We start from the raw sequence: 112,315 nt of genomic DNA, 5'->3' as shown, positions 1-112,315 counted from the left end.
GGACAAAGACAGGCTTTAAGTCTCTTAATGGCAACACTAAAACGTCCAGAACTACTTTTGTTAGATGAACACACAGCTGCCCTTGACCCTAAAACAAGTGTTGCCTTGATGGAATTGACAAATGATTTTGTCAACAAGGACCATCTAACAGCTTTGATGATTACCCATCATATGGAAGATGCTCTCAAGTATGGAAATCGCTTGATTGTTATGAAAGATGGACAAATCATCCAAGATTTGAACAAGGATGAAAAAGCTAAAATGAAGATTTCAGATTACTATCAACTGTTTGATTAGGAGTTCATATTTACAATAAGCTTAGAGATAATTTTTACCTCTAAGTTTTTTGTTTTTGAAACGAATAGAAAATTTTAACTACGATTTTTTATTTTCAAGGTTATTTGCTCTTAAATGAAATTTAACTTTAAAAAAGTTCATAATCTATGAAATAGGAGTATGTAAAGGGGATGAAATGGTTTACTTTTTTTCAGAAATAAGCTATAATATATAAAGTAAACTGTGATAAAATGGAGGTATTGTCTATGGTTGACAAGAGAGTCATCGAAGAAATCAAAAACAATACCAATATTGTCGAAATCATAGGAGAAGTAATTTCCTTACAAAAATCTGGACGGAACTTTTTAGGGCTCTGTCCTTTTCATGGTGAAAAGACCCCTTCCTTTAACGTAGTGGAAGATAAGCAGTTTTACCACTGTTTTGGTTGTGGCCGTTCTGGAGATGTCTTTAAGTTTATTGAAGAATATCAACAAGTTACCTTTACCGATGCAGTGAGGATTCTAGGCGAGCGTCTTGGGATGCACCTTGAAACTCCTGTCCACAATACTGCTCAACATACGTCCCCTCATCAAAATCTTTATGAGATGCATGATAAGGCTGCACGCTTTTATCATGCTATTCTCATGACGACGAAGATGGGTGAGGAAGCAAGAAACTATCTCTATAAACGTGGCTTGACTGATGATGTCATTAAACATTTTATGATTGGTTTAGCTCCTGCTGAACGTTCTTATCTCTACCAACGTTTAGCTAATGATTATAGCGAAAAGGACTTGCTGGATTCAGGTCTGTTTTATCTTTCCGAGAGTAATCAATTCTTTGATACCTTCCATAACCGGATTATATTTCCACTCTCTAATGATCAAGGTAAGGTAATTGCTTTTTCTGGTCGTGTTTGGCAAGAGACGGATTCTCAAACTGCCAAGTATAAAAATAGTCGAGCGACGGCAATTTTTAATAAGAGTTACGAATTATATCATTTGGATAGAGTAAAAAAAGGGTCTGGTAAAGCTCCTGAAATTTATCTGATGGAAGGTTTTATGGATGTCATTGCAGCCTACCGTGCTGGTATTGAAAATGCTGTAGCTTCCATGGGAACAGCCTTGACTGCTGAACACGTTGAACATCTCAAACGCTTTACTAAAAAAGTGATTATCACTTATGATGGTGATAAGGCAGGACAAGCAGCAACCGCTAAAGCTCTAAAGGAACTTGGTGATTTACCAGTTCAAATTGTTCAGATTCCAGATGCAATGGACCCTGATGAGTATTTACAAAAGAATTCTCCAGAGGATTTGGCTTATCTTTTATCCAATACTCGAATCAGTCCGATTGAGTTTTACATTCACCATTACAAACCTAGTAATAGTGAAAATCTCCAAGCACAGATTGATTTTATCGAGAAAATTGCACCTCTTATCGTCAAAGAACCTTCTATCACAGCTCAGAACACCTATATTCATTTACTGACGGATCATTTACCATCTTTTGATTTTCAACAAGTAGAGCACATTATTAATGAAAGTCGTGTTAGACAGAGACAAGAGAAGGTTAAGCAAGTCGTTAATCCGACACCTATCACAATGTCAGTTTCTAAACAACTGACAGCAGTTATGAGGGCTGAAGCGCATATTCTTTACCGTATGATGGAACATCCTTTGGTGCTCAATGATTATCGCTTAAGAGATGATTTTGTATTTGAAACACCTGAGTTTCAAACCTTGTATGGTCTGCTGATTGATAATGGATTAATCACTTCGGAAGATTTGGCTAACCAGACTAGAGAAGTTGAAAATGCTTGGTACCAGGTGTTAGCCTTGGATTTACCTTCTGAAATGTCTCCAGAAGAGTTAAAAGAAGTGGAAGAGTCGAGAAATCGTGCTCTTTTGAATCAACAAAATTTACAAATCAAAAAGAAGGTTCAGGAAGCTAGTCATGTAGGTGATACAGAAACTGCTTTAGAAGAGCTTGAACGCTTAATTGCCCAAAAAAGAAGAATGGAGTAAGAATGGCAAAAAAACAAAAAGAAGTAACAACTTTTGATGTCCAAGTCGCTGAGTTTATTCGTAACCATAAGAAAACTGGTACTGCGACAGATGACGAAATTAACAATGTCCTAGTAATTCCTTTTGCTCTTGATGTTGAAGGAATTGAAAACCTTTTGCAACGTATTCAAGATGCTGGTATTGCAATCACTGATAACGAAGGAAATCCAAGTGAGCGTGTTCTAAGTACAGAAGAAGAACCAGAACTTAGTGATGAGGATTTAATTGGTTCTACATCTGCAAAGGTTAACGATCCTGTTCGCATGTATTTGAAAGAAATTGGGGTTGTACCTCTTCTTACAAACGAAGAAGAAAAAGAGTTGGCACTTGCTGTTGAAGCAGGCGATGTTGAAGCTAAGCAACGTCTAGCAGAAGCTAACCTACGTTTGGTAGTATCTATCGCGAAACGCTATGTTGGACGTGGAATGCAATTCCTTGATTTAATCCAAGAAGGTAACATGGGGCTTATGAAAGCCGTTGATAAATTTGACTACTCTAAAGGGTTCAAATTCTCAACTTATGCAACTTGGTGGATCCGTCAGGCCATTACTCGTGCCATTGCTGACCAAGCTCGTACCATCCGTATCCCAGTTCACATGGTGGAAACTATCAACAAGCTTGTTCGTGAACAACGTAACCTTCTTCAAGAGTTGGGACAAGACCCTACTCCTGAACAAATTGCAGAACGTATGGATATGACACCTGATAAGGTTCGTGAAATCCTTAAGATTGCTCAAGAACCAGTTTCTCTTGAAACACCTATTGGTGAAGAAGATGATAGCCATCTTGGTGATTTTATCGAAGATGAAGTGATTGAAAACCCAGTTGATTACACAACTCGCATCGTTTTGCGTGAGCAGTTGGATGAAGTGTTAGACACATTGACTGACCGTGAAGAGAATGTTCTTCGTCTTCGTTTTGGTCTCGATGATGGGAAAATGCGTACGCTAGAAGATGTGGGTAAAGTCTTTAACGTTACTCGTGAGCGTATTCGTCAGATTGAGGCAAAAGCTTTGAGAAAACTTCGCCAACCAAGTCGAAGCAAACCGCTTCGTGACTTTATCGAGGATTAAGATAGAGGAGTCTGAATATGGCTTACACAGAAGAGCAAATTGAAAACATCAAAACACGGATTTTGACAGCTTTAGAAGAAGTTATCGACCCAGAATTAGGCATCGATATCGTTAACCTAGGTCTGATTTATGAGATTCGTTTTGATGGTGATACAGGAGATACAGAGATCGATATGACTTTGACAACTATGGGTTGTCCATTGGCAAATCTCTTAACCGATCAAATTTATGATGCAATGACAGATGTTCCAGAGGTTACCAACGTCGAAGTTAAATTAGTTTGGTATCCTGCTTGGACGGTTGAAAAAATGAGTCGCTATGCGCGCATTGCTTTAGGAATTAAGTAGAATAAAACAAAAAAGAGAAATAGTATAATTGTCAGGAATTTCCCTAGCTTTTATGCTATCTCTCTTTTAATTTGCTGATTTTCTTTCAATAAAATGATATAATGGATAGTATGGAAAAAGAGAAATTACGCATCAATATGCTAAGTTCAAGTGAAAAAGTAGCAGGGCAAGGTGTTTCTGGTGCTTATCGTGAACTTTTGCAACTTTTGAAACGTGATGCGAAAGACCAACTAATTGTAACGGAGAATCTTCCTGTAGAAGCTGATGTTACTCATTTTCATACAATCGATCTTCCTTATTATTTGTCAACATTCCAAAAGAAGCGTTCTGGTCGTAGAATTGGTTATGTCCACTTCTTGCCGGATACCTTAGAAGGTAGCTTGAAGATACCATTCTTCCTAAAAGGAATCGTGAAGCGATACGTATTTTCCTTTTATGACCGTATGGAACATTTGGTTGTGGTCAATCCTACTTTTATCGAAGATTTGGTTGCAGCTGGGATTCCCCGTGAAAAAGTAACCTATATCCCTAACTTTGTGAATAAAGAAAAATGGCATCCACTTCCTGAAGAAGAAGTAAGTAAACTACGACATGACATGGGGTTGAGTGAAAATCAATTCGTGGTAGTAGGAGCTGGGCAGGTTCAAAAGCGTAAAGGGATTGATGATTTCATTACACTTGCTGAAGAGTTACCAGATATTACCTTTATTTGGGCTGGAGGCTTCTCTTTTGGTGGTATCACAGATGGTTATGAGCGTTATAAAAAAATCATGGATAATCCTCCAAAAAATTTAATTTTCCCTGGGATTGTTGAGCCAGAACGGATGAGAGAGCTGTATGCTTTGGCAGATTTGTTCTTACTTCCTAGTTATAACGAGCTCTTTCCAATGACTATTCTTGAAGCTGCAAGTTGTGAAGCACCCATTATGCTTCGTGATTTAGATCTTTACAAGGTCATTCTAGAAGGAAATTATCGTCCAACTACTGATGTGGAAGATATGAAAGAAGCTATTTTGGAATACCGAGAGCATCCAGAAGCACTAAAAGAATTAAAAGAGAAAGCAAAGGCTATTTCTAGAGAATATTCAGAAGAGCATCTTTTAGAAATCTGGCTTAAATTCTATCGGGAGCAAGCAGCTTTAGGAAAAAAATGAGGTAGTATATGCGAATTGGATTATTTACAGATACTTATTTCCCACAGGTTTCAGGTGTTGCAACTAGTATTCGAACTTTAAAAACAGAGCTTGAAAAGCAAGGGCATGCTGTCTTTATCTTTACGACAACGGATAAGGATGTTAATCGCTATGAAGACTGGCAGATTATCCGTATTCCAAGTGTTCCTTTCTTTGCCTTTAAAGACCGTCGTTTCGCCTATCGAGGATTTACAAAAGCTCTTGAGATTGCGAAACAATATCAGTTAGACATTATTCATACCCAGACAGAGTTTTCTCTTGGTTTATTGGGAATATGGATTGCACGAGAACTGAAAATTCCAGTTATTCATACCTATCATACCCAGTATGAGGATTATGTTCATTATATTGCTAAGGGGATGTTGATTCGTCCAGGTATGGTCAAGTATCTTGTGAGAGGATTTCTTCATGACGTTGATGGAGTCATTTGTCCGAGTGAAATTGTGCGCGACCTTTTATCTGACTATAAGGTAAAAGTTGAAAAGCGTGTCATTCCTACTGGAATTGAACTTGCAAAATTTGAACGGCCTGAGATTGGTCCTGAGCACATCAGTGACCTCCGAGATAAACTTGGTATCAAGAAAAATGAAAAGATGCTTCTAAGTCTTTCTCGTGTTTCGTACGAGAAGAACATTCAAGCAGTTCTGGCAGCTTTACCAGATGTTTTAAAAGAAGAACAAAATGTTAAATTGGTTGTAGCTGGTGATGGTCCTTATTTGAAAAATCTTAAGGAGCAAGCAGAAGACTTACAGATTCAAGATTCTGTTATCTTTACAGGTATGATTCCGCCAAATGAAACGGCACTTTATTATAAGGCGGCTGATTTCTTTATTTCGGCTTCTACAAGTGAGACCCAGGGATTGACTTATCTTGAAAGTTTGGCAAGTAAGACTCCTGTTATTGCACATGGGAATCCTTATCTGGACAATCTTATAAACGATAAAATGTTTGGAACCCTTTATTACGAGGAAAGGGATTTGGCAGGAGCGATTCTTGAAGCCTTGCTTGTAACACCGCCAATGGATGAAAAACATTTGTCTGAAAAATTATATGAAATTTCTGCTGAGAATTTTGGTAAAAGAGTTCACGAATTCTATTTAGATGTCATTATTTCAAATAATTTTACCAAAGAAACCAGAACTGAAGAACCTGTTACAAAACGCATTTTAAAGACAGTCTTCTATATTCCGCAACAGGCTGTTAAAATGCCAGTCAAAGGTTCTAGACGTATGCTTAAGGCATCAAGAAAACAATTAAGAAATTTAAGAAAATATTTGAATGATTAATTCTTCCGATGAAAGGAATAAATAATGAAGAAGAAATTGATGAGAAGCGGTAGAGATCAAAAAATTGGTGGAGTATGCGCAGGAGTAGCACATTATTTTGATATCGATCCTACCATTGTTCGTGTTATTTGGGGAGTTTTGGCTTTCTGTTATGGAGCTGGAATCGTTGCTTACTTGATTTTGTGGGCAATTGCTCCTGTATCAGATGAATTTTAAGAAAAAGATTAGAGTAAAAACGAGACTAATAATATTCAATGATTTGAAACTTCAAATCGGTAAAATGGGCTTCATTTGGGGTTGATTTCTGGTGCGGGATATTAAATTTCATTAAATAGATTTGTCCGTTAAAGGAGTTGAGATAATGAAAAAGAAAAGATGGACCAAAATCAGTGCACTGGTAGGTATTGTAGGAGGGCCCTTATCGATCTTCTTTATATGTGCGTTATTGGCTGCTGCGATTGGTGCTAGTCGTTCGGGGGCACTGATATCTCTTGCTTTAGCAGTAGTGACATTTGCCATTATCTTTTTCGTAACATTGAAAAGTGCTTACTATTATAAAAAAGACGAACGTGTGAATCAGGTGATTGCGAATTTATTTGTAACTTCAAGCGCAGTAGGGTTCTTTGTAAGCTTACTGATAGCTTTAGCAAATATTCCAATGGTCAGTGGTGGACTCATTGATGGGATAATAGACGTGTTATTCGACGGAACCGATGGTTTTGCACGTATGCTCGGTCTAATGTTTCTATTCGCTATTTTATCCGTTGTCTGGGGCATTTATTATGCGATTTGTCTAAGGAAATTTGAAGACTAACATTAAAGGAGAAGAAAACATGCAAAGTAAAAAATGGGCAGTGATTAGTGCGTTTGTAGGACTTATTGGTGGTGGTTTTTCAGCCATATCACCATTTCTAGCAGTCTTTGCGGGGATTGCGAAAAGTCAGTTTATACAGGATACCGTTCAATATGGGTTGTGGATATTGAATCCTCTCGTATTCATTGTTGCTATAATAAGTGCGCTCTACTATAAAGATGACGAGCGAGTTCCTAACAAGGTCTCAAACTTATTTCTTTTAGCAGGGGCAATACTTCTTATTCCGGTAGTACTCATACTTCTAGCAACAGTTCCCGGTTTAGAGGCGATCAACGCAGTCGTTATAAAAATCATCAGTAGTTTCAGTAGAGGATTAGAAATGTATTTTGGCCCGCTTCTCGTGGGTGGATGTTTGTCGATTCTTTCAGGCGTTTCTTACTTCCAATGCGCGAAAAACTTTAAAAAATAATGTAAAGCGGATTTTTTCGAGACTTTTATTGATAAGATATTCGGAAATTACAAATAGAGAGGAAATGCGAATTTGACAGATATAAAATAGGGAATCTGATGTGTTTTTGTTGGTGATACATCTGTATCAAATGATTTTTAAAATTAGAGAATAATAATAATAAAGGAGAGATTATGGCATTCGGTGATAATGGTAAACGTAAAAAAACTTTCTTTGAAAAACTAACAATGTTTGTTGTATTAATCATGTTGTTTGTTACTTTAGCAGGTATTTTTGCGACTGCAATTGGTGTATTTAGCAGATTCTAAATTGCTAGTTGTAGGATTTATTTCAAATAGTTGGTGACTGGGATTTCCCAGCCCTTTTTAAAGTGAGAAGAGAATATGAGTATGTTTTTAGACACAGCCAAGATTAAGGTAAAGGCTGGTAATGGTGGTGATGGCATGGTTGCTTTTCGTCGTGAAAAATACGTCCCTAACGGTGGACCTTGGGGCGGTGATGGAGGACGTGGTGGTAACGTGGTTTTCGTTGTAGACGAAGGTTTACGTACCCTTATGGACTTCCGTTACAATCGTCATTTCAAAGCCCAATCTGGCGAGAAGGGAATGACCAAAGGGATGCACGGTAGAGGGGCAGAGGACTTAATTGTCCGTGTACCTCAAGGGACAACTGTGCGTGATGCCGAGACTGGAAAAGTCATTACTGATTTGATTAAGAATGGTCAAGAGTTTATTGTAGCTCATGGTGGACGTGGTGGACGTGGAAATATCCGTTTTGCAACACCAAAAAATCCTGCGCCAGAAATCTCAGAAAATGGAGAACCAGGTCAGGAACGTGAATTACAGCTAGAGCTTAAAATCCTTGCTGATGTAGGTTTGGTTGGTTTCCCATCTGTCGGAAAATCAACTCTGCTTAGTGTCATCACATCTGCAAAACCTAAAATTGGTGCCTACCACTTTACAACAATCGTTCCTAATCTTGGTATGGTACGTACTCAATCAGGTGAGTCCTTTGCAGTAGCAGACCTTCCTGGATTGATTGAAGGTGCTAGTCAAGGTGTCGGCCTAGGAACTCAGTTCTTGCGTCATATTGAGCGTACCCGCGTTATCTTGCATATCATTGATATGTCTGCCAGTGAAGGACGTGATCCTTACGAGGATTATCTAGCGATTAATAAGGAACTTGAATCTTACAATCTTCGTCTGATGGAGCGTCCACAAATCATTGTTGCCAACAAGATGGATATGCCAGAGAGTCAGGAAAACCTTGAAGAGTTCAAGAAAAAATTGGCTGCAAATTATGATGAATTTGAGGAATTACCGCCAATCTTCCCAATCTCAGGTTTGACCAAGCAAGGCCTTGCACCTTTATTAGATGCAACGGCAGAACTTCTTGATAAGACGCCAGAATTTCCAATTTACGATGAATCTGAAATGGAAGAAGAAGCATATTATGGCTTTGATGAAGAAGAAAAACCATTTGAGATTGGTCGTGATGATGATGCAACATGGGTTCTTTCCGGTGAAAAACTCATGAAACTCTTTAATATGACTAATTTTGACCGAGATGAGTCTGTTATGAAGTTTGCCCGTCAGTTGCGTGGTATGGGAGTTGATGAAGCTCTGCGTGCTCGTGGCGCTAAGGATGGCGACCTTGTTCGTATTGGTAAATTTGAGTTTGAATTTGTAGACTAGGAGTTAGCTATGGGTGATAAACCAATATCTTTCCGAGATGCTGATGGAAATTTTGTTTCTGCAGCAGACGTCTGGAATGAAAAGAAATTAGAAGAACTTTTTAATCGCCTCAATCCCAATCGTTCATTGAGACTTGCGAGAATGAAAAAACAAGCAGAAGGAAAAAAATCAGAATAAGAACCCGTGATATTTATTATCACGGGTTTTCTAATTAACTAACTACTTTTGATAAGGAATTTCTAGACTAGACTGAGCAAGATCTACAGTTAATTGATAGTCTGTATTATCACGTACCGTAATCTCAAAATCAGTTGTATAAAGAACGAGACGGACTGTATCGCCTTCTTTTAGTTTATAAATAGTTGGTTGTAGTTCAAATTGGAATTCCATCCATTCATCTGGCTTAACTTCTTCAATTTTCAATAAATCATGACGATTTTGAAGATTGAGGTAGCCTTTGGTAATAACACGCTGAGCATTTGGAGTAAATGGAAGTTCACAAAGATTTTCAAGCATGTGGTAACGACCATTATCGATTGTACGAACGGACAAGACTCCTGGGTAAGGTTGTAGGTATTTCTTTTGACCAAGTTCGAGAAGTTGAGCAGAAAGTAAGCCTTTGTTTGTACTTGACTTGAGACGAAGGTTCAGTTTAACAGGCCCATTAAGATGAAGGTCTTCCGTCACTGGCAGGTCAATGGTAACCTGATTGATCTTACCTTGATAGAGTTCATTATTAAAGGTTTGGTAGGTTTTTCCGAATCGTTCAAAATCAGAGTCTTCATAGTGGTTTTGAATGACAGCTTCTTCAGTACCTAATGTGAAAGTTTTGTAGTTGGTTTGATTTCCAAAATCTTCAAGAGCTAGCCAGGTTTGTGGAATGGTGTTATCTTGCCAAACGACTCTTGGAAGCTGGTAATCAGTTTCTTGCCCCAATAATTTCTGAGTTAAAAGAGCATTCATGGATTCACGGAAATCAATAGACTGCCAGTTATTTATATAAACATGTGCACCGTTATGATAAAAGAGATGTTTATTAATATTGCTTGGAAGAGCATTGAACATTTGATAGACGTGAAGTGGTTTGACGTTCCAGTCTTGTGAACCGTGGGTAAAGACAACTTCAGCCTTAACCTTTTGGGCATTGAGTAGGTAGTTTCTGTCATGCCAAAATTGGTTATAATCTCCAGTTTTACGGTCTAGATTTTTCTTGAGTTCTTCAATGGAAGTTTTATGAGCCTCGTTTCCACGAATATAGTCACCAGCTAAGAGATTACGAGAATAAGTTAATTCATCTAATGAATCGAAGTCCTCTCCAGGATAGCCGCCTGGGCTTGTCACAAGACCATTTTCACGGTAATAGTTGTACCATGATGAGATCCCTGCTTCGGCAATAATGACTTCTAAGCCATCAACTCCTGTAGTGGCCAGACCATTAGACATTGTTCCTAGGTAAGAAAGACCAGTAGTTGCTACTTTACCATTTGACCAGTCAGCTTTTACTTGACGTTCACGACTATGGTCTGTGAAGGCACGGCATCGACCATTGAGCCAATCAATGACATTTTTATAAGCTTCGACTTGTCGGTAGTCACCATTGGTCATTTGACCTTGAGAATCCTTGGTACCAAGACCGGATACATAGATATTTGCAAATCCTCTTGGAAGGAAGTAGTCGTTAAGTGTGTAACTACTATTGATATGAGTGAGCTTTTCTTCAGCGTCAGAAACGAGTGCTGCATCACCAACTGGTTCAACCAAGTCTAGGGTTGGCTTATCTAGCGTAATTTCATGTGGTTCCTTGACTTCTAGCACAGCTTCCATCTTGTAAAGGGCTTTATCGCTAGCCTTATCATTGGTTCCTTGATGGTAAGGACTTGCCGTCATAACTGCAGGAATCTTTCCATGGTATGTTGGTCGGATTATGCTCACCTTAATGAGATCAGGAAGTCCATCTCTATCAGAATCAACACGAGTTTCTACATAAACAACTTCACGAATGACATTGTTTGCAGAGAAGGTTGCCAAACTCTTACCATTGAAGTAGTGGTAGTTATTGTCCTCAGGAATAAGACCATCACTCACCAATTGGTCAATCAAGGTATTTCCCTTTTTAGTGCGCGTGTTAAGGAGTTGATAGAGATTATCAATCAAATTTCCGTAAACAATTGGGAATGCTGTATCTTCATGAAAAGCAATACTATCTTCAAAGTCTACTAAGTAACTGAATCCTAGTAACTGGAATGCTACAGTATAGAAAATCTCTGCAGTTAATTCACGTTCTGAATTGAAGAAAGTGAGAAGATCAGTCTCCTCATCAACTGCTAAAGCGGAAAGTGGATAGTCGGTATTTTTGTAATTGAAAAAACAAGTTCTAACAAAAGCTTCAAACTGTTCTTTATTTGAAGCTGATAGATCAAGTTTAAAGCCAAGATCAGATAATTCCTTTAGTGCTTGTTGATTTGTAACGGGATAATAACTAATTTGATTAAAACGCATTGATATCTCCTTTAAAGATTCATTCAAAAGTCATTATATCAAAAAAATATGGAAAATAACAGAAACAGTTGATAGATATGTGATAGGCGAGTGAAAAGAATCATATGTGGCTAGTATAAAGCCTTATTTCCATTTTTTGAGTATCTTATAAGGATATGCTATACTAGATATATGTTAGATTTGGAGAAATATGGCGTATCCATGTGGGAAGAAGATAAAATTCGCTCTTTTCGCAAAAAGTTATTAGCTTGGTATGATGAAAATAAGCGAGATTTACCTTGGAGAAGAAGCAAGAATCCTTACCATATTTGGGTATCTGAAATTATGTTGCAGCAAACAAGAGTTGATACTGTCATTCCCTATTACGAGCGTTTCCTAGAATGGTTTCCGACTGTAGAGAGTTTAGCAATCGCACCTGAAGAACGTTTATTAAAAGCATGGGAAGGACTTGGTTATTATTCTCGTGTTCGCAATATGCAAACAGCAGCTCAGCAGATTATGAATGAGTTTAATGGAGAATTTCCTTCAACTTACGAAGGAATTTCAAGTCTGAAGGGGATTGGTCCCTATACTGCTGGTGCAATTTCAAGCATTGCTTTTAATCTTCCACAACCAGCAGTTGATGGGAATGTCATGCGTGTTCTGGCTCGTCTATTTGAAGTCAATCATGATATTGAAAATCCTAGCAATCGGAAAATATTTCAGGCTATGATGGAAATCTTGATTGATCCAGATCGTCCAGGTGATTTTAATCAGGCTTTGATGGATTTAGGTTCAGATATTGAGGCTCCAGTTAACCCTAGACCAGAGGATAGTCCTGTTAAAGAATTTAGCGCTGCCTATAAACATGGAACTATGGATCGCTATCCCGTTAAAGCACCAAAGAAAAAGCCGGTTCCTATTTATCTCAATGCTTTAGTGGTACAAAATAGTAAAGGACAGTTTTTACTAGAGAAAAATGAAAGTGAAAAGTTGCTTGCTGGATTTTGGCATTTCCCCTTGATTGAGGTAGAGGAATTTTCAAAAGACGAAGAATTAAATCTCTTTAGTCAAGTGGCTGAATCATTCCAGCAGCTCGGTCCTTCACCTCAAGAAAGCTTTGAGCAGGATTATGATTTAGAGGTTGACTGGCAGGATACCCATTTTGAAGAAGTGAAACATGTCTTTAGCCATCGAAAGTGGCATGTACGAATTTTAGCCGGGCAAGTAGTTGATGACAAAGAATATAGCGATAAAGAAGTTGTTTGGTTAACTCCAGAAGAGTTTGACCTCTATCCACTAGCAAAACCTCAACAAAAGATTTGGCAAGTGTATTTAAAAAGATGCTGATAATACTAGTCTTTCGTGTCTTCTTTGCATTTTTTTGGTATAATTGATATAAGGAAAAAGGTGACTATATGAAAAAAATATTGATTGTTGATGATGAGAAACCAATCTCAGATATCATTAAGTTTAATATGACTAAAGAAGGCTATGAAGTTGTAACAGCCTTTAATGGACGTGAAGCTATTGAACTGTTCGAAGCTGAAAAACCTGATATTATTATTTTGGACTTGATGTTACCAGAAATTGATGGTCTGGAAGTGGCTAAAACGATTCGCAAGACAAGTAGTGTTCCAATTATCATGCTTTCAGCAAAAGATAGCGAGTTTGATAAGGTTATTGGTCTTGAGCTTGGAGCTGATGATTATGTAACAAAACCATTTTCAAACCGTGAGCTACAAGCGCGTGTTAAGGCTTTGCTTCGTCGTACTGATTTAATAGCAGTGGAGAACCAAGAAGAAGATACAAAATTACAAAGTCTTCAAATTGGGGATTTAGAGATTCTTCCTGATGCTTATGTGGCGAAAAAATATGGTGAAGAATTGGATTTAACTCATAGAGAGTTTGAGTTATTGCATCATTTAGCTTCTCACCTTGGTCAAGTTATTACCCGTGAACACCTTCTTGAAACTGTTTGGGGTTATGATTATTTCGGTGATGTTCGTACTGTTGATGTTACCATTAGACGTCTACGTGAGAAGATTGAAGACACACCAAGCAGACCTGAGTATATCTTGACTCGTCGTGGTGTGGGTTATTATATGAGAAATAATGATTAATATAATTAAACAAACGATTCTGACAAGAGATTTTATCTTTGTTCTCATTTTAATTGGATTTATCATGCTCGTGAGTTTCCTTTTGCTTGAAGGTCGAAGGGATAATATTCGTCTCAAACAGTTAAATCAAAAGGTTAAAGATTTAATTGCCGGTGATTATTCCCAAGTACTGGATATGCAGGGGAATAGTGAAATCACTAATATCACGAATAACTTAAATGATTTGTCAGAAGTTATTCGTCTGACGCAGGAAAACTTAGAGCAAGAAAGCAAAAGATTGCACAGTATCTTATCATACATGACTGATGGTGTCCTTGCAACCAACCGTCGTGGCCAAATCACTATGATTAATGATATGGCTAAAAGACAACTTGGTGTTGAACGTGATGAAGCTCTGAATCAGAATATTCTTGAGTTACTTAAGATTGAGGATGAGTACGAGCTTAGGGACTTGATTACTCAAAGTCCAGAATTGATGATTTATTCCCAAAATGTCAACGGCGAGTATATCAGTTTACGTGTGCGTTTTGCCTTGATTCGTAGAGAGTCTGGTTTTATCTCTGGTTTGGTAGCAGTCTTACATGATACGACTGAACAGGAGAAGGAAGAACGCGAGAGAAGACTTTTCGTTTCGAACGTTAGTCATGAGTTACGGACTCCATTGACTAGTGTAAAATCTTATCTTGAAGCCTTAGATGAAGGTGCACTTTCAGAACCAGTTGCACCAGACTTTATAAAGGTTTCTCTTGATGAGACCAATCGGATGATGCGTATGGTGACAGACCTCTTACATCTATCACGTATTGATAATGCTACCAGTCATTTGGATGTTGAATTGATTAACTTTACCGCTTTCATTACTTTCATCCTGAACCGTTTTGACAAGATTCGAGCCCAGGATGAGGAGAAGAAATATGAGATTGTTCGAGACTATCCGATTACTTCTGTATGGATTGAGATTGACACCGATAAGATGACACAGGTGATTGATAATATTCTCAACAACGCTATCAAATATTCTCCAGATGGTGGGAAAATTACGGTTAGCATGAAGACAACTGATGATCAGATGATTTTATCTATTTCGGATCAAGGACTTGGGATTCCTAAAGAAGATTTACCAAAGATTTTTGACCGTTTTTATCGTGTTGACAAGGCAAGAAGTCGTGCGCAAGGTGGTACTGGTCTAGGACTTGCTATTGCAAAAGAAATAGTCAAACAACATAATGGTTTTATCTGGGCTAAGAGTGAATACGGTAAGGGTTCAACCTTTACCATTGTACTTCCTTATGATAGAGATTCTGTGAAGGAAGAAGTATGGGAGGATGACGTAGAAGACTAGAATGAGTGAAACTGGCTTTAAATATAGTATTTTAGCATCGGGTTCTAGTGGGAATTCCTTCTATCTAGAAACCCCTAAGAAAAAGATTTTAGTAGATGCCGGCTTATCCGGTAAAAAAATCACAAGTTTATTAGGTGAAATCAATCGTAAACCAGAAGATTTGGATGCGATATTAATCACGCATGAACACACGGATCACATACACGGTGTTGGAGTTTTAGCGCGTAAATATGGCATGGACCTCTATGCCAATGAGAAAACTTGGCAAGCTATGGAGAATAGTAAGTACTTAGGTAAAGTTGATTCTTCTCAAAAGCATATTTTTGAAATGGGAAAAACCAAAACATTTGGAGATATTGATATCGAGAGTTTTGGTGTTAGTCATGATGCAGCGGCTCCCCAGTTCTATCGTTTTATGAAGGACGATAAAAGTTTCGTCATGCTGACAGATACAGGCTATGTCAGTGACCGTATGGCTGGTATCGTTGAAAATGCAGATGGCTATCTGATTGAGTCCAATCATGATGTGGAAATTTTGCGAGCTGGATCTTACGCTTGGCGACTCAAACAACGGATTCTTTCTGACCTCGGTCACCTTTCGAATGAAGATGGTGCAGATGCCATGATACGTACACTTGGAAACCGAACCAAAAAAATTTACTTAGGACATTTATCTAAGGAAAACAATATCAAGGAGCTTGCCCACATGACCATGGTCAATCAGCTAGCTCAAGCGGATCTCGGTGTAGGAGTAGATTTTCAAGTTTATGATACGTCTCCTGATACCGCAACACCATTGACAGATTTATAAAAAAAGAAGGCAAATGCCTTCTTTTTATTATGCTTTTTACAAACCAGCAAATTCTTTGATTTCTTGTGCAGACATAGAAGAATCACAACGAACCTTGATTTCTCCGTTAGCAACATGTACGAATCCAGGTACTGTAGGGATTTCATAACGTGAGCGGAAGTCTTGCAATGCATCGAGCTGGCTTGGTTCTTCGCTGTTGATGAAGTAGATGTGTGCTTTTGTTTCGGCAACGACACCAGCCAAAGTTCCGGCAAATTTACGGCAGTAAGGACAAGTTTTACGGCCGATAAAGAAAGTTGCAGTTTCTTTGTTATCAAGGGCTTCTTGAGCACGCGCTACAGTTGTAACTTCGAGATCTTTAATATCTTCTAAGAATTGTTCCATGAGTTTACCTCGCTTTCATTGATAAATCTAGTATGCCATAAAGTTTTTAAAAATGCTTAGATTTGATACGAAAAAAGATGAGATGGTCTATCTCATCTTTTTAAGTTGTTATTTTACAAAAGCGTTGATTTCAGCTTCAATGTTTGCAATTTTAGTTTGTGAATCTTCATTGCTTTCACCAACCACTGCAATATAGAATTTAATTTTTGGTTCAGTACCTGAAGGACGAACAGCAATCCAAGAACCATCTGCAAGTGTGTATTTCAAGACATCGCTTGGAGGAGTTGTCAAGGCTGTTACAGTGCCATCTGCAGCAGTAGATGTTTGAGCTTTAAAGTCTTCAACAACTGAGATAGCTGTTCCATTCCATTCTTTAGGAGCATTATTTCGGAATTTAGCCATGATAGCCTTGATCTGCTCAGCACCATCAACACCTGAAAGGGTAATAGAAATAGTCTTTTCAGCATAGTAGCCGTATTCTTTGTAGATTTCTTCGATACCGTCTGCAAGAGTCAAACCACGAGAACGGTAGTAGGCAGCAAGCTCAGCAACGACAAGAACGGCTTGGATAGCATCTTTATCACGTACGAATGGTTTAATCAAGTAACCGAAGCTTTCTTCAAATCCCATCATGTAGGTGTGATTGTGTTTGTCTTCGAATTCTTGAATCTTTTCAGCAATAAATTTGAAACCAGTTAAGACGTTGAACATAGTTGCGCCGTAGCTTTCAGCAATCTTAGTAACCAAGTCAGTTGATACGATTGATTTGCAGAGAGCAGCGTTTTCTGGAAGAGTTCCAGCATTTTTGTGGGCTTCTAAAATGTACTTAGCCATGATAGCACCGATTTGGTTACCAGAAAGATTGAGGTAGCTACCATCTTTTTGAAGAACTTCAACACCGACACGGTCAGCATCAGGGTCAGTTGCGACAAGAACATCAGCACCTACTTGGCGACCAAGTTCTTCTGCAAGTGCAAAGGCTGCTTGATTTTCTGGGTTTGGAGATTTAACCGTAGAGAAGTCTGGATCTGGTGTTGCTTGAGCTTCAACGACTTGAACTGAGTCAAATCCTGCTTGCGCAAGTGCACGGCGAGCCAACATTTCACCAGTACCGTGAAGTGGTGTGTAGACAATCTTCATGTCTTTACCAAATTCCTTAATCAAGGCTGGGTTGATGTTTACATCTTTAACTTCTTTAAGGTACTCTGCATCGACTGCTTCACCAATGACTTCAATCAAACCTGAAGCTTTTTCAGCTTCCACATCAGCAACCTCAATAGCAAATGGATTTTCGATAGCACGGATGTAAGTTGTCAAAGCATCAGCATCGTGTGGTGGCATTTGACCACCATCTTCTCCGTAAACCTTGTAACCATTAAATGGAGCAGGGTTGTGGCTAGCAGTAATCATGATACCTGCGAAGCAGTTGAGGTGACGAACAGCAAATGAAAGTTCTGGTGTTGGACGGAGACTTTCAAAAACATAAGATTTAATACCGTGTTTAGCAAGAACTGCTGCAGATTCAAAGGCAAATTCTGGAGAGAAGTGACGGCTATCATAAGCGATGGCTACACCACGTTCTTTTTCGTTTCCACCTTTTGACTCAATCAACCGAGCCAAACCTTCAGTTGCTTGACGAACAACGTAGATGTTAATGCGGTTAGTACCAGCACCGATCAGTCCACGCATACCTGCAGTACCAAATTCTAGGTTTGTGTAGAAGGCATCTTCTTTGGTTTTTTCATCCATGTTTTCCAAATCACGACGAAGGTAATCTGGTAGGTCAGCGAAATCAGCCCATTTTTGGAAGTTTTCTTGATAAGTCATAGGAAATCTCCTTTATTATATATTCTAATCGGCTTCATTATACCATGAAATGAAGTATTAGTAAAACGTTAGCATGAGTTTCTGATAAGTTGTAAAATGTAGCTTAAGAACAAGCCTTGAACGGCTTAAAGAAACATGCTATACTAACTGTATGATTATTTTACAAGCCAATAAAATCGAACGCTCTTTTGCAGGAGAAGTTCTATTTGAAAATATTAACTTACAAGTCGATGAAAGAGACCGTATTGCCCTGGTTGGGAAAAATGGTGCAGGAAAGTCTACACTTTTGAAAATCTTGGTAGGAGAAGAAGAACCAACCTCTGGAGAGATTAATAAGAAAAAAGATATTTCTCTGTCTTATCTAGCACAAGATAGTCGTTTTGAGTCCGAAAATACTATCTATGACGAGATGTTGCATCTTTTTGATGACTTACGGTCTACTGAGAAACAGCTTCGTCAGATGGAGCTCGAGATGGGTGAAAAAACAGGTACAGATTTAGAAAAACTGATGTCTGATTATGATCGCTTGTCTGAGAATTTTCGTCAGGCAGGAGGATTTACCTATGAGGCGGATATTCGTGCTATTTTAAATGGTTTTAAGTTTGATGAATCCATGTGGCAGATGAAAATTGCTGAGCTTTCTGGCGGTCAAAATACTCGTTTGGCTTTAGCCAAAATGCTCCTTGAAAAGCCGAATCTCTTGGTTTTGGATGAGCCAACTAACCACCTAGATATTGAAACTATAGCCTGGTTAGAAAATTACCTTGTAAGCTATAGTGGTGCTCTTATTATCGTTAGTCACGACCGCTATTTCCTCGATAAGGTAGCAACAATTACCTTGGACTTAACCAAACATTCCTTAGACAGATACGTAGGAAACTACTCAAGTTTTGTGGAGCAGAAAGAGCAGAAGTTGCTGACTGAAGCTAAGAACTACGAAAAGCAACAGAAGGAAATTGCTGCCTTAGAAGACTTTGTTAACCGAAATCTTGTTCGAGCTTCGACAACAAAGCGTGCGCAATCACGGCGCAAACAACTAGAAAAAATGGAGCGTTTGGACAAGCCTGAAGCTGGAACTAAATCTGCTAATATGACCTTCCACTCTGATAAAACATCTGGCAATATTGTTTTAACTGTTGAAAATGCTGCGATTGGCTATGATGGTGAGGTATTGTCGGAGCCCATCAATCTCGATCTTCGTAAGATGAATGCAGTAGCGATTGTAGGTCCTAATGGTATTGGTAAGACGACCTTTATCAAGTCTATTGTTGATCAGATTCATTTTATTAAGGGTGAGAAGCGTTTTGGCGCTAATGTCGAAGTTGGCTACTATGACCAAACTCAAAGTAAGTTAACACCAAGCAATACAGTTTTAGATGAACTTTGGAATGATTTTAGATTGACGCCAGAAGTTGAAATCCGTAATCGCTTAGGTGCATTTCTTTTCTCAGGGGACGATGTTAAGAAATCAGTTGGTATGCTTTCAGGTGGAGAGAAAGCTCGCTTGCTCTTAGCTAAACTTTCTATGGAAAACAATAACTTCCTGATTCTCGACGAGCCTACAAACCACTTGGACATCGATAGCAAGGAAGTCTTGGAAAATGCTTTGATTGACTTTGATGGGACTCTTCTATTTGTCAGCCATGATCGTTACTTTATCAACCGAGTAGCCACTCATGTTCTAGAATTATCTGAGAACGGGTCAACCCTCTATCTTGGTGATTATGACTATTATGTCGAAAAGAAAGCAGAGCTAGAAGCTAGTAAAGTAGAGGAAACATTAGTTGATAGCAATAAGAACGAAGAAACTCCAGTTAATGATTATCAAGCTCAAAAAGAGAGTCAAAAAGAACTTCGGAAACTGATGCGAAAAATTGAAAACTTGGAGGCAGAAATCGAAGAACTTGAAACCAAAGCTCAAGATATTTCTGACCAAATGCACACTACCAATGATGCAGATGAACTCATGCAATTACAAGCAGAACTGGATAAGATTAGCCAGAGGCAGGAAGAAGCTATGCTTGAGTGGGAAGAGTTATCCGAGCAGGTATAAAAAAACAGCGATTGACGCTGTTTTTTTATTCTAGCTATCCACCCTGAGGGAATCGAACCCCCATCTCAAGAACCGGAATCTTACGTGATATCCATTACACTAAGGGTGGAAACTCTCATCATTATATCAAAAATAGGAGTTTTACTCAAGACCAATATAATGCTAAATAAAAGTAAAAAAAAGGATTTAGACAAATCTAAATCCTTTTACATTCTTAGTTTTTTTCAAGAAGTGCTTTGATTTCTTGAAGAACTTCCAATTCAGTTGGACCAGCTGGAGCTGCTTCAACTTCTTCTTTCTTACGAAGGTTTTGAGCTTTCTCAATTCCTTTAACTACAAAGAAAAGAACAGTACCAACTACTACGAAGTTGATGATAGCGCTCAAGAAGTTACCGTAAGCAACACCGTTCCATGAAAGTTCAGCAATACGGTCAACTTTCGCAGCTTTCAAAGCTGGGTTCAATAGAAGTGGAGTGATGATATCGTTAACGAATGAAGTTACGATAGCACCAAATGCAGTGGCGATGATCACACCGACAGCAAGGTCTACGACGTTACCACGGAGTAAAAATGCTTTAAGATCTTTTAACATTTTCTTTTTCCTTTCGAAATTTTTCAGTCTAGATTATATCGTAAATTTATATTGAATGCAAGAAAAGTGCTTATTTTTTTTTGAATACAAATAGCTTGCTAAATAGGTAATTTAAAACAACAATTGTAACTTGAGCAAACCCTATTTCAATTGTATTAATTATATTAATATCATCACCTACAAATTGACCAATTATATAAGGAAACTTGGTTACAAAAATAAAGGTTAAAGCCATATCAAGTAAGAAGGTAAAAAGTCTAGCTCCAGAGAATTTGATAAGTCTTCTAAACCAATTTGCTCGTTTTTGTTTAAAAACAATGGTGTCATTCGTGAAGAAAGCAAATAGAATACCTGTTATATTGCCTAAAGCAGTAGCGGTTAATTCTTGCTGTGTCAAGTAGAAAATAATCATGCGAGTCCCTACAGAAACAATAGTAGTAGCAACACCGAAAAATAAATAGGATAAAATTTCGTTATCAAAAAATTTTTTTATATATTTTTTCATAAGATTAGTATAGCATAAAGCTTTTAAATATGCTATACTAATAAAGTTGACTTGCTCAACCCTTGGTGCTTAGCTTCTTTCACCAAGCATATTATACGCGGGATAGCCGCTAAAGGAGAAAATATGAAAAAACTAACTGTCCGTGATTTGGCAGATATTGCCATTGTCGCAGCTATTTATGTGGTTTTGACAATCACACCACCACTTAATGCTATCAGCTACGGTGCTTATCAGTTCCGTATTTCTGAAATGATGAACTTTCTAGCATTTTACAATCCTAAGTACATTATCGGTGTTACTCTTGGATGTATGATTGCCAACTTCTTCAGTTTTGGACTCATTGATGTCGCTGTAGGTGGAGGCTCAACTCTTGTCTTCCTTAGCTTAGGAGTTTGGTTGTTCAGTAAATATAGTAAAGACTATCTTTTTAATGGATTGATTCGTAAAGATCATTTCTTCTTTTCAATTCTATTTTCAATTTCAATGATCACCATTGCTGCTGAATTAAACATCGTAGCAGAAGCACCTTTCTTCTTAACTTGGTTCACGACTGGTATCGGAGAGTTTGCTTCACTCATTGTCGGTGCAATTATCATTGGTAAAATTGGCCAACGTATTGATTTGACTAGATAAAGGTATCACATCAAATATTCATGAAAAGGTCTGAACTCTGTTCAGTCTTTTTCTTATTTTTCTATAGACCCAGGCTCTCAACAAAAGTGGTATAATAAAGAAAAAAGGGATTATTTTAATATGTATAGTTATCGTATTTCAGTTTTTGAAGTCCTTTGGAAAAATCAGGTCATTAGATTTTTGTTAATTTTTTTAGCACTATTTTATTTCTATCTTTTTTTCCAAAGAGTTAAGACATCTTTAAAAAGTGGTGGGAGTATGTTGGATACTTTTCATATTGCAAAGGGAAGATTATACATTCACACGATTATTCTTTTTAGAAAAAGGATTGTTCCTCTAGCTGAAATTAGACAGATTGATATTGATTACATTCGAGGGAGAAGAATGAATGGGGACAGGTATCATCTGTATTTTACAAGGAAAGATGGAAAATCTTTTACTTTTCATTTTGGGAAAAGCAAAAGAAACGAGGAGTTAGTGAAAAATCTTGCCAATGTGGCCAAGAAGTGCCATATTAAAATCTATTATTATTATTAAGAGTCGATTGCTAAAATTGAATTGTTGTCACTTATGACAATTGTCAAAGCCAGGAGAGTAGCTAATATGCTTCAACTACAAGTAATAAGAGAAGATAAACAACTAAGAATTTTATTGATGCAAGAATGCGATATTCTCTTTTATGACCAGTTGAAAGAGGTTGAATTTTCTAAGAACAATGAAGTTTATTCTCTTTCGCCCATAGCCTTTGCTAAAGACGGTAGTGGGGGAGAATATGTAATTCTTGATGATCAGAGTATTGGCTTTATAGGGAGTGAAGGCCAAGTTGGTCGGGTAGCCGAAAGCCTTGATGAATTGCTTACTTTCTTACTTCATGCTAGTTCTATCTCAGACTTTTCCTGTCGGTTGCTCTATCAAAATAAGGATTTGTTGTCAAAATTCTGTCAGGGATTTATTTACAAAGCACGAGAAAACTACCAGTCAAAAGGTGAATTGTGGGATAAAGTGAGAGCCGGACTCGCACAAGAGTTGGGACTTGAATTTCAGCCAGAGAAACTGCAAGAGTTAGCCTTCAATTTTTATCAATCAGCGATAAGAACTCCACTATTTACTTGTAAATATGGTCATGGTGAGAATGAATATGTCTGCGATTCTGTTTTGTCTGATATTGTCGGCTTGTGGGTTTCAGAGCTGGTAGGGTTGACTGCAGAAGAAATTGAAGATTTTGTTAGCACTAAAAACAATCAAATGTAAAGAACAAAAATATATTTTTACTTAACTGCACTCTATTTAATCTTCTAGGTGCTTTAATTTCTGGATGGTTCTCTGCAAATTCGTCAGCATTTTCACATCTGACTCACGATAGTTATTTACCAAAACTAGTAGCTAAGAAATTAGCGCGTCCAAGTGAATTAGTTCTACTTGAAGGTATTCTCGCCAATGTGTTTGTTAATATCGCCATTCTGTCTTCAATCTTACTCAAGGATGCGTCTGCAAAACTTTGGATTATATTGTCAGCAATTTCTATGTTTGTATTTTTATCAAACGAACATATTGCTGCAAATTTTGCTTCTTTTAGTATTATTAAATTCAGCATTGTTGCTAATGAAGTTCAGCACTTTGAAATGGCAAATATTCTCCGTCATTGGGGAGTCACCTTTATTGCTAACTTAATAGGTGGTGGGCTTTTGATTGGTTTACCATATGCTTTTTTGAATAAAAATGAAGATACTTATGTGGATTAAAATTTCAACAGTAGTGGAGAGAATCTCTTGATTTCTCTCTTTTTATTTTTATTAAAAATATATTAAGTATAATAAATAGTTCTAGAAGTCTAGGAATTGTTATAAAAAAATTGATATCTAAAACCTTAATATAACAGGATTGTAAACGATTACGATGTTTTAAAAAATATTTTTAATTGATTTAGGAAAGCCTTCCCATTATATCGATTTTATGTTATAATATTCACAAATAAAAGTTTTAGGAGTTTATATGGTTTCATCAGAATTTATCTCAAAAATTGAATTTGCTTGTAAGAAAAAGGAAAGTCTTTACTCGAATAGTAAATTTAAGTATGCGATTCGTTCAATGTTTGCAGGTGCATTCCTTACCTTCAGTACGGCAGCTGGAGCTGTTGGTGCTGACTTGATCAATAAGATCTCTCCTGGTAGCGGACGATTCCTTTTCCCATTTGTTTTTGCTTGGGGATTGGCCTACATTGTCTTCTTGAATGCTGAGTTGGTTACATCTAATATGATGTTCCTTACAGCTGGTAGCTTTTTGAAAAAAATTAGCTGGAGAAAAACAGCTGAAATTCTTTTGTATTGTACTTTCTTTAACTTAATTGGTGCGCTTATCGCTGGTTGGGGATTCGCACACTCAGCAGCTTACGCAAACTTAACACATAATAGCTTTATTTCTGGCGTTGTAGAAATGAAGTTGGCACGTTCGAATGAATTGGTATTACTTGAAGGTATTTTAGCGAATATCTTTGTAAATATCGCAATTCTATCATTTGTTTTGGTTAAAGATGGTGGAGCTAAACTTTGGTTGGTTCTTTCAGCCATTTACATGTTTGTATTCTTAACAAACGAACACATCGCTGCAAACTTTGCATCATTTGCGATAGTGAAATTCAGTGTCGCTGCTGATTCAATTGCAAACTTCGGTATTGGAAATATCCTTCGTCACTGGGGTGTGACCTTTATCGGTAACTTTATTGGTGGTGGTCTACTAATTGGATTACCTTACGCTTTCTTAAACAAAAACGAAGATACATACGTAGATTAAAAGTTGGATTGATTCCAACTTTTTCTTTTTGTTTTTCCATGCTATAATGAATGGAGAATAGTTTGATATAGAGGAAAATTATGAACGAAATTAAATGCCCAAATTGTGGGAAAGTTTTTACAGTCAATGAAAGCCAATATGCAGAGCTGATCTCTCAAGTTCGTACTGTAGAGTTTGACAAAGAATTACATGAGCGAATCAAGCAAGAATTGACGTTGGTGGAACAAAAGGCCTTGAATGAACAACAGGCAAAACTCGCTCAAAAAGACCAAGAAATTGCCCAGCTACAAAGTCAAATCCAAAATTTCGAAACTGAAAAAGAATTGGCTAAGAAGGAAGTAGAGCAAAGTGCTAGTCAAAGTCTGTTAGAGAAAGAAAAAGAAGTTCAAGCATTGGAGAATCAGTTAACTACTTTGCGCTTAGAGCATGAAAATCAACTACAAAAAACTCTTTCTGATCTTGAAAAAGAACGCGATCAGGTTAAAAATCAGCTCCTTTTACAAGAAAAAGAAAACAAGCTTTCTCTTGCTTCTGTTAAACAAAACTATGAAGCACAGCTCAAGGCAGCTAGTGAGCAAGTTGAGTTCTACAAGAATTTTAAGGCCCAACAATCAACAAAGGCTATTGGAGAAAGTCTTGAGCAGTATGCGGAGAGTGAGTTTAACAAGGTTCGTAGTTTTGCCTTCCCAAATGCTTACTTTGAAAAGGACAATAAAGTCTCAGCTCGTGGTTCTAAAGGGGACTTCATCTTCCGTGATTTTGATGAAAATGGACTAGAATTCATTTCCATCATGTTTGAGATGAAAAATGAGGCGGATGGTACTGAGAAGAAGCACAAGAATGCAGATTTTTACAAGGAGTTGGATAAGGATCGTCGTGAGAAGAACTGTGAGTATGCAGTTTTGGTAAGTATGCTTGAGGCTGATAATGACTACTTCAATACTGGAATTGTGGATGTCAGTCATGAGTATGAGAAAATGTACGTCGTGCGTCCTCAGTTTTTTATTCAGTTAATTGGTCTCTTGCGCAATGCTGCCCTTAATTCCCTAAAATACAAGCAGGAACTAGCACTTATACGTGAGCAAAACATTGATATTACTCACTTTGAAGAAGACTTAGAAGCCTTCAAGGTTGCCTTTGCTAAGAACTACAATTCAGCCTCAGTCAACTTTGGCAAGGCCATCGATGAAATTGACAAAGCCATCAAGCGGATGGAAGAAGTAAAGAAATTCCTAACCACATCCGAAAATCAACTCCGCCTCGCCAATAATAAATTGGACGATGTTTCCGTTAAAAAATTAACCCGTAAAAATCCAACTATGAAAGCGAAATTTGATGCCTTGAAGGGGGAGTAGAAAGCAACACATGAATGGTATTATAAACTTAAAAAAAGAATCAGGGATGACCTCGCATGATGCGGTTTTTAAACTGCGTAAGATTTTAGGGACTAAGAAGATTGGCCATGGTGGCACTTTGGATCCGGATGTAGTGGGCGTTTTACCCATTGCTGTGGGAAAGGCGACTCGCATGGTTGAGTTCATGCAGGATGAGGGCAAGGTCTATGAGGGTGAAATCACCCTAGGCTATTCAACGACAACTGAGGATGCTAGTGGTGAAGTTGTTGAAGAGACACCAATTTTGTCACCCTTAGATGAAAAGATTGTTGATCAAGCCATTGCCAGTTTGACTGGTCCTATCACTCAAATCCCACCAATGTACTCAGCTGTCAAGGTCAATGGCCGCAAGCTCTATGAGTATGCGCGTGCTGGTCAAGAAGTGGAACGTCCAGAGCGTCAGGTAACGATTTATAGTTTTGAAAGAACAAGTCCAATTTCTTATGAAGACAAACTTGCACGTTTTACATTTCGAGTAAAATGTAGCAAGGGAACTTATATCCGTACTTTGTCTGTTGACTTGGGAGAGAAACTTGGTTATGCGGCTCATATGTCTCACTTAACTCGAACTAGTGCAGCAGGTTTACAGTTGGATGATGCTTTGACCTTGGAAGAAATTTCTGAAAAAGTAGATGCTGGAGATTTTAATTTTCTCCATCCTCTAGAGATTGGGACAGGGGATTTAGTAAAGGTAAATTTGACTCCTGAGCAGGCTGAGGAAGTCCGTTTTGGTCGCTTTATTGAATTGGAACAAACTGAGAAGGAATTGGCTGGCTTTGAAGGTGAGAAGCTTCTTGCTATATTGGAGAAACGAGAACAGCTTTACAAACCGAGAAAGGTTTTATCTTAATTATTTGACGAATTAATTATTTTTATCTACTAGTTCAAAGATGGGATTTTCTCATCTTTTTAAAATATCGCAAATAAGTAGTTTTAAAATTTTATATCTTAAAAAACCATTGAAAATACAGTGTTATTTGACAGTTTGAATTACTTATGATAAGATTTAATTTAAGAAAAGCTAGAGAAAAATAGAGGATATTATGAGTATTGAAATGACTGTCAGTGAGATTGCTGAGGTCTTGGGACTATCCCGACAAGCAATCAATAATCGTGTCAAAGAATTACCTGAAGAAGATATTACAAAAAACGACAAGGGTGTTACTGTTGTTACTCGTAGTGGATTGATCAAACTTGAAGAAATCTACAAAAAGACTATCTTTGAAGATGAACCAGTTAGTGATGAAGTTAAGCAACGAGAACTTATGGAAATTCTTGTTGATGAAAAGAACGCTGAAATCATCCGTCTTTATGAGCAACTGAAAGCTAAAGATAAGCAACTGGCTGAAAAAGATGAACAGATGCGTGTTAAAGACCGTCAAATCGCTGAAAAAGATAAGCAATTGGACCAACAACAACAGTTAACCCTTCAAGCTATGAAGGACCAAGAAACCCTTCAGCTGGAGTTAGATCAAGCTAAGCAAGAGGTTCAAGCATCGAAGAAAGGCTTCTTTGCTCGCTTATTTGGCAAATAAGAAAAAACTGCTTGGTTTCTATAATTAGACCAGGTGGTTTCTTTTTACAAATCAATAAGGAATAATAAGATGGAAACAGTAAGAGATTATATCTCCTTTGACTTAGAATTCAATAAACATCAAGATAAGACTCATTTGATTCAGGTATCGGCAGTGCACTTTAAAGATGGTGAAGAGGTAGAAGCGTTTGACTCTTATGTTCACTCAGATGTACCTTTAAAGAGTTTTATTAATGGTTTGACTGGTATTACATCCGAGACACTAAAGGATGCCCCAAAGGTAGAAGAAGTCCTCCAAAAGTTTCAAGATTTCGTTGGTAACTTGCCCCTTGTTGGATACAATGCTGCAAAGAGTGATTTACCGATTTTACTAGAACATGGTTTAGACTATCGAGAACAATATTTAGTTGATCTCTATAACGAAGCACTTGAGCGACGTAGTTCTGATTTGCATGGAATTGCTAATCTAAAATTACAAACTGTGGCTAATTTTCTAGGGTTTAAAGGGCAATCTCATAATAGTTTAGAGGATGCTCGTATGACTGCTCGAGTGTATGAAGCTTTTCTTGAGTCAGATGAGAGTAAAATGTTACTCAATTCTCAGAGTAGTCTCAATTCGAATCCATTTGATGCCTTAGATCTATCACAGCTTTTTGATTAGGAGTTTTTATGAAACCTGAAAAACCGAAAAAATTGGGTTTTAAAAAGATTTACCTAAATCTAGATAAAATCCTCTTTCTATTCTTTCTAATCTTTATGTTGGTTGACTATATCTGGTTGCCATTAAACTCAGTGATAGCTGGATTTTTACTAAGTCAGACTGGATATTTGTTTATTTCCTACAACAATATTTTTGAGATTATAAAAAACGCACCTATAGTCAGTCTTGGCTTTGTAATCTTAATAGCCATCAATCTGCTGGTAGCCTATTTTCAACTTAGTATTCTCTTTATTGGAGCTCGCCACCTCCTATATCACGAAAAAAGAACTCTTATAGAATACAGTCGAAAAGTATTTCGTGAAAGCCTTGCTTTTATGAAGAAATTGACTATTTCAAAAGCTTTGTTCATCTTTATATTTGTAGCAATGCTATTTCCGTTTATCAGAAAGATATTTAAGATTTATTATTTCAATAAAATCGTAATTCCAGAGTTTATTCAAACCTACATGGAAGATAAGTACTGGATGTGGTGGGTAGCCATTATTAGCTTATCGCTTTTATTCTTCTATGTTTCGGTTCGGTTGATGTTCGCATTACCAAAAGTCTTTTACGAAAAGATGTCAGTTAAGGACTCCGTTCTTTATAGTCTTGAAAAAACCAAGAATAACTTTTGGTTTTATGCCTGGCATTTATTCATAATTATTGTAAAGACAAACCTATTCTTTTACCTACCTCTCATCCCTATATTATCAATTCAGTTTATAGTGGATAGCATAACACAGAAAGAATCCCTAGTTCTTGCTATTATTAACTTTGCTCTCATCAAGAATTTTCACTATATGGCATTAACCTATTTCCTTATTAAATTCTCTTCTTTTCTAACAGGAGAAGAACTTGACATTATGCCAAGACGGGAGAAGGACCATATCATGAGATGGGGTGTGATGGTCTGTGCAAGTACTTTCTTTGCAATTGAAGGATATAATTATCTGGAAGCTCCTTTAGTCAATCCGCCACTTGTAATTTCACATCGTGGCGTATCAAATGGCAATGGTGTTCAAAATACAATTCAATCCTTGGAAAAAACTGCTCAATTAAAACCGGATTTAATAGAAATGGATATCCAGGAAACCAAGGATGGTCAATTTGTCATGATGCACGATGCAAATCTTAGAGGATTAGCAGGTTTGAATAAGACGCCACAGGATTTGACTCTGGAAGAGTTACAACAGATCGACATACACGAGAATGGTTATACGACGAAGATTTCGAGTTTTGATGATTACCTGAATCGCGCAAATGAATTGCATCAGAAACTTCTTATTGAAATTAAGACTAGCCACAAAGATAGTCCGCAAATGATGGATCATTTTCTCGAAAAGTATGCTGCAAAAATTAAGGTTTATGGTCATCAAATGCAATCCTTGGATTACCATGTTGTTGAGAAAGTAACTCAGTATGACAAGGATATTCCAATCTACTTTATTCTTCCTTACAATTCTGTTTTTCCGAGAACGAATGCAACGGGTTATACTATGGAGTACTCTACATTGGATGAATACTTTGTAACCAAACTTTGGAATACAGAGCAGAAACTCTATGTATGGACAATCAATAGTTCTGAGTCATTTGATAAGTCTTTCCGCTTAGGTGTCAACGGCATGATAACGGATAACTTGAAAATGATTAAAGATGAACTAGAAACAGCTCAGGAAGATCCTGAGTATACAGACTTGCTTTTAAAAAAGGCAACTGAATTCTTTGCATTCTAATCAAAAAAGAGGCTGTTAACCAGCCTCTTTTTGTACTATATTAAAAAGGTAATTTACCTGCGAATGCACCAAGTTTCTTCTTAGTAGTTTCGTCAATTTGCTCGAGAGCAGCATTGAGTGCTTGGACAGTCATATCAGATAGTGTCTCAATATCTTCTGGATCTACGACTGCTGGATCAAAATCAATTTTAACGACTTTTTTATCACCAGTTAATGTTGCAGTTACCAGATTTTGAGCAGAAGTTCCAACAAATTCAGTAGCAGCAAGCTCAGCTTGACTTTGTTCCATTTGTTTTTGAAGTTTTTGAGCTTGGCGCATCATGTTTTGCATATTCATCATGGTGGTTTGTAGCTTCCTTTTCTTTTATTTTCCATTTTATTTTAACAATTTTAAATGGAAAAGTCTAATTAAAATTTCAGGATAGCTATATATATCGACCAATGATTTAAGGTTTCTTTAAGCTTTGTATATTATTCTGAAGAACTCTATATTAATCGAGAGTTAGAAATGTCAGATTAGAACTCAATTTTGCCAAAAACGTGCTTTTGATACTAGTTTCTAGCTAGAGGGACCTAGTATTTATTTTTAGATAATTATAGATTATGATATAATAGAAAAGAATGAGTTTTTAGTACAAACCAAAGGAGAATCAATATGATTTATGCTGGAATTTTAGCAGGTGGAACCGGCACGCGCATGGGAATTAGTAACTTACCCAAACAATTTCTTGAGTTGGGAGATCGCCCAATTCTAATTCATACAATTGAAAAATTTGTTTTGGAACCATCTATTGAAAAAATCGTTGTTGGGGTTCATGGCGACTGGGTTACGCATGCAGAAGATTTAGTTGAAAAATTCCTTCCACTCCACAAGGAACGTATCATCATTACAAAAGGTGGGGCTGATCGTAATTCTAGTATTGAAAAGATTATTGAAGCCATCGATGCTTACCGTCCACTAACAGAAGATGATATCGTAGTAACCCATGATTCGGTTCGTCCCTTTATCACTCTTCGTATGATTCAAGACAATATCGCTCTTGCTCAAAAACATGATGCGGTTGACACTGTGGTTGAAGCGGTGGATACAATTGTTGAAAGCACAAATGGTCAGTTTATTACAGATATTCCAAATCGTGCTCATCTTTACCAAGGACAGACTCCACAAACATTCCGTTGTAAAGACTTTATTGATTTGTATGGTTCATTATCAGCAGAAGAAAAAGAAATTTTAACAGATGCATGTAAAATCTTTGTCATTAAGAGTAAAGATGTGGCCTTGGCTAAAGGTGAATACTCAAACCTTAAAATTACAACAGTTACAGACTTGAAGATTGCTAAAAGCATGATTGAGAAAGACTAGAGACATGATTAATCAAATTTATCAACTGACAAAACCAAAGTTTATCAATATTAAATATCAGGAAGAAGAGATTGACCAAGAGAATCATATCCTCATTCGACCAAATTATATGGCGGTTTGTCATGCGGATCAACGCTATTACCAAGGAAAGCGTGATCCCAAAATATTATCTAAAAAGCTTCCAATGGCTATGATTCATGAGTCTTGTGGAACTGTTATTTCTGATCCAACAGGTACCTATAAGGTTGGTCAGAAGGTTGTTATGATTCCAAATCAACCACCTATGCAAAGTGACGAGGAGTTCTATGAAAACTACATGACAGGTACCTACTTCTTGTCAAGTGGTTATGATGGATTCATGCGTGAGTTTGTTTCTCTTCCAAAAGATCGTGTAGTAGCTTATGATGACATCGAAGATACGGTAGCTGCTATCACTGAATTTGTCAGTGTTGGTATGCATGCCATGAATCGTTTTTTGACAGTTTCTCATAGCAGAAGACAGAGAATAGCTGTCATTGGTGATGGTAGTCTAGCCTTTGTCATGGCAAATATTATCAACTATACCTTGCCTGAAGCTGAAATTATCGTAATTGGTCGTCATTGGGAGAAATTAGAACTCTTCTCGTTTGCTAAAGAGCTTTACATTACTGATAGTATTCCTGAAGATTTAAATTTTGACCATGGTTTCGAATGTTGTGGTGGTGATGGTTGTGGACCTGCAATTAACGACTTGATTCGTTACATCAAACCACAGGGAACAATCCTTATGATGGGGGTTAGTGAGTATAAAGTAAATATTAATACTCGTGATGCCCTCGAAAAAGGGTTGTTGCTAGTAGGTTCTTCTCGTTCTGGACGTATTGACTTTGAAAAAGCCGTTCAAATGATGGAAGTTAAGAAATTTGCAAATCGTTTGAAGAATATCATTTATCTAGAGGAACCTGTAAGAGAAATTAAAGATATTCACCGAGTATTTGCAACTGACTTAAATACTGCTTTTAAAACAGTCTTTAAGTGGGAAGTCTAATGGAGGAAGATTGTGGAAAAAATCATTAAGGAAAAACTTACCTCTTTACTATCAACTAATGAGGATATTCTAAGTGTTGAGCAATTAGGTGGGATGACCAATCAAAATTACTTGGTCAAAACATCTTCAAATCAGTATATTGTTAAGTTTTTTGGAAAAGGTACAGATAAATTAATCGACCGTCAGAACGAAAAATTCAATCTTAAATTGTTGAAGGATTTGAAATTAGATGTAGAAAATTATCTTTTTGATATCGAAGCAGGTATCAAGGTCAATCAATACATCGAAAATGCAGAGACACTTGATTCAACTACCATTAAAACTAAATTTGAGAAGATAGCTTCAATTTTACAAACGATTCATGCTTCGGGTAAAGAATTAAAAGGAGAGTTTGCTCCTTTTGAGGAAATTAAAAAATATGAATCATTGATTCAAGGGGAGATTTCTTATCCTAATTATGAAGCTGTCAGAAAGGCTGTATTTTCTCTGAAAGAAGAGCTTGAAAAAATTGGAATTGACAAGAAATCATGTCATATTGATTTGGTTCCAGAAAACTTTATTGAAGGTCCAGACGGACATCTTTATCTCATTGATTGGGAATATTCTTCTATGAATGATCCTATGTGGGATTTGGCAGCCCTCTTCCTCGAATCTGAATTTACAAGTGCAGAAGAAGAAGACTTTTTAAGTCATTACGAGAGTGACAAGACTCCAGTTTCAAGGGAGAAAATTCGTATTTACAAAATCTTGCAAGATATCATTTGGAGTCTTTGGACTATTTACAAAGAAGAAAATGGTGCAGATTTCGGAGATTACGGAATCTCTCGTTACAATAGAGCAGTAAAAGAATTAGATTGTGAAGGAGATTTAGATGAAAACTAAAAATGGAGTTTCTTTTGGGCTACTATCAGGTGTGTTCTGGGGATTAGGATTAACTATTAGTGCTTATATCTTTTCAATATTCACGGATTTATCGCCCTTTGTAGTAGCAGCAGCGCACGATTTTCTGAGTATTTTTATCTTGTTAGGATATCTTCTATTTAAAGAAGGTAAAGTACGTTTTTCAATCTTTTTGAACATTCGAAATGTCAGTGTTATTGTCGGAGCACTTTTAGCGGGTCCTATTGGTATGCAGGCCAATCTCTACGCGGTCAAATATATAGGTAGTTCCTTAGCTTCGTCTGTTTCAGCTATTTATCCTGCAGTATCTGTCATTCTTGCTTTCTTTTTCTTAAAGCATAAGGTTTCTAAGAATACAGTATTTGGAATCTTATTAATCATTGCAGGGATTATTGCTCAGACTTACAAGGTTGAACAAGTCAATTCCTTCTATATCGGAATTCTTTGCGCCTTGATTTGTGCTTTTGCTTGGGGAAGTGAAAGTGTTCTGAGCTCCTTTGCTATGGAAAGTGACCTCAGCGAAATTGAAGCTCTCTTGATTCGTCAAGTTACATCCTTCTTATCTTATCTTGTTATTGTGCTTTTCACGCATCACTCATTTGCAGAAGTGGCAAATGGCCAATTGTTTGGTCTATTAATTGTCTTTGCAGCATTTAATATGATTTCTTATCTTGCCTACTATATGGCTATCAATCGATTGCAACCAGCAAAAGCAACTGGTTTAAATGTCAGTTATGTAGTTTGGACTGTCCTGTTTGCAGCAATTTTCTTGGGTTCGCCCCTTAATTTGCTAACCATCATTACTTCACTTATCGTAATGGCTGGTGTTTACATTATTATTAAAGAATAAAGGAGAAAACGCGTGAAAGCGATTATCTTAGCAGCGGGATTGGGAACTCGTTTGAGACCCATGACAGAAAATACTCCCAAAGCCTTGGTACAAGTCAATCAAAAACCTTTGGTTGAATATCAAATTGAATTTCTAAAGGAACGAGGAATTGATGACATTATCATCGTCGTAGGTTATTTGAAAGAACAGTTTGACTATCTCAAAGAGAAATACGGTGTGCGTTTAGTTTTCAACGATAAGTATGCGGATTACAATAACTTTTACTCTCTTTACTTGGTAAAAGAAGAGTTGGCTAACAGCTACGTTATTGATGCTGATAATTATCTCTTCAAAAATATGTTCCGCAATGATATCAAGCGTTCTACTTACTTCAGCGTATATCGTGAGGACTGTGACAATGAATGGTTCTTGGTTTACGGTGATGACTATAAAGTACAAGATATCATCGTTGATAGCAAGAATGGACGTATCTTGAGTGGTGTGTCATTCTGGGATGCACCAACAGCTGAAAAGATTGTTGGGTTTATCGACAAAGCCTATGCAAGCGGAGAATTTGTAGATCTCTACTGGGATAACATGGTTAAAGATAATATCAAAGAACTTGATGTTTATGTAGAAGAGTTAGAAGAAAATTCTATCTACGAAATTGACAGTGTTAAAGATTATCAAAAACTAGAAAAAATTCTTTCTTCACAAAAATAAACAACTTTTATGAACTGATACCTTACCTATTTTTACTTGACTTTTCATGTTTGATACAGTATACTAGTGAAAATTTAACCTTTAAGGGAAGTCCAGAGAGGCTCACAAGGTGTCAGAGAAAAGAAGCTACAATGGGAACATGTAAGCAAGTGCTTATTTGCTACTTTTGTGTAAATATCTTAACTGAAACCTTGCTATTGCAAGGTTTTTCTTTATCTGATCCCCTTAAAATTTAAGGAGGAAAAGTTATGAATCCAAATTGTAGAAAACGCATGGGTGCTATTCGCTTGGAAAATATGAAAGTGATTGTTCAAGAGGAAATCGCACCAGCAATCTTTGAGCTGGTACTTGAAGGAGACATGGTTGAAGCTATGAAAGCTGGACAATTTCTTCATTTACGTGTACCTGATGATGCCCACCTCTTGCGTCGTCCAATTTCAATCTCATCCATAGATAAATCTAAGAAACAATGTCATCTGATTTATCGCATCGAAGGCTCTGGTACAGCTATCTTTTCAACCTTAAAAACTGGTGATAGCTTAGATGTTATGGGACCTCAAGGAAATGGATTTGATTTGTCTGATTTAGACAAGCAGAATCGTGTTCTTCTAGTTGGTGGAGGAATCGGAGTACCACCCTTACTCGAAGTAGCTAAACAACTACATAAGAGTGATGTGGAAATTACAACTGTTCTAGGATTTGCTACTAAAGATGCTGTCATTTTAGAAAGTGAATTATCCCAATACAGCAAAGTCTTTGTGACAACGGATGATGGCTCCTATGGTATCAAGGGAAATGTCTCAGTTGTGATTAAGGAATTAAACACTGAATTTGACGCCATATACTCTTGTGGGGCACCTGGTATGATGAAATACATCAATCAAACCTTTTACGACCACCCAAGAGCTTATCTATCTTTAGAATCGCGTATGGCTTGTGGTATGGGAGCTTGTTATGCTTGTGTGCTTAAAGTGCCAGATAGTGAAACAGTTAGTCAACGTGTCTGTGAAGATGGGCCTGTATTTAAAACAGGAACAGTTGTTTTATAAGGAGAGTATCATGACTACAAATCGATTACAAGTTTCTCTACCAGGCCTAGAATTAAAGAACCCTATCATTCCCGCATCAGGTTGTTTTGGTTTTGGTCAAGAGTATGCTAAATACTATGATTTAGACCTCTTAGGTTCCATTATGATAAAGGCTACTACGCTTGAGCCACGTTTTGGGAATCCTACTCCAAGAGTGGCAGAAACCCCTGCAGGTATGCTCAACGCTATTGGTCTACAAAATCCTGGTTTAGAGGTCGTTCTTTCTGAAAAGTTACCTTGGCTTGAAAGAGAATATCCAAATCTCCCTATTATCGCCAATGTTGCTGGATTTTCAAAACAGGAGTATGCAACCGTTTCTCATGGAATTTCAAAGGCAAATAACGTAAAAGCCATCGAGCTCAATATCTCTTGTCCTAATGTCGATCATGGAAATCACGGTCTTTTAATCGGGCAAGACCCAGATTTGGCTTTTGATGTGGTTAAAGCAGCTGTAGAAGCGTCAGATGTTCCAGTCTACGTTAAACTAACTCCAAGTGTAACTGATATTGTAACCATAGCAAAGGCAGCAGAAGATGCCGGAGCTAGCGGTCTTACCATGATCAATACTCTTGTTGGTATGCGTTTTGATCTCAAGACAAGAAAACCAATCCTCGCAAATGGAACAGGTGGGATGTCAGGTCCAGCAGTCTTTCCAGTTGCACTTAAATTAATTCGCCAGGTAGCACAAACAACGAGTCTGCCAATTATCGGTATGGGGGGAGTCGATTCAGCTCAAGCTGCCTTAGAAATGTATCTAGCAGGTGCTTCAGCAATCGGTGTCGGAACAGCAAACTTTACAAATCCGTATGCTTGTCCAGATATTATCGAAAATCTGCCAAAAGTTATGGACAAATATAACATCGAAAGTCTGGAACAACTTAGGAAAGAAGTAAAAAGTAGCTTATAGTCTTTTTAGATTCGTAATGTTTTGAATGCCTTCTTCTTTTTGGTATAATATAACTATGATTGTAACAATACCTATTAAAACTGAAAAAGACATTGCAACCCCAGGACCGACTGTCCTAGTATTAGGATATTTTGATGGTATCCACCTAGGGCATCAAAAACTATTTAGTATAGCTGGTGAAATAGCTGCAAAGAAAAGATTAAGCGTTGCCTTAATTACTTTTCATGAATCACCAAAATTAACCTTAAAAGCCTATTCGCCAGAAAATTTGCTTCATATCCTAAATGCGGACGATCGTGAACGCAAATTTAAACGAGCAGGAGTTGAAAATCTTTATCTGATGGATTTCTCAAGTCGTATTGCTAATATGACAGCGCAAGAGTTCGTAGATACCTTTGTCAAGAAAGTTAAAGCTGATACCATTGTAGTTGGATTTGACTATAGTTTAGGTTCAGATCAAAAATCTGCAGAGGATTTAAAAGAAATCTTCGACGGAGAAGTAGTTGTAGTACCACCTGTAGAAGATGAAAAAGGAAAGATTAGCTCTACTCGTATTCGTCAAGCCATCCTAGAAGGTGATGTGAAAGAAGCTGGGCAATTACTAGGAAGCCCTCTTCCGACAAGAGGAATTGTGGTACATGGTAATGCCCGTGGACGTACAATTGGATATCCTACTGCTAATCTTGTCCTCTTAGACCGTACTTATATGCCAGCAGATGGTGTCTATACTGTTGATATCGAAATCAAGAGAAAACTCTATCGAGGGATGGCAAGTGTCGGTAAGAATGTTACCTTTGATGGAGAAGAAGAGCGCTTTGAAGTCAATATCTTTGATTTTGATGAGGATATTTATGGAGAGACTGTGACCGTCTATTGGTTAGATCGTATCCGAGATATGGTAAAATTTGACAGTGTTGAACAACTGGTCAAACAACTTGAAGAAGATGAAAAAGCTGCAAGAAAATAAAAGAATCAAAAAGTTCGAATGATTGTTCGAGCTTTTTGTTTTGCAAAAGTAGTCGATTAAAAGTCTTAGAGATATTTTTACTATCGGTAAAATTTTGGGAAAAAGCAAAGTTTTAGCTTGACATCTTAAATTTTAAGGAGTAGAATGTTTACTAGTTAATTAAATGGTTAAACACTAGTTAAGGAGTTGTGATGAAAAAAAGAAGTATCCTTTGGCTTATGCTGCCCTTCTTTGCTCTCGTTTTAGGAGCTTGTGGACAAAAGGACAATCAAGAAAGCAAGGAAGCCAAGGGAATGAAAATAGTGACCAGTTTTTATCCAGTCTATGCCATGGTTAAAGAGGTTTCTGGTGATTTAAATGATGTTCGGATGATTCAGTCTAGCTCCGGTATTCATTCCTATGAACCATCCGCAAATGATATTGCAGCTATTTATGATGCTGATGTCTTTATTTATCATTCACATACCTTGGAGTCATGGGCAGGAAGTTTAGATCCGAACTTGCAAAAATCTAAGGTAAAAGTCATAGAAGCGTCTGAACGTATGACCTTGGAGCGTGTGCCTGGCTTGGAAAATATGGAAGCCGGAAACGGTGTTGATGAGAAAACATTGTATGACCCTCACACCTGGCTTGATCCTGAAAAGGTTGCAGAAGAAGCACAGATTATTGCTGACAAGTTATCCGAACAGGACAGTGCTAACAAGGAAACTTATCAGAAAAACGCACAAAGTTTTAGTGATAAAGCTCATGAACTTACTAAGAAGTATCAACCAATCTTTGAAAAATCAAGTCAGAAGACATTTGTAACGCAACATACGGCCTTTTCTTATTTGTCCAAACGGTTTGGTCTAAATCAACTTGGTATTGCTGGTATTTCTCCTGATCAAGAACCAAACCCAAGACAACTGAGTGAAATCCAAGAATTTGTTAAGACCTATAAAGTTAAAACTATTTTTACAGAGAGCAACGCTTCGTCTAAAGTAGCTGAAACGCTTATCAAGTCAACAGGTGTGAGTCTTAAAACTCTCAATCCTTTAGAGGCAGACCCACAAAATGATAAGTCTTATTTAGATAATTTAGAAGAGGATATTGCAATACTAGCAGAAGAATTGAAATGAGGAAATTATGAAGATTAATAAAAAATATTTAGCAGGATCTGCAGTGGTCCTTGCCTTAAGTGTGTGTGTCTATGCTTTAAATCAACATCAAGCACCTGAGAAAAAAGAAAGCAATCGTGTATCATATGTTGATGGAAAAGAATCTGAAGCTAAGAAAAATGAATCCCTGACACCGGACCAAGTTAGCAAGAAGGAAGGAATAGAAGCTGAGCAGATTGTTACTAAGATTACAGACCAAGGATATGTGACATCACATGGCGACCATTTTCATTTTTACAATGGTAAGGTACCATATGATGCCATCTTTAGCGAAGAGTTAGTCATGAAAGATCCAAACTATCAGTTGAAAGATGAAGATATTGTTAATGAGATTAAGGGTGGCTACATTATCAAGGTGGATGGGAAATACTATGTCTACTTGAAGGATGCTAGTCATGCAGATAATATACGTACCAAAGAGCAAATTGAGCGCCAAAAACAAGAACATACTTCAGATCAAACTAGTGTAAGCACTGAAGTTCTTTCTGCTAGAGCACAAGGTCGATACACAACCGACGATGGGTATGTCTTTAATCCTGCGGATATCATAGAGGATACAGGTGATGCATTTATCGTTCCTCACGGAGGTCATTATCATTATATTCCTAAGAGTGATCTGTCAGCGGGTGAATTAGCTGCCGCAAAAGCTTATTTATCTGGCAATAGTTCAGCTCTCAGTCAACCCTTGTCACTGACACCGAATAATGGTGTTTCTGCAGCAGATGATGGTTATGTCTTTAACCCTAATGATATTGTCAGAGATACTGGCGATGCTTATATCGTACGACATGGGGACCACTATCACTATATCCCTAAATCATCTCTTAACAATCATCAAGCACAATCTAACACTCCAAGCTTAGAAAGTCCTTCTAATTCTACACCAAATAATCCGTTACCACATGTTCACCATGAAGAAGAGGAACACGATCATGGTTTTGATGCAAATAGAATTATAAGTGAAGATTCAGAAGGTTTTGTTATGAGTCATGGAGATCACAATCATTACTTCTTTAAGAAAGATTTGACACCTGAGCAAATCAAGGCAGCACAAGATCATTTGAAAGCTAAGTCACCAGTGACACCAAGTCCAAGTCATGAGGACCATGATGAAGATGAGCATGATCATGGCTTTGCAGCTGAGCGAGTGATCATTGAAGATGAAAAAGGTTTTGTGGTTTCACATGGAGATCATGCCCACTATTTCTTTAAGAAAGATTTGTCAGCAGAACAGATTAAGGCAGCACAAGAACATTTGCATAGACACCATCAGGCAGAGCCTGTAAAACCTCTTGCCAAGACTGTTGAAAGTTTCTCTCGAGATGCCAGCGATGAAGAAAAGATGGCTTATATCTCTAAAACCTATGGTGTTCCGCTTGAAGCGATCCGAATTTCAAATGGATTCTTTGTATTCGGAAATCCAGACCAGGCTTATGACCCAACTCACATTCACCCTTATGCGGTTCGAAAGGAACACGTTCGAATTCCGCTTCAAACAGGTGATGCAGAGCTTGATTTTCTAAACGAACTCTATACAACTGCACTTCGTGACGGTGTCTCTCCTTATAGTTTGCAGGTTGAAAATGATAGCTTCGTCATACCCCATGGTGACCATAACCACTACATTAAAGTTCAGACTAAAGGTTATGAAGTTGCTTTGAAACATAAGATTCCTGCCTTGCAATCCAACTACCAGCCAGGAGCCTTTGATGAAGCGACTGTTCAAAATAAGGTTGACCAGCTTCTAGCAGAAAGTCGAGAAGTTTATAAGGATAAACCAATTCTACAGAGACAGATCGAGCTTGCTTTGGGACAATTTTCTGAAAATATGAAGAAGCTCTCAACCAACTCTACAGCTGGGTATCTAGCTGCATTAGATCTCTTTGACAAACAGTATATCCATGTTGATGCTAGCGTAAAACCAACAGAAATCAGTCCTTTAGACAAGAAATATCAAGCTTTAGTAGATAAGATTAATACCTTGGATACAGATGCATATGGACTTCCTAAGAAGGATCTCTTGACTCAGCTTCAGGAAAACAAATTGGCTCAAGATGAGGCTGGTTTAGATGCAGTAGAAGCAAAACTACAAGCTCTTCAAGACTTTAATGATCGAACTGGAGTTACAACAGTTGAGTACATTAAGTATTTCTATCAACATTTATCTGATAATCACTTAAATGACACTCTTAGAAATAAAGTTGCTAACTTAACTTGGACACTTTATCAATCACAATCCTTCCTTAAGGCGACTGACTTGAACAAACTATTCCCAGAAATCTATCAAACAAAATTGGAAGTTGAAGAAGCTCTGAAGAATGAACCTGGTACAAGTAAGCCTTCTGAAACAATCTTAGATACAGAAAAAGTGGATGGCCATAGTGCAAAAACTGCAGTCTATGAGTTTTTGAAAGGTTTGTATGATGATATTAAGCCTGAGGAACAAAGCAATCATGTTCGAAAAGCTCAAGTAGAAGAACTCTTAACAAAAGCTGAAGAATTAGTGGCTCAAGTCAAAGAAGAAGGCGTAAGAGCTTCACTCGCTGACGAGGTGAAAAACCTGAAAGCTGCTCTAGAGAAAGACGATGCAGACCTTGATGAACTAAACACGCAAGCCCAAGACCTTCTGAAGCGTATTTCACAAACTATTCAAACTGAACGTGAGAATGCTAATCAAGACCCAGAAGTTTTAGTTCTCTATCAAAAATTATATAATGGAGTCCTTGCCCTTCATACTTATTTGGAAATGAATAATGGTTCTGATGCGGATTTTGAAAAAGTGGATGCTTTGTTCGATAAATTGTCAGCTGCAAGTAAAGACAAACAAGCTCTTCTAGCACTTGCGCAAGAAATTGTCTCATTAAACCAAGAACTTCAATCCAAAGCTAAGCCGAGTGAAGCAAGTTCTGAAACAACTACCAAACAAGCAAGCGACAAACAAGCTGAATCAAGCAATCCAACAACAAGTTCTCCAGAAACAAGTGAGAAAGAAGTCAACTAAAAAAAGAAGTAGCTTTGCTACTTCTTTTTTTAGTCTTTGTAAGATACAATGCCAATAATGGTATCGACTGCACGTTCCATGGTTTGAAGGCTGACATATTCAAAACGACCGTGCATATTTTCGCCACCAGCGAAGATATTTGGAGTAGGAATTCCCATGAAGGAAATCTTAGAACCATCTGTTCCACCACGAATAGGCTCGATAATAGGTGTAATATCAAGATTTTCCATCACTGATTTAGCGATGGTGATTGGAGTCATATCCTTTTCGATAACTTCCTTCATGTTGTAGTATTGGTCTGTCAAAGTCAGGGTTACACGATCACTACCAAGTTCTTGGTTCATCTTGTCAGCAATAGCATGCATTGCAGCTTTACGCCCTTCGAAGCTTTCTTTTTCAAAGTCGCGAATGATGTAGCTAGCACGCGCTTCCTCAACAGTACCAGTTATATCCATGAGATGGAAGAAACCTTGGTAACCCTCAGTCAATTCAGGTCGGTCACCAGCTGGGAGTTGATTGTGGAAGTCGATGGCTAACTGGAGAGCGTTGACCATTTGTCCTTTAGCTGTTCCTGGGTGAACATTACGACCTTGGAAATGAAGTTCAGCACCGGCGGCTGAGAAGGTTTCATATTGCAATTCTCCTAGAGGTCCGCCGTCAACTGTATAAGCGAAGTCAACATCGAAGTCCTTTGCATCAAATTTGTTGGCACCAACACCGATTTCTTCATCAGGACCGAATCCAACTCGAATTTCACAGTGTTTTATTTCAGGATGAGCGTTCAAGTATTCGATAGCTGTCATGATTTCAGCGATACCAGATTTGTCATCAGCACCGAGAAGCGTAGTCCCATCTGTAGTAATCAAAGTTTGGCCGGGATATTTCTCTAAACTCTTAAAATCAGCTGGATCAAGTTTGAAACCAGAATTCCCAAGTTCGATAACTCCACCGTCGTAGTTTTCAATAACCTGAGGATTAACGCCTTCAGCATTAAAATCTGCCGTATCCATGTGTGAGATAAAGCCAATCTTACGAGTTAAACTTGGATCGTTGGCTGGTAGAGTACCGATAGCGAAACCGTTTGGCAAATAATAGACATTTTGTAAACCAACACGTTTCATCTCTGGGATGAGGACATTGGTTGCGAAGTCTACTTGGCTTTGAGTACTAGGTGTTGTCGTTGAGTTTTCGTCAGAACGTGTATTGACTTTGACGTAGGTCAAGAAGCGTTCTAGTAGTGTTGGATAGTTCATCATAACTCCTTTTTATAATTTTTTATTTACCTAAACAAAATTGGCTAAACAATTGAGTAATGAGTTCATCTGGCGCTGCATCACCGGTGATTTCCCCAAGAATTTCCCAAGTACGTGTCAAATCAACCTGAAGTAAGTCAACGGGCATGCCAAGCGCAAGACCTTCATTAACAGCTTGTAGACTTTCAACTGCCTTTTCAATTAATGAAATATGTCGAGCGTTGGATAGATACGTAGCATCTTGTTCGACTAGTCCTGCATTTTCAAAGAAAAGGTTGTTAATCCGTTCTTCAATCTTGTCAATGTTTTGATTTTTAAGGACAGAAATACGGATGACATCTTTAGGAAGTTCGTCAGTTTCAATAGCTTCTGGTAAATCAGTCTTGTTAAGAAGAATAATACGGTTGGTATCTTGGCTAATTTCGAGAAGTTGTCGGTCTTGGGGAGTAAGAGGTTCACTAGCATTTAAGACAAGCAGTACCAAGTCAGCCTCCTTGAGTGCTTTTTTGGAACGTTCGACACCGATTTGCTCGACGATATCATCCGTTTCACGAATACCTGCAGTATCAATCAATTTAAGTGGGACACCGTTGATATTAACGTATTCTTCGATGACATCGCGCGTAGTACCCGCAATATCGGTTACGATAGCCTTGTCTTCACGTAAGAGGTTGTTAAGAAGGCTTGATTTTCCTACGTTTGGACGACCAATGATGGCTGTTGAAATTCCCTCACGAAGGATTTTACCACGACGAGCTGTTCTAAGGAGATTGGTTAATAATTGTTCAAATTCCATAGTTTTTTCACGAACAACAGCAGTAGTGGCTTCTTCAACGTCGTCGTACTCAGGATAGTCGATGTTCACTTCAACTTGTGCCAGAGTATTGAGAATCTCTTGGCGCGTATTGTTAATGAGCTCAGAAAGGGAGCCATCTAACTGCTTGACCGCAATATTCATGGCTTTGTCTGTCTTGGCACGGATGATATCCATAACGGCCTCAGCTTGAGTCAAGTCTACGCGACCATTGAGGAAGGCACGTTTAGTAAACTCTCCAGGCTCAGCCAAGCGAGCACCTTCACGGATAGCCAATTGGAGAATTTCATTAGTTACGGCGATTCCACCGTGGGTATTAATTTCAATAATATCCTCACGAGTAAAGGTCTTTGGAGATTTCATAGCACCAACCATGACCTCGTCCATAACCTTCCCTGTCTGAGGATCAACGATATGTCCGTAGTTTAGAGTGTGACTAGCAACCTTGCTCAAATCCTTACCTTTAAAAATTTTCTGGGCGATCGTAAAACTATCTGTTCCACTTAAACGAACAATCCCAATAGCCCCTTCACCAAGCGGAGTCGAGATGGCTGCGATGGTATCAAATTCACGTGTAATCATTTCATTTCCTTTTTACAATTTATATACAAATATCACTTAAAATTGTAACAAAATATAGTGTTTTATTCAACGAATGCCACTTATAAAGAAAAGCCTAAGCAAATTGCTTAAGCTTACTTAGTGCGCATTTCACCTTGTGGGAAATAAGTTCCTTCAGGCATATCGTTAATAATAACGTGAACAGCTGACTGAGGTGCTCCTGTGTTACGAACAACAGCTTCTGTTACTTCCTTAGCTAGGGCTTTCTTTTGCTCTAGCGTGCGTCCTTCAAATAAATCAATGCGTACAAATGGCATAATTGCGTCCTCCACTAGTTATTTGATTTCTTCTATTTTACCACATTTTGCCATTTAAAGCTTTGAGAAATTATGGTATACTAGAATGTAGAAAAAATTTAGAAATGGACGTGAAATAGAAGCATGGCACAGTTGTATTATCGTTATGGGACCATGAACTCTGGAAAAACCATCGAGATTCTCAAGGTAGCCTATAACTATGAGGAGCAAGGAAAAGGAGTTGTGATTATGACTTCAGCTCTGGATACACGTGACGGTGTTGGCTATGTTTCAAGTCGCATCGGGATGAAAAGACCAGCAATTGCTATTGACGAAACAACAGATATCTTTGGATTTATCCGAGATTTACCTGAAAAACCTTACTGTGTACTTGTCGATGAAGCCCAGTTTTTAAAGCGTCACAATGTTTACGACCTAGCTCGTGTTGTCGATGAGTTAGATATACCTGTTATGGCATTTGGTTTAAAAAATGACTTTCGAAATGAATTATTTGAAGGTTCCAAACACCTCTTGCTCTTAGCAGATAAGATCGATGAAATCAAGACCATCTGTCAGTATTGTAAGAAAAAAGCGACTATGGTCTTGCGTACGCAGGACGGACTGCCTGTTTATGATGGTGAACAAATCCAGATTGGTGGAAATGAAACCTATATCTCAGTTTGCCGCAAGCATTATTTTGCCCCTGAAATCAATAAGGAGAATAAGAAAGAATGAATATCTATGATCAACTACAAGCAGTAGAAGACCGTTATGAAGAATTGGGAGAATTGCTGAGTGACCCTGATGTGGTCTCTGATACCAAACGTTTTATGGAGCTTTCAAAAGAAGAAGCTTCTACTCGTGATACCGTTACAACCTACCGTGAATACAAACAAGTTCTTCAAAACATTGTCGACGCTGAGGAAATGATTAAGGAATCAGGTGGAGATGCGGATTTGGAAGAAATGGCCAAGCAAGAACTCAAGGATGCTAAGGCCGAAAAAGAAGCGTACGAAGAGAAACTAAAAATCTTGCTCCTTCCTAAAGATCCAAACGATGATAAAAACATTATCCTAGAAATCCGTGGTGCAGCTGGTGGAGATGAAGCAGCTCTCTTCGCTGGAGATCTTCTAACTATGTACCAAAAGTATGCTGAAGCCCAAGGTTGGCGCTTTGAAGTCATGGAAGCTTCTATGAATGGTGTTGGTGGTTTTAAAGAAGTGGTTGCCATGGTATCAGGTCAGTCTGTTTACTCTAAACTTAAGTACGAATCAGGTGCCCACCGTGTTCAACGTGTCCCTGTGACAGAAAGCCAAGGTCGTGTACACACTTCAACAGCGACAGTTCTGGTCATGCCTGAAATCGAAGAAGTTGAATACGATATTGATCCAAAAGACCTTCGTGTCGATATCTACCATGCCTCTGGTGCTGGCGGACAGAATGTCAACAAGGTTGCGACTGCTGTTCGTATCGTTCACTTGCCAACCAATATCAAGGTTGAGATGCAGGAAGAACGTACCCAGCAGAAAAACCGTGAGAAGGCTATGAAAATCATACGTGCGCGTGTGGCAGACCACTTTGCACAGATTGCCCAAGATGAACAAGATGCTGAGCGTAAGTCTACTATCGGTACCGGTGACCGTTCTGAACGTATCCGTACTTATAACTTCCCACAAAACCGTGTCACGGACCACCGTATCGGTTTGACTTTGCAAAAGCTTGATACAATCCTTGCTGGTAAGTTGGACGAAGTGGTGGATGCCTTGGTTCTTTATGATCAAACACAAAAATTAGAAGAATTAAACAAGTAATGAAATTAGCTCAACTATTTAAAGATTTTGAGGAAAAGTTAATAGTACAAGGAGAGGAAGCAGAAAGCCTCTCTTTTGTCTATCGTAGCCTGAAAAATCTATCTTTTACAGACTTCATCTTTACCCTTCAGCAAGAAGTCACTTATGAAGATTACAAATTTGTAGAGAACATTTTCATCAAGCTAGCTAGCCATATTCCTGCCCAGTACATTATAGGTCATGCTGAATTCTTTGGGATGCAGTTAAAAGTAGATGAGCGAGTTTTGATTCCTCGCCCAGAGACAGAAGAGTTAGTGGAACTCATTTTGACTGAGAATCTAAAGGACAATCTCAGAGTTCTGGATATCGGAACAGGAAGCGGAGCCATTGCCCTTGCTTTAGCTAAAAATAGAGCAGATTGGTCAGTCACAGCTGCTGATATTTCACAAGATGCATTAGACCTAGCATCGGAGAATGCAGAGCGTTTAGATTTAGAGATCACATTTATCAAATCTGACTGTTTCTCCGAAATTTGTTCAAAATATGATATAATTGTATCCAATCCACCATACATTTCTCGAGCAGATGAGGAAGAAGTTGGTTTGAATGTTCTGCATTTAGAGCCGCATTTAGCCCTTTTTGCAGACGAGGAAGGTCTAGCGATTTATCGCAGAATCGCGGAAGAATCAAAGGACCATCTAACTGATGGTGGTAAGATTTATCTTGAAATTGGCTACAAACAAGGTCAAAGTGTACCCGCTCTCTTTATGGAAAATCTTCCTGAGAAACGAGTTCGAACGCTCAAAGACCAATTTGGCCAAGATAGGATGGTTGTCATTGATGATGGAGAAAATTAAGCAAGAGTTGGAAAAGGGTGGAGCAGTAGTTTTGCCAACTGAGACAGTTTATGGCCTTTTTGCGAAAGCTTTGGATGAGAAGGCTGTTGACCATGTTTATCGGCTCAAACGTCGCCCTAGAGATAAGGCTCTCAATCTCAATGTTGCTAGTTTAGACGATATCTTGAACTTTTCCAAGAATCAGCCACCTTGTTTACAACAACTTGTTAAAAGTTTTTTGCCAGGGCCTTTAACCATTATCCTAGAAGCTAATGACAAGGTCCCTTACTGGGTCAATTCAGACTTGACGACTGTTGGATTTCGCATGCCCAGTCATCCCGTCACTCTAGAATTGATTCGTGAGTTTGGTCCCTTAATCGGCCCGTCTGCTAACATTTCAGGACAGGATAGCGGTGTGACCTATAAGGAAATTCTGCAGGATTTTAACCAAAATGTTCTAGGTTTGGAAGACGATGCTTTTTTAACTGGTCAAGATTCGACTATTATAGACTTATCTGGCAGCAAGGTGAAGATTCTACGCCAAGGTTCGATAACTCGAGAAGATATCCTTGCCAAGATACCTGAAATTCCTTTTGAGGAGGTATGATATGCTACGTGAATTAAAAGCGACAGATGTCGAAACAATTTGTGCCATTAACAAAGAAGCGCTAGGTTATGCTTTTAGTCCAGAGGAAACGGCTGGTCAACTAGCTAAGTTGACACAAGACTCCCATCACTTCCTACTTGGTTTTGAGGATTCAATTAGCCATGATTTACTTGGTTATGTTCATGCTGAGGTTTATGAATCCCTTTATTCAAAACCAGGTTTTAATATCCTGGCTTTAGCTGTTTTACCTCAAACACAAGGTAAAGGAATCGGTAAAACATTGCTTGAAGGATTAGAACAGGAAGCAGAAAAACGTGGCTATAACTTTATTCGCTTAAATTCTGCAGACCATCGTACAGGGGCGCATGCATTTTATGAAAGAGTTGGTTATACCTGCGATAAAATGCAGAAACGATTCATTAAATTAATAAAAGGAGAAGACCTATGATTTTTGACAAAGATGATTTTAAAGCCTATGACTCGGATCTTTGGAATGCCATTGCCAAAGAAGAGGAACGCCAACAAAATAATATTGAATTAATCGCTTCAGAGAACGTAGTCTCTAAGGCTGTTATGGCTGCTCAAGGGTCTATCTTAACTAATAAATACGCCGAAGGTTATCCAGGACGTCGTTATTACGGTGGAACTGATGTAGTAGATATTATCGAAACTCTAGCTATCGAACGTGCGAAGGAGATTTTTGGAGCAAAGTTTGCTAATGTACAACCCCACTCAGGAAGTCAAGCCAACTGTGCAGCATACATGGCTTTGATTGAGCCAGGTGATACAGTTATGGGAATGGATTTGGCTGCAGGTGGTCATCTGACTCACGGGGCTCCTGTAAGCTTCTCAGGTCAAACCTACAACTTTGTTTCATACAGCGTTGATTCTGAAACAGAACTCTTGGACTTTGATGTCATCTTGAAACAAGCCCAAGAAGTAAAACCAAAACTAATTGTTGCTGGTGCTTCAGCCTATTCTCACATTATTGATTTTTATAAATTCCGTGAAATCGCAGATGCAGTCGGTGCTAAGCTTATGGTCGATATGGCTCACATTGCTGGTTTGGTTGCTGCTGGTCTTCATCCAAGTCCAGTACCATACGCCCATATCACTACAACAACGACCCACAAAACCCTTCGTGGTCCGCGTGGTGGTTTGATTTTGACTAACGACGAAGAGCTTGCTAAGAAAATTAATTCAGCTATTTTCCCGGGTATCCAAGGTGGTCCTTTAGAGCATGTTGTTGCTGCTAAGGCTGTTGCCTTCAAAGAAGTCTTGGATCCAGCCTTCAAGGAATATGCTGCTAATGTCATCAAGAACAGTAAGGCTATGGCTGAAGTATTCCTGAAAGATCCTGATTTCCGTATTATCTCTGGTGGCACTGAAAACCACCTCTTCCTAGTGGATGTCACTAAGGTTGTAGAAAGTGGAAAAGTAGCTCAAAACTTGCTGGATGAGGTCAACATTACCCTAAATAAGAACTCTATCCCTTATGAAACCTTGTCACCATTTAAGACTAGTGGTATTCGTATCGGAGCGGCAGCAATTACTGCTCGTGGTTTTGGTGAAAAAGAAAGCCGTCAAGTTGCTGAACTTATTATTAAAGCCCTTAAGAATGCAGAAAACGAAGCTGTCTTAGAAGAAGTGAGAAGTGCAGTCAAATCCTTGACAGATGCCTTCCCATTATACGAGGACTAATATTTTATGGACATTTATATTAAGAAAGCTATTATCCATCAGTTCAGCCCTGATGACATAGAGTTGTACTTAGCGGATAAATTTCTCAATATCACTCCTAAAATTGAAGAATACTTGCGTAAAAAAGTGGAGCGTGTGTATTCGGACGATGCCAAAACTGGGATTTTTGAAGAAGATAATCCATTTTTCAACCATATTTCAGAAGATTTAATGGCAACATCTGTGACAATAGCAAACCTTTGGAAAGAAGAATTTTCTGTATCTGAAAATCAAAAGACAAACGATTTGGTCTTTGTACAGTTTTCAAAAGAAGGATTGGAACACTTTGCTTTCCTTCGAATTGCATTGCGTGAGACCTTGACGCACTTAGGTGGCGAAGTTGATAATCCAATTAAGTTGACGCAGAATAACCTTCCAGGTTTTGGAATTGGAGCTGATGAAGCCTTAGTAGTTAACCTTCAAAACCGTAAATATCACTTGATTGAAAAACGCATCAAGTATAATGGAGCCTTTTTGAACTATTTTTCTGAGAATCTTATTCAAGTGCAACCAAAGATTTCACCTAAGAAATCAATCAAGGAACTTGAAAAAACGGCTCAAAAAATTGCCGAAACCTTTAATGCGGATGATTTTCAATTTCAATCAAAAGTAAAATCTGCGATTTTCAACAATCTTGAGGAAAACAATGAGCTCTCTCCAGAAAAATTAGCCAATGATCTCTTTGATAATAATCTAACAGCTCGTCTCAGTTTTATTGATCAGGTCAAAGAAGCAGTGCCAGAGCCTGTTCAGTTTGATGAGATTGATGCCAGTCGTCAGTTGAAGAGATTTGAAAATCAGAAACTTTCCTTGTCAAACGGGATTGAACTAATCGTACCAAACAATGTCTATCAAGATGCAGAATCCGTTGAGTTCATCCAAAACGATAATGGAACCTATTCTATCTTAATCAAAAACATCGAGGATATTCAAAATAAATAATGTTTAAAATTATACGAAGAGTGCTGGTACTAGCAGTCTTCCTTTTCGCTGGATACAAAGCCTATCTCATTCGTCAGGATGTCAAACAAGTTATGACCTACCAACCCATGGTACGTGAAATCTTGAATGAAAGAGATACTCCAGCAAACGAAGAGCTTGTGCTCGCCATGATATATACAGAAACCAAAGGTAAAGAAGGAGACGTGATGCAGTCTAGTGAGTCTGCTAGCGGTTCTACTGATACCATTAACGATAACGCTAGTAGTATTCGTCAAGGTGTTCAAACTTTGACAGAAAATCTCTATCTGGCTCAAGAAAAAGGAGTGGATGTCTGGACAGCCATTCAAGCTTATAACTTTGGGCCATCTTATATTGATTTTATCGCCCAAAATGGGAAAAAGAATACGATTGCTCTAGCTAAACAATATTCTAGAGATACAGTTGCGCCGACATTAGGGAATACAACAGGAAAAACCTATCGCTACATCAATCCTATTTCCATTTTTCAAGGTGGAGAACTTTATGTCGATGGGGGAAACTATTATTACTCAAGACAGGTTCAAGTAAATCTCTATATCATGAAAATTTTTAATCTATTTTAAGCATCTAGAAATTCTAGGTGCTTTTATAAGTTTTCTTTAAGGATACTTTAATATGCTAGAGTGGAAAAGGAGGAACGTCTCATGCGAAAGAAATTCTTTCTGACTAGCGCTGCAGTACTTTTAGCAGTTGCAACACTGCAAAGCGCCCAGGCAGCTACTGATGTTCAAAAAGTCATTGATGAAACTTATGTTCAACCTGAGTATGTCTTGGGTTCTTCACTAACAGAAGATCAAAAAAATCAAACACTTAAAAGACTAGGCTATGATGCCTCTAAAGATACTAAAGACTTGAAGACTATGACACCCGATGTCTACTCAAAAATTATGAATGTCGCCAACGACTCTAGTCTTCAACTTTATTCATCAGCAAAAATTCAAAAACTAGGTGAAAAATCTCCACTTGAAGTCAAGATTGAAACACCAGAAAATATCACAAAAGTGACCCAAGACATGTACCGTAATGCGGCTGTTACCTTGGGTGTCGAGCACGCACGTATCACCGTTGCAGCGCCAATCCCAGTTACTGGGGAAAGTGCTCTAGCAGGTATTTACTATTCCCTTGAGTCAAATGGTGTAAAATTACCTCAAGAAAATAAAGACTTGGCTCAAGAAGAGCTCAAGGCCTTGTCTGATATTAACGATGAAAACAAGGACAAATCAGGATTCGATGCCAATAAACTGAACGTTGCACTTGCTGATATCAAGGCTGCAATCGCTAAGGCTAAAGAGTCTAAAGATGAGCTTACTGAGGATGATGTTCGTAAGATTGTTGAAGATACCTTGAAGAACTACAAACTTGATCAAGTGGTTACAGGTAACCAGGTCAATGTCATCATCAACTTTGCCTTTAATCTTTCAAAGAGCGATATTCTTAATAACGAAGACTTTACAAAGACTCTAAAAGATTTGAAACAAAGTATCGTTGCGCAAGCTGGTGACAGTTTCAGCAATATCGACCTTAACTTTGACGCCAATAAAGCTATTCAAGACGGTGGGAATATCCTCAGCTCTATTTGGCAAGCCATCCTTGATTTCTTCAAGAGTTTTGGTGCTTAAGTCAATTCATGGTATAATAGATGGTAACAGGATTGTTGCCGTCTTTTTTTGCGGCTTATAGAAAGTGAAAATTATGCTAAAGAAAAATGATATCGTAGAAGTAGAGATTGTCGATTTGACCCATGAAGGAGCAGGTGTTGCCAAGGTAGATGGCTTGGTCTTTTTTGTAGAGAATGCTCTTCCGACTGAGAAAATCCTTATGCGAGTACTGAAAGTCAATAAAAAGGTTGGTTTTGGTAAGGTCGAGGAATATCTTACGCAATCACCACATCGCAACCAAGACTTAGATTTGGCTTACCTGCGTTCAGGGATTGCTGACTTAGGGCATCTAGCTTATCCAGAGCAACTCAAGTTCAAAACCAAGCAAGTGAAAGACAGTCTTTATAAGATTGCTGGTATCAGGGATGTAGAGGTTGCTGATACTCTTGGTATGGAAAATCCTATCAAGTATCGTAACAAGGCTCAGGTTCCTGTACGTAGAGTAAATGGTGTTCTAGAAACTGGTTTCTTCCGTAAGAATTCTCACGACCTTATGCCGTTGGAAGATTTTTACATTCAGGATCCAGTCATTGACCAGGTTATTCTTGCATTACGTGATTTAGTCCGTCGATATGACTTGAAGCCTTATGATGAGAAGGAACAGTCTGGCTTGATTCGTAACCTTGTTGTGCGTCGTGGCTATCATTCAGGTCAAATCATGGTTATTTTGGTGACAACTCGTCCTAAAATTTTCCGTGTGGAACAGTTGATTGAACAATTGATTAAGCAGTTCCCAGAAATTATGTCTGTTATGCAGAATATCAATGACCAGAATACCAATGCCATTTTCGGGAAAGAATGGCGTACACTTTATGGTCAAGATTACATTACTGATCAAATGTTGGGTAATAATTTCCAAATCTCTGGACCGGCCTTTTACCAGGTCAATACAAAAATGGCGGAGAAACTCTATCAAACAGCCATTGACTTTGCGGAGTTAAGAGCAGAGGATGTGGTTATTGATGCCTACTCAGGAATTGGGACTATTGGACTATCAGTTGCTAAACACGTTAAGGAAGTTTATGGCGTAGAAGTCATCCCAGAAGCCGTGGAGAATAGCCAGAAGAATGCTAGTTTAAATGGCATCACCAATGCCCGCTATGTATGTGATACAGCGGAAAATGCTATGAAGAACTGGCTCAAGGAAGGCATCCAACCAACCGTTATTTTGGTCGACCCACCACGCAAGGGCTTAACCGAAAGCTTTATCAAAGCAAGCGCCCTAACAGGAGCTAAACGCATCGCCTATATCTCCTGTAACGTTGCCACCATGGCGCGTGATATCAAACTCTACCAAGAATTAGGCTATGAATTGAAGAAGGTTCAGCCGGTTGACCTATTTCCGCAAACGCATCATGTTGAGTGTGTAGCTTTGCTGGTAAAAGCCTAGAAAACCTTGAACGAAAGGGATAATCGAAAGCCTTGATTGTAAGGCTTTTTATAGTTAAGTCTTTATTACTAAATACTGAATACAAAATATTAAAAAGGTATAAAAGTATCCTAATTTAAATATTTATATTTTAAAAAGAAAATAATTGACACAAGTGTAACACCTGTGATAGAATTGACTTGAGGTGAAGAAAATGGCAACTGATAAAAATAGAATAATGATTAGCTTGGATGATAAAAATCTAGAGAAACTTGAAAATTTAGTAGAAGATGCTAGAGATAGAAGAGGAATGCGACTAACAAAGTCCCAAGTTATAGAATTGCTCCTAAATACTGTTGATTATTTCGATGATATTATGGGAGCTATTTACTCAAAAAAATAACAGCAAAAATGCTATTATTTTTTTACCAACAGGTGCAACACTAGTGATATAGGAGTGATAAAATGGTTGTTTATATTAGACAAAGCAAACTACCAAGTGAGGTTTCAATTAATAAATACAATGCTCAAGTAGGTGCATACTTACAAGGAGAAGAAGTTATTTTATATCAATCTTTTTCTGAAATAGAACAGTTAACAAGTGAAGATACAGTTGTAGATTATATAACGGAGACTAGAGCATTACTAAAAATGATGGGGTTAAACGTTCCGGTTTATGACTATCCTATTGAGCTCAAAGAGTTTTATGGTCGAAAGATTTATGAAGGCGTTTTGGGAGAGATTGTAAATATACCTGATAATTGGGGAAAATTTATTAAGCCTAAAGCTGGTTCAAAAGTCTTTACTGGAAGAGTTGTTAACGGAACCCGTGATTTGATAGGTATTGGTTTACCTTTTGACTATCCTATATGGATTAGTGAGGTTGTAGAATTCATAGCAGAATGGCGTTGTTTTGTGTTAGATGGTCGCGTATTAGATGTTCGACCCTATACAGGTGACTATCATGCACAATTTGATCCTAGTGTAATTGATGAAGCCATATCATGTTGGAAAGATGCGCCAATAGCTTATGGACTAGATATCGGTGTTACTAGTGATGGCAGGACACTTGTTGTTGAAGTAAATGATGGTTATGCATTGGGAAATTATGGCCTATCTCCTTTAAATTCGATCAATTTTCATAAAGCTAGATGGAAAGAAATGGTAAAACCTTATTTTGAAAAAAACGATGTTTTTAATATGCCTGAAAATGAAAATATAAGTCTCTAAAGGAACAGAAGTAAATCTGTGTTTAACTGCAACTAGTAAGTTGCAGTTTTTTATTTTGAATAATGATATAATAGGATAAGAAAATAATGAAAACGCTATATATTTGAAAGTTGAATAGGAAAGTAGAAAGTATGAAAACAATTGATATGATTATTAAATCATCAACTGATTTAGTTATGTATCTTACATAAAGAGAAAGGAATTAATTATCATGAAATTATCTTTGTATAGTGAAGTTGAACATTACCATTCTTTAAGTTCTTATTCTTTAAATGATATTACACATACTGATACCCCAAAAAATATTATTGAAAAGTCTAAAAAAGATAAGGATAGATACCCAATAGTAATACTTAATAAAGACCATAAAGTAATTGGTTTTTTTGCCTACACCTAAACACTGGTCCTAAAGAGTACGGCTATTATCAAAACGATTATGCGCTTATTAGAGGATTTTCTATTGATGATAATTTCAGAAATCAAGGATATGGTTCTAATGCTCTGAATGGAATATTTGAATTCATAGATTCAACTTTAAAATTAGAAATTAACCATATTATATTGGCTGTAAATGAAAAAAATATATTGGCTCAAAAAGCATATAGAAATTCAGGTTTTTTTGTTGTGAAAAAAGATTTAGAAGGAAAAAGGGGGAAATTAATTATTATGGAGAAAAGCAAAAACTAGTATCATTACTAGTTTCTGCTTTTCACTAAGTCTTTAAAGTTAGTATTCTATCTTATTTCCACATTTTGAGAGAAATGATCTATATACTGAGATTTCATATTTTGCTCTTCTAAAATATCAAAGACTTGGATAGCCTGTTTCATTTTTTCAACACCAGTATCTAAATTCTTTTTAAATTCAAAGTAGCCCTTAGCATAAAGGAAAACAGTTTGTTCATAGTAATTTAATTCGTTATCTAATAGTTTTGTAATCTCTGCAATAAGAAATGTGCAATTATGAAATTTTTCTTTATCAATACTTAATATCAAACAATTAATGGCAAGTTGAGTAACTAATCTTTTATTTGTTTTGTTTAGGTGTGAAAGATATGGAAAGGTCAATAAAGTTTTATAGAGATGGTTTAGGATATAAGACTGATTGCAGAGAAAATAATCCGTCAGTATGCTTTTTTGATACTCCGGGAACAAATTTTGAACTATTTCCTTTGGAACAATTAGCAAAAGATATTGATGAAAATAATCCACCAAAAGGGAATGGATTTTCAGGAATTACATTAGCCTACAATGTTGAACATAAAGAAGATGTAGAGACTGTAATTGCATTAGTAAGAAAAGCAGGTGGAAAAATTGTAAAAGAGCCAAAGGAAGTATTTTGGGGTGGATAATCACGCATATTTTTCGGATTTAGATGGATACTATTGGGAAGTTTCATGGGGACCGAATTTTCAATTTGATGAAAATGGATTGCTGAAATTTTGAGGATAAATAGGGAAAGAGTTTGCCATAAAGTAAGGAATATTTGATTTTGAAGGAGGTAATCATAGTGAATGAATTTAATGAATTTGTTCGTGAGATTTTTTCTGCAGCAGGTGATATTGTCATAAGATCGATGATGGGCGGCTACCTTATATATTTTAACGGTAAGCTGATAGGTGACATTTGCGATAATGAACTATTTTTAAAGAGAACGCCGACATCGGACAAACTTCTTGCAGACTCAGAATTGCGTTATCCGTATGAGGGTTCAAAGACATTGATGTATGCATTCGACAGATTTGAGGATATGGATTTGATTACAGAGCTACTGAAAGGTATGTATGCGGAACTGCCAGAAAAGAAACCCAAGAAAGCTAAATGAGACAAACAAGCTTCAGTTTGTTGAATTTAGCAAGGTACAAGTTTTTATGAGATGAAGCCTATAAAATATGTACGGATACTGTAGGGTAAGAAAAGAAAAAATATTTTCATTCTAAAGTTTAAGTTTAAACATTAACTCTATCCCTTTCGTTCTATAATATAGAAGTTTACTAGCACCACATGTTGAGTGTGTAGCTTTGCTGGTAAATGCGTAAAAACCTTCTAACAAAAGGGATAATGAAAAGCCTTGATTGTAAGGCTTTTTGCATTTTTGTGATAGAATATGGTTAGTTTTAAAGCGAGAGCAACTAAGAAGCAGAAAAAAATATTAGATATAAATTAATCAAGATAAGGATGATAAAATGACAGAAATTGATAAAAAGAATTTAAAAAATTATCTTTGTTATACATTTGGAATTACTTATATAGCTTGGGGACTTCTTTCCGTATTAACACAATCTGATATTTTGGGGTTAGAAACGTTTATAGGGAGAATATTACATATAGTGGGTGCACTTGGACCAGCTATTGCAAGTGGATTATATTTGAAAAGTAAAAATGTAAAATTTAGACATTTTTTATTTAATAAGAGAGATAATAGTAGTATTTATTTCATTATTCATATGTTAGCAATTTTGATACTATTTTCTGTATCTTCTTTAGAATTAAATGGAGTATCCATTTATTTGATGCCACTATTCTTTATACAAATGATTTTTTTCGGTGGTGGACATGAAGAATTAGGATGGAGAGGAATATTACAACCGTTACTTGATAAGAAATATACTTATTGGCAATCTAATTTGATTGTAGGTTCAATCTGGGGAATTTGGCATCTACCTTTATGGTTTATAGTTGGAGAAAGTCATCAAGGATTTCCTTTTATTTTATTCTTTATATATACATTATTTTTAAGTTTTGTTTTAGGGCTTCTTTACCGTCAAACGAAATCTGTGTGGTACTGTATATTATTTCATTCATTCGCAAATTTGTTAAATCTCTATTTTGTTTTAAAAATTAATGTTATTTTTATTATCATTTTTATTGCTTATTTAATTTATACAATATTGGCGAGTAATAGAATTAGTAAGGAAAAGAATTTATATCCAAAATAACTGGATATACTCTAGAAAATGAAGATGATTTTGTTCAAGGGAATAAAGTAGAAATAACGAAGATTTATATGAAAGGTTTAGAGTAATCATGAGTCTCTTATTTGAAGAATTTAAAACCATTTGTTTCCATTTAAATCGAGTCGGAATTACACCGACACTGATGGGTTCTTTGGGATTGGAGTATAGAACGAAAGAAAATTGGGAACCGTCTGACATTGACATTCATGTGCCTGGTGACCCTAGAGGTTGGGAAGCACCTGATCATCTCAGAATTTTTGACTGGGACAAGATAATGAAAGTGATGGAAGACTTAGGCTACGTCTTAATAGATATTCATGAGCATGAATTCAAAAAGGATCGAGTGAGTGTTGAATTTGGAAGTATTGATTCCTTACCTGATTTTGCAGGAGTTTTGGAATCGGATATAGAGCTTATTCACATTGAAGGCATCGCTTTTCGTCTTCCAAGTCTGGAGCAGTATCTAAGTATTTACAAAGCTTCTTCTCAAGACTCCTATCGAAATGATCACAATGACAATAAGGATTTTAAAAAAATCGAGTGGCTGGAAAGACATTTGTAAATTATCATATGAAAAGTAGTGAGTTGTAAAACTGGCTGCTATGTTATTTTTATTATCATTTTGGTTGGTTATTTAATTTATAATATATTTGCTAGTAATAGAATTGGTAAGGAAAAAATATTTTAAATTTTTGATCAGCTTAACTATTATCGAAAGTAACGATTGATGTATTTAGATCACTGCTTCTTTAAACAGTTTAAACAAGGACGTATCTATTGAAAGTCTCACAGTAAGGAGTTTATATATGAAATTCCATGAATTTGGTGATAAGAATTTGCCTTCTATCTTGCTGATACATGGCGGTGGCAGTTCTTGGTGGAATTATCTTCGTCAAGCACGAATCTTGTCAGAAGAATACCATGTTATTCTACCTACTTTGAATGGCCATGGCGAAGAATATCAAATCGATTATGTTTCTACTGAAGATTCTGCTTTGGAGATTCTAGACTATGTCAAAGCAAACTGTGGAGGGAAATTATTTGCGATCGGTGGTGTTTCGCTCGGAGGTCAAATTGCCATGGAGCTTTTGTCATTAGACAGCGAGATAGCTGAGAAGGCCATCATAGATGGAAGCCTCTGTATTCCACAACCAAGGTTAGCTAAAATCAGCATCTTTCTAGTATCTATTTTTGGCAAACTGATGTTTAGTAAATTCTCATGTAAACTCCAATTAGGCATGATGGACAAAATTTATCCTAAACTGGCTTATCCAGAGGAGATAAAAGCATATTATTTGGAGGATCTGCCAAGGACGCCTTTCAAAACATTGGTGACCATTTACAAAACCTATATGGGGCGTTACAAGCTCAAGGACACGATTTCTACAAGCAAGTCGCAGGTTTTGTATATCTATGGTGAAAAAGAATTAAACTGTGTGAAAGCGTCGGCGAAATTATTTCAGCAGCTACATCTCAACACGATCCTGTATGAATCAAAGGGCTATAACCATGGTTATCTATCAGCTTACCTGCCTCAAGAGTGGGTTGATTTGGTTGAGCCGTTTTTAAAGAGTGATTCATTGGAAATCTGATATGCTGTAAGGAGGAATCTTATGCTAGGAGCAATTGTGGGAGATATTGTTGGTTCTGTTTACGAATGGGACAATATTAAAATGAAAGACTTTCCATTATTTCGTGAGGATTGTTTTTTCACTGATGATACGGTTATGACCTGTGCTGTTGCAGAAGCCATTATGAATGGCGGTCAGAAGGATGACTTTATTGATGCCATGAAAAAATATGGTAGGATGTATCCCGATGCAGGTTACGGTGCAAGATTTGGTAATTGGGTTGATGGCGACGATCGAGAACCTTATAATAGCTTTGGCAATGGCTCAGCAATGCGTGTTTCTCCATGTGCCTGGGTCATGGATTGTAGTTTCTGCGCCAGAACAGGAGCCTGGCCTTCCAGGAGAGCTCTTGCACGACTTTCTGCAGAGGTGACTCATAATCATCCAGAGGGTGTCAAGGGAGCTATGGCAACCGTTGATGCTATCTTCATGTGTCGCTTTTACTTTGGAGGTTACTGTGGGGATTATGAACAACCAATCAATGATACCCCTATAGAGTGCAAGAGACGCATCAAGGAACACATAGAGCAAGAGTATGGGTATAACCTTTCTCAATCACTAGATGAAATTCGTCCTACGTATCGTTTCAATGAAACGTGTCAGGATACAGTTCCTCAGGCAATCATTGCCTTTCTAGAAAGTACAGATTTTGAAGATGCGATTCGAAATGCGATTTCCCTTGGTGGGGATAGTGATACTCTCGCTGCAATAACAGGAAGTATAGCAGAGGCAGCTTATGGAATTCCTGAGTGGATTAAGGAAAAGGCCTATACATATCTAGATGAGCCTTTAAAAGATGTGCTTAGACGGTGGGAGAAAGAAGTTTCAATATCATAATGGAGACTAACTAGTCAATATAAAACTATGAAAAATAAGGTTAAGGAAGTTGAGCAAATCATCGGGTAAAGAGTTATCGCCTTACGAGAAGAAAAGTTGGAAACAAACTTGACAAAGACATGAACTTGACCACTGAAAAATAGCAAAGCGACGAGATAAGAAACAATCTCGTCGCTTTTTCTTTATTTAAAGTTAATGTTGCCATGGATTCATGTTGCACTATTCAGGTATTTACTCAGATTTTTGTTTATTCAAAAGGAGGATACAAGTCATTACTGCAATACAAGATACAAGAATTAGATACCACAGGTTTTCAAGACTAAAATCATTCTCTAGCATCAATCTGTATCCCCAATAAGCTGGGAAAACTCGCCCTAATATTTGGAGAAAATCGGGTAGTAAGCTAATAGGAAACATAATCCCCGAAAGCATAATTGAAGGTAAAAAGACAAGTTGCGCTACCATGGTAAGCTTTGCTTGATTTTTTACAGTAAGGCCCAGTATACTTCCGATACTCAACGATACGAAAATGTAGATGCCCAGTGCGAGAAAGAATAGGGAAAGTTGACTCGGTAGACTTGCTTCAAATAAAATAGGGGCCAGTAGCAGGATTACAATGCAGGTCATCATCAGATGAACAAAGGCAGAGAGAAGTATGCTCACCAATCCTAAATAAATAGGGACACCATTAGCTTTATAAATCTTTTTTATGTCGCTTCCGTATGTTTCAATCAAGGAAGGCGGTAAGCCGAGAAAGGCCCCCATGGAAACACTCATGACAATCATTGACTGTATGAGTGTACTACCCATTTCAGGCATAACGGAAGTAAAAATACCACCCATGAGAAGAAAGAAAATAAGCGGTACAATATAGTAAGTAACCAAGAGAGACTTACTTCGTATGTCCAATTTCCACTGTAATGCTAGGCTATATAAGAATCCTTTCATTCCGATCCCCTCCTTGCCATTTCGATGAAATGCTGCTCCAGTGTGCCACGATCCACCTTAATATCCAGTATTTGGATATGTTTCTGTTTGCATTCTTCCAATAATGAAATCAAAGTGTCCTCGATCGTATCTGTTTCAAAAGATTTCTCTCCGTCCTGGGTCTTTAAATGGATGAAATATTTTCTTCCCAACCTGTCTGTCAGTTCTGAAGGAGTACCACAAAAGACAATCTTTCCACTATTCAAAATAGCAATGCGGTCACATAAGGTTTCAACTTCGGCCATATCGTGGCTTGCCAAAACAATTGTCTTGCCCTGTGATTTGAGCTTTCGGATTTGTTCATGGAGGGATAGTCTTCCTTCAACATCAAGTCCCGCTGTCGGTTCATCGAGAAAAATAATATCTGGATTACTGATAAGTGCAAGAGCAAGATGTAGTCTTCTTTTTTGTCCTGTGGATAATTGCAGATATTGTGATTTCTCAATTTCTTTTATTCCAAGAGCCTTCAGCATGGCATTATTAATGCTTGTCTGATTCCATTTTGCAAAGAGCTTTATGGCTTCCATCGGTTTGATGTGGGCGGGTAGAGAGGAGGACTGTAGTTGAATTCCGGTTTTCCCGTTTACAACGATAGTGCCTTCGTCATATTTTCTCAGACCTTCGATAGCTTCAAGCGTTGTTGTTTTACCAGCTCCGTTCACACCGAGCAGAGCAAAGATTTCTCCTTGTTTGATTTGAAAATCGAGACCTCTAAGAACCATATTGCTACCATAACTTTTCTTTAATCTAGAAACCTCTATCGCGTTTTTCATGGTTCTACCTCCTCAAAGGGATTGGTTCCAAGTCTTGAAAAATAAACTTGCAAAGCGGGCTCTAAATATGAGTTAACGATTTTTTGCTTTTCCTCCCATGCGTTAGTAGCGGTATCAATATTACCGACTTCCATCAACTTCGGAAGCATAGTCAAATCTCCATTTGTAAACTCCATGATCAAGTTCCAGTATTCTTGTACAACTTGTTGGCACTGTTCACTTTCAGCGGGCACCTTTTCTTTTTGGAGTCGCACAATCTCATCACTTAGGCGATTAAATCTGTTCATAAAGTCTACTCCGCTTTTCTTGTCAAATCGACTGCGTATATGATCCAGTGTATCATCATCAAAACGTTTAATCAGAGAGTAAGATTCATTCTTCATTTGTAAATTGACAATAATATCTGCATACTTCTTAAAGTCAACCGTCTGTATTTGTAAAACTTCAACTTTTAACTGCTCTATTTCTGACAATGATGCCTGAAGCTGTTCTATTTTTTGGCGAATATCATCTGCTTGCTCTGTAAGAGCATTTGCAACTTCAGCTGGAGTTTTCAAAGAGTTCAAACGCCCCTTTATGTCCTTGAGAGAAAAACCAAGTGATTTCAAGGATATAATCTGATGAAGCATGACTAGATCTTTATTAGTATAAAGTCTACGTCCTCCCTCACTTTCTGCTGATGGAGAAAGCAATTCTTCTTTATCGTAGTATTGTAGAGTACGGACTGTAACTCCCATTTTCTTTGCGACTTCCCCAACTGTCATAAAACCTTCAGGGATTGCTCTGAATTTTGCCATCATTCTCACCTCCTAATATATATTATACATCATGACGTAAGGTCATGAGCAAGCGCTTTATAAAAATTATTGATTAAAGATTTATTCTAGTGATCTCGTTTACTTAATATAAATAAAATGCTTGTGAAAACAGCTATTTAAAGGTGACAAAAAGGAGTTGAAAGAGAAGAACCAAAACAATTATTTGCATTTAGTATATCTTTTTGCTTTGTTCAATGATTGGTGCTATAATGTAGTTAAAAAGTAAAGAAAATATAGGAGATATATGATGAACCCAACTTATATTATTGTATTTTTTCTTGTCCTTTGGCTCTTGCTTTTTGTTGGATTTATGATTGTATATAGCAATAGAAAGAAAAAAGCTGTTAGCTTTGTTAGTGATAATAGTGATAAAGCTATTGTTCATTTATACTGTTTAAAAACTAAAATTAATGGACGGAATCTTGCTGACTTTAATCCAATAACTGGAGAAAATCTAGAAAAGGTAGTTGCTTTAGTTCCAGGAAGATATACAATCGAGGGCGTTTATAAAACGACTGAGACTCGATTGAACAAAACAATCAATATCAAATCAGAAAATATCAGTATGGCTCTTGACTTGGAGGCTGGGAACACCTATTCAATAGCTATGTACCTATATTCTCCTGAAGAAAGACAAGAGTATGAGAATGGCAAAACTGATGAAGTGGTTTTGAGTGTTCCGTTAACCATTGTCGTGGGTAGTGATTTCATCAAAGCATACATTATTTGCTACAAAGAAAAATGATTATCTAAGAGGCTGGGCTTAAGTTTGTTACTGGCCTCTTTTCTAAAATTAAGTCAAGCTATGAGCAGCATCATTTTGTTAAGTAGGCTTGCCAATCAATCCGAATTTGTGGGGGGAGATAAATGTTATGAAAAAGAGTACCTATAATCTATTAACTAAGATTCTTATATATGGAGTTTTATTAAAACAATCGAGTAAAGGTGAGATAAGACTCTGCAGTCCATTCCTTCAAGATATGGCGGAAGAAGGGATTAGACCAGTTGAAATTTATGAACTTCTAGAAGAGAAATATCCAGGTGAAGTGGTAACAAGAGAACGTTTTTATGAAGGTTATAATAAAATACTTGAATTAAAGTTTAAGTAGGAGATTAACAAATTTAATGTCTTACTTTTATTTTTCAACAGAAGTACCACAGGCTGAGATAGTAATAACGTAAAAATGATGAGAATTAATAGAAACAGTTAAGATTAGAGGATGATAGATGATTATATTGGAATTGTACCAAAATGATTATTCAAAAGATTTAGTCGCGTTTGATTCTTTAGAAGAGGGAAGAGCCTTTGTAGCGCAAATCCCGGGATATACTTTAGAAACAGAAGATGGGTTTGAAGTGGAGTATGTAAATCCTAAACAATTGCCGGATTATACGGAAATTGTCTTCAATGGAAATATTGTCCCTTTATCTAGATTTTCGTTTAATCCTGAGGAAAATGTGGATATTATTTGGAAAGAGATTTCGAATCTATCGGTTAAAAACGATAAAATGATTGAAGGCGCTACAAAAATCGATGCCTATGTCGTTAACAACGATGAATTAAAAAATTATGTCGAAGCACGAGAAGCAAACTTCCGTAAGGCAAAAGCATTCTTAGAAAGCAAAGGGTACGAAGTCGATAGAAGCTTTTTTGGAAGTGAAGACGGCGAAGCGATTCTCTACAGAAAACGCAGCACCGAAGATTGGCACTTCTTGTGTCACTTAGATCCGCTATTTGCAGAGATTGAAGATGTAGAGGGATATGTGGAAGAAGCGCTTGAAGATATTTAATAGTTAACCAAAGTTCTTTGTGAGTGTATGCCACTGCTTGAGTAGACGGATTGATCAGTAAAGAGAAACATCTAGCACTATCTAGCTTCTTAAGGAGAAATATCTATCATGAAAATGGAAATCGCGAAAACCTATCTTGTAAAAAAAGATATTTTTGGTTTAAAAAAAGATGAACTTTGGACCTTAGTTGACAAGGGTTATCAGGCTTATTTTGGTGAACATAATTTCGTCTTTGTCAATGATGAGAAAGTGAAGGTATTTGCAGTTTTACAAGATAGTTCAGAAGAAGATATACAAATTTACGATCATCTTGATGACTATCTTGAAGAAGTCGCTCACGAAAATTTCTAATGAATGTGAGATGAAAATTGAAAATGCTCGCTTTTAAAAAGTTTACTGAAATATTTTTGTGGGAAATCATAATTTTTAATATATTTAGTGAGAAAGATAATGGATAAAGAATTTTATATGACACCAGATTCTGAAGAAAGCAATCTTGTCCTGAAACAGGCTTTGAAAGAACTAATCGAAGATATGTACGAAAAGAATATAATATCAGGTTTGTTAGAGGATGATATAGATAGTCCATCCTTTGAGGATCTTGTTCTTTCTTTAAGGGATAAACTTAAAGAATGCTATCCTAAAACTAAGCTCAAACGAATGATGAAGAGCATCCATTATTCGAATGGTTTTGAAGATAAATCTTTAAAAGAAAGTGCTTTTCTCTTGGATGAGATTGAACAGTATCTTAGTAGTAATCGCTTTCTTGATCATGATCAAGCGGTCAAGTATTTTAATGACAGAATTACTGCTGATGGCTTTGAAATCAATCCCCAATCTCTAGTTTTAGTCATGATTGAAAGTTTGCATAGCTGAGAGAAGCTGTATAGGATATTGAGAAAATATGCGTAATGATAATAAAAGAGAAAGGTATAGCTATGTCTTATGATTTAGTAGTATTTGAGAAATCAATCGCACCAGCTAGTAAAGCTGAATTTTTAGAATGGTATGAGGAGCAAGTGGAGTGGAAGGAAGACCACGATTATGATTCAATTGAAGTTAGTTCAAGCAAACTAAAAAGTTGGTTTCTGGACATGATAAAACTATTTCCTCCTATGAATGGTGACTTTGATATGGATGATGCATTAGAGAATGACCAAGAGCTGGAAAGTCGTTTTACTGACTATAGTATTGGTAAGAATCTTATCTATGCAGGATTTGCATGGTCACAAGCAGAAACAGCCTATAATACAATGCTCATGTTAGCCTTAAAACATGATGTGGGATTTTTCGATGTCAGTGGTACTGGGGCAATTATCCTATCTGAAACTATCAAGTTAGATTAAAAGATGAGCCAGGTTAGTTCTTAGGAGATTTTATGATTTCCATAGCTTCCTAGCATATGTATTTATTAACCCTTTTACAGGGAATTAATTTTGGGATAGACGACTTTACAGAGGCAAGACCGATTAAAAAAAAACTAGACTGAAACCAAGGTGAAAACCGTCTGGCTCAGTCTTTTTTTCTGTTAATGTAGTATAATAAAAGTATAGGAATTCTATTTTTTAATAGGATTTTTCCAAGTTAAGATTAGTTATTTTATGGAGTCAAAAGCTAGATCAGAGGTGAGAAAGTTGACTGAATTTGAGAGCTTATTTCTTCAAATAATCGAATATTCGAATCAGGTTACAGCTGAAAATTATCAAGAATATGCGGAGTTAGGGTATGATCTTTTAAGGAAAATCCATCATCTAGGTATGAAGGAGACACAAGTTTATGAGAGATTTTTTACATACTATGACAGCTTACAAGATGGAATGATAAAATTGTGGTTTGCAGAAATGCTAGACTATATTTCTGGCTGGTGTCATTCAGAAAAATATCTTTGGAATCATCAGGAATAAGGGAGACCAGATTAGCAAATTGCCGCATTGGTAGTGGAAAGTGATTTTGCATAAGATATAGGAGTTAGATATGTTTAATGACAGTTATATTTGGGGGCGTTTTTTCATCCCCCTTATCATGATTTTCGTCTTAGGATTGATGGTATTCTTTCATAGACGTCAGGTTTTTAAATATTTATATATCGTGAATATTTTTTTGTATCTAGTTGCGATTATTACTTATTTTATTCTAGAAAATCATCCAGTTGGCCAACCATTTCCCTACCCTTGGATGACAGCTATTCCGTTTGTTTGGGCCATATCTATCTTTCTAGCTTTTGGATTATAGTTCGCGTCTCTTAGTGCTTTTGTCATTGAACAGGCACAAAGGCATATCTGGGCAAGGATGATCATTGGGTTAGTTGTTCTAGCAATTATGATAGCTATCGCGATAGGTATATACTACTTTATAGAGATTATTAGAGTTATAGGTTACTTTTAATTTTTAGTCAGTTTCTGATGGTAAACATGTAGAAAGAGGAGCAATATGAAGCAATCACTTGAATTTTTAAGAGAAAGAATCACCAATAAGATGCCCTTAGAGGAAATGGTAGCAATCTTTGAAGACTTGTGTCGTGAGCCTATTGAGGATGAGATGATTTTGTTTGAAGTAGGGACATTTACTAATGTATCTGATAAGCCATTGTTTCAACTATCCTTAGTAAGGCAAGCTCCAAATGAAGATGAAGAGTTTTATCAAGTTCACCTTGATATTTTCTATGAAGCAAGTCAAGACAATCAAATCTTTAGTGAATCGACCTGGGATGAAGATTTAGAGGAAAATATTTTTGACTACATTAGAAATTCAGAAGTATTTGCCTATGCAAAAGATCAGGAATACCTATCAGTCAAAATGTATCTTGAAGAAACTTAAGAAAGCTAGTTAAAGTAAGGAAATCTAATAACAGGAGAATTATAAATGAATAAAATAATGGTAATCATCAATCCAACATCTGGAGGCGAAAAAGCCTTAGATTATAAGGTGAAGCTAGAAAATAAAGCTAGAGACTACTTTGAACATGTGGAAATGAAGATTACGGAAAAAGCGCAAGATGCAACATATTTTGCCGCAGAAGCTTCACGAGAGCACTATGATGCAGTCCTGGTTTTTGGTGGAGATGGTACTGTTAATGAGGTTATCTCTGGCATCGCTGAGAAAGACTATATTCCTAAACTTGCGATTATTCCAGGAGGGACAGGGAATCTTATCACAAAACTATTAGAAATCAATCAAGATATTGACGGTGCCATTGACGAACTTGACTTCAGTTCTACCAACAAGATTGATATCGGAAAATCAAATGGAAACTATTTCGGTTATATCTTTAGTATTGGGTCATTACCAGAAGCCATCCATAATGTTGGGATTGAAGATAAAACAAAGTTTGGTATGCTTGCCTATGCAATTAATACTATGAAGTCTGTCGTGACAAATCAAGCATTTAACATTCAAGTTGAAACAGAAAATGGAAACTACATCGGCCCAGCCAGTCATGTTTTGGTTCTCCTAACCAATTATTTCGCTGACAAAAAAATCTTTGATGAAGACAAGGATGGTTATGCCAATATTTTGATTTTAAAAGATGCATCTCTTCTTACTAAATTGTCAGTTATCCCAGACTTATTAAAAGGGGACGTCGTAGAAAATGATCACATCGAGTACATTAAAGCTCGTCACATCAAAATCTCTTCAGATAGTGAATTAGAAACAGATGTTGATGGTGACAAATCCGATAATTTACCAGTAGAAATCAAGGTACTAGGTCAGCATATCGAAGTCTATTCACAACCGAAAGAATAAGAAACTTTTGAAAAGAATAGTAGATAATAAAGGAGGAGACGGTGATGAAGATGTTAGCAATTAATCCTATTTCGTTTAAAAAAAGAATGATTGAATTACTATTTGATTATCTTTTTATACTAGCTTATTTAGTTTTTCTGTTTATAGTTTCTATGCTTATTTACATCATATTTTTTAATGGTATCCCAGAGTTTACAGAAATTCAGTCACAGTGGCTTGTATTTTTTACCTCTGTTTTGCCAATCACTCTAATTTTTACATTCTTAGATTATACAAAAAATGGGAGTTTTGGGAAGGCGAAAGCAGGACTTCAATTGGTTTACAAGAAAAAAACAGTGCAAGCTAGCTTGCTTAGAAACACCATTAAATTTTTACCTTGGCAAATAGGTCATATGGGAACGATACATGGTTTCTATAGTGAGTTTGATTTCTTATCTATTATCCTCTCGTTATTAGCTACTCTCCTCGCAGTTGCCCTACTAGCAATGATGGTTTTCAGGAAAGATAAGCGACATCTAGGTGACCTTATAGCTCATACACAGGTACAGCTAAAAGGTGATTAAAATTAAATATCTCATAGATATTTCAATTATTAGGGAGCGTGCTGTGTGCCAGCTTCCTTTTTAATGATTTAAAATTACTTTACTTAGCAAAATGCTTGGACTTAAAATAAATTTGAACTATAATATAGGAGAAGCTAATCGACTTGAAAAATCTTAGTTAAAAAGGAAACATTTTATGAAAGTATCTAAAAAAATTAGATTAATGAGCTGCTGTGGTTTAGCTATCTTTACTTTAGTTGCCTGTGGTACAAACCAAAACCAATCTATGGAACAACTGAATAGTTCAAAAACTAAGTTGGTTAGCTCAGATAAAGAAAGCCACAAAGGAACCTATAGCAATCTCAATAGCAAGGAAAGTGCAGAAGAAGTTCGGAAAGCCTTGGCTGCACATTTGGATAAAGATAGTGTCGATGCATTTTTCAACCTTGTAAATGATTACAACGCGACTGTCGGTTCAGTAGGCTTAACTGGAGATTTTTCTACATTTACCAAAACAGACTATGATGTTGAAAAGATAAGCAATCTTTGGACGCCTAAAAAGGGTGATTTTGTCGGTACCAACTGTCGTATTAACAGTTATTGTTTATTAAAAAATTCTATCGAAATTCCTAAATTAGAGAAAGATGATTCCCTCTTGTTTGTCGATAATGATGCCATTGACAAAGGAAAGGTCTTCGCTGCAGAAGACAAGGATGCTTTTGATATTTTATTCTCAAGAGTCAAGACCGAAGCAACGACTGATGTTAAGGTTCATGCAGCAAAGATGGAACAATTCCTCTCTCAATTTAAGTTTAATGAGAATGCAATAATGCTCTCCGTAGTTGTCCATGATGACTTAGATGGTCAATCTCTCTTTATCGGCCATGTCGGCATACTTGTACCAAGCGAGGACGGCTACCTCTTTGTCGAAAAGTTAACTTTTGAAGAGCCTTATCAAGCCATCAAATTTGCGACCAAGGAAGATTGTTACAAATATCTAGATACAAAATACGAAAACTATACAGGTGAAGGTCTAGCTAAGCCATTTATTATGGACAATGATAAGTGGGTTCAAGTCTAAAAATAGGATGATTTGCCTAAAAAGTGGGATAAGAAGTTACCAACCGAATGATAGTTAAATTGATATGATTAGAGGACAGCAAGCATGGATGAACATACATTAAGAGTTGTAAAAATTGATAAGGAAGCTATTTTTGAGCCGATCTACGAAACTTTTATAGCGCAAGAGCAAGAACTGCTGGACCTGTCGCCAGTAGATGTTATCAACTATTGTGCTATGGATTGGGAAAATGGAGAGTTTATCTTTGCAGCACATCTTCAAGAAAATAGTCTGGGAGAATTGAATCCACTTCCCAATCATATTGATATCCAAGAGTTGCTGAAAAAACTACCTGTTACGATAGATTCAGTTCTTGGGAATGAGAGTATTTATAGAGATTATTCATTCGACCAATTAAAAAAATAGTATAATAGTAGTGAATAAAATAGTCATAAGGAGACACAATGGATATTAAAGATTTTACAGAAAAAGAACAAGAGATGATTAAAAAGGGACTAACATTCTCTAAGCTTAATGATAAGGAGACTGCCGATAAGATTATCGCCTTAATTCCTCAGGATATGATTAAACGAATTCCATTTTTTGTTAGAAAACATGCCATTACACGTACTGTTAAGAGAATCTCGCTCGAGTATCCAGACTTGTATGCTGTAGCTGAACAAGAAGGACAACTTCCTGAAAAGGAAGCTCAAGAATTGCGACAAATTCTTACAGATATTTTCCAAGAGAAAATGAACAAGCATAAGATTAAATAAGTTTTGAGAGTTATCGATAAGATTTCGATTGAGCATTAGGAGTTGAGAATGGCTATTGATGGCGTTAAAATCATTGACAGTGATCAAGGTTATGACATTTACAATGAGGTAGTTGGTCGCTATAGAGACGGTGAACATGTAGCCAATATCATCAAGGATATTCTCGATGCGGAAAAAGATTACTGTCAAACAGACTTTTTTACAGAAATTTATTGGACAGCTCTTGCCTACTCACTGTGGAAGATTGGTCACCTGACAGACGACATCAGAGATAAAACCTTGGAGCTTATCAAAAAAGGGGCTAATCCATTTTGGTTGGAAATAGATCCAAAGGCTTTAAAACAAAGGCAAAAGGTCTTGGATAAACTTGCTATCCAGTTGCAAACTGAAAATCATAGACCTCTAAAGGTCCCTAAAGCCAAAACTAAACGTAAACCTTATTTTGTAGAAGGAGACATCCTTGCTGTTAAGTTCCAAAATGAATATGGTCTTGTCTTTGTATCTATGGTTGAGCAGAGTCCTAGAAAGCTTGAGTATCATCTGGCTTGCACGCGCCTCATACAGACAAAAAAGCCCACAATCGATGATTTTTTGACCAGTCAAATCTCCTGTAAGATGGACAATACAAAGTTTGCTCTCGTTACAGACTGCTGGTTCAATCACAAAGATCTAGGGCAATTATTAGAAAATATTGAAAAAATTGGACAGGTGAAGCTTAGACCTTTTAGTCTTTGGATGCTAGCACCTGCCCAAAATTTAGAAGATATTTATGAAGAAATCACTAGAGATAAAGGTTCCTCTGGCCTTAGATTCATCGAAACCTATAAACTTGTCGAAGATATTTTTCCAGTTTAACGCTTATGTGATAAAAGGGGAAATGGTCAATCATTCCCATTGACTATGCTGGGCCCTGACACCATAACTATCTAGGGAACCATCTGAATTGAACTTGGCTTCAATCCGATATCTTTTCCAGAGGTCGTAATCTGCTGTTTGGATGGTTAGGATAAAGTTGGCATCGGTGTCAGAGACACTATAATCAGCTGGATTGACTTCAAAAATATCGATTATTTTTCGTGTTTGAAAATCTTGGAGCTTGAGATTTGCTAGCTTGACATGATTGATGGAAATTTTTTCTAGTTGCTTGCTATCATTAGGTGTTCTGTAATAGGTGATGACACAGTTTTTGAGCTGATCAGTATCTTTACCTGTGGGAGTGAGGCTCATAAAGCCAAAGGACTGATTATCCCGCTTGACTTCGAGAAGTTTACCATAGTAGAAGTGGTCGTTCTTGGGATTTGTGATGGAAGTCTCTGGACTTTTATCTTCAAAGCTAAAGCCTTGGTCCAAAAGAACGGAAGCCTTGCTCTCACCGATAATAACAGTGGTATCTTGAATGGTTACTGGAACAGGTTGAGCTGGAAGGCCACTCATCATCATGCAAAACATAAAAACATAACTCGTTAAAAAAGCTGTCCCGACAAAAGCGTTGGTTGATGCATAGACATGACTGTTATGAAAGTTTTTTCTTATAGCCAGTACAACAAATTTACCAAGACTTTTTAAAACCATACTAACAAGTACGATGAAAAATTGTTTTTTCAAACATTCATAAATGGCTTGAGGAAAGCTATTACCATGATAGTAGAAGACAGCCAATACCAGTAGATTTACGATTAGATAGATTAGCAAGAACCAATGAATCTCTTTAATGGCATTAGCATCAGTGATTTCTTCATAGTCAACGTGAATTCTTCCTTGAACAGCATGGCCAAGTTTATAAATCCATTTGGGAATGTCTTTGCCTTTTTTAACCGCAACTACAAGTCTGATATAGAGATAGATAGTAAAGGACAAGGATAGAAAGAAAAGAGCATAAAAAGCCAAAACAATACTAGTGAACATGACTATTTCCCCCTATTTAACATTTAATAAAACAATTTCTTAGCACCATTATAGCATTTTCTATAGAAATAGAGCTAAAAACATCAGTATTATCCTACAAGATTCAAAGGAGAAAAAACATGGGAATGATTGCCAATTATCAATATTTATCAGACAATGAATTAGAACAAATAAAAAGTCTTTCCAATCAAGAAGATGACTTATTAGATTTTTCTAAGGATTCCGCTGATAGTCATGATATCTTAATAGATATTGACAAAATGTGGGATGCTCTTCTCTTTGTCATGACAGGATTTAGTAGTTCAGAATTTTTGGACGACAATCCCTTGAGAGAAGCTGTTTTAGGGGTGACTCCTCTAGAGGATGTATCTGAATATATCGCCTATACTGAAAAATCGAGAATTGCGGCTATCAGTCAAGCTTTAGAAGAATTTGACATGGACAGTGCTATGGCTAACTTTAGTATGGAAGCTTGTAAGAAGGCCGACTTGTATCCTGATATTTGGGATTATCTTGAGGAAGAGGAAGAAATCAAGGATGACATTTTAACCTGCTTTGTAAATATGAAAGAGTTTTACAAAAAGATTTTGGAGCTCAATGGAAATGTCTTAGTTACTATTTGTTAGAAAGTTTATTAAACATTCCTAAAAGAATAAAACTGCTTGAGGTAATAAATGAACAAAGAAGATTTATTGGCATTATGGAAGGGAATAAACTGGGAAAAACATGATTCGGGGATCTATTTTCTAGGGAGATATCTAAATAAAGACATAAATATTTATTTTACAGGTTACTGTGAACAGGATTTAGTCTTATTATCAGATGATTTGATGACTAGTTTATATAGAAACTTGGAACACCTTGATAAAAAAGCTCAAAAGGTTATCCATGATAATTGGCCTGATAAAGCAGTTACAGAACTGGAATTAAGGGAGTTAATCTTGGATAAAAGTGGTTCTTATGGCGAATTTGCTCTAGGTTATGATGCCGGTGTCTCTCCAGCTGGAGCCCTTTATCTTTTAGTGAAATTCGACAAATATTTTCAAGCTGATAGAGAGCTTGTGTATGAAATTTACTAACTGTCTGACAATAAGAGGTTAAAATCAGGTGATGAAATGAAAGATTTAAAAGATTTATATAAAGCAATGTTAGGCTTAAATGGTATTGTCCTTGTTACCATTTGTTAAGATTTTATGTCATCCATTAGGAAGGTGGTCAGATGAATCCATATTTACAAGAATATATCACCAGGACAAGGGAATACCATGCTAAAGATGGAAATCCTTCCAGTGTTGCGGAACTATATGATTTGGCTGATGAATTAGCTAAGTCTGATGATTTAGAAGCTAAGAAAGTCTTAGTTGACCTCTATGAACAATTGGGTCTCTACACTAGTGCCTATATCTTATTTACCGAAATCTTAGACAAACCTGATCGAAAACAGATAAAGAAACTGAGCCGTTTACAAGAAATGAGTCAGAGTCATGGCAATCGTTTTGCCCTTCCTCGTCCTCTAAAAAAAGAGGAGAAAAAGTTTAGGCAGAAGTTATTACAGTCTTTGCCGCATTTTATCTATCATCCAGATCCGTTGGCTACAGGTTCATTTGTTGAAGGAGAAGCTAAGGTTTGTCCATCTTTTGGGAAAGAAAGTAATGTTTATTATGCTCTTAGACCCTACAGTATTGAAGAGATAGAACATCTCTGCCCAACTTGCATTGCAAACGGTCAAGCAGCTAAAAAATTCGATGCAGAATTTATCCAAGATGCCGAGTGGCAGGGTGAATTGGATCCAGAAAAGAATCAGCTGCTTTTTTGTCAGACCCCAGGCTACTCTAGTTGGCAGGGAGAATATTGGCTTTCTTGTTGCCAAGATTATTGTGCTTACTTGGGTACAGTTGGAACTCGAGAATTGAAGGATATGGGAATCGCTGAGCAATTCTTGGCAGACTATGAAGCGCGTGAAGAATATTAAGAGGTAGAAGACTACTTGGTCAAAGACGGGCCTATCTGTGGTTATTTGTTTAGATGTCTACATTGTCAAAAATACCAGATCTGGGTTGATGCAGATTAAATCGAAATGTGATTAGCTATGAAAATTAAAGAGAAGACTATGGAAGAACTAGAATTATTCGAAGCTGCCTCCAAAGATTTATGTGATACTATGCAGGGATTTAAAGACAAGCTATCTGCTCAATTTCCCCTGTTAGATAGTGATAACTGGCAGTATGATAAGGGATCGATAAAAGTTTGTAAGGCTGATGAGTCAGGATTCAAAAAAAGATGTAGAGTCGGAATCAGCTACAACTTGAAAGTCTCCCTATTAAACGAAGATGCCGAGCAAATCTGGTTACTGTTTAAAGACTGGTTCAATACTAGCAGATTGGGTCAAGTTGAAAGAAATCCTAATAATGAGGATTTGGGAAGATATGTCTTCTCAGCAAGTTCTCCTCTTGGAGATCAGGTAGGTTGTTCCATTTATTTGCCTAATGAGTGGAATATCCCTCAGATTAGTCTCTTAGGGTATGTAGCTGCTCGATACAGGGCTTGTGATCTTGATAAATCGCAAGGATAATATGGAGGTTTTTAGAGATGAGAAAGATTGATTGGGACAAGATAAAAACTCGCTTAGATGCCTTGCTGGTCATTGATGAGTATCTGACAGATCCGAGTGAGGATTGGCTCAGACTCGTGATTAAGATTGAGGAAGACTATGGAGTCCGATATTTTATTGACAATGGCTCTGGTGATTCTTTAGATGTGATTTTGACTGATAAAATGATCCTCATAAAAGGCTTTGATCATGAAAGCAGTTTAAGCCAGTTTGCTGCTGACGAGTGGAATCAAAATATCATCGATAGTTTTTATAAAGGACTGGATGAAAAGTATGTCTCACTTTATTCTGAAGACCAAAAAGATGAAACAACCTTCTTTATCTGGTATGACGGTCATGCGCATCAACAGACTTACCAAGATCAGGATGGTGGAGAATGGTTGCTTTCTTACCTTTTTGATAGCTTTGAGAAATTTCATGAGTTTGTGACTGACTATTATGAAATTACCGTAGATAAAGATTTACTTAGGAAACTCTACATGGATGGACAACTTTCAGACATAGAAGTAAAGCAATTAATCCAGGAGTGTTAAGAGAGTAATCATGAGAGTGAACTATAAAAATACCCCTGAAAACTATCGAGCTATGGCGGAAATAATCATCCCACCCTTGCTTAATTTACTCAAAAGTTTAACCTTGTTAGAAGAAGAAATTTTTGAGCGTAATAGAGAACTGGATAAGGAAAAAGAAGGCCTTGGCATCCCAGCAAATCAAGTTCATCCCAAGTGGAATGAACTTATGGATGACTATTTTCAGAGGCAAATGCAACTTCTAACTGGACGAGTGACTCAAAAATACTTGGAAGGAGGAGTTCGAAATTCTTATGGCTCCCCAAGTGAATATAACTATATTCAAACGAATGATTTTTCTGTAGATTTTATCATGACAAAAGCTGAAGAAGCAAGAGTCATCACCCACTATCAAGAAGCTTTAGACATGAAGCATCAGTTTGTACTTAAATTGGTGGATGGAAACTGGCTACTTGATGAGAAATTCTACGGTTTTGAGGATGAGGAAACTTGGTATCTCGACTCACTTTGACCAAGATAGCTTTGCATACCAACTAATATAAAAAAAGAGCAGTCCTATGAATTTTTTAAAAAATCTATTTACTAGTAAGAAAGAAAAGTCAGAGAAGAAAAAACAACTGATCTTGTCCATGCCCCTCTTCAAAGGCCGGCAAGCCTATTCTTTAGAACAGGTCATTCAGGAATTGAAATCTCACTGGGCGCTTGAAATTTCTGAAGTTTCTGGGGATGATTCTAGTGCAACATTTGTGATTGATGGTGCTCTCGTTGCGCTGGCTTTAATGGATTTGCCTATCCCAAGTCAAGAATTTGAAGAATTGTATGCCTATTCTTACCTCTGGCAGGATGTTGAGAAGGATACACAGGAGCACACACAGCATGCTATTGTTTCTGTTTTGTCTGACAATCTTTCGCCAGTAGAAACTTATTCCCTATTAACTAAAGTCAATGCCTCTATCCTAAAAACTAGTCAATCAGCTATTGGTATTTATCAGGGTTCTACCACCTTGCTCTTACCCAAAGATCTTTATCTAAACCTGGCTGACCTTTTGAAAGAAGAAATGCTTCCCCTTCAACTCTGGATTTATATGGGGATTATCAATCAGGGAGATAAGACCAGCATGTACACTTATGGTTTGAAAGAGTTTGGAAAAACTGAGATTGAAATTATCGAGTCTCCAATGAATAGCGATGACTTATATTATTTCCTCTTGTCTATTCTTCAGTATGTTTTAGGCAGTGATGTCACCTTAAAGGACGGTGAAACTATTGGCTTTTCAGAAGATCAAAAAATCAAAATCACTGAGTCAAAAGCCGTCTTTCTAGAAGGTAATTCCTTAAAATTAGAAGTTTAGAAGATGATTTTCGATTGATTTCTCCACCTAGAATGAGGTTTTCATGAATCGTGATATAAAATAGTATTATCTCTACCGATTTCTGGTCTATAGATTTGAAAAACTCTCTTGTAAGAATCCAAGTCTCAAGGAAATAAAACCAGAGAAGAGAGAAAAAATCGTTCTAGAGGCTACTAGAACTAGTCAAAAGATTATTCTAGTCCTTGGAATTCTTTATGTTTTGCTAAATTCTGCTATGTTCATTTACCTTAGGGCTAGTGATTTTCAAAATCCCTTATTGGCTTGTTTTACTGACTACATCGACTATTTGGGGGTACTAATAAACGGAGAATGGGGCGGTAGTTGGCGTCAAAAGAAAGCTAGTTTTTTGATGATTGCTATTTTGGCTATGCCTATTGTGGTCATAGAAGGCGGCCCCTTCTTCTTGCTAGTTTTATTAGTTGGGAATTGGGAATTAAAGAGAAAGATAAGATATGAGAGAGAACATAAAGGAGTAGAGAGTCATGGGTAGAACGGTGATTATAGGTACTTTAATGGTTTTTACAATCTTTAATCTGCTACTCGGTCTGGGGTTTTATCTCTTTCTAAAAAAGAGGAAAGAAAATGGGCAGTCATTGTACGAAACTCCTGTAAATCAACAAACTCGAACAGAAAAACTGGGTCTAGGCGAGATTTTGGTCTACCTGTCCCTGATTGCTATTGCAGGGATGTTTGCCTTTCAGACCTTAAATAGAGGTGGAGTTGGGAATTCTATTTTAGCCAAAATGATCCTCCTCCCAGCTATAATGGCTCTTTTCAATGCAAGAAAAAGGACTGGAAAGTCTTTACTTGCTCTCCTTATAACCTTGATGGTCTTTCTAGTAGGAGTTATGTTTCATCTCACGATTGGTTTGCCACCTCAAACACCAATTTTGCAAATTAATGAAAGTAAAATCATTTTAGCAGAAACAAAAGCAAGTGATCTGATGGAAGCTGGGTTTGATATCTATGTCAGACAAGGTGATGGTGGTAGCGACTATGAAAAGCTCTTGACAGAGGGAAGTTTCCAAAAGTATCCAGGAGATAAATCAGTCACTATCGAAAAAGGCTTCAGACTTGATAGCAATGCAGTCCCTTACGCTCCCTATCTCCTGGCAAAAGATGGCATAGTACTGGGGAGTATTTCCTTTTACGGTGCTGAGGACCAGAATGTGGCTTTAGAAGATTCTAAGATTATTCAGGTTCGATTTAACAAGGACAGTATTGAAGAATCAAAGAAACATTCTATCACTTTCAAGTTAGATCAACTCGACTTGACTACTCGACTTGATATCCCGCTTGTTCAAGAAACTTTTAAAAAGCATCTATGGTCAATCCCCCCATCACATACAAGCGATGTCACTCAATTGTGGTATGGATTACAGTGGTCCAGCAACAGTGACTCTCTATTTTGGAATGAGTATTATAGTCTCATCCGTCTGGATGAAAATTACTTGATGGCTGATTTTGAGCTAGCTGTTCAAGTAGCACGAGATGAGTAGATAGGATTTTGAATAACTGACTATAATTACAATTTAACACAGGAACTAATCGATTTGGTTCCTGTTTTTATTTTTTGATTTCAATTTAAAACGATTTCCATTTTGAAACTAAATGAATTTCACGAACAAAATATTAAATTGTTTAAAAAAAGTTCTAAAAATACTTTACAAGCCTCTGAAAACATGTTATAGTAGTAAAGCTTAGAAAATGAGATGATGTTTTCTAGCAAATATAAACCCGAGTAAAAAATTCCTACGGACAGGCAGGGTTGAATGCCGAAGCGTGGTTGAAAAGCCACATTATTGATAGGGTTAAAAGCCTACTTTTATAAGTTGATGTTAGGACATTAGTTCTAATTCGTATAGATTTGTTAGTGTGGTGAAAGCACACGTCATCTTGTGAAACGATCAATAAAGTACGTAATATTTGCTACTAGAGAGTTAGGAAACATCAGGAACAGACATACTCAAAAGAAACAAACATAAACACGTCAGTAGATTGTAGAGCAGGTGCCAACCTGCTCTTTTTTCATAAGTATCCTTTAGCACCTTACATGGTTAAGGTGTAAAAAATATGATAAAGGAGTATGTCTTTATAATGTTAAATCAAAACCAAGCTCCCATCTATGAGGGGTTGGTCAAGTTACGAAAGAAAAGAATTGTACCATTTGACGTACCTGGTCACAAGCGTGGACGTGGTAACCCAGAGTTGGTTGAACTTTTAGGGGAAAAATGTGTAGGCATAGATGTCAATTCTATGAAGCCCTTGGACAACCTAGGGCATCCTATCTCGATTATCAGAGAAGCAGAGGAGTTGGCAGCAGAGGCTTTTGGTGCTGCTCATGCCTTTTTAATGATTGGGGGCACAACTTCATCCGTGCAGACCATGATTCTTTCCACCTGTAAATTCGGTGATAAAATTATCCTTCCTCGAAATGTCCATAAGTCAGCCATCAACGCTCTCGTTTTATGTGGTGCTATTCCTATCTATATCGAGATGAGTGTGGATCCAAAAATCGGTATTGCTTTAGGTCTTGAAAATGAGCGTGTGGCACAAGCTATTAAGGAACATCCAGATTCCAAGGCAATCCTAATCAACAATCCAACCTACTATGGAATTTGTTCAGACCTTAAGGGGCTAACAGAGATGGCTCACGCTGCAGGAATGAAAGTCTTAGTAGACGAGGCTCACGGTGCTCATCTACACTTTACAGATAAACTTCCTCTGTCTGCTATGGATGCAGGGGCAGATATGTCAGCTGTATCCATGCATAAGTCTGGTGGCAGCTTGACACAAAGTTCGCTTCTTTTAGTTGGTGATCAGATGAATCCTGAGTATGTACGTCAAATCATTAACCTTACACAGTCAACATCAGCATCCTACTTGCTAATGGCTAGTCTAGATGTTTCTCGTAGAAACCTAGCCCTTCGTGGTAAGGAGTCCTTTGAGAAAGTCATTGAGCTATCTGAGTACGCACGTCGAGAAATCAATGCTATCGGTGGCTACTATGCCTACTCAAAAGAGTTAATAGACGGTGTGTCCGTTTGTGATTTTGACGTGACTAAGTTGTCAGTTTACACTCAGGGGATTGGTCTAACAGGTATTGAAGTTTATGATCTTCTGCGAGACGAATATGACATTCAGATTGAATTTGGTGATATTGGGAATATCTTGGCATACATTTCAATTGGTGACCGCATTCAAGACATTGAGCGCTTGGTCGGTGCGCTAGCTGATATCAAGAGACTATATTCACGAGATGGAAAAGATTTGATTGCTGGAGAATATATCCAACCAGAGTTGGTCCTATCTCCTCAGGAAGCCTTTTATTCAGAGAGAAGAAGCTTAACTTTGGACGAATCCGTTGGGAAAGTCTGCGGAGAATTTGTCATGTGTTATCCTCCCGGCATCCCAATCCTAGCGCCAGGTGAACGGATTACACGAGAAATTGTCGATTATATAAAATTTGCCAAAGAACGTGGTTGTTCCCTCCAAGGAACGGAAGATCCAGAGGTCAATCACATCAATGTTATTGAGAGAAAGGAGAACTAAATGGATTTATGGTTTTCTGAAGTTCATACTCCAGATGTGAAATTATCCCTGAGAACAGCCAAGCAACTCTACGCTGGTAAAAGTGAATGGCAGGATATCGAAGTTTTAGACACGCCTGCTTTTGGGAAGATATTGATTTTAAATGGGCATGTCTTGTTCTCGGATGCAGATGATTTTGTATACAACGAAATGACCGTCCACGTTCCTATGGCTGTCCATCCCAATCCAAAGAAAGTCTTGGTTATTGGGGGTGGTGACGGTGGTGTTGCCCAATTATTAACGCTTTATCCTGAATTGGAACAAATCGATATCGTGGAACCGGATGAGATGTTAGTTGAGGTCTGTCGAGAATACTTCCCAGATTTTGCTGCAGGACTTGATGATCCTCGCGTTACCATTTACTACCAAAATGGACTGAGATTTTTGAGAAACTGTGAAGATGATTACGACATCATCATCAACGATGCGACAGATCCATTTGGCCATACGGAAGGGCTCTTTACCAAGGAATTTTACGGCAATAGCTATAGAGCCTTGAAAGAAGACGGAATCATGATTTATCAGCATGGTAGTCCTTTCTTTGACGAAGATGAGTCAGCATGCCGCAGCATGCACCGTAAGGTCAATCAAGCCTTTCCAATCAGTCGGGTTTATCAGGCGCATATTCCAACCAGTCCTGCTGGCTATTGGTTATTTGGGTTTGCATCGAAAAAATATCACCCTGTCAAAGATTTTGATAAGGAAGGCTGGAAAAAACGCCAGCTTTTCACAGAATACTACACTGCAAACTTGCATATTGGTGCCTTTATGTTGCCTAAGTATGTAGAAGACATTTTAGAAGAAGAGGAAGTAAAAAAATGAGTCGTTTATTAGTTATCGGATGTGGGGGCGTTGCCCAAGTTGCTATTTCAAAGATTTGCCAAGATAGCGAAACCTTTACAGAGATTATGATTGCTAGCCGTACCAAGTCAAAATGTGATGACTTGAAAGCTAAATTAGAGGGCAAGACAAGTACTAAAATTGAAACAGCTGCTCTTGATGCTGATAAGGTAGAAGAAGTGATTGCCTTGATTGAAAGCTACAAGCCAGAAGCCGTTTTGAACGTAGCTTTACCATACCAAGATTTGACTATTATGGACGCTTGTTTGGCGACAGGAGTCCACTATATCGACACAGCCAACTATGAGGCTGAGGATACAGAAGACCCAGAATGGCGTGCGATTTATGAGAAACGCTGCAAAGAGCTTGGATTTACGGCTTATTTTGACTATTCATGGCAATGGGCTTACCAAGAAAAATTCAAAGAAGCAGGCTTGACCGCTCTTCTTGGTTCTGGTTTTGACCCAGGTGTAACCAGCGTCTTTTCAGCATACGCCCTCAAACACTATTTTGATGAAATCCACTATATCGACATTTTAGACTGTAATGGTGGTGACCATGGTTATCCATTTGCAACTAACTTTAACCCAGAAATCAATCTTCGCGAGGTTTCTGCGCCAGGTTCTTACTGGGAAGATGGAAAATGGGTAGAAGTAGAAGCTATGTCTATCAAACGTGAGTATGATTTCCCTCAAGTTGGGCAAAAAGACATGTATCTTCTTCACCACGAAGAAATTGAATCACTGGCTAAAAACATTCCAGGAGTTAAACGTATTCGTTTCTTCATGACTTTCGGTCAATCTTATCTAACGCACATGAAATGCTTGGAAAACGTTGGGCTTCTTCGTACAGATGCCATTAATTTTAATGGACAAGAAATTGTTCCTATCCAATTCTTGAAAGCCTTGCTTCCAGATCCTGCAAGCCTTGGTCCACGCACAGTTGGTAAAACCAATATCGGCTGTATCTTTACAGGTGTCAAAGATGGCGTTGAAAAGACAATCTACATCTACAATGTTTGCGACCATCAGGAATGCTACGCAGAAGTTGGTTCACAAGCCATTTCTTATACGACAGGTGTTCCAGCCATGATTGGGACAAAATTAGTGATGGATGGCACTTGGAAACAACCAGGAGTGTATAATCTTGAAGAGTTGGATCCAGATCCATTCATGGAAGCTTTAAATAAATACGGTTTGCCATGGGTTGTGGTTGAAAATCCACAAATGGTGAACTAATGAAGTTAGAACAAGTACCAACACCTTCTTATATCATTGACTTAGGAAAATTAGAAGAGAATTGCCGCATTCTGCAAAAGGTTCAGGAAAAGGTAGGTTGTAAGGTTTTGCTAGCTCAAAAGGCTTATTCCCTCTATAAAACCTATCCTTTGATTAGCCAGTATCTTTCTGGTACAACGGCTAGTGGTCTCTATGAAGCTAGGTTAGCTAGAGAAGAGTTCCCGGGGGAAGTCCATGTATTTGCGCCTGCTTTTAAGGAAGCAGATATGGAAGAGCTACTGCAAATATCGGATCATATTGTTTTTAACTCAGAGAGACAATTACGAAAATACGGTCAACCTTGTCGTGAATCTGGTATTAGTGTAGGTCTACGCCTCAATCCTCAATGTTCAACGCAGGGTGACCACGCGCTCTATGACCCTTGTGCTCCTGGATCCCGTTTTGGAGTTACTTCAGATAAGATACCAAGTGATTTGCTGGACTTGGTGGACGGGCTTCATTTTCATACTCTTTGTGAGCAAGGGGCAGATGATTTAGCGACAACCTTGAAAGCTGTAGAAGAGCAGTTTGGACAGTACTTGCATCAGGTTAAATGGCTCAATATGGGTGGTGGACATCACATTACAAGAGACGACTATGATGTGGACTTACTGATTTCTGAGATTAAACGGATTCGAGAAACCTATAATCTTGATGTCTATATTGAACCAGGAGAAGCTATTGCGCTTAATGCTGGTTATTTGGCTACTGAAGTCTTAGACATCGTTGAGAATGGGATTGAAACCTTAGTGTTAGATGCTTCAGCAAGCTGCCATATGCCTGATGTCCTTGAAATGCCTTATCGCCCACTATTGAGAGACGGTTTTGAAGCGCAAGAAAAACCTTATACTTATAGACTTTCTTCCAATACCTGTCTAACGGGAGATATCATTGGTGACTATAGTTTTGAAAATCCAGTTGAGATTGGAGATAGACTTTACTTTGAGGACATGGCAATCTACTCCTTTGTCAAAAATAATACCTTTAACGGGATTGGACTTCCAAGTTTGTATGTGATGGATAAAGAGGGTGAATGCAGTTTAGTCAAGGCCTTTGGTTACCAAGACTTTAAGGAGAGATTATCATGATGGACAGTCCAAAAAGATTAGGTTATCGTATGCCAGCAGAGTATGAACCCCATCATGGAACTCTCATGATATGGCCTACTCGACCAGGGTCCTGGCCTTTTCAAGGAAAGGCAGCTAAAAAAGCATTTAGCCAGATTATCAAAACCATTGCTCAAGGGGAAACAGTCTATCTTTTGGTGGAGCAGGACTATCTATCTGAAGCGCAATCCTATCTTGGAAACCAGGTCGTTTATCTAGATATCCCAACAAATGATGCCTGGGCTCGTGATACAGGTCCGACCATTCTCCATAATGATAAAAGGGAAAAGTTGGCGGTAGATTGGTCTTTCAATGCTTGGGGTGGTTCATATGACGGTCTTTATCAAGACTATGAAGCAGATGACCAAGTGGCCAGTCGCTTCGCAGAAGTCTTAGAGGTACCTGTTTACGATGCAAAACCTTTTGTACTAGAAGGTGGAGCCATACACAGTGACGGCCAAGGAACAATACTTGTCACAGAAAGTTGCCTCCTCAGTCCTGGTCGCAATCCTCACATGACTAAAGAGGAGATTGAAAATACCTTACTAGAGAGTCTTGGAGCTGAAAAAGTCATCTGGCTACCTTACGGTATTTATCAGGACGAAACCAATGAACACGTCGACAATGTAGCAGCCTTTGTTGGTCCTGCTGAGGTTGTTTTAGCTTGGACGGACGACCAAGACGATCCCCAGTATGCCATGTCTGCTACAAATCTAGCTCTTTTGGAGAATGAAACAGATGCAAAGGGTCGGAGTTTCACCATCCATAAACTTCCAATTCCAGCGCTTCATCAAGTAGTGACGGAAGAAGATTTGCCGGGCTATTCATATGAAGAAGGAGAAGAGGAGCGCTATGCTGGTGAACGTTTAGCTGCTTCCTATGTGAACTTCTATATTGCTAATAAGTCTGTCTTGGTGCCACAATTTCAGGATGAAAACGACCAAGTGGCCTTGGATATCCTGAGTAAGTGTTTCCCAGACCGTGAAGTCGTCGGAATCCCTGCAAGAGATATTCTTTTAGGTGGTGGAAATATCCACTGTATTACCCAACAAATTCCAGAATAGGAGAAAAAAATGAGAAATGTAACGGTTGCAGCTATTCAGATGCAATGCGCTAAGGATGTGGAAACGAATATCCAAACAGCTGAACGTTTGGTCCGTCAAGCTGCTGAGCAAGGAGCCCAAATTATTCTCTTGCCTGAATTATTTGAACGTCCCTATTTCTGTCAGGAACGTCAGTATGACTACTACCAGTATGCCCAGTCGGTCACAGAAAATATGGCTATTCAGCATTTCAAAGTGATTGCCAAGGAACTAAAGGTCGTTTTACCGATCAGTTTCTATGAAAAGGATGGTAATGTCTTATATAATTCGATTGCTATCATTGATGCTGATGGAGAAGTGCTAGGAGTTTATCGCAAAACGCATATACCAGATGACCATTATTATCAAGAAAAATTCTTCTTTACTCCTGGAAACACAGGCTTCAAAGTTTGGGATACTCGCTATGCGAAAATCGGTATTGGGATCTGTTGGGATCAGTGGTTCCCTGAAACAGCCCGTTGCCTTGCCTTAAATGGTGCAGAATTTCTCTTTTATCCAACAGCCATTGGTTCGGAGCCGATTTTAGATACAGATAGTTGTGGTCATTGGCAACGTACCATGCAAGGGCACGCAGCAGCAAATATTGTCCCAGTTATTGCTGCCAATCGTTATGGCTTGGAAGAAGTACAACCTTGCGAAGAAAACGGCGGTCAAAGTTCTAGCCTTAACTTCTACGGTTCATCCTTTATGACCGACGAAACAGGAGCTATCTTGACCCAAGCAGAACGACAAGGCGAAGCCATCCTCTTAAACACTTATGAGCTTAACAAGGGAGCAAATGAACGCCTAAATTGGGGTCTGTTTAGAGACAGAAGACCAGACATGTATAAAGATATTATCAGATAAAAGTAAAAAGTGGCCCAATTAGGCTACTTTTTTAAAATTCTTTATAAACATAAGGGTTCTCAGGTTTATCCACTTTGATGAAAGACTGGACTTCAAGGGTTGGGAGAACCTGGTTGAGTTCCTTGTGATAGTGAATCCTAATCTTGCCTTTGACTCTCACCCAGGTGTTATTCTCATAATGATTGGTATTTCCTGTGGTTAAGAGGCCAAAAACTCCTGAATCAGCGATACAGTGCATGATACCAAAGCGAAAAACAAATTGACTATTGGTATGATTTGGATCGTTGTAGACAAAGCCAATAAACTCGATCTCTTTACCTTCAAATTCATTTGGATAATCATAGATAGCTTCCATGACTTCCAAGTAATTCTCATCCTTGATAACAATACTTGATTGAGCTAAGTATTTATCAGCACTCTTCCGAATAATATTTTCATGAGCTGTTTGTGAATAAAAGCGACTGGTATCCGGCTTAAGATACTGACTGCTAGTTCCTTCACTTGCTTGAATTGCCTTGTCAGTTCCTTCTGAAAGTGGGAAATAATAGCCTTTTGCCGATACTGTTTGTGAATCCAGACTGACGGTTGGAAATGTAAATCCAACTAACAAAGGCAAACTTAAGAGGACAAAACTAGCAAGCTTGGCTGAAATACTATGTAAGTGACTATGTTCTTTCAAACGCTTGAAGCAAATATAGGCTTGAACGATGGCTAGTAGCAAAGATAAAACCATAGTGATATAAGCCAGATAAGAGTAGTGGAGATTTAGATACTGATTGAGCTTACCTGATAGGTACAAATAAAGGGTTAAGATAAAATAGCCAAATAAGATAAAAAATCGAATCATAGCATTACCCCGACTAGATAAGAATAGACAAGAACAACAAGAGTTACAATTGTCATGAAATGCCAAATAAATCGAGTTTTGAGATAATTCTTCATCATGAGGAGGTTCTTGACATCAAGCATAGGACCTATAACCAGAAAGGCGAGAACTGGAGCGAAGCCAAAACTTGATAGAAGAGAAGATCCAATAAAGGCATCCGCTTCACTACAGAGGGATAGTAGGAAAGATAAGACCATCAGAAGAACAATCGCAAGTAGTGGTGTTGCGCTGATAGATGTCAGGATACGAGTTGGAACATAGACCTGGACTATGCTGGCAAAAAGACAGCCAAAGACCAAGTAACGCCCCATATCGAAGAACTCATCAATAGCTTGGATAAAGACTTGAAGAAGTTTCTGACCTTTCGTTAAATGAGAAAAATCATGTTCATGACAAGCTAGTCTATTTTCTTTTTGTATAGGTCCTTCCCAGAAAAATCCAAGGAAAATACCCAATATCGTAGCAATGAGTATTGCCCCTAAAGCTCTTAGAAGAACCATTTGAATAGAATTACCAAAAGCTGAATAGGTCGCAAAGAGTACGATAGGATTGATGATAGGAGCTGTTACTAGAAAAGGAACAGCTGTATAGCTTGGAACCTTCTTCTCCAAGAAACGATTGATGATAGGGACAATCCCACACTCACAAGATGGGAAGAGAAACCCCATGAAGGTACCAAAAAAGATTCTCCCTAAACGATTTTTAGGGAGAAATTGATAAACTTTTTCAGGAGTGACGTAGACTTCAATAGCACCAGAGATAATGCTACCAATTAAGACGAAGGGTAAAGCTTCAATAATGATTGATAGAAAAATGGCACCAGCTTGTAATATACTTGAAGGCAGACTTTGAAAGAGATCCATCTATTTTTTCTTTTCTGCTTTTTCTGCTTTTTCTTTCTTTTCTTTGTCATCGGGAAATGTTACTTGTTTTAAATCAGGAAGTTTGGCAAACTCTTCGAACATTTTATCTAAGTCATCAGTTTTTGTAAATTTAACAGCCATAAGGCATACCTCGATTCTTTGTGTTACCTCTATTATACTATTATTTCTGGGAAATAGTTATATTTTATAATCAACTTCCTTTTTATCTTTATAAAGTTGAAATAAAGCAACAAATTAATGAAAACAAGCTTTCCTGCTTATGGTATAATAGTTTCATGGATAAAAAATATGAAAAAATTTCCCAAGATTTGGGTGTAACCTTAAAACAAATTGATACAGTCTTATCTTTGACATCTGAAGGTGCTACGATTCCCTTTATCGCTCGTTATCGGAAAGACATGACTGGTAGCTTGGATGAAGTGGCTATTAAGGCAATTATCGACCTTGATAAAAGCCTGACTGCTCTCAATGATCGAAAAGAAGCAGTTTTAGCCAAAATCAAAGAACAAGGTAAGTTGACTAAGGAGTTGGAAGAAGCTATTCTTTCCGCCGAAAAACTAGCAGATGTAGAAGAACTCTACCTTCCCTATAAGGAAAAACGTCGCACTAAGGCAACGATTGCGCGTGAAGCAGGACTCTTTCCACTTGCACGTTTAATCTTACAAAATGTATCTGACCTAGAAAAAGAAGCAGAATCATTTGTATGTGAAGGTTTCGAGAATCCACAAGATGCTTTAGCAGGAGCTGTTGATATCTTGGTTGAAGCTCTCTCTGAGGATGTCAACTTGCGTTCAATGACCTATCAAGAAGTCCTTAGACATTCTAAGATTACATCTCAACTTAAAGACGAGAGTCTAGATGAAAAACAAGTCTTTCAGATTTATTACGATTTCTCAGAAACAGTTGCCAATATGCAGGGCTACCGTACGCTTGCCCTTAATCGTGGTGAGAAGTTAGGTGTTTTGAAGATTGGATTTGAGCATGCAGTTGATCGTATCCAAGCCTTCTTTGCTGCTCGTTTCAAGGTTAAGAATCCTTATATAGACGAAGTGATTCAACAATCTGTTAAGAAAAAAGTATTGCCGGCTATTGAGCGCCGTATTCGTACTGAATTGACAGAAAAGGCAGAAGAAGGAGCTATCCAACTCTTCTCAGAAAACCTTCGTAATCTACTTCTCGTAGCACCGCTAAAAGGGCGCGTGGTCCTTGGATTTGACCCTGCCTTTCGTACAGGTGCCAAGCTTGCAGTTGTAGATGCGACTGGGAAGATGCTGACAACTCAAGTCATTTATCCAGTCAAACCAGCTTCAGCTCGTCAGATTGAGGAAGCCAAGCGTGATTTGGCTGATTTGATTAGCCAATACGGTGTTGAAATTATTGCTGTCGGAAATGGAACTGCCAGTCGTGAGAGTGAAGCCTTTGTTGCTGAAGTTCTCAAAGATTTTCCAGAAGTCAGCTATGTTATTGTTAGCGAAAGTGGTGCTTCTGTTTACTCTGCCAGCGAACTTGCCCGTCAAGAGTTTCCTGAGTTAACCGTTGAAAAACGTTCAGCCATTTCTATCGCTCGTCGTTTGCAAGACCCACTTGCAGAATTGGTTAAAATTGATCCCAAATCTATCGGTGTTGGTCAATATCAGCATGACGTTAGTCAGAAGAAATTGTCTGAAAGTCTTGATTTTGTGGTAGATACAGTCGTTAACCAAGTCGGTGTCAATGTCAATACAGCCAGTCCAGCTTTACTTTCACATGTCGCAGGACTTAACAAAACGATTTCAGAAAATATCGTCAAGTATCGTGAAGAAGAAGGAAAAATCACTTCACGTGCTCAAATCAAAAAAGTTCCTCGTTTAGGAGCAAAAGCCTTTGAACAGGCTGCAGGTTTTCTCCGTATCCCTGAAAGCAGCAATATCCTTGACAATACAGGAGTTCACCCTGAAAACTATACTGCGGTCAAGGAACTCTTCAAACGCTTGGACATTAAAGACCTAAACGAAGAAGCACAAGCTAAGCTCAAATCTGTTTCTATCAATGATATGGCTCAGGAGCTAGACCTTGGTCAAGAAACACTTAAAGATATTATTGCTGATCTTCTCAAACCAGGTCGTGATTTCCGTGATTCTTTTGATGCGCCAGTCCTTCGTCAGGATGTCTTAGATATCAAGGACTTAAAAGTCGGACAGAAGCTTGAAGGTGTTGTCCGTAATGTCGTTGACTTCGGTGCCTTTGTTGACATTGGTATTCATGAGGACGGTCTCATTCATATTTCTCACATGAGCAAGAAATTTATCAAGCATCCAAGTCAAGTCGTATCCGTTGGGGATTTGGTAACTGTTTGGGTGCAGAAAATCGATGTCCAACGTGAAAAAGTAAATCTGTCGCTCCTTGCACCAGATGACTCTAATGAATCTAACTGATTACGTTAGGCAAGTCTCTTTAGAAGACTTTGGAAAACCATTCAATCATCAAGCTCAATGGAATACTCGTCTGCGGTCGACAGGTGGACGATTTTTCCCGAAGGATGGGCATTTGGATTTTAATCCTAAAGTCTATCAAGAGCTAGGGTTAGAAGTTTTTCGGAAGATTGTCCGTCACGAACTCTGTCATTATCATCTATACTATGAAGGTAAGGGTTATAAGCATAAAGATATAACTTTTAAAGAACTGCTAAAAGAAGTGGACGGTCTCCGCTTTGTACCTCCTTTATCAAGTGCTCGTCAAAAACCAGCTTTGGTTTATAAATGTCACTCTTGTGGCCAAGTCTATCAAAGAAAGCGTCGAATTGATACCAAACGTTATCGATGTGGTCTTTGTCATGGAAAACTTATCCTACAAAATCCGCCTAAGGACTGATGCAGGGTGTTTTAGTTCATGTTATACTTATTTCAAGAATACCGAAAGAGGTACAAATCATGAATAAAAATTTTTATAAAATGAGACGAAATCGTATGATATCAGGAGTTCTTGCTGGACTATCTGATAGATGGGATCTTGATGTGACACTGGTGCGCTTCATTTTTGCTATCTTTACAATCGCAAATTTTGGACTCGGGATCATCATCTATATCATGATAGCCTATATCTTGCCAACCAAGGAAGATATCGAAGCAGACATGTACGAAACAGGCCCACGCAAAATAAAACAAGCTGAACCAATCGATGATGATAAAGGTTGGTTTTGGTAAACCGCTTTACCTTTCATAAAAAATCAAACCCTTGTAATTACAAGGGTTTTTCTTTTGCTTAAAAATTTGTGGTAAACTAATAGTAGTTGATTTCAAAAAAATATCTCTATCTTACAAAAATGTAAGATTAAAGCTCCAAATGTAAGGTTATGTTATGGAACCAACTCTTTTTTTAGAGTACACTTATATCATAAAGATAAAGGAGCGAAACTATGAAAAATATTTTACAAAAGAAACAAACAAGTAAACCGAGTTCTAAGGATATCGAGCGAGTTGAGCTCGGCATTCAAATGATGCAGGCTCAGTTTCAATTAATGGGATATTAAAAAGGAGATTATCATGACACTATTAGATGTAAAACACGTTCAAAAGATTTATAAAACTCGTTTTCAAGGCACCCAAGTAGAAGCTCTGAAAGATATTCATTTTACTGTAGAAAAAGGTGACTACGTTGCCATCATGGGTGAATCTGGTTCTGGGAAATCAACCCTACTCAATATTCTAGCTATGCTTGACAAGCCAACGCGTGGACAGGTCTTCCTAAATGGAACTGACACAGCTACCATTAAAAATTCTGAAGCCTCAAGCTTCCGACGTGAAAAGTTAGGCTTTGTCTTCCAAGACTTCAATTTGTTAGATACGCTTTCTGTTAAAGACAATATCTTACTCCCTTTGGTATTGTCTAGAAAGCCTATTACAGAAATGATGAAAAAATTGGTGGTGACTGCTGAAAATCTTGGCATCAATCAATTGCAGGAGAAGTACCCTTATGAAATTTCTGGGGGACAAAAACAACGGGTTGCAGTTGCACGCGCCATCATTACAGAACCAGAAATTCTCCTTGCGGACGAGCCAACAGGTGCCCTAGACTCTAAATCATCTGCAGCCCTCCTTGATATCTTTGATCAGATCAACGAGCAAGGGCAAACCATTCTCATGGTGACCCACTCAACAGCAGCAGCTAGCCGTGCAAAACGTGTTCTTTTCATCAAGGACGGCATTCTTTACAATCAAATCTACCGTGGTGAAAAGACTGATCGTCAGATGTTCCAAGAAATCTCTGACACCTTGACTGTAATGGCAAGTGAGGTGAACTAGTATGTTTCGATTAACCAATAAGTTGGCCATATCCAACTTAATCAAAAACCGCAAACTCTATTATCCTTTTGCTCTGTCTGTCATTTTGGCAGTCACGATTAGCTATCTCTTTTACTCCCTAGCCTTTAATCCAAAAATTGTGGATTTGCGTGGTGCATCCGCTATTCAATTTACTCTACAACTAGGGCTTGTCGTAGTGACACTTGCATCTGCCATCATCGTGCTTTATGCCAACAGCTTTGTCATGAAAAATCGATCCAAAGAACTGGGTGTATATGGCATGTTGGGCTTAGAAAAGCGTCATTTGATTGGTATGACCTTCAAGGAACTCCTGATTTTTGGGCTTGTAACAGTCACTGCTGGTATTGGGATTGGTGCCCTCTTTGATAATCTGATCTTCGCATTATTGCTTAAACTTGCAAAGATGAAGGTAGAGTTAGTTGCAACTTTCCAATGGTCCGTAGTGCTTTCAATTCTTCTAGTATTCGGTTTTATCTTTCTAGTCATTGTCTTTCTAAACGCTATACGTATCATTCGTATGGATGCCCTCCAACTCTCTCGTGAGAAATCAAAAGGTGAAAAGAAAGGGCGTTTCCTAGTCCTTCAAACTTTAGTAGGGCTAATTACACTAGGTGGTGGCTACTATCTAGCACAAAGCGTAAAAGACCCAATTTCAGCAACCCTCACTTTCTTTATTGCCGTCATGTTGGTCATAGTTGCGACCTATCTTTTATTCAATGCGGGTATTACAGTTTTCTTGCAGTTGCTCAAGAAAAACAAGAGATACTACTACAAACCAAACAACCTCATTTCTGTTTCGAATCTTATCTTTCGTATGAAGAAAAACGCTGTCGGTTTAGCAACCATTACCATCCTTTCAACCATGGTTTTGGTCACCATGTCTGCAGCAACCAGCATCTATAACGGATCTGAAAATATAAAAAATATTATGTATCCTCACGATTTTGATGTTAAAGGACAAAATATAGAAGTTGAGGATTTAGACCAACTATTGACTCAATATGCTAGCGAAAAGAACTTAACAATTAGCAATAAAGACGTTCTTAGCTATGCTAGCTTTGGCCTTTCTAATCAAGATGGAACAAACTTAACTATCTATGAAAAAGGGAAAACTAATGTATTGCCAAAGACAGTTTTCCTAGTTTTCGACCAAAAAGATTATGAAAAAATGACTGGACAAAAGCTAAATCTTTCTGGAAACGAAGTAGGACTTTGGGCTCGAAATGATCAACTTAAAGGTCAGAAAGCAATTAGTCTGAACAATCAGAATTATACGGTCAAGCAAGAAATACAGCAAGATTTCCTCAGAGATCATGTTTCAAACCAGTACGTTCTCTTGGTTTCGGATTATAACTATCTAGTTGTACCAAATATTCAAAACTTTTTGGATCAGTACCAAGATTCTGCTATCTTCAATCAGTTCTACGGTGGTATGGATGTAACTGTAAGTCTAGAGGAACAGTTAAAGCTAGCTGATGATTTTGATGCGTATGTGAACAACTTTAGTCATAATCTCCAGAGAGAAGATGCTATGGTTTATGGGGGTAATGGTGCAAGTGACGCAATTGCCCAAATGAATGCTCTCTTTGGAGGAATTCTCTTCATTGGTATTTTCCTCTCTATCATCTTTATGATGGGTACAGTTTTAGTAATCTACTATAAACAAATCTCAGAAGGTTATGAGGATCGTGAACGCTTTGTCATCCTGCAAAAAGTTGGCTTGGATCAAAAACAAATCAAGCAAACCATTAACAAGCAGGTCTTGACTGTTTTCTTCCTCCCTGTAATCTTTGCTTTCCTACACTTGGCATTTGCTTATCATATGTTAAGTTTGATTCTTAAAGTCATTGGGGTAGTAGATACAGCTATGATGTTAAGTGTAACACTTTCTATCTGTGGTATCTTTGCTTTAGTTTATGTACTAATCTTTATGATAACTTCAAGAAGCTATCGCAAAATTATCCAATTATAAAAAAATACCTCGATGATTTCGAGGTATTTTTATGTTTTAAATGCTAAACAACTGTCCAAATAGATAAGTAACACCCATGGTCAAAAGGCCAATACAAAGGTTCCGAATCATAGCTGTTTTAGTGGGAGCTTTTCCAAGTTTGGCACTTGTATATCCAGTGACTAGAAGTGAAATTGCTACAATAATAACAGTAGCAGGGATTCGATAGTCACTTGGGAAAATAGTTATTGAAAGCATTGGCGGGAGACTTCCGAGGACAAAGGAAATAAAGCTAGATGCTGCAGCATGCCATGGATTGGTGAATTCTTCATACTCGATACCATATTTTTCCTCGACTAAAGCTTTTAGTGGATTTTTCAAAAAAGCTTTGTTAACTAATAGTTGAGCTGAAGTTTCACACTCACCATTTTGAAGATAGGCTGCGTAGAGTGATTTTTTAGCAGCATCCATATCTTTATCCAAAAGTAGTTGTTCGCGGGCTACAGCAGCCTCCTCAGTGTCTTTTTGAGTAGATACGGATACATACTCGCCACCAGCCATAGAAAAGGCACCAGCAAGAATTGCGGCTAATCCTGAGAGGAAGATAATCCAGATATTAGTTGTAGCACTGGCAACCCCGATAACAACCCCAGCAATAGAGATAATTCCATCATTTGCACCCAGTACACCAGCACGCAAGATATTTAAACGACCGGCAAAGTTTGAATCGATTTCATGTGTAATTTCTGACATAGTTTTCTCCTTTCTAAACATTATAAAGTATAGGAGCAGTGAAGACAAATATTTTAAACTATCTGAAAAAAGTTCTACAATTCTAATAATAGCCATAGCTATTTCTTATGCCAATATATAACAAAGTTGTATTTGTAACTGAACGAATTAGGTGATACAATGAACCTAATGAAATCTTTGGAGGTCTAAATATGACTCGTGAATTTAAATTTGAAACCCTACAATTGCATGCAGGACAAGTGGTGGATGCCACTACCAAGTCTCGTGCTGTACCAATTTACCAAACAACATCTTTTGTATTTGAAGATACACAAGAGGGTGCAGAACTCTTTGCTCTTCAAAAGGCTGGTAATATTTATACTCGTATTACCAATCCTACAACTTCAGCCTTTGAAGAGCGTATCGCAGCTCTTGAAGGTGGTGTAGGTGCACTTGCAACTGCGTCAGGTATGGCAGCTATTACCTACACAATTTTAGCTCTAGCCCACGCAGGAGACCACGTCGTTGCAGCATCAACCATCTATGGTGGTACCTTTAACCTCTTGAAAGAAACACTTCCTCGTTATGGAATCACCACAACTTTTGTTGATATTGATAATCTAGAAGAAGTAGAAGCAGCTATTAAAGACAATACAAAACTTGTATTGATTGAAACCTTGGGAAATCCTGTTATCAACATTCCTGATATCGAAAAAATCGCTGAAATTGCTCATAAACACCAGATTCCTTTGGTTGCAGACAATACTTTTGCAACACCATATCTTATCAATGTCTTTTCACACGGTGTTGACATTGCAGTTCATTCAGCAACTAAGTTTATCGGTGGTCATGGTACTACAATTGGTGGTGTCATCGTTGATAGTGGTAAGTTTGACTGGGCTGCTTCAGGAAAATTCCCTCAATTAGTCTTAGAAGATCCAAGCTACCACAATATCAGTTATACTCGTGATGTTGGTGCTGCAAGCCTTTATCGTTGCTGCTCGCGTGCAATTGCTTCGCGATATGGGAGCTGCGCTATCACCATTTAATTCATTCTTGCTCTTACAAGGTCTTGAAACTCTTTCTCTTCGTGTTGAACGCCATGTTCAAAATGCTGAGAAAATCGTTGATTTCCTTGTGAACCATCCAAAGGTTGAAAAGGTCAACTATCCAAAACTTCCAGATAGTCCTTACCATGCCTTGGCTGAAAAATACTTACCAAAAGGTGTTGGCTCAATCTTTACTTTCCACGTTAAAGGTGGAGAAGCAGAAGCACGTAAAGTGATTGACAACTTGAAAATCTTTTCGAACTTAGCCAATGTAGCAGACGCTAAATCATTAGTAGTTCACCCTGCAACTACAACACATGCTCAGTTGTCAGACTCTGATTTAGAAGCAGCAGGAGTAACTAAAAATCAAATCCGTCTCTCAATCGGTCTTGAAAATGTCGACGATTTGATTGAAGATTTGCGACTAGCGCTTGAAAAAATCTAAAAATAACTAGTTTTTATCGAATTAAGGATCCTTCTCACGAATAATAAAGTGAGGAGGATTTTTATGTATAGTATTTCATTTCAAGAAGATTCACTTTTACCAAGAGAGAGACTAGTAAGAGAAGGAGTAGAAGCACTCAGCAACCAAGAATTACTGGCAATATTACTAAGGACAGGAACGAAACAAGCCAATGTTTTTGAAATAGCACAGAAGGTATTAAATCAGCTAACCTGTTTAACTGACCTAAAAAGAATGAGTCTACAGGAATTGCAGACTCTATCGGGTATTGGACGTGTTAAGGCTATCGAATTACAAGCTGTTATCGAATTAGGCTACCGTATCCATAAAAGGGAAACAGTGGAAATGGAGAGTATTCTTAGCAGTCGTAAATTAGCTAAAAAGATGCAGGCTGAGCTTGGAGATAAAAAACAAGAGCACCTAGTGGCGCTCTATCTGAATACTCAAAATCAAATCATTCACCAGCAGACTATTTTTATCGGGTCTGCCACGAGAAGTATTGCAGAACCGAGAGAAATTCTCCACTATGCCCTAAAGCACATGGCAACATCTGTGATTCTGGTTCATAATCATCCATCTGGGGCTGTCATGCCAAGTAGAAATGATGACCATGTTACGAAGCTTGTTAAAGAAGCTTGCGACTTAATGGGGTTGGTCTTATTGGACCATCTAATTGTCTCACATTCCGATTATTTTAGTTACCGCGAGAAGACAGATATGATATAAAAAAACCTGTATATGATACAGGTTTACAATTCATTGACAACATAGTCGAAAAGTGTTTTATCTTTTGGGCGATTTTCAAAGAGAAATTCAGGATGCCATTGAACACCAAGATAGGGGAAGCCGTCTGTAGTTGTCACAGCCTCGATAATGCCATCTTTAGGATCATGAGCTACAACCTTAAGATTAGGAGCTAAATCTTTGATGCTCTGATGGTGGAAAGAATTGATATGAGAGATTTCGCCATAGATTTCTCGAAGAACAGTATCTGGTTCGGTGACAAGCCGCTGAGTGGTGTATTCAGCGGAACTATCCTGCCAATGATCTTCGATATCTTGATAAAGAGACCCGCCCATGGCTACGTTAAAAAGTTGAGTACCACGACAGACAGAAAAAATTGGTTTATTTTGCTTAATTGCTTCTTTAATGAGGGCTAACTCAAAAATATCACGTTGAAGGTGGTAGTCGTCGCTATCAATAGTTTTTGGCTCACCATAGTATTTAGGGTCAACGTTTTGTCCACCAGTTAGAATAAGTTTATCAATTAAACTAATGTAGTAACTGGCCATTTCTTCATCACCAATCGGTAGGATAATGGGTATACCTCCAGCTTTCTTAACTCCTTCAACAAAGCCTTTTGAAGCATAACTCATCATAAGCTCATCATCTGGATGCGGGGTTTCATTTCCTGTAATCCCAATAACTGGTTTATTCATAAATATTTACACTTTCTAATCCTCTTTACGCATGAAATAGAGGAGGGTTTGAAGTTCGCTTGTAAGATCGACATACTGAACAACTACGTCTTTAGGAAGATGTAGGTGAACAGGAGAGAAACTGAGGATACCTTTGATGCCAGCATCAACCAAAAGTTCAGCAACTTCTTGAGATTTAACACTAGGAACAGTAAGAATAGCAGTTTTAACATCACTACCCTTAATTTTGTCCTTTATTTGTGAGATTCCATAGATCGGAACACCGTCAGGAGTTTTGGTACCAACCTCAGGATGATCATCAAGGTCAAAAGCCATGATGATTTTCATCTTGTTGCGCTCATGAAAGCGGTAGTGGAGGAGGGCATGACCCATATTTCCAATACCTACAAGCATAACATTGGTAATAGAATTATCATTTAAAAGATCAGCGAAAAAGTTCATGAGCTTTTTGACATCATAGCCAAATCCACGACGTCCAAGTTCTCCAAAGTAAGAGAAGTCACGACGAACAGTGGCAGAATCAATTCCAATTGCTTCTGCAATTTGTTTGGAATTGGCTCTTTCAATTTTCTCGGCATTAAATCTTTTAAAAATACGGTAATAGAGAGAAAGTCTCTTTGCTGTTGCTTTAGGAATAGCAGACTGTTTTTCTTTCACAAAATCACAACCTTTCTATCTACTATTTTATAGAAAGCTTGTGAAAAATGCAACAATAACGAAAAAAAACTAAGAAAAAATCTTAGTTTATCTTAGTTTCGTGGTAAGTCCTTAAAAAGCGGTAGAGATTACCTAGAAGTCCCTGATAAATTTCAACTCCATCATGTGTTAATGAAGTAACAAGAGTAGTATCAGGAAGGGTTACACAACCCGATAGAGAGAGCATAAGAGCTTCATAGTCTTCATATTCTTGCACACGCTCTACTTGATAGGAGTCCTTGTAAGTTAATCGAAACATAATGACCTTCTATCTTTCGCTTTTTGTAAATACGCCACGTTCAACCAGGCTATCCATCAAGAAGTAAAATTTTTCTTGGTGGATGTGAGTTTCTTCTGATTTGAAGATATCAACCAAACGTAGACCAAATTTATCAGTGATGTTGATTTTTGCGCCTGTTAAGTCTTTGTTAATAATAATCTTAAGTTGGAATCCCTCTCCACTATTTGGTACTTTTTCAAGAAGACGCGTTAATTCATAGTTACCAACTTTAGTTTCAAAAAAAGTATTATCTTTAAGCGTAAATTTTTTAACAGTTGGACTAAGTGTGTAATCGTAACGGCAATTTTTTAATTTAATCGTTTGTTCGAATGCCATTGAGTTATCCTCCAATAATTTCTTTAATTTTTTTGACAAGGGTTAACATTTCTTGTTCTGTGTTTTGAGGTGAAATGCTGACGCGAACAGACTCATGTAAGCGAGGCGAGTCTTCTCCATAAAAAGCCTTAAGAACATGACTAACTTGAACTACACCAGCAGTACATGCTGAACCAGTTGAAATAGAAATACCTTCAAGGTCTAAACGAAGTAGCAGTAGGTCGTTGCGTTGTCCTGGAAATCCAATATTGAGAACATAGGGAAGTTGTTCTTTTCCCTGATTTAGATAGTAGTTTGTTCCATCCATTTCCGCTAGAAATGTTTCCTGTAACTTTTGAACTTTTTCGAAGTTAGTCTCTATATGTTCAATATCGTCCTTAAGTGCCGCTACCATCCCAATTATTGCAGGAAGGTTTTCTGTTCCTGCTCTTTTTTTCTGTTCTTGATCTCCACCGTGTAGGTAGGAATCAAAATCAGTGGTAGCAGCATAAAGGAAACCAACGCCTTTGGGACCATAAAATTTATGTGCAGAAGCGCTAAGAAAATCAATTCCTAATTCTTCAGGGAGAATCGTTAATTTACCGACTGCTTGAACTGCATCAACATGATAAACAGCAGAATGATTTTTTAGCAGCTCACCAATCTCAGCAATCGGTAATAGAGTCCCTGTTTCATTGTTTGCAAACATAGTTGAAACTAAAATGGTATCTTCACGAAGAGCATTTTTGACTTGTTCTGCTGTAATTTCTTGATTTACAGGTTTCAAAATAGTTACTTCAAATCCGAAATTTTCCACCAGATATTCAATTGGTTCAAGCACAGCGTGATGCTCGATAGCAGTAGTAATAATGTGTTTTCCGCGATTCTGATGACGAAGACAGTAGCCGATAATAGCTGTATTATTACTTTCTGTACCACCAGAAGTGAAGAAAATGTGTTGGGGCTTTGTACCTAGTAAACCTGCTAATTCTTGACGGGCTTCACGTAATAATTTACCTGCTTGTCGCCCATGGCTATGAATACTAGAAGGGTTTCCATATGTTTCTTGCATGACTTGGGTCATTGCTGAGATAGCTGCAGATGACATGGGTGTCGTAGCAGCATTATCCAAATAAATCAAAAACTCACCTAATTTCTATTTAAACTTAAATAGTGGACTAACTGGTTTTCTTTCATGAATACGAACCATGGCATCACCAATTAATTCGCTTGCTGTAATGTATTTTACATTTTTTGGTTTTTTACTTTCTGTTACTACAGAATCTGTAACCAAGATTTCTTTGATATTAGCTGCATCAAGCAATTCTGCAGCGCTGTCAACGAAAAGTCCATGACTTGAAACTGCATATATTTCAATTGCACCATCGCGTTCTAAGATTTTAGCAGCTTCAGAGAAAGTACGACCTGTATTTAGAATATCATCAATCAAGATTGCTTTCTTACCTTCAACCTCACCGATAATATATCCTTGGCTACGTTCAGAATCATCTTGAGCATAGTCGATGATAGCAATCGGTGCATCAAGATACTCAGCGAGGCTACGGGCACGTTTTACGCCTGAATTTTTAGGACTAACAACAACCACATCTGATCCAGTCAAACCTTTTTCGCAGTAATGTTTAGCAAAAAGGGGAATTGTGTAGAGGTTGTCAACAGGAATATCAAAGAAACCTTGAACCTGAACAGCGTGAAGATCAAGTGTCAATACACGACTAACTCCGGCTTTAACCAACATATTTGCAACAAGTTTAGCTGTAAGGGGTTCGCGAGAAGAAGCGATACGGTCTTGACGAGCATAACCAAAATAAGGCATGACAACATTGATTGTATTTGCACTAGCACGAACACAGGCATCAACAGTGATTAAAAGTTCCATCAAATGATTGCTAACTGGATAAGAAGTAGACTGGATGATATAAACATCATACCCACGAACACTTTCTTCGATGTTAACTTGGATTTCACCATCTGAGAATTGACGTGATGATAATTTTCCAAGTGGAACACCTGCAGCATCTGCGATTTTTTGAGCAATTTCATGGTTTGATGAAAGTGAAAAAAGCTTCATATTCTTTGTATCTGACATTGATAAACCGTCCTCTATAAACTACGTGAATCAGCAAAAGCAAACAATTTTAAAACAAGTGTTTTCTGTTACAGATTCTAATATTTTTTATCTCTTTTATTTTATCAAAAAAAGTTGATTATTTCAGGATTTTTTCATATTTTCTATAAATCGTACTAATTTTGAAGGTGCTTTCTTGTATTCGATATCATTTGCCTGTAAAAACTCCTGAAAATCAAGACTTCCCTGGTCTCCATTTTCGACTTCCAGCTCTAATTCATAATCAACAACATCGAAGTAGGTACTTTGATCTAGTGCCATAAGTCCGATAGAGGTCTCTTTCTCATAACGAACAGTGGTTAAACAACCTAAAACAACCCATCCACTTGGTGAAACACCTCGATTTGAAAGTTCTTCTAAAATCATACCCTGGGGAAGTTTGCATTCCTCTAAACATTTCTTTGCCTCTTCTAGAGTGAGAGCTTGATTGTATTCCATATTGCCTACAGCTTGAGGAATTTTTATAGTTAATTCAGCGCTATCTTCAAAAGTCCGAATACGCATGGCTATCTTATTGCTACGTAGCTTATAGTCACAAGTATCTAAGTAGTAGTTGTTTTGCGTAATAGGAGTAATATCCGAAAAATATTCTTTTAATTTTATATAGTCTTCTTTCTTTAGAAGAGTTTTTAATTCTATTTCTAAATGTTTCATTTTGAGAACCTTTTATTTTGTTTGAAAGCGATTTATGGTATAATAATAACTGTATTTATTGTATATGATTTTTAAATGAAAATCAAAGAGTAAATGAATATTGTAGCTAAAGAGGGGTGAATCTATAAAATCTATGATTACTGAATGGGAAGAATTTTTAGATCCTTACATTCAAGCTGTTGGCGAGTTAAAAATAAAACTACGGGGGATTCGAAAACAGTACCGCAAACAAAATCGACATTCACCAATTGAATTCGTAACAGGGCGTGTGAAACCTATTGAAAGTATCAAAGAAAAAATGGTTCGTCGTGGAATAACCTATGACACGCTTGAACAAGATTTGCAAGATATTGCAGGTTTACGTGTCATGGTTCAATTTGTAGACGATGTGAATGAGGTTGTATCTATCCTTCGTAAAAGACAGGATATGAGAGTTGTTCAAGAACGTGATTACATTACTCATCGAAAGGCATCGGGTTATCGTTCTTACCATGTGATTATTGAGTATACGGTTGATACGATTTACGGTGCAAAAACCATTCTAGTTGAGATTCAAATTCGTACTTTGGCAATGAACTTTTGGGCTACAATCGAGCATTCTCTCAATTATAAATATCAGGGAGATTTCCCAGAAGAAATCAAGGAAAGACTTGAAATTACAGCTAGAATTTCTCACCAGTTAGACGAAGAAATGAGTAAAATACGTGCTGATATCCAGGAAGCCCAAGCGCTCTTTGATCCTTTGCACAGAAAATTAAATGACGGGGTAGGAAACAGTGACGATACCGATGAAGAATACAGGTAAACGAATTGACCTAATTGCCAACCGTAAGCCTCAGAGTCAGAAAGTTCTATTTGAGTTAAAAGAACGATTAAAAAAGAATAATTTTATCCTGAATGATAAAAATCCAGATATCGTCGTCTCTATTGGTGGAGATGGGATGTTACTGTCTGCTTTCCATAAGTATGAAAACCAACTGGATAAGGTTCGTTTTGTTGGGGTTCATACGGGACATTTAGGTTTTTATACGGATTATCGTGATTTTGAGTTGGACCAATTGGTTACAAATTTACAGTTGGATAATGGAGCTCAAGTTTCTTATCCACTCCTTAGTGTAAAAATATTTCTCGAAAATGGTGAAGTCAAGTCTTTCCGAGCACTAAATGAAGCTAGCATTCGTCGAGCGGATCGAACTATGGTTGCTGATGTCATTATTAACCATGTTCCCTTTGAACGTTTCCGTGGTGACGGCCTAACGGTTTCAACGCCGACAGGAAGTACAGCTTATAATAAATCACTTGGTGGAGCAGTACTGCATCCGACCATAGAAGCCCTTCAATTGGCTGAAATTGCCAGTTTGAACAACCGAATCTATCGCACACTTGGTTCTTCAATCATCGTTCCAAAAAAAGACAAGATTGAATTGATACCGACTCGAAATGACTATCACACAATCTCAATCGATAATAGTATTTATTCTTTCCGAAATATTGAAAAAATAGAATACCAGATTGATCATCATAAGATTCATTTTGTAGCGACACCAAGCCACACCAGTTTTTGGAATCGTGTTAAAGATGCCTTTATTGGTGAGGTGGACGAATGAGGTTTCAGTTTATTGCTGATGAACATGTCAAGGTCAAAACCTTTCTGAAAAAACATGAAGTTTCAAAAGGGTTACTTGCCAAGATTAAGTTTCGAGGTGGTGATATTCGAGTCAATGGGCATCCGCAGAATGCAACCTATCTCTTAGATATTGGGGATGAGGTTGTCATTGATATTCCTCCAGAAGAAGGTTTCGAGACACTGGAAGCAATTGATTATCCGCTAGATATTCTATTTGAAGATGATCATTTCTTGATTATCAACAAACCCTTTGGAGTTGCATCTATACCTAGTGTCAATCATTCCAATACCATTGCCAACTTTATCAAGGGTTACTATGTAAACCAAAACTATGAGAATCAGCAGGTTCACATTGTAACTCGGCTTGATAGAGATACCTCTGGATTGATGCTTTTTGCTAAACACGGCTATGCGCATGCCAGATTAGATAAACAGTTACAAAAAAAGGCTATTGAAAAGCGTTATTACGCTTTAGTCAAGGGAGATGGACATCTGGAACCACAGGGAGAAATCATAGCTCCCATTGCGAGAGATGAAGATTCTATCATCACAAGGCGTGTAGCTAAAGGTGGTAAATATGCTCACACAGAATACAAGGTCATAGCATCCTATGGAGACATACATTTAGTCGATATTCGATTACATACTGGGAGAACACACCAAATTCGTGTTCATTTTTCACATATTGGTTTTCCATTACTTGGAGATGACCTCTATGGTGGAAGTTTAGAGCATGGCATACAGCGTCAAGCGCTACATTGCCATTTCTTATCTTTTTATCATCCTTTTCTTGAAGAACAGTTGGAAATATCATCTCCGCTGCCAGATGATTTTAAGAATTTAATAACTAAGTTATCAATTAATTAATATTAAAGGAGAAAACTCATGGAAGTTTTTGAAAGTCTAAAAACCAACCTAGTTGGTAAAAATGTACGCATCGTTCTACCCGAAGGGAAAGAACCTCGTATCCTACAAGCTACAAAACGTTTGGTGAAAGAAACAGATGTTATCCCAGTTTTGCTTGGTAAACCTGAAAAAATCAAAATCTACCTTGAAATCGAAGGAATTCATGAGGGGTATGAAGTCATCGACCCAGATCATTACGATAAATTTGACGATATGGTTGCTTCTCTTGTAGAACGTCGTAACGGTAAGATAACAGAAGAAGAAGCTACTAGACTCTTGAGTGAAGACGTTAACTACTTTGGTGTTATGCTAGTTTATATGGGCTTGGTTGACGGTATGGTTTCAGGTGCACTTCACTCAACTGCTGCAACTGTTCGCCCAGCACTTCAAATCATTAAAACTCGTCCAAATGTAACTCGTACTTCAGGTGCTTTCTTAATGACTCGTGGTTCAGAACGTTATCTTTTCGGAGACTGTGCAATCAACATTAATCCTGATGCTGATGCCCTAGCTGAAATTGCTATTAACTCAGCAATCACAGCTAAAATGTTTGGTATCGAGCCAAAAATTGCAATGTTAAGTTACTCAAGTAAAGGTTCTGGTTTCGGTGAAAACGTTGATAAAGTGGTAGCAGCTACTAAACGTGCACACGAATTGCGTCCTGACCTTGAAATTGATGGAGAATTGCAATTTGACGCTGCCTTCCACCCTGAAACCGCAGCTTTGAAAGCTCCAGGAAGTAAAGTGGCTGGACATGCAACTGTCTTCATCTTCCCAAGTATCGAAGCAGGAAATATTGGATACAAGATTGCAGAACGTCTAGGTGGTTTCTCAGCTGTAGGACCTGTTTTACAAGGTTTGAATAAGCCAGTTAATGACCTTTCACGTGGATGTAGCTCAGATGATGTTTATAATCTTACTCTCATCACTGCAGCACAAGCTATTTACCAATAAAATTTCCAAAGCCCCACTTCTTTAAGAGGGGCTTTTCTAGTCTTTTAATTGTCTAACACCCTGCAAAACTAGCTAAATTATGGTAAAATAGTCAGTAATCATCTATGTTTTATAGAATAAGTTTGTATGAAGAAAAGGAAATAAAATGGCAACTATTCAATGGTTTCCTGGACATATGTCTAAGGCGCGTCGTCAAGTCCAGGAAAATTTAAAATTTGTTGACTTTGTAACAGTTTTAGTAGATGCACGTTTGCCCTTGTCTAGTCAAAATCCGATGCTGACTAAAATCATCGGTGATAAACCAAGACTATTGATTTTGAACAAGGCAGACCTTGCGGACCCAGCATTAACGAAAGAGTGGCGTCAATACTTTGAATCACAAGGCATTCAGACACTTGCTATCAACTCTAAGGAACAAATAACAGTAAAAGTAGTAACGGATGCCGCTAAGAAACTCATGGCAGAGAAGATTGCTCGTCAAAAAGAACGTGGTATTCAAATCGAGACCTTGCGTACCATGATAATCGGTATTCCAAACGCTGGTAAATCAACGCTGATGAACCGTTTGGCTGGTAAAAAAATCGCCGTTGTTGGTAATAAACCTGGTGTCACTAAGGGGCAACAATGGCTTAAAACCAATAAGGATCTTGAAATCTTGGATACTCCAGGGATTCTCTGGCCAAAATTTAAAGATGAAACCGTAGCACTCAAACTCGCATTAACTGGAGCTATCAAAGATCAGTTGCTTCCAATGGATGAAGTAACGATTTTCGGTCTTAATTACTTTAAAACACATTACCCTGAAAAGCTCCAAGAACGTTTTAAACAAATGAATCTGGAAGATGAAGCTCCAGAAATTATCATGGATATGACACGTATCCTTGGTTTCCGTGATGATTACGATCGTTTCTATAATCTCTTTGTCAAGGAAGTTCGTGACGGAAAACTAGGTAACTATACCTTAGATACATTGGAAGACCTCAATGGCAACGATTAAAGAAATAAAAGAAGAATTAGCAAAGATAAGAGAACTTGAAAATTCCTTTTTTAAGGAAATTGAAAAAGATTCTCGTTCAGGTGTACAAAAGGAAATTGAAAAGCGTAAAAAGGCCATCCAAGCAGAAATAGATGAAAATCTTCGCTTAGAAGCCATGCTTCGATATGAAAAAGAACTTTACGTTCAGGGGATTAACCTAACTGCAGGTGTAGATGAGGTTGGACGTGGTCCGCTAGCTGGTCCAGTGGTGGCTGCTGCAGTGATTTTACCTCAAAATTGTAAAATTAAAGGTTTAAATGACAGCAAAAAAATTCCTAAGAAAAAACACGAGGAGATTTTTCAAGCCGTTAAGGATAATGCTTTAGCAATCGGTATAGGGATTATGGATAATCATGTCATTGACCAAGTCAATATCTATGAAGCGACGAAACTAGCCATGAGGGAAGCTATCTCTCAACTTGAACCTCAGCCAGAACATCTTTTGATTGATGCTATGACATTGGATTTGCCGATTTCTCAAACATCCATTATCAAAGGAGATGCTAATTCCCTATCTATTGCAGCAGCATCTATCGTTGCTAAGGTTACAAGAGATAAGATCATGGCTAACTATGACGAAGAATTTCCAGGCTATGATTTTGCTCAAAACGCTGGCTATGGAACTGCTAAGCATCTAGAAGGAATTGAAAAGTACGGTGTCACACCCATTCATCGCACCAGTTTTGAACCGATTAAAACGATCGTTTCAGAAACTAATAAAAGATAATTAAAGGAGAGAATTATGGAGGAACAATCGGAAATACTTAGTTCCAAGAAAGAATTTGCCTTCGCGTCCAGTACGATCTTAGCTCAAGTAGGGCGAGGTATTATTGTCGGATTAGTCGTAGGAATTATTGTAGGATCATTTCGATTTTTGATCGAAAAAGGCTTTCATATCGTTCAAGGATTTTATCAAGACCAAGAAAATCTGATACGGAATCTATTGATTATTTTATTGTTTTATATCCTCATTTGCTTAGTTAGTGCTAAATTAACACGCTCAGAAAAAGATATTAAAGGTTCTGGTATTCCTCAAGTTGAAGCGGAGTTAAAAGGTCTCATGTCTCTCAATTGGTGGAGTGTCCTCTGGAAGAAATACATTCTAGGTATCTTGGCCATTGCGAGTGGGCTTATGCTCGGTCGTGAAGGTCCCAGTATTCAGCTAGGTGCCGCTGGAGGAAAAGGAATTGCTAAATGGCTCAAGTCTAGCCCTGTTGAGGAGCGTTCTTTGATTGCTAGCGGAGCTGCTGCTGGACTTGCTGCAGCCTTTAATGCACCGATTGCGGGACTCCTATTTGTAGTAGAAGAAGTCTACCATCATTTTTCACGATTCTTTTGGGTTTCTACCTTGGCTGCTAGTCTAGTAGCAAACTTTGTTTCCCTTCTCATCTTTGGCTTAACACCTGTGCTTGATATGCCTGATAATATCCCTCTTATGAGTTTGAGTCAGTATTGGATTTATCTGGTTATGGGGATTTTTCTTGGTTTTTCAGGTTTTCTCTATGAAAAAGCTGTTCTAAATGTCGGAAAAGTATATGATTGGATTGGTCAAAAGATTCATCTGGATAAGGCCTATTATCCTATTCTAGCCTTTCTCCTTATCATTCCAGTAGGAATCTTCCTACCACAAATACTTGGTGGAGGAAATCAGGTTGTCTTATCCTTAACAGAACAAGATTTTAGCTTCCAAATTCTCTTAATTTACTTCATCATTCGCTTTATCTGGAGCATGATTAGTTACGGAAGTGGACTTCCTGGTGGAATTTTCCTACCTATTTTAGCTTTAGGATCCTTACTTGGAGCTCTGGTCGGTGTTATTTGTGTCAATCTTGGCCTCGTTACACAGCAGCAATTCCCAATTTTTGTAATTCTAGGAATGAGTGGCTATTTTGGAGCTATTTCAAAAGCACCTTTGACAGCTATGATTCTTGTGACAGAAATGGTTGGTGACATCCGCAATCTCATGCCTTTAGGGATGGTGACCCTAGTTGCTTACATCGTCATGGATTTGCTCAAAGGAGCCCCCGTCTATGAAGCCATGCTAGAAAAAATGTTACCTGAATCAGCAACTGATGATGGAGAAGTTACCCTGATAGAAATCCCAGTTTCTGATAAGATAGCTGGTAAGCAGGTACATGAACTCAATTTACCACATAACGTACTTATCACAACCCAGGTACATAACGGTAAAAGTAAGACAGTTAATGGTTCTACAAGGATGTATCTAGGAGATATGATTCATCTCGTGATTCCAAAAAGTGAAATTGGAAAAGTAAAAGATTTGCTATTGTAAGATAGGGTGTTTACATAAATTATATTATGCAAAAATACATCGTTAAATATACTATTAGAAAACCGATTCTCTGTGTTGAGATCGGCTTTTTTATTGTTTTTTTCATAATAGATTATTGTATAATAAGAAAAAGGAGAAAAACTCAAATGAACAATTCTGGAATTAAAAAAAGTCATAAAAGACTACTGATCGTTTTGTCACTCGTAATTATCACTGCAGGAGGTGTTTTTATGTTTAGTTTGTTTGGGAAGTCTCAAGAAGAACGTCGGAATAGAGAGTATGAAGTTAGTTTGGTTGAAACTTTAAAAGATAGTTATGAGGGTATTGAAGAAATTAGATTTTCTAATGCAAACTACACAAATCCTCCAGGAAGTTGGACTTGCGTAGTGAACTATATTTTAATGAGAGAAGCATAAAAAATAAAATAAATTATTCAAAAAATGATAAACGAATTTCTGATGTATCTTTAGAGAGAGAGAATAGAAAAGAGGACCGAGAATTTTTAAATAGTCACTTGGGTAAGACTAGTAAACTAATAAAAATTATTTATTCAGATGGTTCAGAAGGAGAATATTAATGGTATACACTTATACTGATAAACAACTCAATGAATTAAATCACGGAAAAAATGTTTATAGTGTAAATTTTGAATATGCTGAAAGGGAAGTTGAAAAGAAAGTTGTAGCCAAAACAAATGATAAGTTATCTTCGGATGAAACTAACACTATAACCACCTCCGATGGTCAAGAATTCCGTGTTATTGCGACTAAGTCTCACCGAGGAACAGGTTTTGATGGGCTTGTTTTAGATACATTTTTCTCTATTCTAGTATTATTTATCTTTAAATTATAGTAGAATGAAGAAAAGGAGAACCACTTAAATGAATAATTCCAGCAATAAAAAAATCCATAAAAGGTTACTAATCGCTTTGTTACTCGTACCCATCACAACAGGAGGTGTTTTTATGTTTAACATGTTAGGAAAATCCCAAGAAGAGCGTCGAAATAGAGAATATGAAGTTAGTCTGGTCAATGCGTTAAAGAATTCTTATCAAGGGATAGAAGAGATTAAGATTTCTAATCCAGAATATACAAGCCCTTCAGGTTCATGGTCTTGTGATGTAGAAATCAAATTTAATGATGAAAGAAAAATTAAGTATGGGATTGGATATTCTTTAGACACTGAGGAAATAACTGATGCTTCACTGGAATGGGAAGGAAGAATAAAAGATAGACAATTTTTGAATGAAAACAAGGGTGAAACCACTTCGAAAATCAGGGTAACTTATTCTGATAAAGACGAAGGAGAGCAATAATGACATTTTCCTATACAGATGAGCAGTTAAACAATTTGAATCGAGATTTGGGAGAAATTTGAGTATTTATGGCTTGCCGAATAATTTGGACTAACCAAATCAACTGCCTTGACCGTCGGTAGATTAAACCGACTTGTTTCAAGGAGACACCCACTAGGATTCTTGTTTAGAAGCACTGAATCAATCAAGAAGGATCACCCAGAGGTTCCAGCATTTGAAGAATATGACGAGCTACTTGAAGCAATCAAAAAATCCCTATAAAGGGATTTTTTTATACCTATAATACCTTGTGCAAAATAGTCGTATATATCAAAATCAGAGTCACGTTACCTACTATTAGACCAAAAGTCGCAAGCAAGGTCTTTGCTGTACCCGGCTTAAAATCTGCACTAATCAAATATGGCCAAAAGCATATCATTGGGAAAACGGCTATTAACACGCATACATAGATAGGAAAGCTTGTCCAAAGAAAGCGTGTCGTCTCTAACCAGTGACCCCATGAAGGTATCATTATTTTGCTTATAGTGAAAAGTATGCATATAAGGTGGACCATCAGAAGATAAATAGCATACTTTGTCTTACTTAGTACTTTTTTCTTTTTCATTTTGCCTAATTATCCCTGCAAATTCTTCTATCGCTCTGCTGCAATATTAGAACTAAAATTAAAATTAACTATATCATTATTCGAATCAAGGTCTAAATTCATAAAATAATGATTCCAAAAGAATTCATTGTTACCTGCTCCCCACTGCACACCGTAATGTCCCAAATATTCATCTCTTGGCTCGCTTGGAGTCAGCCATATTTTTTTCCCAAATACTTTCGTGAACTCGTTTTCGTCAAGCTTCTTTAGCAAATCTATACCATCTATATTATATGAAATTCCATATTTTTTGGCAACAGCTGTGCACTCAGAATCGAAGCAAACCTGCGTAACTACACAGTCCTTCAGCTCCGTACTCTTCCTCTTATCTCCGTAAACACCTATACATCCGAGAACTACATTCTTCTTTACAAGAAGATAGGTAGATCGCGTAACTGCTGAGTCATATGACTTAAAGCCGTTTGGTACGCTAACCTCAGCTCCTTGGTATTTAGAATAGCTTCCCGTTGTCAAAAGCTCATTATAATTAGGATAATCATGTCTACCATTTGACACATAGATTTCAAACCCCTGGTCTATCAAATCCGAAATCTTAGTCTCTGTAAGATGAATTTCAGTTCTGTCAATTTTAAGTGGAGGTGCGTTATCAGGTAGACCTATAATTATATATACAAACATCAAAAACACGAATATCATAAGCACTGCAACGATACCTATCCAAGATTTCCCGGTTCTCCTTCGTGCATTGAAAAGCGCCATTATAGAAGGCGTGATTATAGCAGCACCAATTGGCGCCGCCCCATGACGGAACATGCCCATGACCTTAAAGGCAATTACAGCGCTAATTAGTATTAAAACTATGTGCACTGCATACTCTCCTACGCTTAGCTTACTCGTCCTTGTCTGATTATTTGTTGGGGCATCGTACACTGGAACACCGTTCTCAAAGGTGTTCTTCATTCTAAAACGCAGCCAAAACAATATTCCAATAAACACAAATGCCAAGAACACTAGCATAACGATAAAAACTAATTTTTCCATCTGTAACCTTTTCTCTGACCTAATTATCGTCCATCAAAATTCATATCTAGTCTACCACATTTTGAAATTGTTTTACAATATTTACACACTTGTGCACGAATCAAAAAGTTTTAAAAGGATTTAACGACTTGGCAACAACTCAACAAAGTCTAATGAACGAGTGGGATTATGTAAATAACTTCTTGATAACAAGTCCAACTGAAATTACAGAGTTAAGTAATATGTCTGTATGGTGGATATGTCAAGAAAACCTTAATTATTGTTATAAAATTCAAGTTAAAGAAAGAATGGCGTACAGAAAACGAAATAAAAAGGCATGTTCAATTTGCAAAGGTTACAGAAGAAAGCAAAAATATTTTATACAGTTTAAAAAAGATATAAAAAAATAAGAACACTTTAAGTAATATAAAGTGTTTTTAAATTGTCAAAATG

Annotated in this window: 125 protein-coding genes, 1 tRNA gene, 7 pseudogenes and 1 riboswitch (1 of these 134 running past the window's edge); of the genes and pseudogenes, 105 read left to right on the top strand and 28 right to left on the bottom strand. The window is 37.6% G+C overall.

All coding sequences use genetic code 11. From position 1 onward, the window contains the following. From ACXYSK_RS03515 to ACXYSK_RS03460, 12 genes are all read left to right on the top strand, one after another. On the top strand, positions 1-297 hold the 3' portion of the coding sequence (locus ACXYSK_RS03515; RefSeq protein WP_458625057.1) for an ABC transporter ATP-binding protein. It extends 462 nt beyond the left edge of the window; only the last 297 of its 759 coding nucleotides appear in the window; its start codon lies beyond the left edge, outside the window; it ends in the stop codon at positions 295-297. Positions 298-542: 245 nt separating this feature from the next. After that, a complete protein-coding gene (gene dnaG, locus ACXYSK_RS03510; protein WP_458625056.1) occupies positions 543-2,303 on the top strand; it encodes a DNA primase in 1,761 nt (586 codons plus the stop codon). A 2-nt stretch (positions 2,304-2,305) separates the two neighbouring features. Further along, positions 2,306-3,415, top strand: a complete 1,110-nt coding sequence (gene rpoD / locus ACXYSK_RS03505) for an RNA polymerase sigma factor RpoD (RefSeq protein ID WP_004252673.1) — start codon at positions 2,306-2,308, stop codon at positions 3,413-3,415. 17 nt (positions 3,416-3,432) lie between these two features. After that, entirely contained in the window at positions 3,433-3,762 is a 330-nt protein-coding gene (locus tag ACXYSK_RS03500) for a metal-sulfur cluster assembly factor (protein ID WP_458625055.1), read from the top strand. A 110-nt stretch (positions 3,763-3,872) separates the two neighbouring features. Beyond that, positions 3,873-4,916 (top strand): glycosyltransferase family 4 protein, encoded by a 1,044-nt coding sequence (locus tag ACXYSK_RS03495; RefSeq protein WP_458625405.1) that lies wholly within the window; start codon positions 3,873-3,875, stop codon positions 4,914-4,916. Between the two features lie 8 nt (positions 4,917-4,924). Further along, positions 4,925-6,241, top strand: coding sequence for a glycosyltransferase family 4 protein (locus ACXYSK_RS03490; protein WP_458625054.1), 1,317 nt, complete (start codon positions 4,925-4,927; stop codon positions 6,239-6,241). A 24-nt stretch (positions 6,242-6,265) separates the two neighbouring features. Then, positions 6,266-6,457, top strand: coding sequence for a PspC domain-containing protein (locus ACXYSK_RS03485; RefSeq protein WP_441348295.1), 192 nt, complete (start codon positions 6,266-6,268; stop codon positions 6,455-6,457). A gap of 145 nt (positions 6,458-6,602) precedes the next feature. Beyond that, the gene (locus ACXYSK_RS03480; protein WP_458625053.1) at positions 6,603-7,055 is read left to right on the top strand and encodes a hypothetical protein; all 453 of its coding nucleotides are present in this window, start codon (positions 6,603-6,605) and stop codon (positions 7,053-7,055) included. A 19-nt stretch (positions 7,056-7,074) separates the two neighbouring features. After that, complete coding sequence (locus tag ACXYSK_RS03475) at positions 7,075-7,524, top strand: hypothetical protein (protein ID WP_458625052.1); 450 nt, start codon at positions 7,075-7,077, stop codon at positions 7,522-7,524. Between the two features lie 173 nt (positions 7,525-7,697). After that, positions 7,698-7,832, top strand: coding sequence for a DUF4044 domain-containing protein (locus ACXYSK_RS03470; protein ID WP_000863850.1), 135 nt, complete (start codon positions 7,698-7,700; stop codon positions 7,830-7,832). 75 nt (positions 7,833-7,907) lie between these two features. Then, positions 7,908-9,218 (top strand): GTPase ObgE, encoded by a 1,311-nt coding sequence (gene obgE / locus ACXYSK_RS03465; protein WP_458625051.1) that lies wholly within the window; start codon positions 7,908-7,910, stop codon positions 9,216-9,218. A 9-nt stretch (positions 9,219-9,227) separates the two neighbouring features. Beyond that, positions 9,228-9,395, top strand: coding sequence for a hypothetical protein (locus ACXYSK_RS03460; protein ID WP_414259195.1), 168 nt, complete (start codon positions 9,228-9,230; stop codon positions 9,393-9,395). A gap of 42 nt (positions 9,396-9,437) precedes the next feature. On the opposite strand, the gene ACXYSK_RS03455 is transcribed toward ACXYSK_RS03460, so the two are convergent. Beyond that, positions 9,438-11,717, bottom strand: coding sequence for a Xaa-Pro dipeptidyl-peptidase (locus tag ACXYSK_RS03455; RefSeq protein WP_458625050.1), 2,280 nt, complete (start codon positions 11,715-11,717; stop codon positions 9,438-9,440). 171 nt (positions 11,718-11,888) lie between these two features. Here ACXYSK_RS03455 and mutY point away from each other — a divergent pair, with 171 nt between their 5' ends. The 4 genes from mutY to ACXYSK_RS03435 all read left to right on the top strand — a co-directional run bounded on the left by mutY (position 11,889) and on the right by ACXYSK_RS03435 (position 15,972). Further along, positions 11,889-13,046 (top strand): A/G-specific adenine glycosylase, encoded by a 1,158-nt coding sequence (mutY, locus tag ACXYSK_RS03450; protein WP_458625049.1) that lies wholly within the window; start codon positions 11,889-11,891, stop codon positions 13,044-13,046. Between the two features lie 68 nt (positions 13,047-13,114). Next, entirely contained in the window at positions 13,115-13,819 is a 705-nt protein-coding gene (yycF, locus tag ACXYSK_RS03445) for a response regulator YycF (protein ID WP_235084093.1), read from the top strand. Then, the gene (gene vicK / locus ACXYSK_RS03440; protein WP_458625048.1) at positions 13,812-15,161 is read left to right on the top strand and encodes a cell wall metabolism sensor histidine kinase VicK; all 1,350 of its coding nucleotides are present in this window, start codon (positions 13,812-13,814) and stop codon (positions 15,159-15,161) included. The genes yycF and vicK overlap by 8 nt, the downstream gene beginning before the upstream one ends. A gap of 1 nt (position 15,162) precedes the next feature. Further along, complete coding sequence (locus ACXYSK_RS03435; protein WP_458625047.1) at positions 15,163-15,972, top strand: MBL fold metallo-hydrolase; 810 nt, start codon at positions 15,163-15,165, stop codon at positions 15,970-15,972. A 36-nt stretch (positions 15,973-16,008) separates the two neighbouring features. Here the strand turns inward: ACXYSK_RS03435 and ACXYSK_RS03430 are convergent, their stop codons facing one another. Together ACXYSK_RS03430 and ACXYSK_RS03425 are read right to left on the bottom strand one after the other, a co-directional pair. Continuing rightward, positions 16,009-16,356 (bottom strand): thioredoxin domain-containing protein, encoded by a 348-nt coding sequence (locus ACXYSK_RS03430; RefSeq protein WP_458625046.1) that lies wholly within the window; start codon positions 16,354-16,356, stop codon positions 16,009-16,011. A 108-nt stretch (positions 16,357-16,464) separates the two neighbouring features. Further along, positions 16,465-18,183: a phospho-sugar mutase gene (locus tag ACXYSK_RS03425; protein WP_458625045.1), complete on the bottom strand. Its 1,719-nt coding sequence runs from the start codon at positions 18,181-18,183 to the stop codon at positions 16,465-16,467. A 151-nt stretch (positions 18,184-18,334) separates the two neighbouring features. On the opposite strand from ACXYSK_RS03425, the gene ACXYSK_RS03420 reads away from it, so the two are divergent. Next, entirely contained in the window at positions 18,335-20,236 is a 1,902-nt protein-coding gene (locus ACXYSK_RS03420; RefSeq protein ID WP_458625044.1) for an ABC-F family ATP-binding cassette domain-containing protein, read from the top strand. 37 nt (positions 20,237-20,273) lie between these two features. On the opposite strand, the gene ACXYSK_RS03415 is transcribed toward ACXYSK_RS03420, so the two are convergent. The 3 genes from ACXYSK_RS03415 to ACXYSK_RS03405 all read right to left on the bottom strand — a co-directional run bounded on the left by ACXYSK_RS03415 (position 20,274) and on the right by ACXYSK_RS03405 (position 21,333). Continuing rightward, positions 20,274-20,345: transfer RNA gene (locus ACXYSK_RS03415), tRNA-Arg, on the bottom strand. 105 nt (positions 20,346-20,450) lie between these two features. Then, positions 20,451-20,828: a large conductance mechanosensitive channel protein MscL gene (gene mscL / locus ACXYSK_RS03410; protein WP_414259185.1), complete on the bottom strand. Its 378-nt coding sequence runs from the start codon at positions 20,826-20,828 to the stop codon at positions 20,451-20,453. Between the two features lie 70 nt (positions 20,829-20,898). Then, entirely contained in the window at positions 20,899-21,333 is a 435-nt protein-coding gene (locus tag ACXYSK_RS03405; RefSeq protein WP_458625043.1) for a GtrA family protein, read from the bottom strand. Positions 21,334-21,361: 28 nt separating this feature from the next. Continuing rightward, a riboswitch (PreQ1 riboswitch) is annotated at positions 21,362-21,459 on the top strand. On the opposite strand from ACXYSK_RS03405, the gene ACXYSK_RS03400 reads away from it, so the two are divergent. The 10 genes and pseudogenes from ACXYSK_RS03400 to ACXYSK_RS03355 all read left to right on the top strand — a co-directional run bounded on the left by ACXYSK_RS03400 (position 21,457) and on the right by ACXYSK_RS03355 (position 30,117). Continuing rightward, on the top strand, positions 21,457-21,966 hold the full coding sequence (locus ACXYSK_RS03400) for a QueT transporter family protein (protein WP_458625042.1): 510 nt from the start codon (positions 21,457-21,459) through the stop codon (positions 21,964-21,966). Its footprint overlaps the riboswitch before it by 3 nt. A 120-nt stretch (positions 21,967-22,086) precedes the next feature. After that, positions 22,087-22,503 (top strand): hypothetical protein, encoded by a 417-nt coding sequence (locus ACXYSK_RS03395; RefSeq protein ID WP_458625041.1) that lies wholly within the window; start codon positions 22,087-22,089, stop codon positions 22,501-22,503. A gap of 66 nt (positions 22,504-22,569) precedes the next feature. After that, positions 22,570-23,217, top strand: a complete 648-nt coding sequence (locus ACXYSK_RS03390) for a hypothetical protein (RefSeq protein WP_458625040.1) — start codon at positions 22,570-22,572, stop codon at positions 23,215-23,217. A 17-nt stretch (positions 23,218-23,234) separates the two neighbouring features. Further along, positions 23,235-23,708: pseudogene (locus ACXYSK_RS03385) on the top strand (formate/nitrite transporter family protein); the annotation flags it as partial. Between the two features lie 250 nt (positions 23,709-23,958). Continuing rightward, positions 23,959-24,756, top strand: coding sequence for a formate/nitrite transporter family protein (locus ACXYSK_RS03380; protein WP_458625039.1), 798 nt, complete (start codon positions 23,959-23,961; stop codon positions 24,754-24,756). 80 nt (positions 24,757-24,836) lie between these two features. Then, positions 24,837-26,111, top strand: coding sequence for a DUF2130 domain-containing protein (locus ACXYSK_RS03375; protein WP_458625038.1), 1,275 nt, complete (start codon positions 24,837-24,839; stop codon positions 26,109-26,111). Between the two features lie 10 nt (positions 26,112-26,121). Next, on the top strand, positions 26,122-27,000 hold the full coding sequence (truB, locus tag ACXYSK_RS03370) for a tRNA pseudouridine(55) synthase TruB (RefSeq protein ID WP_458625037.1): 879 nt from the start codon (positions 26,122-26,124) through the stop codon (positions 26,998-27,000). Between the two features lie 193 nt (positions 27,001-27,193). Then, on the top strand, positions 27,194-27,685 hold the full coding sequence (locus ACXYSK_RS03365; protein WP_004252719.1) for a DUF536 domain-containing protein: 492 nt from the start codon (positions 27,194-27,196) through the stop codon (positions 27,683-27,685). Positions 27,686-27,754: 69 nt separating this feature from the next. Further along, on the top strand, positions 27,755-28,345 hold the full coding sequence (locus ACXYSK_RS03360; protein ID WP_458625036.1) for a 3'-5' exonuclease: 591 nt from the start codon (positions 27,755-27,757) through the stop codon (positions 28,343-28,345). An 8-nt stretch (positions 28,346-28,353) separates the two neighbouring features. Next, on the top strand, positions 28,354-30,117 hold the full coding sequence (locus ACXYSK_RS03355; protein ID WP_458625035.1) for a glycerophosphoryl diester phosphodiesterase membrane domain-containing protein: 1,764 nt from the start codon (positions 28,354-28,356) through the stop codon (positions 30,115-30,117). A 40-nt stretch (positions 30,118-30,157) separates the two neighbouring features. Here the strand turns inward: ACXYSK_RS03355 and ACXYSK_RS03350 are convergent, their stop codons facing one another. Further along, positions 30,158-30,457, bottom strand: a complete 300-nt coding sequence (locus tag ACXYSK_RS03350; protein WP_006145479.1) for a YbaB/EbfC family nucleoid-associated protein — start codon at positions 30,455-30,457, stop codon at positions 30,158-30,160. Positions 30,458-30,772: 315 nt separating this feature from the next. Between ACXYSK_RS03350 and ACXYSK_RS03345 the strand changes: the two genes are divergently transcribed. The 10 genes from ACXYSK_RS03345 to ACXYSK_RS03300 all read left to right on the top strand — a co-directional run bounded on the left by ACXYSK_RS03345 (position 30,773) and on the right by ACXYSK_RS03300 (position 42,079). After that, complete coding sequence (locus ACXYSK_RS03345; protein WP_458625034.1) at positions 30,773-31,480, top strand: IspD/TarI family cytidylyltransferase; 708 nt, start codon at positions 30,773-30,775, stop codon at positions 31,478-31,480. 4 nt (positions 31,481-31,484) lie between these two features. Continuing rightward, entirely contained in the window at positions 31,485-32,507 is a 1,023-nt protein-coding gene (locus tag ACXYSK_RS03340) for a ribitol-5-phosphate dehydrogenase (RefSeq protein WP_458625033.1), read from the top strand. Positions 32,508-32,519: 12 nt separating this feature from the next. After that, the gene (locus tag ACXYSK_RS03335) at positions 32,520-33,389 is read left to right on the top strand and encodes a phosphotransferase (protein ID WP_458625032.1); all 870 of its coding nucleotides are present in this window, start codon (positions 32,520-32,522) and stop codon (positions 33,387-33,389) included. Next, entirely contained in the window at positions 33,379-34,257 is an 879-nt protein-coding gene (locus ACXYSK_RS03330; RefSeq protein WP_006149766.1) for a DMT family transporter, read from the top strand. The genes ACXYSK_RS03335 and ACXYSK_RS03330 overlap by 11 nt, the downstream gene beginning before the upstream one ends. A gap of 12 nt (positions 34,258-34,269) precedes the next feature. After that, entirely contained in the window at positions 34,270-34,959 is a 690-nt protein-coding gene (locus tag ACXYSK_RS03325) for a sugar phosphate nucleotidyltransferase (RefSeq protein WP_458625031.1), read from the top strand. 248 nt (positions 34,960-35,207) lie between these two features. Continuing rightward, positions 35,208-36,008 carry a dihydroorotate dehydrogenase electron transfer subunit gene (locus tag ACXYSK_RS03320; protein ID WP_458625030.1) on the top strand — a complete coding sequence of 267 codons (801 nt, stop codon included), beginning with the start codon at positions 35,208-35,210 and terminating at the stop codon, positions 36,006-36,008. Then, positions 35,971-36,954, top strand: a complete 984-nt coding sequence (locus ACXYSK_RS03315) for a dihydroorotate dehydrogenase (RefSeq protein WP_458625404.1) — start codon at positions 35,971-35,973, stop codon at positions 36,952-36,954. Before ACXYSK_RS03320 ends, ACXYSK_RS03315 begins: the two co-directional genes overlap by 38 nt. Positions 36,955-37,009: 55 nt before the next feature. Next, a complete protein-coding gene (locus ACXYSK_RS03310; protein ID WP_458625029.1) occupies positions 37,010-37,921 on the top strand; it encodes a bifunctional riboflavin kinase/FAD synthetase in 912 nt (303 codons plus the stop codon). A 191-nt stretch (positions 37,922-38,112) separates the two neighbouring features. Further along, complete coding sequence (locus ACXYSK_RS03305) at positions 38,113-39,039, top strand: metal ABC transporter solute-binding protein, Zn/Mn family (protein ID WP_458625028.1); 927 nt, start codon at positions 38,113-38,115, stop codon at positions 39,037-39,039. Positions 39,040-39,046: 7 nt separating this feature from the next. Further along, the gene (locus tag ACXYSK_RS03300) at positions 39,047-42,079 is read left to right on the top strand and encodes a pneumococcal-type histidine triad protein (protein ID WP_458625027.1); all 3,033 of its coding nucleotides are present in this window, start codon (positions 39,047-39,049) and stop codon (positions 42,077-42,079) included. A 29-nt stretch (positions 42,080-42,108) separates the two neighbouring features. Here the strand turns inward: ACXYSK_RS03300 and pepT are convergent, their stop codons facing one another. The 3 genes from pepT to ACXYSK_RS03285 form a co-directional block, all read right to left on the bottom strand. Continuing rightward, entirely contained in the window at positions 42,109-43,332 is a 1,224-nt protein-coding gene (gene pepT, locus ACXYSK_RS03295; protein WP_458625026.1) for a peptidase T, read from the bottom strand. 22 nt (positions 43,333-43,354) lie between these two features. Then, positions 43,355-44,728: a tRNA uridine-5-carboxymethylaminomethyl(34) synthesis GTPase MnmE gene (mnmE, locus tag ACXYSK_RS03290; RefSeq protein WP_303942788.1), complete on the bottom strand. Its 1,374-nt coding sequence runs from the start codon at positions 44,726-44,728 to the stop codon at positions 43,355-43,357. Positions 44,729-44,841: 113 nt separating this feature from the next. Continuing rightward, positions 44,842-45,024, bottom strand: coding sequence for a 4-oxalocrotonate tautomerase (locus ACXYSK_RS03285; RefSeq protein ID WP_001117401.1), 183 nt, complete (start codon positions 45,022-45,024; stop codon positions 44,842-44,844). Between the two features lie 123 nt (positions 45,025-45,147). Between ACXYSK_RS03285 and ACXYSK_RS03280 the strand changes: the two genes are divergently transcribed. From ACXYSK_RS03280 to ACXYSK_RS03215, 14 genes are all read left to right on the top strand, one after another. After that, entirely contained in the window at positions 45,148-45,738 is a 591-nt protein-coding gene (locus tag ACXYSK_RS03280) for a thymidine kinase (protein ID WP_458625025.1), read from the top strand. After that, positions 45,735-46,814 carry a peptide chain release factor 1 gene (gene prfA / locus ACXYSK_RS03275; RefSeq protein WP_458625024.1) on the top strand — a complete coding sequence of 360 codons (1,080 nt, stop codon included), beginning with the start codon at positions 45,735-45,737 and terminating at the stop codon, positions 46,812-46,814. The genes ACXYSK_RS03280 and prfA overlap by 4 nt, the downstream gene beginning before the upstream one ends. After that, the gene (gene prmC, locus ACXYSK_RS03270; RefSeq protein ID WP_458625023.1) at positions 46,814-47,650 is read left to right on the top strand and encodes a peptide chain release factor N(5)-glutamine methyltransferase; all 837 of its coding nucleotides are present in this window, start codon (positions 46,814-46,816) and stop codon (positions 47,648-47,650) included. The genes prfA and prmC overlap by 1 nt, the downstream gene beginning before the upstream one ends. After that, entirely contained in the window at positions 47,634-48,236 is a 603-nt protein-coding gene (locus tag ACXYSK_RS03265; RefSeq protein WP_176602639.1) for an L-threonylcarbamoyladenylate synthase, read from the top strand. The genes prmC and ACXYSK_RS03265 overlap by 17 nt, the downstream gene beginning before the upstream one ends. A 1-nt stretch (position 48,237) precedes the next feature. Then, positions 48,238-48,684 carry a GNAT family N-acetyltransferase gene (locus tag ACXYSK_RS03260; RefSeq protein WP_458625022.1) on the top strand — a complete coding sequence of 149 codons (447 nt, stop codon included), beginning with the start codon at positions 48,238-48,240 and terminating at the stop codon, positions 48,682-48,684. After that, positions 48,681-49,937: a serine hydroxymethyltransferase gene (glyA, locus tag ACXYSK_RS03255; RefSeq protein ID WP_458625021.1), complete on the top strand. Its 1,257-nt coding sequence runs from the start codon at positions 48,681-48,683 to the stop codon at positions 49,935-49,937. The genes ACXYSK_RS03260 and glyA overlap by 4 nt, the downstream gene beginning before the upstream one ends. A 6-nt stretch (positions 49,938-49,943) precedes the next feature. Continuing rightward, positions 49,944-50,918 (top strand): nucleoid-associated protein, encoded by a 975-nt coding sequence (locus tag ACXYSK_RS03250; protein WP_458625020.1) that lies wholly within the window; start codon positions 49,944-49,946, stop codon positions 50,916-50,918. After that, positions 50,918-51,520 (top strand): lysozyme family protein, encoded by a 603-nt coding sequence (locus ACXYSK_RS03245; RefSeq protein ID WP_458625019.1) that lies wholly within the window; start codon positions 50,918-50,920, stop codon positions 51,518-51,520. The genes ACXYSK_RS03250 and ACXYSK_RS03245 overlap by 1 nt, the downstream gene beginning before the upstream one ends. A gap of 81 nt (positions 51,521-51,601) precedes the next feature. Continuing rightward, on the top strand, positions 51,602-52,576 hold the full coding sequence (locus ACXYSK_RS03240; protein ID WP_458625018.1) for a DUF1002 domain-containing protein: 975 nt from the start codon (positions 51,602-51,604) through the stop codon (positions 52,574-52,576). Between the two features lie 73 nt (positions 52,577-52,649). Further along, complete coding sequence (gene rlmD, locus ACXYSK_RS03235; RefSeq protein WP_458625017.1) at positions 52,650-54,005, top strand: 23S rRNA (uracil(1939)-C(5))-methyltransferase RlmD; 1,356 nt, start codon at positions 52,650-52,652, stop codon at positions 54,003-54,005. Positions 54,006-54,198: 193 nt separating this feature from the next. Beyond that, positions 54,199-54,387, top strand: coding sequence for a hypothetical protein (locus ACXYSK_RS03230; protein WP_000179769.1), 189 nt, complete (start codon positions 54,199-54,201; stop codon positions 54,385-54,387). 62 nt (positions 54,388-54,449) lie between these two features. Beyond that, positions 54,450-55,214 (top strand): ATP-grasp domain-containing protein, encoded by a 765-nt coding sequence (locus ACXYSK_RS03225; RefSeq protein WP_458625016.1) that lies wholly within the window; start codon positions 54,450-54,452, stop codon positions 55,212-55,214. Positions 55,215-55,425: 211 nt separating this feature from the next. Then, positions 55,426-55,611 (top strand): hypothetical protein, encoded by a 186-nt coding sequence (locus tag ACXYSK_RS03220; RefSeq protein ID WP_458625015.1) that lies wholly within the window; start codon positions 55,426-55,428, stop codon positions 55,609-55,611. 47 nt (positions 55,612-55,658) lie between these two features. After that, the gene (locus ACXYSK_RS03215; protein WP_458625403.1) at positions 55,659-55,901 is read left to right on the top strand and encodes a GNAT family N-acetyltransferase; all 243 of its coding nucleotides are present in this window, start codon (positions 55,659-55,661) and stop codon (positions 55,899-55,901) included. A gap of 47 nt (positions 55,902-55,948) precedes the next feature. Here the strand turns inward: ACXYSK_RS03215 and ACXYSK_RS03210 are convergent. After that, a pseudogene (locus tag ACXYSK_RS03210) lies at positions 55,949-56,332 on the bottom strand (Rgg family transcriptional regulator); the annotation flags it as partial. On the opposite strand from ACXYSK_RS03210, the pseudogene ACXYSK_RS03205 reads away from it, so the two are divergent. The 6 genes and pseudogenes from ACXYSK_RS03205 (at position 56,269) to ACXYSK_RS03180 (ending at position 60,638) form a co-directional block, all read left to right on the top strand. Then, a pseudogene (locus tag ACXYSK_RS03205) lies at positions 56,269-56,659 on the top strand (VOC family protein). The pseudogenes ACXYSK_RS03210 and ACXYSK_RS03205 overlap by 64 nt on opposite strands. Positions 56,660-56,723: 64 nt before the next feature. After that, positions 56,724-57,038, top strand: a complete 315-nt coding sequence (locus tag ACXYSK_RS03200; protein WP_006153684.1) for a TfoX/Sxy family protein — start codon at positions 56,724-56,726, stop codon at positions 57,036-57,038. A gap of 361 nt (positions 57,039-57,399) precedes the next feature. After that, entirely contained in the window at positions 57,400-58,152 is a 753-nt protein-coding gene (locus ACXYSK_RS03195; RefSeq protein WP_458625014.1) for a lysostaphin resistance A-like protein, read from the top strand. 88 nt (positions 58,153-58,240) lie between these two features. Beyond that, positions 58,241-58,732 carry a nucleotidyltransferase gene (locus tag ACXYSK_RS03190; protein ID WP_458625013.1) on the top strand — a complete coding sequence of 164 codons (492 nt, stop codon included), beginning with the start codon at positions 58,241-58,243 and terminating at the stop codon, positions 58,730-58,732. 244 nt (positions 58,733-58,976) lie between these two features. Beyond that, positions 58,977-59,762 (top strand): alpha/beta fold hydrolase, encoded by a 786-nt coding sequence (locus tag ACXYSK_RS03185; protein WP_458625012.1) that lies wholly within the window; start codon positions 58,977-58,979, stop codon positions 59,760-59,762. Between the two features lie 21 nt (positions 59,763-59,783). Beyond that, on the top strand, positions 59,784-60,638 hold the full coding sequence (locus ACXYSK_RS03180) for an ADP-ribosylglycohydrolase family protein (RefSeq protein WP_458625011.1): 855 nt from the start codon (positions 59,784-59,786) through the stop codon (positions 60,636-60,638). 231 nt (positions 60,639-60,869) lie between these two features. On the opposite strand, the gene ACXYSK_RS03175 is transcribed toward ACXYSK_RS03180, so the two are convergent. Genes ACXYSK_RS03175 through ACXYSK_RS03165 form a run of 3 tightly spaced genes read right to left on the bottom strand, consistent with a single transcriptional unit; the run spans position 60,870 to position 63,195 of the window. Then, complete coding sequence (locus ACXYSK_RS03175) at positions 60,870-61,586, bottom strand: ABC transporter permease (protein ID WP_458625010.1); 717 nt, start codon at positions 61,584-61,586, stop codon at positions 60,870-60,872. After that, positions 61,583-62,398, bottom strand: a complete 816-nt coding sequence (locus ACXYSK_RS03170) for an ABC transporter ATP-binding protein (RefSeq protein WP_458625009.1) — start codon at positions 62,396-62,398, stop codon at positions 61,583-61,585. Before ACXYSK_RS03170 ends, ACXYSK_RS03175 begins: the two co-directional genes overlap by 4 nt. Next, positions 62,395-63,195, bottom strand: coding sequence for a MerR family transcriptional regulator (locus ACXYSK_RS03165; RefSeq protein WP_458625008.1), 801 nt, complete (start codon positions 63,193-63,195; stop codon positions 62,395-62,397). The genes ACXYSK_RS03170 and ACXYSK_RS03165 overlap by 4 nt, the downstream gene beginning before the upstream one ends. A gap of 268 nt (positions 63,196-63,463) precedes the next feature. On the opposite strand from ACXYSK_RS03165, the gene ACXYSK_RS03160 reads away from it, so the two are divergent. From ACXYSK_RS03160 to ACXYSK_RS03090, 15 genes are all read left to right on the top strand, one after another. Then, positions 63,464-63,961 carry a hypothetical protein gene (locus tag ACXYSK_RS03160; RefSeq protein WP_458625007.1) on the top strand — a complete coding sequence of 166 codons (498 nt, stop codon included), beginning with the start codon at positions 63,464-63,466 and terminating at the stop codon, positions 63,959-63,961. A gap of 127 nt (positions 63,962-64,088) precedes the next feature. Beyond that, entirely contained in the window at positions 64,089-64,325 is a 237-nt protein-coding gene (locus tag ACXYSK_RS03155; RefSeq protein WP_458625006.1) for a hypothetical protein, read from the top strand. Between the two features lie 118 nt (positions 64,326-64,443). After that, entirely contained in the window at positions 64,444-65,007 is a 564-nt protein-coding gene (locus ACXYSK_RS03150; RefSeq protein ID WP_458625005.1) for a hypothetical protein, read from the top strand. A gap of 108 nt (positions 65,008-65,115) precedes the next feature. After that, positions 65,116-65,358: a phosphohydrolase gene (locus tag ACXYSK_RS03145; RefSeq protein WP_458625004.1), complete on the top strand. Its 243-nt coding sequence runs from the start codon at positions 65,116-65,118 to the stop codon at positions 65,356-65,358. Positions 65,359-65,457: 99 nt separating this feature from the next. Continuing rightward, a complete protein-coding gene (locus ACXYSK_RS03140; protein ID WP_458625003.1) occupies positions 65,458-65,883 on the top strand; it encodes a hypothetical protein in 426 nt (141 codons plus the stop codon). Positions 65,884-65,945: 62 nt separating this feature from the next. Next, complete coding sequence (locus ACXYSK_RS03135; protein WP_075230100.1) at positions 65,946-66,353, top strand: hypothetical protein; 408 nt, start codon at positions 65,946-65,948, stop codon at positions 66,351-66,353. A gap of 288 nt (positions 66,354-66,641) precedes the next feature. Next, complete coding sequence (locus ACXYSK_RS03130; protein WP_458625002.1) at positions 66,642-66,911, top strand: hypothetical protein; 270 nt, start codon at positions 66,642-66,644, stop codon at positions 66,909-66,911. Positions 66,912-66,981: 70 nt separating this feature from the next. Then, positions 66,982-67,239: a hypothetical protein gene (locus tag ACXYSK_RS03125; protein ID WP_458625001.1), complete on the top strand. Its 258-nt coding sequence runs from the start codon at positions 66,982-66,984 to the stop codon at positions 67,237-67,239. Positions 67,240-67,437: 198 nt separating this feature from the next. Continuing rightward, positions 67,438-67,824 (top strand): hypothetical protein, encoded by a 387-nt coding sequence (locus ACXYSK_RS03120; protein ID WP_458625000.1) that lies wholly within the window; start codon positions 67,438-67,440, stop codon positions 67,822-67,824. A gap of 45 nt (positions 67,825-67,869) precedes the next feature. Next, positions 67,870-68,751: a diacylglycerol/lipid kinase family protein gene (locus ACXYSK_RS03115; protein ID WP_458624999.1), complete on the top strand. Its 882-nt coding sequence runs from the start codon at positions 67,870-67,872 to the stop codon at positions 68,749-68,751. Positions 68,752-68,795: 44 nt separating this feature from the next. Further along, the gene (locus ACXYSK_RS03110; protein ID WP_458624998.1) at positions 68,796-69,314 is read left to right on the top strand and encodes an RDD family protein; all 519 of its coding nucleotides are present in this window, start codon (positions 68,796-68,798) and stop codon (positions 69,312-69,314) included. A gap of 175 nt (positions 69,315-69,489) precedes the next feature. Next, complete coding sequence (locus ACXYSK_RS03105; RefSeq protein WP_458624997.1) at positions 69,490-70,374, top strand: DUF4300 family protein; 885 nt, start codon at positions 69,490-69,492, stop codon at positions 70,372-70,374. 84 nt (positions 70,375-70,458) lie between these two features. Then, positions 70,459-70,779 carry a hypothetical protein gene (locus ACXYSK_RS03100; protein ID WP_458624996.1) on the top strand — a complete coding sequence of 107 codons (321 nt, stop codon included), beginning with the start codon at positions 70,459-70,461 and terminating at the stop codon, positions 70,777-70,779. Positions 70,780-70,817: 38 nt separating this feature from the next. Further along, positions 70,818-71,129, top strand: a complete 312-nt coding sequence (locus tag ACXYSK_RS03095) for a hypothetical protein (RefSeq protein ID WP_458624995.1) — start codon at positions 70,818-70,820, stop codon at positions 71,127-71,129. Positions 71,130-71,177: 48 nt separating this feature from the next. Further along, the gene (locus ACXYSK_RS03090) at positions 71,178-71,984 is read left to right on the top strand and encodes a hypothetical protein (RefSeq protein ID WP_458624994.1); all 807 of its coding nucleotides are present in this window, start codon (positions 71,178-71,180) and stop codon (positions 71,982-71,984) included. 30 nt (positions 71,985-72,014) lie between these two features. On the opposite strand, the gene ACXYSK_RS03085 is transcribed toward ACXYSK_RS03090, so the two are convergent. Beyond that, positions 72,015-73,034 carry a hypothetical protein gene (locus tag ACXYSK_RS03085; RefSeq protein ID WP_458624993.1) on the bottom strand — a complete coding sequence of 340 codons (1,020 nt, stop codon included), beginning with the start codon at positions 73,032-73,034 and terminating at the stop codon, positions 72,015-72,017. 119 nt (positions 73,035-73,153) lie between these two features. Here ACXYSK_RS03085 and ACXYSK_RS03080 point away from each other — a divergent pair, with 119 nt between their 5' ends. From ACXYSK_RS03080 to aguB, 15 genes and pseudogenes are all read left to right on the top strand, one after another. Beyond that, positions 73,154-73,660 (top strand): YfbM family protein, encoded by a 507-nt coding sequence (locus ACXYSK_RS03080; protein ID WP_458624992.1) that lies wholly within the window; start codon positions 73,154-73,156, stop codon positions 73,658-73,660. A 48-nt stretch (positions 73,661-73,708) separates the two neighbouring features. Beyond that, complete coding sequence (locus ACXYSK_RS03075) at positions 73,709-74,113, top strand: hypothetical protein (RefSeq protein ID WP_263393610.1); 405 nt, start codon at positions 73,709-73,711, stop codon at positions 74,111-74,113. A 140-nt stretch (positions 74,114-74,253) separates the two neighbouring features. Next, a pseudogene (locus tag ACXYSK_RS03070) lies at positions 74,254-75,105 on the top strand (CbrC family protein). Between the two features lie 18 nt (positions 75,106-75,123). Beyond that, positions 75,124-75,606: a hypothetical protein gene (locus ACXYSK_RS03065; RefSeq protein ID WP_458624991.1), complete on the top strand. Its 483-nt coding sequence runs from the start codon at positions 75,124-75,126 to the stop codon at positions 75,604-75,606. Positions 75,607-75,623: 17 nt separating this feature from the next. Continuing rightward, positions 75,624-76,178, top strand: coding sequence for a hypothetical protein (locus ACXYSK_RS03060; RefSeq protein ID WP_458624990.1), 555 nt, complete (start codon positions 75,624-75,626; stop codon positions 76,176-76,178). Between the two features lie 10 nt (positions 76,179-76,188). Beyond that, positions 76,189-76,686 (top strand): hypothetical protein, encoded by a 498-nt coding sequence (locus ACXYSK_RS03055; protein ID WP_458624989.1) that lies wholly within the window; start codon positions 76,189-76,191, stop codon positions 76,684-76,686. A gap of 46 nt (positions 76,687-76,732) precedes the next feature. Next, positions 76,733-77,527 (top strand): DUF4261 domain-containing protein, encoded by a 795-nt coding sequence (locus ACXYSK_RS03050; RefSeq protein WP_458624988.1) that lies wholly within the window; start codon positions 76,733-76,735, stop codon positions 77,525-77,527. An 82-nt stretch (positions 77,528-77,609) separates the two neighbouring features. Beyond that, positions 77,610-78,038, top strand: coding sequence for a hypothetical protein (locus ACXYSK_RS03045; protein ID WP_458625402.1), 429 nt, complete (start codon positions 77,610-77,612; stop codon positions 78,036-78,038). Next, entirely contained in the window at positions 78,031-79,047 is a 1,017-nt protein-coding gene (locus ACXYSK_RS03040) for a hypothetical protein (RefSeq protein ID WP_458624987.1), read from the top strand. The genes ACXYSK_RS03045 and ACXYSK_RS03040 overlap by 8 nt, the downstream gene beginning before the upstream one ends. A gap of 598 nt (positions 79,048-79,645) precedes the next feature. Next, complete coding sequence (locus ACXYSK_RS03035; RefSeq protein WP_458624986.1) at positions 79,646-81,100, top strand: aminotransferase class I/II-fold pyridoxal phosphate-dependent enzyme; 1,455 nt, start codon at positions 79,646-79,648, stop codon at positions 81,098-81,100. Next, positions 81,101-81,961, top strand: coding sequence for a polyamine aminopropyltransferase (speE, locus tag ACXYSK_RS03030; RefSeq protein ID WP_458624985.1), 861 nt, complete (start codon positions 81,101-81,103; stop codon positions 81,959-81,961). Beyond that, the gene (locus ACXYSK_RS03025; protein ID WP_458624984.1) at positions 81,958-83,217 is read left to right on the top strand and encodes a saccharopine dehydrogenase family protein; all 1,260 of its coding nucleotides are present in this window, start codon (positions 81,958-81,960) and stop codon (positions 83,215-83,217) included. Before speE ends, ACXYSK_RS03025 begins: the two co-directional genes overlap by 4 nt. Continuing rightward, complete coding sequence (gene nspC / locus ACXYSK_RS03020) at positions 83,217-84,344, top strand: carboxynorspermidine decarboxylase (RefSeq protein WP_458624983.1); 1,128 nt, start codon at positions 83,217-83,219, stop codon at positions 84,342-84,344. The genes ACXYSK_RS03025 and nspC overlap by 1 nt, the downstream gene beginning before the upstream one ends. After that, complete coding sequence (gene aguA, locus ACXYSK_RS03015) at positions 84,341-85,426, top strand: agmatine deiminase (protein WP_458624982.1); 1,086 nt, start codon at positions 84,341-84,343, stop codon at positions 85,424-85,426. Before nspC ends, aguA begins: the two co-directional genes overlap by 4 nt. 9 nt (positions 85,427-85,435) lie before the next feature. Beyond that, on the top strand, positions 85,436-86,311 hold the full coding sequence (aguB, locus tag ACXYSK_RS03010) for an N-carbamoylputrescine amidase (RefSeq protein ID WP_458624981.1): 876 nt from the start codon (positions 85,436-85,438) through the stop codon (positions 86,309-86,311). A 31-nt stretch (positions 86,312-86,342) separates the two neighbouring features. Here aguB and ACXYSK_RS03005 read toward each other — a convergent pair whose 3' ends face one another. The 3 genes from ACXYSK_RS03005 to ACXYSK_RS02995 are packed head-to-tail and all read right to left on the bottom strand — an operon-like array spanning position 86,343 to position 88,201. After that, a complete protein-coding gene (locus ACXYSK_RS03005) occupies positions 86,343-87,158 on the bottom strand; it encodes a TIGR03943 family putative permease subunit (protein WP_458624980.1) in 816 nt (271 codons plus the stop codon). Further along, positions 87,155-88,060 carry a permease gene (locus ACXYSK_RS03000; protein WP_458624979.1) on the bottom strand — a complete coding sequence of 302 codons (906 nt, stop codon included), beginning with the start codon at positions 88,058-88,060 and terminating at the stop codon, positions 87,155-87,157. The genes ACXYSK_RS03005 and ACXYSK_RS03000 overlap by 4 nt, the downstream gene beginning before the upstream one ends. After that, positions 88,061-88,201 (bottom strand): SPJ_0845 family protein, encoded by a 141-nt coding sequence (locus ACXYSK_RS02995; protein WP_458624978.1) that lies wholly within the window; start codon positions 88,199-88,201, stop codon positions 88,061-88,063. Between the two features lie 155 nt (positions 88,202-88,356). Between ACXYSK_RS02995 and ACXYSK_RS02990 the strand changes: the two genes are divergently transcribed. The 5 genes from ACXYSK_RS02990 (at position 88,357) to ACXYSK_RS02970 (ending at position 94,354) form a co-directional block, all read left to right on the top strand. Then, positions 88,357-90,495 (top strand): Tex family protein, encoded by a 2,139-nt coding sequence (locus ACXYSK_RS02990; protein WP_458624977.1) that lies wholly within the window; start codon positions 88,357-88,359, stop codon positions 90,493-90,495. Further along, the gene (locus ACXYSK_RS02985) at positions 90,482-90,931 is read left to right on the top strand and encodes a SprT family protein (protein ID WP_458624976.1); all 450 of its coding nucleotides are present in this window, start codon (positions 90,482-90,484) and stop codon (positions 90,929-90,931) included. Before ACXYSK_RS02990 ends, ACXYSK_RS02985 begins: the two co-directional genes overlap by 14 nt. Positions 90,932-90,990: 59 nt before the next feature. Then, positions 90,991-91,263: a PspC domain-containing protein gene (locus ACXYSK_RS02980; protein WP_458624975.1), complete on the top strand. Its 273-nt coding sequence runs from the start codon at positions 90,991-90,993 to the stop codon at positions 91,261-91,263. A gap of 339 nt (positions 91,264-91,602) precedes the next feature. Beyond that, a complete protein-coding gene (locus tag ACXYSK_RS02975; RefSeq protein ID WP_458624974.1) occupies positions 91,603-92,361 on the top strand; it encodes an ABC transporter ATP-binding protein in 759 nt (252 codons plus the stop codon). A gap of 1 nt (position 92,362) precedes the next feature. Further along, positions 92,363-94,354 (top strand): ABC transporter permease, encoded by a 1,992-nt coding sequence (locus ACXYSK_RS02970; RefSeq protein ID WP_458624973.1) that lies wholly within the window; start codon positions 92,363-92,365, stop codon positions 94,352-94,354. Positions 94,355-94,390: 36 nt separating this feature from the next. On the opposite strand, the gene ACXYSK_RS02965 is transcribed toward ACXYSK_RS02970, so the two are convergent. Then, positions 94,391-95,086 carry a VIT1/CCC1 transporter family protein gene (locus tag ACXYSK_RS02965; protein ID WP_458624972.1) on the bottom strand — a complete coding sequence of 232 codons (696 nt, stop codon included), beginning with the start codon at positions 95,084-95,086 and terminating at the stop codon, positions 94,391-94,393. Between the two features lie 191 nt (positions 95,087-95,277). Here ACXYSK_RS02965 and ACXYSK_RS02960 point away from each other — a divergent pair. Together ACXYSK_RS02960 and radC are read left to right on the top strand one after the other, a co-directional pair. Next, a pseudogene (locus tag ACXYSK_RS02960) lies at positions 95,278-96,559 on the top strand (O-acetylhomoserine aminocarboxypropyltransferase/cysteine synthase family protein). Between the two features lie 63 nt (positions 96,560-96,622). Then, entirely contained in the window at positions 96,623-97,303 is a 681-nt protein-coding gene (gene radC, locus ACXYSK_RS02955) for a RadC family protein (protein ID WP_458625401.1), read from the top strand. A gap of 23 nt (positions 97,304-97,326) precedes the next feature. Here the strand turns inward: radC and ACXYSK_RS02950 are convergent, their stop codons facing one another. From ACXYSK_RS02950 to ACXYSK_RS02920, 7 genes are all read right to left on the bottom strand, one after another. After that, positions 97,327-98,016 (bottom strand): gamma-glutamyl-gamma-aminobutyrate hydrolase family protein, encoded by a 690-nt coding sequence (locus tag ACXYSK_RS02950; protein WP_458624971.1) that lies wholly within the window; start codon positions 98,014-98,016, stop codon positions 97,327-97,329. Positions 98,017-98,031: 15 nt separating this feature from the next. Then, on the bottom strand, positions 98,032-98,673 hold the full coding sequence (locus ACXYSK_RS02945) for a redox-sensing transcriptional repressor Rex (protein WP_006154311.1): 642 nt from the start codon (positions 98,671-98,673) through the stop codon (positions 98,032-98,034). Positions 98,674-98,755: 82 nt separating this feature from the next. Further along, entirely contained in the window at positions 98,756-98,971 is a 216-nt protein-coding gene (locus ACXYSK_RS02940; RefSeq protein ID WP_006154497.1) for a DUF4649 family protein, read from the bottom strand. Between the two features lie 9 nt (positions 98,972-98,980). After that, entirely contained in the window at positions 98,981-99,328 is a 348-nt protein-coding gene (locus ACXYSK_RS02935) for a DUF1831 domain-containing protein (protein ID WP_016465846.1), read from the bottom strand. 4 nt (positions 99,329-99,332) lie between these two features. Further along, the gene (locus ACXYSK_RS02930) at positions 99,333-100,448 is read right to left on the bottom strand and encodes a cysteine desulfurase family protein (RefSeq protein WP_458624970.1); all 1,116 of its coding nucleotides are present in this window, start codon (positions 100,446-100,448) and stop codon (positions 99,333-99,335) included. Positions 100,449-100,463: 15 nt separating this feature from the next. After that, positions 100,464-101,414, bottom strand: coding sequence for a ribose-phosphate diphosphokinase (locus ACXYSK_RS02925; RefSeq protein ID WP_458624969.1), 951 nt, complete (start codon positions 101,412-101,414; stop codon positions 100,464-100,466). A gap of 123 nt (positions 101,415-101,537) precedes the next feature. Then, positions 101,538-102,107: a CYTH domain-containing protein gene (locus ACXYSK_RS02920; protein WP_006154366.1), complete on the bottom strand. Its 570-nt coding sequence runs from the start codon at positions 102,105-102,107 to the stop codon at positions 101,538-101,540. Between the two features lie 133 nt (positions 102,108-102,240). On the opposite strand from ACXYSK_RS02920, the gene ACXYSK_RS02915 reads away from it, so the two are divergent. From ACXYSK_RS02915 to ACXYSK_RS02870, 10 genes and pseudogenes are all read left to right on the top strand, one after another. Next, positions 102,241-102,912, top strand: coding sequence for a GTP pyrophosphokinase (locus tag ACXYSK_RS02915; protein ID WP_458624968.1), 672 nt, complete (start codon positions 102,241-102,243; stop codon positions 102,910-102,912). After that, complete coding sequence (locus tag ACXYSK_RS02910; RefSeq protein ID WP_004252947.1) at positions 102,896-103,714, top strand: NAD kinase; 819 nt, start codon at positions 102,896-102,898, stop codon at positions 103,712-103,714. Before ACXYSK_RS02915 ends, ACXYSK_RS02910 begins: the two co-directional genes overlap by 17 nt. Further along, the gene (locus tag ACXYSK_RS02905) at positions 103,711-104,601 is read left to right on the top strand and encodes an RluA family pseudouridine synthase (RefSeq protein ID WP_458624967.1); all 891 of its coding nucleotides are present in this window, start codon (positions 103,711-103,713) and stop codon (positions 104,599-104,601) included. Before ACXYSK_RS02910 ends, ACXYSK_RS02905 begins: the two co-directional genes overlap by 4 nt. Positions 104,602-104,619: 18 nt before the next feature. Then, on the top strand, positions 104,620-105,594 hold the full coding sequence (pta, locus tag ACXYSK_RS02900) for a phosphate acetyltransferase (RefSeq protein ID WP_006154284.1): 975 nt from the start codon (positions 104,620-104,622) through the stop codon (positions 105,592-105,594). A 145-nt stretch (positions 105,595-105,739) separates the two neighbouring features. Further along, a complete protein-coding gene (ylqF, locus tag ACXYSK_RS02895; RefSeq protein ID WP_458624966.1) occupies positions 105,740-106,591 on the top strand; it encodes a ribosome biogenesis GTPase YlqF in 852 nt (283 codons plus the stop codon). After that, positions 106,578-107,357, top strand: a complete 780-nt coding sequence (locus ACXYSK_RS02890) for a ribonuclease HII (protein WP_458624965.1) — start codon at positions 106,578-106,580, stop codon at positions 107,355-107,357. The genes ylqF and ACXYSK_RS02890 overlap by 14 nt, the downstream gene beginning before the upstream one ends. A 15-nt stretch (positions 107,358-107,372) precedes the next feature. Then, positions 107,373-108,923, top strand: coding sequence for a ClC family H(+)/Cl(-) exchange transporter (locus tag ACXYSK_RS02885; RefSeq protein ID WP_458624964.1), 1,551 nt, complete (start codon positions 107,373-107,375; stop codon positions 108,921-108,923). Between the two features lie 146 nt (positions 108,924-109,069). After that, positions 109,070-109,500: pseudogene (locus ACXYSK_RS02880) on the top strand (hypothetical protein). Then, positions 109,500-109,775: a hypothetical protein gene (locus ACXYSK_RS02875; RefSeq protein WP_458624963.1), complete on the top strand. Its 276-nt coding sequence runs from the start codon at positions 109,500-109,502 to the stop codon at positions 109,773-109,775. Before ACXYSK_RS02880 ends, ACXYSK_RS02875 begins: the two are co-directional and overlap by 1 nt. Positions 109,776-109,803: 28 nt before the next feature. Then, entirely contained in the window at positions 109,804-110,238 is a 435-nt protein-coding gene (locus tag ACXYSK_RS02870) for a hypothetical protein (RefSeq protein WP_025169290.1), read from the top strand. A 49-nt stretch (positions 110,239-110,287) separates the two neighbouring features. On the opposite strand, the pseudogene ACXYSK_RS02865 reads toward ACXYSK_RS02870, so the two are convergent. After that, positions 110,288-110,396 (bottom strand): annotated as a pseudogene (locus ACXYSK_RS02865) (IS982 family transposase); the annotation flags it as partial. A gap of 473 nt (positions 110,397-110,869) precedes the next feature. Continuing rightward, positions 110,870-111,883 carry a hypothetical protein gene (locus tag ACXYSK_RS02860; RefSeq protein WP_458624962.1) on the bottom strand — a complete coding sequence of 338 codons (1,014 nt, stop codon included), beginning with the start codon at positions 111,881-111,883 and terminating at the stop codon, positions 110,870-110,872. 152 nt (positions 111,884-112,035) lie between these two features. On the opposite strand from ACXYSK_RS02860, the gene ACXYSK_RS02855 reads away from it, so the two are divergent. Further along, a complete protein-coding gene (locus tag ACXYSK_RS02855) occupies positions 112,036-112,272 on the top strand; it encodes a zinc-ribbon domain-containing protein (RefSeq protein ID WP_458624961.1) in 237 nt (78 codons plus the stop codon). Positions 112,273-112,315: the final 43 nt, after the last annotated feature.

The sequence above is a fragment of the Streptococcus sp. V919 genome, from assembly GCF_054353475.1.
This window is presented reverse-complemented; position numbering and strand designations above follow the sequence as displayed.

Excerpts from the sequence above, each read along its gene's own strand:
- dnaG (WP_458625056.1), top strand. The coding sequence starts at position 543 with ATGGTTGACAAGAGAGTCATCGAAGAAATCAAAAACAATACCAATATT.
- rpoD (WP_004252673.1), top strand. The coding sequence starts at position 2,306 with ATGGCAAAAAAACAAAAAGAAGTAACAACTTTTGATGTCCAAGTCGCT.
- ACXYSK_RS03500 (WP_458625055.1), top strand. The coding sequence starts at position 3,433 with ATGGCTTACACAGAAGAGCAAATTGAAAACATCAAAACACGGATTTTG.
- ACXYSK_RS03495 (WP_458625405.1), top strand. The coding sequence starts at position 3,873 with ATGGAAAAAGAGAAATTACGCATCAATATGCTAAGTTCAAGTGAAAAA.
- ACXYSK_RS03490 (WP_458625054.1), top strand. The coding sequence starts at position 4,925 with ATGCGAATTGGATTATTTACAGATACTTATTTCCCACAGGTTTCAGGT.
- ACXYSK_RS03485 (WP_441348295.1), top strand. The coding sequence starts at position 6,266 with ATGAAGAAGAAATTGATGAGAAGCGGTAGAGATCAAAAAATTGGTGGA.
- ACXYSK_RS03480 (WP_458625053.1), top strand. The coding sequence starts at position 6,603 with ATGAAAAAGAAAAGATGGACCAAAATCAGTGCACTGGTAGGTATTGTA.
- ACXYSK_RS03475 (WP_458625052.1), top strand. The coding sequence starts at position 7,075 with ATGCAAAGTAAAAAATGGGCAGTGATTAGTGCGTTTGTAGGACTTATT.
- ACXYSK_RS03470 (WP_000863850.1), top strand. The coding sequence starts at position 7,698 with ATGGCATTCGGTGATAATGGTAAACGTAAAAAAACTTTCTTTGAAAAA.
- obgE (WP_458625051.1), top strand. The coding sequence starts at position 7,908 with ATGAGTATGTTTTTAGACACAGCCAAGATTAAGGTAAAGGCTGGTAAT.
- ACXYSK_RS03460 (WP_414259195.1), top strand. The coding sequence starts at position 9,228 with ATGGGTGATAAACCAATATCTTTCCGAGATGCTGATGGAAATTTTGTT.
- ACXYSK_RS03455 (WP_458625050.1), bottom strand. The coding sequence starts at position 11,717 with ATGCGTTTTAATCAAATTAGTTATTATCCCGTTACAAATCAACAAGCA.
- mutY (WP_458625049.1), top strand. The coding sequence starts at position 11,889 with ATGTTAGATTTGGAGAAATATGGCGTATCCATGTGGGAAGAAGATAAA.
- yycF (WP_235084093.1), top strand. The coding sequence starts at position 13,115 with ATGAAAAAAATATTGATTGTTGATGATGAGAAACCAATCTCAGATATC.
- vicK (WP_458625048.1), top strand. The coding sequence starts at position 13,812 with ATGATTAATATAATTAAACAAACGATTCTGACAAGAGATTTTATCTTT.
- ACXYSK_RS03435 (WP_458625047.1), top strand. The coding sequence starts at position 15,163 with ATGAGTGAAACTGGCTTTAAATATAGTATTTTAGCATCGGGTTCTAGT.
- ACXYSK_RS03430 (WP_458625046.1), bottom strand. The coding sequence starts at position 16,356 with ATGGAACAATTCTTAGAAGATATTAAAGATCTCGAAGTTACAACTGTA.
- ACXYSK_RS03425 (WP_458625045.1), bottom strand. The coding sequence starts at position 18,183 with ATGACTTATCAAGAAAACTTCCAAAAATGGGCTGATTTCGCTGACCTA.
- ACXYSK_RS03420 (WP_458625044.1), top strand. The coding sequence starts at position 18,335 with ATGATTATTTTACAAGCCAATAAAATCGAACGCTCTTTTGCAGGAGAA.
- mscL (WP_414259185.1), bottom strand. The coding sequence starts at position 20,828 with ATGTTAAAAGATCTTAAAGCATTTTTACTCCGTGGTAACGTCGTAGAC.
- ACXYSK_RS03405 (WP_458625043.1), bottom strand. The coding sequence starts at position 21,333 with ATGAAAAAATATATAAAAAAATTTTTTGATAACGAAATTTTATCCTAT.
- ACXYSK_RS03400 (WP_458625042.1), top strand. The coding sequence starts at position 21,457 with ATGAAAAAACTAACTGTCCGTGATTTGGCAGATATTGCCATTGTCGCA.
- ACXYSK_RS03395 (WP_458625041.1), top strand. The coding sequence starts at position 22,087 with ATGTATAGTTATCGTATTTCAGTTTTTGAAGTCCTTTGGAAAAATCAG.
- ACXYSK_RS03390 (WP_458625040.1), top strand. The coding sequence starts at position 22,570 with ATGCTTCAACTACAAGTAATAAGAGAAGATAAACAACTAAGAATTTTA.
- ACXYSK_RS03380 (WP_458625039.1), top strand. The coding sequence starts at position 23,959 with ATGGTTTCATCAGAATTTATCTCAAAAATTGAATTTGCTTGTAAGAAA.
- ACXYSK_RS03375 (WP_458625038.1), top strand. The coding sequence starts at position 24,837 with ATGAACGAAATTAAATGCCCAAATTGTGGGAAAGTTTTTACAGTCAAT.
- truB (WP_458625037.1), top strand. The coding sequence starts at position 26,122 with ATGAATGGTATTATAAACTTAAAAAAAGAATCAGGGATGACCTCGCAT.
- ACXYSK_RS03365 (WP_004252719.1), top strand. The coding sequence starts at position 27,194 with ATGAGTATTGAAATGACTGTCAGTGAGATTGCTGAGGTCTTGGGACTA.
- ACXYSK_RS03360 (WP_458625036.1), top strand. The coding sequence starts at position 27,755 with ATGGAAACAGTAAGAGATTATATCTCCTTTGACTTAGAATTCAATAAA.
- ACXYSK_RS03355 (WP_458625035.1), top strand. The coding sequence starts at position 28,354 with ATGAAACCTGAAAAACCGAAAAAATTGGGTTTTAAAAAGATTTACCTA.
- ACXYSK_RS03350 (WP_006145479.1), bottom strand. The coding sequence starts at position 30,457 with ATGATGAATATGCAAAACATGATGCGCCAAGCTCAAAAACTTCAAAAA.
- ACXYSK_RS03345 (WP_458625034.1), top strand. The coding sequence starts at position 30,773 with ATGATTTATGCTGGAATTTTAGCAGGTGGAACCGGCACGCGCATGGGA.
- ACXYSK_RS03340 (WP_458625033.1), top strand. The coding sequence starts at position 31,485 with ATGATTAATCAAATTTATCAACTGACAAAACCAAAGTTTATCAATATT.
- ACXYSK_RS03330 (WP_006149766.1), top strand. The coding sequence starts at position 33,379 with ATGAAAACTAAAAATGGAGTTTCTTTTGGGCTACTATCAGGTGTGTTC.
- ACXYSK_RS03320 (WP_458625030.1), top strand. The coding sequence starts at position 35,208 with ATGAATCCAAATTGTAGAAAACGCATGGGTGCTATTCGCTTGGAAAAT.
- ACXYSK_RS03315 (WP_458625404.1), top strand. The coding sequence starts at position 35,971 with ATGGGCCTGTATTTAAAACAGGAACAGTTGTTTTATAAGGAGAGTATC.
- ACXYSK_RS03310 (WP_458625029.1), top strand. The coding sequence starts at position 37,010 with ATGATTGTAACAATACCTATTAAAACTGAAAAAGACATTGCAACCCCA.
- ACXYSK_RS03305 (WP_458625028.1), top strand. The coding sequence starts at position 38,113 with ATGAAAAAAAGAAGTATCCTTTGGCTTATGCTGCCCTTCTTTGCTCTC.
- ACXYSK_RS03300 (WP_458625027.1), top strand. The coding sequence starts at position 39,047 with ATGAAGATTAATAAAAAATATTTAGCAGGATCTGCAGTGGTCCTTGCC.
- pepT (WP_458625026.1), bottom strand. The coding sequence starts at position 43,332 with ATGAACTATCCAACACTACTAGAACGCTTCTTGACCTACGTCAAAGTC.
- mnmE (WP_303942788.1), bottom strand. The coding sequence starts at position 44,728 with ATGATTACACGTGAATTTGATACCATCGCAGCCATCTCGACTCCGCTT.
- ACXYSK_RS03285 (WP_001117401.1), bottom strand. The coding sequence starts at position 45,024 with ATGCCATTTGTACGCATTGATTTATTTGAAGGACGCACGCTAGAGCAA.
- ACXYSK_RS03280 (WP_458625025.1), top strand. The coding sequence starts at position 45,148 with ATGGCACAGTTGTATTATCGTTATGGGACCATGAACTCTGGAAAAACC.
- prfA (WP_458625024.1), top strand. The coding sequence starts at position 45,735 with ATGAATATCTATGATCAACTACAAGCAGTAGAAGACCGTTATGAAGAA.
- prmC (WP_458625023.1), top strand. The coding sequence starts at position 46,814 with ATGAAATTAGCTCAACTATTTAAAGATTTTGAGGAAAAGTTAATAGTA.
- ACXYSK_RS03265 (WP_176602639.1), top strand. The coding sequence starts at position 47,634 with ATGATGGAGAAAATTAAGCAAGAGTTGGAAAAGGGTGGAGCAGTAGTT.
- ACXYSK_RS03260 (WP_458625022.1), top strand. The coding sequence starts at position 48,238 with ATGCTACGTGAATTAAAAGCGACAGATGTCGAAACAATTTGTGCCATT.
- glyA (WP_458625021.1), top strand. The coding sequence starts at position 48,681 with ATGATTTTTGACAAAGATGATTTTAAAGCCTATGACTCGGATCTTTGG.
- ACXYSK_RS03250 (WP_458625020.1), top strand. The coding sequence starts at position 49,944 with ATGGACATTTATATTAAGAAAGCTATTATCCATCAGTTCAGCCCTGAT.
- ACXYSK_RS03245 (WP_458625019.1), top strand. The coding sequence starts at position 50,918 with ATGTTTAAAATTATACGAAGAGTGCTGGTACTAGCAGTCTTCCTTTTC.
- ACXYSK_RS03240 (WP_458625018.1), top strand. The coding sequence starts at position 51,602 with ATGCGAAAGAAATTCTTTCTGACTAGCGCTGCAGTACTTTTAGCAGTT.
- rlmD (WP_458625017.1), top strand. The coding sequence starts at position 52,650 with ATGCTAAAGAAAAATGATATCGTAGAAGTAGAGATTGTCGATTTGACC.
- ACXYSK_RS03230 (WP_000179769.1), top strand. The coding sequence starts at position 54,199 with ATGGCAACTGATAAAAATAGAATAATGATTAGCTTGGATGATAAAAAT.
- ACXYSK_RS03225 (WP_458625016.1), top strand. The coding sequence starts at position 54,450 with ATGGTTGTTTATATTAGACAAAGCAAACTACCAAGTGAGGTTTCAATT.
- ACXYSK_RS03220 (WP_458625015.1), top strand. The coding sequence starts at position 55,426 with ATGAAATTATCTTTGTATAGTGAAGTTGAACATTACCATTCTTTAAGT.
- ACXYSK_RS03195 (WP_458625014.1), top strand. The coding sequence starts at position 57,400 with ATGACAGAAATTGATAAAAAGAATTTAAAAAATTATCTTTGTTATACA.
- ACXYSK_RS03190 (WP_458625013.1), top strand. The coding sequence starts at position 58,241 with ATGAGTCTCTTATTTGAAGAATTTAAAACCATTTGTTTCCATTTAAAT.
- ACXYSK_RS03185 (WP_458625012.1), top strand. The coding sequence starts at position 58,977 with ATGAAATTCCATGAATTTGGTGATAAGAATTTGCCTTCTATCTTGCTG.
- ACXYSK_RS03180 (WP_458625011.1), top strand. The coding sequence starts at position 59,784 with ATGCTAGGAGCAATTGTGGGAGATATTGTTGGTTCTGTTTACGAATGG.
- ACXYSK_RS03175 (WP_458625010.1), bottom strand. The coding sequence starts at position 61,586 with ATGAAAGGATTCTTATATAGCCTAGCATTACAGTGGAAATTGGACATA.
- ACXYSK_RS03170 (WP_458625009.1), bottom strand. The coding sequence starts at position 62,398 with ATGAAAAACGCGATAGAGGTTTCTAGATTAAAGAAAAGTTATGGTAGC.
- ACXYSK_RS03165 (WP_458625008.1), bottom strand. The coding sequence starts at position 63,195 with ATGGCAAAATTCAGAGCAATCCCTGAAGGTTTTATGACAGTTGGGGAA.
- ACXYSK_RS03160 (WP_458625007.1), top strand. The coding sequence starts at position 63,464 with ATGAACCCAACTTATATTATTGTATTTTTTCTTGTCCTTTGGCTCTTG.
- ACXYSK_RS03155 (WP_458625006.1), top strand. The coding sequence starts at position 64,089 with ATGAAAAAGAGTACCTATAATCTATTAACTAAGATTCTTATATATGGA.
- ACXYSK_RS03150 (WP_458625005.1), top strand. The coding sequence starts at position 64,444 with ATGATTATATTGGAATTGTACCAAAATGATTATTCAAAAGATTTAGTC.
- ACXYSK_RS03145 (WP_458625004.1), top strand. The coding sequence starts at position 65,116 with ATGAAAATGGAAATCGCGAAAACCTATCTTGTAAAAAAAGATATTTTT.
- ACXYSK_RS03140 (WP_458625003.1), top strand. The coding sequence starts at position 65,458 with ATGGATAAAGAATTTTATATGACACCAGATTCTGAAGAAAGCAATCTT.
- ACXYSK_RS03135 (WP_075230100.1), top strand. The coding sequence starts at position 65,946 with ATGTCTTATGATTTAGTAGTATTTGAGAAATCAATCGCACCAGCTAGT.
- ACXYSK_RS03125 (WP_458625001.1), top strand. The coding sequence starts at position 66,982 with ATGTTTAATGACAGTTATATTTGGGGGCGTTTTTTCATCCCCCTTATC.
- ACXYSK_RS03120 (WP_458625000.1), top strand. The coding sequence starts at position 67,438 with ATGAAGCAATCACTTGAATTTTTAAGAGAAAGAATCACCAATAAGATG.
- ACXYSK_RS03115 (WP_458624999.1), top strand. The coding sequence starts at position 67,870 with ATGAATAAAATAATGGTAATCATCAATCCAACATCTGGAGGCGAAAAA.
- ACXYSK_RS03110 (WP_458624998.1), top strand. The coding sequence starts at position 68,796 with ATGAAGATGTTAGCAATTAATCCTATTTCGTTTAAAAAAAGAATGATT.
- ACXYSK_RS03105 (WP_458624997.1), top strand. The coding sequence starts at position 69,490 with ATGAAAGTATCTAAAAAAATTAGATTAATGAGCTGCTGTGGTTTAGCT.
- ACXYSK_RS03100 (WP_458624996.1), top strand. The coding sequence starts at position 70,459 with ATGGATGAACATACATTAAGAGTTGTAAAAATTGATAAGGAAGCTATT.
- ACXYSK_RS03095 (WP_458624995.1), top strand. The coding sequence starts at position 70,818 with ATGGATATTAAAGATTTTACAGAAAAAGAACAAGAGATGATTAAAAAG.
- ACXYSK_RS03090 (WP_458624994.1), top strand. The coding sequence starts at position 71,178 with ATGGCTATTGATGGCGTTAAAATCATTGACAGTGATCAAGGTTATGAC.
- ACXYSK_RS03085 (WP_458624993.1), bottom strand. The coding sequence starts at position 73,034 with ATGTTCACTAGTATTGTTTTGGCTTTTTATGCTCTTTTCTTTCTATCC.
- ACXYSK_RS03080 (WP_458624992.1), top strand. The coding sequence starts at position 73,154 with ATGGGAATGATTGCCAATTATCAATATTTATCAGACAATGAATTAGAA.
- ACXYSK_RS03075 (WP_263393610.1), top strand. The coding sequence starts at position 73,709 with ATGAACAAAGAAGATTTATTGGCATTATGGAAGGGAATAAACTGGGAA.
- ACXYSK_RS03065 (WP_458624991.1), top strand. The coding sequence starts at position 75,124 with ATGAAAATTAAAGAGAAGACTATGGAAGAACTAGAATTATTCGAAGCT.
- ACXYSK_RS03060 (WP_458624990.1), top strand. The coding sequence starts at position 75,624 with ATGAGAAAGATTGATTGGGACAAGATAAAAACTCGCTTAGATGCCTTG.
- ACXYSK_RS03055 (WP_458624989.1), top strand. The coding sequence starts at position 76,189 with ATGAGAGTGAACTATAAAAATACCCCTGAAAACTATCGAGCTATGGCG.
- ACXYSK_RS03050 (WP_458624988.1), top strand. The coding sequence starts at position 76,733 with ATGAATTTTTTAAAAAATCTATTTACTAGTAAGAAAGAAAAGTCAGAG.
- ACXYSK_RS03040 (WP_458624987.1), top strand. The coding sequence starts at position 78,031 with ATGGGTAGAACGGTGATTATAGGTACTTTAATGGTTTTTACAATCTTT.
- ACXYSK_RS03035 (WP_458624986.1), top strand. The coding sequence starts at position 79,646 with ATGTTAAATCAAAACCAAGCTCCCATCTATGAGGGGTTGGTCAAGTTA.
- speE (WP_458624985.1), top strand. The coding sequence starts at position 81,101 with ATGGATTTATGGTTTTCTGAAGTTCATACTCCAGATGTGAAATTATCC.
- ACXYSK_RS03025 (WP_458624984.1), top strand. The coding sequence starts at position 81,958 with ATGAGTCGTTTATTAGTTATCGGATGTGGGGGCGTTGCCCAAGTTGCT.
- nspC (WP_458624983.1), top strand. The coding sequence starts at position 83,217 with ATGAAGTTAGAACAAGTACCAACACCTTCTTATATCATTGACTTAGGA.
- aguA (WP_458624982.1), top strand. The coding sequence starts at position 84,341 with ATGATGGACAGTCCAAAAAGATTAGGTTATCGTATGCCAGCAGAGTAT.
- aguB (WP_458624981.1), top strand. The coding sequence starts at position 85,436 with ATGAGAAATGTAACGGTTGCAGCTATTCAGATGCAATGCGCTAAGGAT.
- ACXYSK_RS03005 (WP_458624980.1), bottom strand. The coding sequence starts at position 87,158 with ATGATTCGATTTTTTATCTTATTTGGCTATTTTATCTTAACCCTTTAT.
- ACXYSK_RS03000 (WP_458624979.1), bottom strand. The coding sequence starts at position 88,060 with ATGGATCTCTTTCAAAGTCTGCCTTCAAGTATATTACAAGCTGGTGCC.
- ACXYSK_RS02995 (WP_458624978.1), bottom strand. The coding sequence starts at position 88,201 with ATGGCTGTTAAATTTACAAAAACTGATGACTTAGATAAAATGTTCGAA.
- ACXYSK_RS02990 (WP_458624977.1), top strand. The coding sequence starts at position 88,357 with ATGGATAAAAAATATGAAAAAATTTCCCAAGATTTGGGTGTAACCTTA.
- ACXYSK_RS02985 (WP_458624976.1), top strand. The coding sequence starts at position 90,482 with ATGAATCTAACTGATTACGTTAGGCAAGTCTCTTTAGAAGACTTTGGA.
- ACXYSK_RS02980 (WP_458624975.1), top strand. The coding sequence starts at position 90,991 with ATGAATAAAAATTTTTATAAAATGAGACGAAATCGTATGATATCAGGA.
- ACXYSK_RS02975 (WP_458624974.1), top strand. The coding sequence starts at position 91,603 with ATGACACTATTAGATGTAAAACACGTTCAAAAGATTTATAAAACTCGT.
- ACXYSK_RS02970 (WP_458624973.1), top strand. The coding sequence starts at position 92,363 with ATGTTTCGATTAACCAATAAGTTGGCCATATCCAACTTAATCAAAAAC.
- ACXYSK_RS02965 (WP_458624972.1), bottom strand. The coding sequence starts at position 95,086 with ATGTCAGAAATTACACATGAAATCGATTCAAACTTTGCCGGTCGTTTA.
- radC (WP_458625401.1), top strand. The coding sequence starts at position 96,623 with ATGTATAGTATTTCATTTCAAGAAGATTCACTTTTACCAAGAGAGAGA.
- ACXYSK_RS02950 (WP_458624971.1), bottom strand. The coding sequence starts at position 98,016 with ATGAATAAACCAGTTATTGGGATTACAGGAAATGAAACCCCGCATCCA.
- ACXYSK_RS02940 (WP_006154497.1), bottom strand. The coding sequence starts at position 98,971 with ATGTTTCGATTAACTTACAAGGACTCCTATCAAGTAGAGCGTGTGCAA.
- ACXYSK_RS02935 (WP_016465846.1), bottom strand. The coding sequence starts at position 99,328 with ATGGCATTCGAACAAACGATTAAATTAAAAAATTGCCGTTACGATTAC.
- ACXYSK_RS02925 (WP_458624969.1), bottom strand. The coding sequence starts at position 101,414 with ATGTCAGATACAAAGAATATGAAGCTTTTTTCACTTTCATCAAACCAT.
- ACXYSK_RS02920 (WP_006154366.1), bottom strand. The coding sequence starts at position 102,107 with ATGAAACATTTAGAAATAGAATTAAAAACTCTTCTAAAGAAAGAAGAC.
- ACXYSK_RS02915 (WP_458624968.1), top strand. The coding sequence starts at position 102,241 with ATGATTACTGAATGGGAAGAATTTTTAGATCCTTACATTCAAGCTGTT.
- ACXYSK_RS02910 (WP_004252947.1), top strand. The coding sequence starts at position 102,896 with ATGAAGAATACAGGTAAACGAATTGACCTAATTGCCAACCGTAAGCCT.
- ACXYSK_RS02905 (WP_458624967.1), top strand. The coding sequence starts at position 103,711 with ATGAGGTTTCAGTTTATTGCTGATGAACATGTCAAGGTCAAAACCTTT.
- pta (WP_006154284.1), top strand. The coding sequence starts at position 104,620 with ATGGAAGTTTTTGAAAGTCTAAAAACCAACCTAGTTGGTAAAAATGTA.
- ylqF (WP_458624966.1), top strand. The coding sequence starts at position 105,740 with ATGGCAACTATTCAATGGTTTCCTGGACATATGTCTAAGGCGCGTCGT.
- ACXYSK_RS02890 (WP_458624965.1), top strand. The coding sequence starts at position 106,578 with ATGGCAACGATTAAAGAAATAAAAGAAGAATTAGCAAAGATAAGAGAA.
- ACXYSK_RS02885 (WP_458624964.1), top strand. The coding sequence starts at position 107,373 with ATGGAGGAACAATCGGAAATACTTAGTTCCAAGAAAGAATTTGCCTTC.
- ACXYSK_RS02875 (WP_458624963.1), top strand. The coding sequence starts at position 109,500 with ATGGTATACACTTATACTGATAAACAACTCAATGAATTAAATCACGGA.
- ACXYSK_RS02870 (WP_025169290.1), top strand. The coding sequence starts at position 109,804 with ATGAATAATTCCAGCAATAAAAAAATCCATAAAAGGTTACTAATCGCT.
- ACXYSK_RS02860 (WP_458624962.1), bottom strand. The coding sequence starts at position 111,883 with ATGGAAAAATTAGTTTTTATCGTTATGCTAGTGTTCTTGGCATTTGTG.
- ACXYSK_RS02855 (WP_458624961.1), top strand. The coding sequence starts at position 112,036 with ATGAACGAGTGGGATTATGTAAATAACTTCTTGATAACAAGTCCAACT.